Raw genomic sequence first — 115,343 nt, 5'->3', positions numbered from 1 at the left:
GGTTTCGGCAACAACAGCGGGCTTCATGAGATAATGACCCACACACCAGACGTTACCGTCCTCGTGACCAAACAGCCCGGCCGTTGCGAGAAAAAACAGGCGCCAGCGGCGTTCCCATAACCGCGCGTCAGCACCATAAACCTGCTGCAGGATCGGCCTGATGCGGCCGATTTCCCGATCGAAATTCTCAAGCCAGGCGAGAGCCGTGCGGCGGTAATGCGATCCCGGCCAGTGCCATTCCCTTTCGACGGTAAGAACCTCGCTGAAGCGATGGGGAAGATCAAAAGCGGGCATGATGCCGCCGGTGAAAAAATGCCGGGCAATCCAGTCGGCGGGGTTGTTGTGGTCGAAACGATAGGATCGGCTGCGGTGGTTGAAGACATGGAGGAAAAACTTGCCTTCAGGTTTCAGCCAGGTACAAACGCGTTCGAAGAGCACCTGCCAATTCGACATATGTTCGAACATTTCGACCGATACGATGCGATCAAAGTGATCGCCGGTCGCAAAATCGTTCATGTCTGCGGTCACCACGGAAAGATTGGACAGCCCGCGCTCACGCGCGCGGCCAAGGATGGATTCCCGTTGCGATGCGGAATTGGAGACAGACGTGATCCGCGCATTGGGAAAACGCGCTGCCATATAAAGCGACAGCGAACCCCAGCCGCAGCCGAGTTCGAGAATGTCCATGCCGTCCTCCAACTCGGCATGGTCTACCGTTTCGGTGAGAGCAGCTGTCTCCGCTTCATCGAGGCTTGTCTGGTTATGGGGATAATAGCAGCAGGAATATTTCCGCTGGGCTCCGAGAACCAGTGCGAAAAACTCAGCGGGGACTTCATAGTGTTGCCTGTTCGCCTCGTCGGTATGGCTGGCGACGGGGAATTTCGCCATATTCGCCGCAAAAGCCGCCTCGGCATCCGGCGGTATTTTTGCGAGCCGCCGTTTCGTTCTTGCGCAGAGCATATCTATTCCGGCGAGTGTAACGCCGTCGTTGAGCGCCGCGCGTTCTGCAGCATTGATGGCAAAGGCGAGCATATTCATGGCGTTTCCTCGTTTTTGCGCGGCCCCGGAAAGAAGGCGTTGACGCGGCGTTGCAGGGCACGGAATTTTTCTCCGCGCGATTTCAGCATGTGCTCTTCAAGCGGCGGAATGCCGGAGACATGGACGAGCAGCCAGTACATCATGACGGGCGCGGCAAGCGACGCCCAGGACAAGCCGTGCGCCTGAAGGGCCAGCAGCGGCAAGCTGCACCAGAAAAGCCATTCGAAGAAATAATTGGGATGGCGTGAATAACGCCAGAGACCGGTTTCACATATACCGGTTTTCGCTTCGGGGGTTTTCCTGAATTTCGACAGCTGAGCGTCCGAGAGCGCTTCACCTGCCAGTGCAACAAGCGCAACCATGGTGGCGAGAATATCTATTGTGCGCGGGAAAATCCGTTCGTTGCTGGCGGCTAGATAAACAGCCAAAACAAGCACAAAGGCGGCAACCGCCTGTATTTGCAGGAAGAAGAAAAGCCGCCGGGGACCGGTTTCGCCCCATTGCTCCATGAGTTTTGCATAACGCGGATCTTCCCCGCCGCCCCGCGTGCGCAGGCCTATGTGTCCAGCAAGCCGCAGGGACCATACGACAACGAGACAGAATACGATACTGCGCCGCCCGCCATCGCCCTCCGCCAGCAACACAGCCAAGATGCCGCCGAGCCCGACGCTTGCCGACCAGACAGTGTCGATCCAGCCGCTCGAGCCGGTCGCTCTTTGTAATGCCCAGGCTCCTGCCATCAGCAGCGACATCAGAATGGCAAGCGTCAGGATCACGGAAAACATCACTACTTCGCTCACCACTTTTAATCGATCGAGGCCGGGTTTCGTGATGGCAAATACGGCCTAACCAGCAAAAGAGTTTCAGGGTTCGAAAAAAATTCGAAAAACCACCTGCCGCTGAAACTTATCAGACGGCTGCCTCGTATCTGCGCTGTCCAAAGACAATTTCTACAATGCGATAGCGAGGATCGATGACCGACACCGAAACAATGCGACGAGACAACCGGCGCCGCATCGCGATAGTGGGAACGGGAATTTCCGGTCTGTCAGCAGCCTGGCTCTTGTCGCAAAGGCACGATGTCACGGTCTTCGAGGCGGCAGACCGCGTTGGAGGCCACAGCAACACGGTAACATTCGATACGAAGAATGGCCCGATCCATGTCGATACGGGTTTCATTGTCTATAACGACTGGACATACCCCAATCTGACCGCGCTTTTTCGAAAGCTGAACGTGCCGACCGCAGCCTCGAACATGTCGTTCGCTGTTTCCCTTGATAATGGCGGCTTTGAATATTCCGGCGGAAACGGGTTTGGCCTGCTCGCACAGAAGAGAAATGCTCTGAAACCCCGCTTCTGGTCGATGCTTGCGGACCTCCTGCGATTTTATCGCAACGCCCCGCGTGACCTGCACTCGATGGCTGACATGTCCCTCGACGATTATCTGACGCGTAATCGCTATGGCGCAGCGTTCCGCGACGATCATCTCTACCCGATGGCTGCGGCCATATGGTCCACACCGGCCATGGAAGTAGGCCGTTATCCGGCGGCGCATTTCATCAAGTTCTGCCGCAATCACGGTTTGCTGTTGCTGCGCAACCGGCCGGTCTGGCGCACCGTCGTTGGTGGCTCGCGCGAATATGTAAAACGCCTCACGGCACCGTTTGCAGACAGAATTCGCCTGTCAACGCCAGTGACGCGTATTCGCCGCCTGCCGCACGGCGTCGAAATTACAACTGCGCAGGGCGAAATTGCCCGCTTCGATGACGTGGTCATCGCGGCGCATGCGGATCAGGCGCTGGACTTGCTGGCCGATGCGACACGTGTCGAAAAGCGCATTCTCGGTGCCTTTGGTTATACTCGAAACCGGGCCGTGCTTCACACTGATAACACCTTCATGCCGCGCCGCCGCGCCGCCTGGTCAAGCTGGAATTATGTGGCCGACACGCGCACCGAAGCGGGCCAGCCCAGCATCACATACTGGATGAACCGGCTCCAGCCGCTCGGCGAAGCCGAGGATATTTTCGTGACCTTGAACCCGGTGCGGGAACCGCATCAAGAAAAGATCATCGCCGAAGAGACCTATCACCACCCCGTCTTTGACGCCGGAACCGAACAGATGCGCCAGGAACTATGGGCCTTGCAGGGCTTGCGAAACACCTGGTTCTGCGGCGCCTATTTCGGTTCCGGTTTTCATGAAGACGGCCTCCAGGCTGGGCTTGCCGTCGCTGAAGATCTCGGTGGCCTGTCCCGCCCATGGAAGGTGGCGGACGACAGCGGCCGGATCATCCGCCTCGATTTGGAGACGATCGCCACGGACACGCGATCCATGGAGGCGACGGCATGAAGCCTCCCCTCGTCTCTGCGCTTTTCCCTGGCCATGTTACCCACGCCCGGTTCAAGCCGAAAACCCACAAACTGGACTATCGGATCTATTCGCTGTTTCTCGATCTCGATGAGTTGGATACGCTGGACCGGAAATTGCGGTTTTTCTCGGTGGACCGGTTCAACCTGTTTTCATTTCATCGCAAGGACCGAGGCAACGGCAGCGGGCTCGGGCTGCGCCAGCAGATAGATGCGGCAATGACGGCGGCAGGCATGACAGCGGATGGAGGGCCGGTGCGCCTGCTTACCATGCCGCGTTTGCTTGGCTGGGCCTTTAATCCGCTCAGCGTGTTCTTCTGCCATGGCCGCGACATGGAACTCAAAGCCATCCTCTGGGAAGTGGACAACACTTTCGGCCAACGGCATTCCTATCTGATCCCCGTAGAGGCCGGCATGGGCGCGGAGATCGTACAGCGCTGTGACAAGGCTTTCTATGTCTCGCCCTTCATGGACATGAACCTTCACTATGTTTTCCGCGTCATCCCGCCTGGGGAGAGGCTGAAGATCGTCATTGAAACATTCGACGATGATGGCGCCGTCCTGACCGCCCGGCATCTTGCCCGAAGGGTCGAACTGACCGATCGAGCCTTGCTGAGAGCCTTTGTCACCATTCCTTTCCTGACCCTGAAAGTCGTTCTCGGCATTCACTGGGAAGCGCTGAAAATCTGGCTGAAGGGGGTGGCGCTGAGAAAGCGCCCGCCGCCACCCGCACAGCCAATATCCTTCGTTCACCCTTCATCGTCGCAAATCGAGGCCAGAATTCATGACCCCGTTTGACAATCTCTCGGAATTACCGGTGCAGAACACCCGCGTCAGCGGCCGTATGGGCCTCGGCACTTGGCTCATCACCCGGCTGCTGAACAATATTCACCGCGGCCGGCTTCGCATCACCCTCCCCGGCGGCGGAACCATCGAAAAATCGGGGACATCGGAAGGCATCGACGCCATTCTCGTTCTGCATAACTGGCGGGCAATCCGCCGTCTGTTCGTCAATGGTGATATTGGCTTTGCGGAAGGCTTCATTGAGAACGACTGGTCCACACCGGACCTGACCGCGCTTATCCGTTTCGCCGCGCAAAATCGCGATGCTTTCACGAAATCAATGCGCGGCAGCCTGCCCATGCGCCTCATCAACCGGCTTGCGCACGGGCTGAACGCCAATACCAGACGTGGCAGCCGACGCAACATCGAGGCGCATTACGATCTCGGCAACGAGTTTTACCGGCAATGGCTCGATCCCTCGATGCTTTACTCCTCGGCGATTTTCGACCTGATGACACCAACCCTTGAGGCAGCGCAGCAGAGGAAACTCGAGCGTATTGCGGAAAAGTTGCAGTTGACCGGCAACAAGGATGTGCTGGAAATCGGCTGCGGCTGGGGCGCGCTCGCCATTCACCTCGCCACGCAGCACAATGCCAACGTGACCGGCATCACCCTGTCGCCCTCCCAGTTGCGCTGGGCGGAAAATGCTGCGGAAAAAGCAGAAAAGGCTGACCGGATCAAACTGAAGCTGCAGGACTACCGCGACGTCAAAGGTCAATTCGACAACATCGTCTCCGTGGAAATGTTTGAAGCCGTCGGCGAAGCCTATTGGCCAAGCTATTTCGGGACGCTGAAGCGCTGCCTGAAACCCGGCGGTCGGGCGGTGCTGCAAATCATATCCATTGAAGAAAACCGCTTCGATACGTATCGGCGCAAGGCCGATTTCATTCAGAAATACGTGTTTCCTGGCGGCTTCCTGCCCTCCGATTCAGCTCTGGAAAAAGCCGTGGGGCAAGCCGGCCTCAAACTCACGGAAAAGGAGCTTTTCGGCCAGTCCTATGCGCTCACACTGGCGGAATGGCGCCAGCGTTTCCATGCCCGGTGGCAGACTATTTCCCTACTCGGCTTCGACGAGCGCTTTCGGCGGATGTGGGACTATTACCTCTGCTATTGCGAAGCAGGTTTTGCCGAGGGAACCATTGATGTCGGCCTGTACACAATAGAACACGGATGAGGCGGGACTAAAAAACGGAGAACCACGATGAAGATCCTTGGATTGGCAATTGCATCCGCCCTGTCTCCGTTGCTGGCAGGGACCAGTGCGACCGCGGCCGATATCAACGGCAACTGGGCGCGGGGCGACGGCAAGGCGAAAGTGCTGATCGCTCCCTGCGGCGAGAAAATATGTGCGACAAACACATGGATCAAACCCGGCACCCAGAAAGAAAAGACCGGCGACCGCCTGATCATGGACATAAGGCCGGGCGAGACGGGCAATTACACCGGCACGGCCTTCGACCCGCAGCGGGATAAATCCTACAAGATAACGGTGACGGTGGCAGGCAACAACATGACTACGAAAGGCTGCATCATCGCCGGTCTGCTGTGCAAGGGCATAAGCTGGACCAGGATCGACTAGCCACGTCCCAGATCCTCCCTCTCTCGTCAACCAGACCAAAAAGTCGCCTGATCAATGGCAAAGGAAAAAATCGATGAAGACGTATCTTGCCGCCTATTTCTTCACCCTGGTTGCCTTTCTGGTGATCGATTTCATCTGGTTGAGCACCATGGCGTCACGACTTTATCGACCGGCCATCGGCGATCTTCTGGCGGAAAATTTCCGTCTCGCTCCGGCGATCATCTTTTATCTCATCTACGCCGCCGGCCTTACTTTTCTCGCCGTGCGTCCGGCACTTATTTCGGGACAATGGAGCACGGCGCTGCTTTACGGCGCTGCCGTGGGCTTCATGGCTTATGCCACATATGATCTGACCAATCAGGCGACGCTGAAAAGCTGGTCGACGACCCTGACCGTTGCCGATCTTCTGTGGGGCACCTTCGTCTCCGCGGCAGCGGCCGTCATCGGCTTTCTTGTCACGGTACGCATCATTGGCCCGTTGGAAAACTCGGCAGGCTGGCCATGATGACCGTCGCCTCCTCCAGCCTGCGCCCGATGATCACAGGGCGTGTCTGGAACGAACTTCCCAAGCATCTCTTGTCTTCCTTCGAAAGACGATCCTATAAAGGAAGAATAGCAAGGAAGGTTCGAATGCAGGGCACAGAGATCGCAAGCCTTATCCACCGCGTCGGCATGGGTGATCGTTCAGCATTCGTCTCGCTTTACCAGGCAACAAGCCCGAAGCTTTTTGCGATCTGCCTGAAAATCCTGCGGGACAGAACGGACGCCGAGGAGGCGCTGCAGGAAATTTATATCAAGGTGTGGCAGCGCGCCCGCACATTTGCCGCCAGTGCCGGCAAACCGGCGACATGGCTCGCCACCATCGCGCGCAACCACGCCATAGACACGATTCGCGCCCGCAGACCTGCTGGCGATGACATTGACGAGGTATATGACCTCGTCGACGAAAGCGTTCGCGATCCTGAACAGCATGTTGTTCTGGCGGATGAAGGCCGCAGGATCGACGACTGCATGCGCGAACTTGAGACTGTGCACGCACAGGCAATACGCCGGGCCTATGTCGAGGGTCTGAGCTATCTCGAACTCGCCGACGAATTACGGGTGCCACTGAATACGGTTAGAACCTGGCTGCGGCGCAGTCTTATCAAACTCAGAGAGTGCATGCAGCGATGACGACGGGCGACCACAGCGGCGGAATGCACTCGCGCGATGAAATACTCGCAGGCGAATATGTGCTTGGTGTCCTGCCGCTTGAAAAGCGCCGCGAAGTGGAACAGCGTATCCAGGAGGACAGGGTCTTCGCGCAACTGGTGCAGCGCTGGGAGACCGAGTTTTCAGACTTTAACGCCGATTACCAGGAAGAGACGCCCAGCGCCGCTATTCTTGCCCGTATTCAAGAGCGTCTGTTCGGCAGCAGAGCGGTCAACACGAATGGCACCTTGTGGAACTCCGCATCTTTCTGGCGCTGGATATCTGTGGCCACCAGCGCAACCGCCGTGGCTGCCGTCGTTTATGCCGCGTTCCCGGAACAACGGGACGGCACAAGCCCGCTTGTGGCCGAGCTTGCGACAACCGACAGCCAGGTCAATCTCCTCGCGTCCTACGACGCGGAATCGGGCCGAATGCGTATCGTTCCCGTGGCGACCGGAAAGACGGACGAAAAGTCACTGGAACTGTGGCTCGTCATGGACGGCGGCAAGACACGCTCGCTCGGCGTTTTCCAGCCCGGCACGAATGGCGACCTCGTCATTCCCGCCGACATGCGTGGCAATATAAAGGAAGGTACGACTTTCGCGATCAGTGTCGAACCATTCGGTGGTTCACCGACCGGTCAGGCAACCGGTCCGGTCATTGCTGTCGGCACCGCCCGGTGGGGTTGATGCCCCGCTGGGCCGTCTGCAGCCGTGGTATTGTCATGCTGCCGCCGGAAAAGAACGACGCAATTCCATGTCCAGCATGGCGCAAAATCCAGGACTGGCAAGGGTGATCCGCCGGATCTGAAGCGAAACGCCGCGCTGCTGCGGTCGTTCTCAATTTTACCGCCACCGCCATCCGTCTTTTCGCAACGTGCTGCAGCCCAACACGTAACCCACACCCGCGGCCAGGCAAAGTGAAGCCCAAGGACTTCTACCGATAGCGCTACGTGCGGCGCGGCGATTGATCCGGGCAACCGCATTTACAGACACCAAAGCCCGTGAAGCGGTTTCGCCAGCACGGACTTTCAAACTGTCGATCTCGGCGCGCAGTGCGTTTATCTCGTCGCTCAATTGCGCTGCAAGGCTGTCATTGCGCTCCGCTACCTCTGCAAGCGCCGCGTCAACGAGGGGAGCGTCGGAGATTTGCGGCTGGACACCCGCGGGGCTCGGCTGTCCGTTGCCCTCTGATGCCGCGGGAACAGAACTGCCATGTTGTTGAAAGGTATTTTGGATCATCGAAGCCTCCTTGATCAGCATCTAACCCGCGCCTCTCTCGGATGTTCCAGCAAGAATGATTGCTTTGCGTCGCGGAAAGCCTTGGCCGGTGGGTCTTGCGAACACTTGCCTCAGCTATCGCACAGCACCGGGACGGCGCCTCGTCAGACGCCGCCGTCAATGGGTCTAACTGTCGAAGGTTCTTTAGAGGCCGGCGACGCGAGATAAGACACATCGCAGACAGGGAATCGGTCTTGAATCCGGATTTGCAAGCGATGGCGATCGGGGGTGAAACTTTTTTGAGCGCGACGAGTTTGGTTCACGAGCAATGAAGCTCGCATTTCCCACAGCATGCAGTCATCCGCCATGCGGAGAATCTGCCCCCTTTCGGAGGAGATACCGTGAACTCTATCATTTACCTAGTCGGGCTGGTCGTGGTCGTCCTGTTCATTCTCTCACTGTTGGGGTTACGCTAATGGTTGATCCAATCGTTACTGACGCCAATCGGAGCTATGTCGACTGGCCTGCCATTTTTGCCGGAGCGTTTATTGCCTCCGGGGCAATGGCGGTTCTCACCGCGTTTGCCAGCGGATTGGGACTGAGTTCAATCTCGGCGGACAATGGCGGTGAGATCAGTTCAGTCTGGCTGATCATAACCGGCCTCTTCGTGGTCGTTTCCATGGTCGGCTCTTACATGCTGGGCGGTTACATCACCGGCCGGATGCGCAGACCCGCAGGGCAGGCGGACCGAAACGAATTGACCGTTCGTGACGGCCTGAATGGGCTGGTGGTTTGGGGGATTGGAACGGTCGTCTCGGCATTCCTGGCCCTGGGCGTTCTTTCAGGTGGTGCAAGAGCTGTTGGAAGCGCCGCCCAGACAGCAATTGAGGCAACCGGGACGGCGGTTGGTGGAGCGGCGCAAGGCGTCGGACAGGTCGCCGGGGGAATCGTTTCAGGAGCCGGGAGTGCCGCTGGCGGTATCGCGCAAGGGGCCGGGAAGGCAGCAGCGCCCAGCATCGAGCAGATGCTTCCGCAGGGCCTCAGGGCCAATCCGCTCGATTATTTTACTGATACGCTGTTGCGAACGGATGGACAGGCAGCGTCGCCGCAGGCCGATCAAACCGTCGGTGACTACCAGCGGCAAATAAGCGGCATCCTGGGAAATCTGCTGTCGACAGGCGAAATTTCCGACGCTGACAGAAACTGGCTCACGACACAGATTGCTACGCGTACCGGCATCAGCCAGACCGATGCCCAGAACAGGGTCAATCAGACGGTGGAGCGGGTGCAGGCCGTACGGACGGAAGCGCAGCAAAAAGTCGATGAGGCCCAAAAGCGCGTCGACGAAATGAAGGCGCAGGCAGAGAAAGCGCTGGAGGATGCCAAGAGGCAGGCGGCTGACATTGCGGAGAAAGCACGAATCACCGGCATTCTGACCGCGTTTTTATTGGCGGCTTCAGCAATCGTGTCCTCTGCAGCAGCTTACATCGGCGCTGTTCACGGTGGTCGACATAGGGATGAAGGAAGAATCTGGGGCGGCCTCGCCTACAGGAGATAGCCCTTCATATCTGCAAAGGAGTCCCGCCCGTCTCGGGCGGGGCCCCGAGCATAAGCCAATCCGCGCTCTTCGGCCTCATTACGCCGCGCCATCATCATTCTTCGACATTTCCGCCTCAATGACGCAGATCACGCCGCTCTTCGCGTAGACGAATTTCGTCTCGCCCTTCAATTCGGCGGACAGAAGCCGCTCGATGAGGGTCGAACCGAAACCCCTGCGCCGGGGCGGAGCAACCTCCGGCCCCCCTCGTTCCTCCCACACAATCCGCAGGCGGTTGTCTGCAAGAGGCTCGAATTGCCACGAGATGGATACCTGGCCGCCAGGCGCGGACAGTGCACCGTATTTTGCCGCGTTGGTCGCCAGTTCGTGGAGAGCAAGGGAAAGTGACACGACCGCTCTCGGGGGCAAGGGAACGCTAGGCCCGCCAATCTGAAAGGCGTCGACGGGATAAGGTGACAAGGCCTGCTGCATGACGGCCTTGAGATCTGCGTGCTGCCAATCGGCGTGCACCAGCAGGTCCTGCGCTCTGCTCAGCGACGCCAATCTGCTGGTGAAGGCTTCCACCTCCTCGTGGTTTGCCTTGTCGCGACCAAGCGTTTGTCTCGCAATTGCCGTCACAGTCGCAAGGACGTTCTTGACGCGATGATGGAGTTCATTGACGAGAATGGATTTCAGCCGCTCTGCATCCTTGCGGGCGGTGATGTCGTGCGCCGTCTTGGAGGCGCCTATAACACGTGCGTTGGCGTCGCGGATCGGCGACACGCTGAGAAGCACCTCGACAAGCCGCCCGTCCTTTCGACGACGCTGCGTCTCGTAGGGTTCAACGAAACGGCCTGCCCTGACCTCCGTGAGGATCCTCGGCTCCTCTTCCTGCCTCCCATCCGGCACCAACATCAGCACCGACCGGCCGACGACTTCATCCTGCGAATAACCATAGAGCTTTTCCGCAGCTGCGTTCCAGCTGGTGATCTTCATATCGAGATCGATGCCCATAATCGCGTCGTTGGAAGAGGCGATCATCGACGCGAGGTGTTTCTCGATCTCCTGAGCGTGTCGTCTCTCGCCGATATCGACCGAAATGGCGACAGCTTGCGACATGTTTCCCCCGTCATCGCGGATTGCGGAGACCGAGTTCGCGACCCACACCAGACTTCCGTCACCACGGACGTAGCGCTTTTCTATCTCGAAGCTTTCACCGGTCTGAACCATGTGCTGGAACAGGCGCTGGTTTTCGGGAAGATCGTCGGCAAACGTAATCTCCTGCATGCGGCTGCCGATCAGCTCGTCCCTCGGCCGACCGACGATCCGACAGAAATGATCGTTCACGCTGAGGAGTTTTCCGGTCAGATCGCCGAGGGCTATGCCAGCGGCTGACTGCGCGAAGATGGCCCTTAGACGCTCCTCGCTCTCTCGCAAGGCCGCATCCGCCTTCACCCGCTCGGTCGTTTCGTTGACGATGCAGAACACACCACGCACGGTGCCATCCTGATCCGCGACCGGAGAATACGAAATGTCGAAGTACACCGTTTCGGGGTAACCGTGTCTTTCGATATAAAATGGCCTGTCTTTTGCGGCGACCGTTTCTCCCTTCGCGAGGACGCGCTGCAGCAGCGGCTCGAGGTCATCCCAGAGTTCGTTCCAGTATTCTCGGGCGGGTCTGCCGAATGCGTGTGGGTGCTTATTGCCTATGGTTGGCGCGTAGGCGTCGTTGTAGAATGCGACAAACTCCGGTCCCCAGAACATCACGATCTGCGCCTGTGAGGGAAGCATGATGCCGATGGCGGCATGCAGACAGGCAGGCCATTCCGATTTCGGACCAAGTGGGCCTGATGCCCAGTCCACTGTGTCGAGGAGGCTGGATACGGGAACTGCGAGCGTGTTAACCTTGTCCAGGGCGACGATCTCCACCTGAGGATCAATAGACGCAGCCTATCGAACTTTCTCGTGAGAGCAAAGAGTCTGTCGCACTTGCGGCGTGTTTCCTGTGTCCGACCGTCGATATCAGCCGAAAGTCATCATGGCTGATTGTACCTCAATCATGGACCGACATATCTCCATCCAAGCGACCCATCCCGATCGCCTCCGCGGCCTGTTACCCAGTTGCCGTACCCGACCGATGGTCCAATGCGGCGCCCGTATCTCCAAATAACGCGATCCTCGCCTTCGGGCTGCTGTCCGGGTCGCGCTCGGGCTGAATTCGTACTTAACAAAATGAACGGGCCTCGTTGCCCCGCACCAGCCATTCGCAAGATAGGAATCATGCGCGGAACCGGCCCGCGTGTCAGGCCCCCCTTGCGATTTGCCATACAGCGATCGCAGCTATTGCAGCCGGTATTGTGACGACAATCATGAAGATGGGCAGTTCCTGCATCACCGTGTAACCCGCTTTGGTCACGCCCACCCACAGGTTGACCAGCGCCATCGCAAGCCAGAGGGGAATGAAAGCTTTCGCGGCGACAGCCACACTTGCCGAATCCTCGCCCCACAGCCAGCCGAACAGGCAGAATACACCGAACGGGGCAATGCCGCCCAGAATCACCAACATCATATCCATGATGCCAACCTTTCATGCCCCGCAGGGGAATGGGCCCTGAAGCCCGTTCCCCCAGCCGTTACTTGGTCGTATAGCCGCCGTTGACGAGAATGGTTTGGCCCGTCATCCACCAACCATCCGAGACCATAAACCGGATGTAGGGGACGATATCCTCGATGTCGGTAAGTCCCGTCTTGGAGAAACCTGAGAGCGCCGCCGCGGTCTTGTGGTAGGCGACGGCATCCGCTCCCTCGGCGGGATAGAAGAACGGGGTGTCCATCGGGCCGGGCCCGATCGCCGTGACCGAGATGCCGCGCTGACCGAACTCCTTCGAGGCTGCGCGGGTGAAATGCTCGACCGGCGCCTTGGTGCCGGCGTAGCTCGCATAGAAAGGTGTGAACGCGCCGAGCAATGAGGTCACCAGCGTTACCAGCTTGCCGTTGTCATTAAGGTGCCTGCCAGCTTCCTTGATGAAGAAGAATGCGGTTTTCGCGTTGACGGCACTCATTTCATCATATTCGGCTTCAGATATCTCCAGGATTGGCTTCTTAAGGACCTTACCCACCGTGTTGATTGCAATGTCAGGCCGGCCGATGGCAGCGACAGCCTCGGCGAACAGCTTTTCGACGGCGCCCGCCGTTGTCAGGTCGGCTTGCAATGCCACTGCCTCGGCACCGGCCGCCTTGACTGCGGTCACTGTTGCGTCCGCCTCCCCTTTGGTGGCAGCGCTGTTATAATGGATCGCGATTGCTTTTGCGCCGTGTGAGGCGAGATCGCGTGCTATCAGCCCGCCCAAATTCTTGGCGCCCCCGGCGATGATGACGGTTTTACCCTTGATGCTGTGATCGGTCATGGATGGCCTCCTTTTGCAGATGGGCAGCCGCATCTGCGCCCGCCGTCGCCAGCCAGAGTATCGTCTGGATTTTCGTGATAAAGTCATCCATTCTGGTTTCACTTGTTTGAAACCCCGCACAATCTGAGGCTCTTGTGGATCGCATCGACCTCTTTCGTGTGTTCACCCGCGTTGTGGAGTGCTCAAGCTTTACACGTGCAGCAGACACACTCGGCCTGCCACGGTCTACGGTTTCGGCTGCCGTTCTGGAACTGGAGGCGCGGGTCGGCGCCCGCCTGCTGCACCGGACCACCCGCAAGGTTTCAGCAACGCAGGATGGGTTGGCTTTTTACGAGAGCTGCCAGCGGATTGTCTCGGATGTCGAGGACACCGAGAACATCTTCCGACAAACCATCTCACGGCCATCGGGCAGGCTGAGGATCGACGTTCCGGGCCGGATCGGCCGGTTGATAATCGCGCCGGCCTTGCCGGATTTCCTTCATCGATTCCCTTTGATCGATATCGAGCTGGGGGTTACCGACCGCACAGTCAATCTCATTGAAGAGAGTGTGGATTGCGTTTTGCGGGTCGGTGCCTTGACCGACTCCGGTTTGATCGCGCGACAGATAGGCAGGCTGCCACTCATCAACGTCGGCAGCCCAGCCTATTTTGCCGTGCATGGCAAACCTTTCGCCCCGGACGATCTGTCGCAACATTGGGCTATTAACTATGCATCTCCTTCCACGGGGAGAATTGAAAGCTGGGAATGGCTGGAAAACGACACCGTTCGCTCGATGTCCATGCGTGCCCGCGTGACGGTCAATAGCGCAGAAGCCTATATTGCATGTTGTCTGGCAGGAATGGGTCTTATCCAGATACCCGCCTACGACGTCCGAGATCAGTTGCAAAACGGCGCCCTTGTCGAGGTGATGCCGGATTACAGGGCTCAATCCCTGCCCATGGCGCTGCTCTATCCACACAGGCAGCACCTCTCCCATCGTTTGCAGGTCTTCATAGACTGGTTGGAGGCATTGCTTAAACGGGAGCTCCTGAGCGACGCCATTCTTCTCGAGGATTGACCTGGGACCGGGATGAAAATGAGATTGTCCGGCAGCGGACCGATCACGCAAGACAACTGACAACCAGGCAAATCACCACCGCGATAATGCTGGCGGCGGAGGCTCCATGACGCGCCCCCAACGGATGTGTCACCTTCCGGCATGATGGACACGGGCCGAAACAGTCATCATAGTGCAGGAATAGAGCGACGCTACGGTTCGTCACTGAATGGCGTCACGGGCAGATGCCGGCTCTTACGAGAGCGAAGAGGAAGTTCGGGCAACCATCCCTGCCTCGGCCATTATGGGATTCACCGGCCTGCCGGCTCAGCTGGATGCTCTTCTCATGTTAACGCGGTGCGCCGCTCTGGAGGAAAAGGCGAATGAAAACGAGATTTCTCGGTGGGACTGTCCTCGCTTTGGTGCTCTCCACCGCAATTGCCTCCGCTCAGCAGGCCTCTGACACTGTCGCGCCCGAAAAAGCGACGGGAGCTGCAACTGCCAGACGTGTCGAGTCAAAGAGCTTCATGGTCGCCGCGGCCAATCCGCTCGCGGCTGAGGCGGGACGCGAGGTGATCGCAGCAGGCGGAAACGCCATAGATGCGATGGTGGCGGTGCAGACCGTGCTGGGCCTTGTCGAACCGCAGAGTTCCGGTCTCGGCGGCGGTGCCTTCCTGGTTTATTACCATGCAAAAAGCGGCAAGTTGACGACGTTGGACGGCCGCGAGACGGCGCCCCGGGAAGCTACGCCTAAGCTCTTCCTGGATGATAAAGGTCAGCCGCTTAAATTCCTGGACGCAGTCATTGGCGGCCGTTCCGTTGGCACGCCGGGGACGGTGCGACTTCTGGAGGAAGCCCATAAACGGTATGGAAAAGCGGAATGGGCGAGCCTTCTGAAGCCCGCCGAAAAGCTGGCGACCGAGGGGTTCAAAGTATCACCGCGTCTTGCCTCCCTCATCGCTTCGGAGGGCGACCGGCTGAAGAAATATGCAGAAGCCCGGTCATATTTCTTCGACGCCTCAGGGGCCGCCCTGCAAACCGGTGCCGTGTTGAAGAATCCGGCCTATGCGGAAACGCTTGCCGTGCTTGCCAAAGGCGGTGCCGACGCTTTTTACAAGGGGACAATCGCCGAGGCGATCGTCAAGACCGTGCGCGAAGCCGCCGACAATCCGGGCGTCTTGTCGCTGACCGACCTGTCCAACTATCGTGTGATCGAGCGCGCACCGGTCTGCTTCAATTATCGCGCTCTTGATGTGTGCGGGATGGGACCGCCGTCTTCGGGTGCCGTCGCCATCGGTCAAATACTCGGCCTGTCGGAGAATTTCGACCTGAAGAGCCTGGGGCCGAAGAATGTCGAAAGCTGGCGCATTATCGGCGATGCGCAACGCCTCGCCTTTGCCGACCGCGAGCGTTATGTCGCTGACGCCGATTTCGTCCCCCTGCCGATCAAGGGCCTGCTGGACAAGAGCTACCTAAGCGAAAGGGCAAAGCTGCTCGATGGCGACAAGGCGTTGGCCAAGGATGCCGTCAAGGCCGGCGAGCCTGAATGGGACCACGCGCTCCTTTGGGGCCGGGATGCGGCGCTCGAGTTGCCCTCCACGAGCCATTTTGTCGTTGCCGACAAGGACGGCAATGTGGTCTCTATGACGACGACAATCGAAAACGGCTTCGGCTCGCGTCTGATGACGAATGGTTTCCTGCTCAATAACGAGTTGACAGACTTCTCGTTCAAGACTCACGACGGCGGCCTGCCGGTCGCCAACCGCGTTGAGCCCGGTAAACGGCCGCGCTCGTCGATGGCCCCGACTATCGTGATGAAGGATGGAAGACCCCTGCTCGCCATTGGTTCACCCGGCGGCAGCCAGATCATCGGCTATGTGGCACAGGCGCTGATCGCCTACATTGACTGGGGCATGCCCGTTGAGGCGATCGTCGCCCAGCCACATCTCATCAACCGGTTTGGCACATACGATATCGAGGCCGGCACCAGCGCAGAAGATCTGGTGGGATCGCTCAAGGCGCTGGGTTACGAGGTAAAACCGGGTGAAATGAATTCCGGTTTGCATGCCATTGAGATGACCCCCAAGGGGTTGGCCGGCAGCGCCGATCCCCGGCGCGAGGGAGCCGTTGTCGGAGAGTGAATGCGTCACGGCCACGAGCACCCGAACAGCGTGGAGGGTGTCTATCCGCCAAGATTGCAGACACGAGGCGACACTTCCTGTATGATCTGGATACCAGACTAACGCCGCAGCCCATCCATGACCAGCCGGACGATCCTGTGCGCGCGGTCACGCCAATCCGGCCCTTCCGGTATGGAATAGATGCCGAAGAGCGCGTTCAGGACATCCGCACCTGCGATGTCTCCCTTTACGGCGTCAGCCTTGACCGCATTGTCGAGTAGCTCCTCGAACGCCGTATGCAACAGCTTCGAGCCCTCCGCAAAAAGGGCGGAGTTGGAGGTGAACAGGAGTTTCAGACTGTTGGCCATGCCCCTTTTTGCCGCCATGTAGCTAACAAACCGGTTCATCCATTCTTCAACGGCTTTCGCGGGCTCTTCTTCCCGGATCAGGTCGCGCGCGGCCGTCGCAAGAATTTCCAGCTCGCGCCGATAGACGCCCTCCACCAGATGTTCGCGCGTCGGGAAGTGCCGGTACAGTGTCCCTATGCCAACGCCTGCACGCCTGGCAATGTCTTCCAGCGAAGCCGCCGCGCCCTGCTCTGAAAATGCCAGCGCCGCGACTTCAATCAGCTTTTCCCGATTTCGCCGGGCGTCTGCACGCAAAGGGGCCGGTTCAACCGGAGGCGTCTGCTCCTTGGGCACGTGAAAGGCCGCTCCATTAAAAAATAGCTTGACGGACGACTGCAAGCCACTAAGTTAAACGGAGGCGCCTCCGTTTATGGATGCGCCATTCGCTTCTTTAAATCAGTTATGAGGCGGATGTCATGCCGAAATCAACGACTGGCGCTGATGAGCTCCCGACAACTCCAGAGTTCCTGAGGAACTTAACCTTCTGTCGCTCATTCTGATGTCACAATGCAAGAGGCACTTATGACACGATCGGCCGATAGCATCAGACATAACGATAATCCCGCAGATTGGTTGCGTCGCAGTGCCGATGCCTCAATCTTGGCAACACCGCAGCAAGCTTTTTCCACTGACAGGGCCTACGACGTCCTGAACTTTGCCATCGAGACCATGAAGGCAGGGCTTGAGGTGGCGCTGTGCACCTTGGTGGAAATACGCGGAGGCTCGTCCCGGCCACTTGGCGCGCATATGGCGGTCGCGGAGGATGGCAGGTACTGCGGATATGTTTCTGGCGGATGCACGGAAGCGGCTATCGCAGCCGAAGCCTTGCAAGCCATGAAGAGCGGCCATGATCGCTTCGTCATGCTGGGCGAAGGCTCGCCGTTCTTCGATATCGTGCTGCCCTGCGGAGGCGGCATTACGGTTGCGATTCATCTTGTCAGGAACGTTGAACCGCTCTGTTCCACCAACATGCAGGTCGATCACCGGCAATGCGCATCGCTTTGTTATGCACCGGGTCTCGAGAAACTTTCGCCCGGCCTCCAGAGCAAGCCGACCGGCTGGGATGGCGATGTCTTCGTCACCCACTATCGGCCAAAAGTACGGACGGTTTTTTCCGGGCGCTCGCTCGAAGTGGAAAACGCCGTCAGCGTCGCGAGAGCTGCAGGATACGACGTTGTTCTCCTTGAGGATTCGCCGGGAACCAACATCGATGCATCGTTGATTGATCCCGACACGGCCGTTGCAGTTCTCCAGCATGACTTGGATCGGGAAATCCCATTACTTGAGGCCGCTCTGCGCGCATCGCCTTTTTACATTGGCGCACTCGGCAGTTCCCGCACCCATGAGAAACGCGTCGAGCGATTGCGCCAGAGGGGTCATTCGGATGAGTCAATCGCCCGGATCAAGGCTCCGATTGGCGTTTTCGGGCGGGCAAGAGACGCTCAGTCACTGGCGCTGTCGGTCATCGCCGACATCGCAGCGTCGCGACAGCTCAACGTAACAAACAGCTAGAGCAGAAGACCGTCGCATCAACAAGCCGACGGCTGGTCACAGGCAAACCATTACCGTGAGTTCCATGGGTGCCGCGACAGATCCTCACAGATCCTCCAGCGCGGGCCTTCAGACGAGGGAGATGTCCAATGCGATTTACCATCAACGGAACGGCAGTGGAGGTCGAGGCAGACATCCGCACTTCGCTGCTTGATCTCATGCGCAACTATCTGGGATTTACCGGCACCAAGAAAGGGTGTGATCAAGGCGCATGCGGCGCATGCACCGTTCTGGTGGATGGCGAGCGCATCAATTCCTGTCTCGCGCTCGCGGTCCAGTATCAGGGGCGTAACATCACGACGGTCGAGGGCCTCGCCGCAAACGGCAACCTTCATCCCCTGCAAAAAGCCTTCATAGAGCATGACGGCTTTCAATGCGGCTATTGCACACCCGGCCAACTCTGTTCCGCCGTCGGCATGGCGGGAGAAATTGAACGAAACATTCCGAGCGTCGTCACCGCCGATCTTTCGAGCGACAGCATCGCCGTCGACGACACCGAGATTCGCGAACGCATGAGCGGCAATCTCTGTCGCTGCGGAGCCTATAACGGCATCGTTGAAGCCATATCTGAAGCGCTGGTGCAGCAGACGGCGGTCCAAACCGATGAGAGGGCACGGGCATGAATATCTTCTCCTATCACCAGGCATCTGATGCTGGGTCGGCGATCGCGCTCAAACAGGCCGGGCCGGCGACGAAATATCTGGGCGGCGGCACCAATCTTGTCGATCTCATGCGTGAGACGGTCGAAAGACCGGAAACGCTGATCGATGTCACGCGGCTATCGAGCAGCATCGAACAGCGCACCGATGGCAGCCTGCTGATCGGAGCGGGGGTGAAGAACACGGCGCTCGCGGCCCATGGCGCGGTGCGGACCCAATTCCCGGTTCTCTCCCGGGCCATCCTGGCAGGAGCGAGCGCGCAGATTCGAAACGTCGCGACGGTCGGAGGCAATATCCTCCAACGCACCCGGTGTCGGTATTTCTACGACAATGCCGCCCATTGCAACAAGCGTGAACCGAGTTCGGGCTGCGACGCGCTGGAAGGTTTCAACCGCTATCACGCAATCCTTGGGGCATCTCAAAGCTGCATCGCGACCCATCCTTCAGACATGTGCGTTGCGCTCGCCGCACTGGATGCAATGGTGCACCTTGAGGGGCCATCCGGCACGCGCAGCCTGCCGCTGCGCGATCTTCACCGTCTGCCGGGCGACACACCCCAGATAGAAACGGCACTTCATCCGGACGAGCTCATCACGGCCGTCGAAATCCCAGCGCTGCCTTTTGCAAAAAGATCCGCTTACCGAAAGGTCAGGGACCGTGCGAGTTACGCCTTCGCTCTCGTTTCCGTCGCCGCGGCGCTTGATGTCGATAGCGCAGGTAACGTGAACGACGTGAGGCTGGCGCTCGGCGGCGTCGCGCACAAGCCGTGGCGCGCTCTCACTGCTGAATCGCATCTTAAAGGTCAGCCGGCAAACGCGAAGACTTTCCGCGCTGCGGCGGAGGCCGAACTCGCGGACGCTGTCGGTCTGCGAGACAATGCTTTCAAGATCGAACTGGCAAAACGCACTATTGTCGCCGTTCTGGAAGAACTGAAGGGAGAAAACGCATGAGCGCTGATACCCACACGCTGCCGGAAGCGGGCAGACAAGGTCGCTGGCAACCTGCCGTTACGAAAGACCCGCTGCTGCGCAAACATGGCGCCCTCGGGCAATCCATATCGCGCATCGAAGGTCCCATGAAGGTTCAGGGCAGGACGCGATTTGCGGCGGAGTTTCCCTATGACAACATCAGCTATGCGGCGCTCGCTTTCAGCACCGTTGCCCGCGGTCGCATCTCCGAGCTGAATGTGAGTGCAGCGGAGGCCGCGCCCGGCGTCATTCTCGTCATGACCTACAGAAACGCACCGAGGATGAAGGCGCCGTCGCTGATGATGTCGTCTCCGACAGCTGCCGGGACGAGCAATCTTCCCGTCATGCAAAACGACGAAATCCACTGGAACGGTCAGCCGATCGCTCTGGTTCTGGCCGAAACGCAGGAACAGGCGGATTACGCTGCATCGTTGGTCACGGCAAAGTATGAACTGCTGCCGGCGGTCACGTCCTTCGATGAAGCCAAGAAATCGCCCAGGCAGCTCGAAAACCTGCTTGGTCAGCCTCCATTTGTTGAAATCGGCGACGCGGAAGCCGCGCTTGCAAATTCGGAGGTGAAGGTCGATCTCATCTACAGAACACCACGACACAATCACAATGCCATAGAACTGCATGCAGCAACGATCGTCTGGAACGATGATGAGCTGCGCGTTCATGACGCGAGCCAGCTGCTAGACCTCACCACAGGCCAGCTCGCGGATATATTCGGGCTCGATATCAGCAAGGTCCATGTAACCTCGCCCTATGTCGGCGGTGGCTTCGGTGGGAAATGTTTCTGGGATCATCAGATCCTGGCTTGCGCGGCAGCCAAACTTGCGGGGCGCCCCGTGCGCATCATGCTGTCGCGGGAAGGTGTCTTCAGGATCATCGGCGGTCGCACCGTAACCGAACAGCGCGTGGCCTTGGGTGCCAGGACCGATGGAACACTTAATGCGTTGATCCACACCGGAACCGCGGCGATGACGACGCACAATTCCTGTCCGGAACAATTCACCTTTCCGGCCCGCCATCTCTATGGCGCCAGAACGTTCCGCATCGGTCAGGATGTCGCCGATCTGGACATGCTGGCAAATACTTTCATGCGTGCGCCGGGCGAGTCCGTCGGAACTTTCGCACTTGAATGTGCACTGGATGAACTCGCGGAGAAATTGGAACTGGATCCCATCGAGCTGCGCCGGCGGATCGAGCCGGAAAAGGACCCGACGACCGGCAAGCCGTTCTCGTCGCGCTATCTCATCGAAGCTTACGACAAGGGCGCAGAGCAATTCGGCTGGGATAAAAGGAGCCGGACACCACGTCAAAGACGTGAAGGCGAGTGGCTTATCGGCATGGGATGCGCCACCGCGACCTATCCTTACCACCGCTTTCCCGGCGGTGCGGCCCGGATCAAGCTGACAGCAGACGGCCATGTTACCGTGTCGACGGCCGTCCATGACATGGGTATGGGCACCGCCACGGCTCAGGTGCAGCACCTGGCGGCACGACTGGGCCTGCCGCTCGAGCATGTCACGTTCGAGTATGGCGACAGCAGACTGCCGAGAGGCGTGATCGCCGGAGGCTCCACTCAGACCGCCTCCATAGGCGGGGCGATCATTGCCGCAACCGAAGTCTTCATGGAAGAGTTGATCAAGCTTGCCGGGAATGACTCGCCCCTTGCGGGGCTGTCGCTTCCTGAAGTCGAGGCGAGAGATGGTGGGCTATCGCATGTGAACGATAGCAGCCGGTTTGAGAGCTACCAATCGATCCTCCAGAGGGCGGGTCGAGAAGAGTTCGTCTGCGAGGCAGAGGCACCAGCCCCAGCCGAAATGGAAGCTTTTTCAATGCATTCCTATGGTGCGCAGTTCTGCGAAGTACGCGTCAGCGCACTCACCGGCGAGACGCGCATCTCCCGCTTCCTGGGTTCCTTCGACGCCGGGCAGATCCTCAATCCCAAAATGGCGACCAGCCAGTTCAAAGGCGGCATCATAATGGGCATCGGGCTTGCCCTGACCGAAGAAACCTATTTCGATGAGCGGACTGGACGCATCGTGAACGCCTCCCTGGCGGATTATCATGTGCCGGTGCAGATGGACGTACCGTCTATTGAAATCCTCTACACCAACAAGCCCGACCCGCAGGCGCCGATGGGCGCTCGCGGCATCGGTGAAATCGGTATAACAGGGGTTGGCGCAGCCGTTGCAAATGCAGTCTATAACGCAACGGGTATTCGTGTTCGCGATCTGCCCGTCACCCTGGACAAGCTGATGGCCGGTCTCGACTGACGCGTTCGACAACATCAACGCCCTCAGCATTTCCGCCCCGGTCCAAACCGCTCGCCGCCGACACGGAGCGCTAAAATTCGAGGTCCAGCTTGGACCTCGACCCCGCTTGCAAGCGACAGCAATATCGGTAAACGGTCCACAAAATCTGCCTGCGTGGATGGGCAGTAAGCCCTGCCCACCGGCATTACCCTTCGCCTATGGTTTTTGCGGTTTGCATACCGTCGAGTTGGCCGCTCTGGCGGCCTCCTTAGCGCTCCGGGCATGACCTACGGCATTCGTTTGTTCCTGCGCGGATCACGCGGCAGTCATAGCGAGAGGTTAGCCGTTGTTGGCTGCGCTGAGGACGGCCTTGACCGAAGCCGTGGCGATGTCATCGTCGATGCCGATCCCGAAAACCGTGACGCCATCACGAGTGCGGCATTCCAGGTAGGCGACCGCTTGGGAATTCGCGCCGCGTTTCAGAGAATGTTCGTGATAGTCGAGGACTTCCAACGTCACCCCACAGCCCTCCTCCAGCGCCGAGACCGCACTGGAGATCAGGCCATTCCCACGACCTGTGATCGCAATCACACGACCTCTGTGACGGATGCGCCCGACAAAAACGCGTTCCTTCCCGGCGCTCCGACGGCTTTCATCCTGATAATCAACCAGTTCAAACGGCTGCGGCCCGGTTAGATGGTAAGCATCTTCGAAGATCGACCAGATCATAGCGGCCGTGATTTCCCTGCCGGTGCTCTCAGCGAACTCCTGCACACGGCGGCTGAGATCGATCTGAAGCGAGCGCGGCAGTTTCAAACCCTTGTCCTGTTCAATCACCCAGGCAATACCTCCTTTGCCGGACTGGCTGTTGACGCGGATGACTGCCTCGTATGTCTCACCTATGTCCGCCGGATCAACTGGCAGATAGGGCATTTCCCAGATACCGTCATTGCGCATTCTGTGGGCCGTGAACCCTTTCCGGATCGCGTCCTGGTGCGAGCCCGAGAAGGCCGTGTGCACCAGTTCGCCGGCATAGGGATGGCGCGGGTGCACCGGCAGTCCGTTGCAATGCTCGACGGTATTCACGACATCGCGGATCGCGGGAAAATAGAGTTTCGGATCGATCCCTTGGGTGTAGAAATTCATTGCCAGCGTCACCAGGTCCACATTGCCGGTCCGCTCGCCATTCCCGAACAGGCATCCCTCAACACGATCGGCCCCGGCAAGTAACGCCTGCTCGGCCGCCGCCACGGCCGTTCCCCTATCATTGTGAGGATGCACGCTGATAACCACCGCATCACGGCGCGAGATGTTGCGGCCGAACCACTCGATCTGGTCTGCATAAACGTTGGGTGTCGCGACTTCGACCGTTGCCGGCAGGTTGAGGATCGCTGGCCGTTCGGAGGTCGGCTGCCAAACGTCCAACACCCGTTCACAAATCTCAAGCGCAAAATCAGGCTCGGTGAAGCAGAAGGTTTCGGGCGAATACTGAAAGGTCCAGTGGGTGTCTGGTCGCTTCAGGCTTTCCTCCAGCATCGCCGTGACGCCGGTGACGGCCAGATCGATGATCTGATGCCGCTCCATGCCGAAGACCACGCGGCGGAACAGCGGAGCCGTTGCGTTATAGAGGTGAACGATCGCCCGGCGCGTGCCCTCGAGCGCTTCGAAGGTGCGGACAATAAGATCTTTACGGGATTGGGTAAGCACCTGAATCGTTACGTCGTCGGGAATCCGATCTTCTTCGATCAGCGCACGGACAAAGTCGAATTCGGTCTGTGACGCCGATGGAAAGGCGATCTCAATTTCCTTGAAGCCTACGGCGAGCAGCATGTCGTAAAAGCGTAGCTTGCGTTCCACATCCATCGGATCGGCAAGCGCTTGATTGCCGTCGCGCAGATCGGTAGACAACCAGCGGGGCGCTTTCGTGAGCCGGTTGGACGGCCACTTGCGATCTTGCAGCTCGATGGGAGAGACGAAAGGGCGGTATTTGATTTCAGGATTGGTCAACATGGCGCGATCCGTTGCGATGCGTTTTGTGAAGGATTCGACACGGCCATTACGATCGCCGGGAAGCCGTCAGGCCCGGCGATCGCCGGTAAGTCGCAACACGTCGCAAACCGTTAAACAGGCAAACGCATGGGCCGCGCGTCCAACGGCCACGCCGAGCGCCGCAGGACACGGCTCTTCGATGCAGTCAATAAGGCGGTTGCGGTCGGTCACCTGGCGAAAACTCTCTGCTGTTAGATGGCCTACCGTAGTGAGCGCGAAGCTGATATTCTAACGCCGCATGATCATCGATCGTCGCAAAAGGATCAGTTTTGAAAAGCGGCATAAACATTACCAACGAGATCGCCGTCATCACCCACGACGAAAACCGCTTTTCGGGGCCGAGGCACAGTCACGAAGAGGCTCAGCTTCTATATGCCGTCAGCGGGGTTGTATCGATCAGGACGGATCGGGGCACCTGGGTCGTTCCGCCAAGCCGGGCGGTCTGGCTACCGCCCAAGCTGGCGCACGAAACGTCGAGCCATGCAGGCGTGCAGTTCCGGTCACTTCTGATTGACACAAGCGAAATAGGGGGGCTTCCCGACGAATGCCTTGTGGTGACGATCACCCCTCTTTTGCGGGAATTGATTCTGAAACTTGCCGAGCTTGCTGAGAAGCCACAAAGTCGGGAGCAAGCGGACGCCGTCGTCAGGCTGCTTCTGATGGAACTTTCCTTTCAGCCAGCGCAGCCGCTCAACCTGCCGATACCGAAGCATTCCGGCTTGGCGCAAATGTGCGAGCAGGTCCGTACCAATTTGGCGGAAAATCTCTCCATCGAAGATGCAGCGACCAGGCTTCACATGAGCAGAGCCACCTTTATGCGGACATTCAGGCGTGAAACCGGCATGAGTTTCGGGCAATGGCGTCAACAGGCCCGGATGCTTGATGCCTTGACGATGCTGGCAGAAGGCAGAAGCGTCCTCGATGTCGCCCTTGAGTGTGGCTACAATAGCCCAAGCGCTTTTTCTGCCGTGTTTCGCCGATCACTCGGGTGCCCGCCCAGCACTTATTTTTAAGCCAGCCCGGATTCTGGTCATCACCTCGTTTAGCGCATCGACTGCGCGTTTGCATGCCAGACGATCAAGCCTCCGCAATTCAGTTGCAGTCAATCCCGCATGAGGCTGAATTCGGCTTGTCGCGCTGATCCGTCCACCCCTGTGCAACCCGCATCGCCACCGCCAGTCAACAACTTGAACGCCGTAACGGGTCCGCCAAACCCGCGAGGTTAAACCGACAGACCGAACGGTTGCTGAGCGACGAGATGCACGACTTTCGCTACCCGCGGAATCCAGCCATTGATCACGTCCATAGGATATTGCAGGTTCCAGCAGCGCCTCGTCACAGAGGCTCATGGAAAGCCCGCAAACCATGGGAGGAAGACTGTGTCCAACAGAGACGACAATGATCGGCCGCCCAAAGAACGCCCCGTCGGGCCCCGTGTTTTCGTTATCCTGCTTGCCGCAGGGCGTTCCAGTCGCATGGGAGAGACAGGTGCATCCAAGTTGCTTGCGGAATTTGGCGGCGTTGCTCTCGTACGACGTTCTGCGCAGGTCGCGCTCGGTTCGACTGCCGACAGTGTGGTCGTTGTAACGGGGCACCGCCGGTTTGAAATCGAAGCTGCGCTTGATGGCCTGGGAGTCGAGTGTCTCGAAAACCCGCTATACGGCCGCGGCATGGCGACCTCGATTGCGGCGGGGGTCTTACAATGCCATGCTCGAGGAGCGGATGCAGTTCTGGTCCAGCTTGCCGACATGCCGCGCTTGGCAAGCGGCGATCTCGATCGGCTTATTGCGGCTTTTCGAACGACCGATGGTGAGGCGGTTGTACGTGCGACGGGAAACGGGAAGCCGGGGAATCCCGTAATACTTCCTAAATCGTTGTTCGAGGCCGTCACCCACCTCGAAGGCGATGTTGGGGCTCGTCGGATCATAGAAACATCCGGCCTACCCATCATTTATGTGGAGGTCGGAGAAGGTGCGTTGCTCGACGTAGACACGCCCGATGCGATACACGCCGCGGGCGGAACGCTGAAAGGTTAGTCCCAGCGCGATTATCGGTAAGCGTAGCAAGACCCGTCGCTCGTTGTTCATCAGTGCAATGTCAGCGACCCTTACGAAGCCCTGTAGATTGAAGATCTCGCCTTCTCCCATTTATAGTTCTTCATATAGTCGAGGAACGCACGCATGGCCGCGCTCGGAAGGCGGCGACTGGGATAATACAGAAACCAGTGCGGCAGGGTCGGGCTCCAGTCGGGGAGTAACTCCACCAGTCGACCATCCTGAAGGTAGGGCTTGGCGTAGTCATCAAAGACATGGGCGATACCTCTTCCCGCAAGTGCTGCCTGTAGTTCATTGTGCGCCGAACTGACCGTCAGGCGGCCGGTTGGGGTGACTTCAATTTCCTCGTCGCCCTCGGCAAATCGCCAGGTGACCAGCGTGCCGCCGGGAAAGCGGCGTTTGACACAGTCATGACTGACAAGTTCGTGCGGCGTCTGTGGTTGTCCGCACCTCTTGATGTAATCAGGAGAAGCAACGATTGCATAACGAAGTGCAGGACCAAGCGGCAGAGCGATCATATCCTGCGCCAGTTGCTTGCCGAACCTGACACCGGCATCGAAACCCTGTTCCACGATGTCTATGACGGCCGCGTCGCTGATAATTTCGATCTTCACCTCGCGGTATACCTCCATAAAATCGAAGACCAGTGGGCAGAGGAAGTGATCGACTGCAGGCGCCGGCGCGTTGATCCTGAGGGTCCCCGACGGGCTATCGCGTAATTCGTCGACCTCTGCGATGGCGAGCCTGATGTCGCTCAACGCAGGCGCGAGACGCTCGAGAAGACGCTGCCCTGCCTCAGTCGGAGAAACGCTCCTCGTTGTTCGATTAAGAAGCCGGATGCCCAGAGCTTCCTCCAGAGCATTCATCGTTTGGCTCAAGGCCGATGAAGAAACCCCCCGTTCAAATGCCGCGGCGCGGAAGCCGCCGCAGCGCACGATGGCGACAAACACGTCGAAGCTGTCTAGCCGAACAGGGTCCATTGCTAAGTTTTTCTAATCAAGTTGATAAAGTTAATGCAGGTTATCAGATCAATGACGTCATGTCATGGTTCCCTGAGTTAAGGCCTGCGCTCTGGTGCACCTCTGCCCCATTTGAGGGACAAACCGAGGCAGTGCGCTCAATGAAAGAGGAAAGAAAGATGAACGCCTTCACTCTGAACAGACGTGCCATCATGCTGTCCGCGGTTGCAGGCGCGTCAAGCATGATCCTCCCAAGCCTGGGCGGCCCGGGCAACGCCCGCGCCCAGACAGCTTCAGCGGCGGCCGGCAATGCCGGTTATTATCGCTTTCGGGTGGGAGAGATCAGCGCAACCGTCTTGAGCGATGGGGTGATTGGTGGTCCGCCACGCATTTACGCCAGTGATGCCCCGGAGGCCGAGCTTCAGGATGTGCTGCGACAGGCATTTCTGCCGACCGACCACATGACACTCAATCTCAACACGCTGCTGATCGAAACCGGTGGCCGGCGGATTCTGATCGAAGCCGGCGCTGGCAAGACCATGGGTCCGAACGGCGGCCGCATCTTCGATAACCTCGCGGCAATCGGTCTCGATGCCGCTGACATTGATGTGATCGTCATCTCGCATACCCACCCGGATCATGTCGGCAACCTAAGAACTGCAGGCGGTGGCAAGGCCTTCCCTCGTGCCACAGTCTTTGTCCCGAGGGCGGATTGGGACTTCTTTGTCCGCACCGATCCGGACCTATCCTACATGCCTGTCCCGGAGGATTTCCGGACACGATTTGCGGCAAACATCAAGAACAGCCTCGAACCCTTCAGGAACGATGTTGAACTATATGAGGCCGGCGCCGAGATCGCGCCGGGTCTGGCGACGATCGTCGCGTCTGGCCACACACCCGGCATGGCGACCTTCCTCGTTCATTCCGGAAATGACCAGCTGCTGCTGACGGCAGACCTTGCCTATCACCCTGTCGTCAACGTCGACAGGCCTTGGGTGCCAGGCCCCGACCGCGATAAGGAAACAGCCCTTTCCTCCCGTCGTCGCATATTTGACAGGGCGGCCGCCGAGCGTATGCCGGTTCTTGGCTTTCATTATCCTTTCCCCGGTCTTGGCCGGATGCTGAAGACCGATGGCGGCTATGCCTGGGTCCCCGCCAACTGGCAGTTTTGACGTCAACAACAATCGAGCAGGAAATCTCCCATGGATCAGTCAAAGATCAATCGTCGCGGCTTTCTCGGCACGGTGGGTGCGGCGGCAACCGGACTTGCACTCGCCAGCAGCACTACCGCGCAGGCTCAAGGCACGAACGTGTCGTCGGCCGCATCTGCCTCGAACCCGGAGGTGCTGACCCGGACCTTGCCTCGCACCGGGGAACGGGTCACAGCCCTCGGTCTCGGCACCTTTCTGACATTTGATCTAAAGCCCGGGGATCGCCGCGATGCCCTGCGACAGGTCTTTGAGCGATACGTCGCTGCAGGCGGTCGCGTGGTCGACACATCGCCTCTCTACGGCTCGGCGGAGGTCAGCGTCGGTCAGTTCATGGGCGAATTTGAGGGATCGGATGAGATGTTCCTCGCCAACAAGGTCTGGTCGACAGGAGAATATCTCGGAGACGAAAGCCATGCCGTTGAAAGCTTTCGGCAATCACGCATGCGGACATGGCGTGACACGATCAACCTGATGCAATGCCACAGCATCACCAATGCGCCGGTCGTTATTCCGCTGATGAAGGCATGGAAGAAGGAAGGTCTTATACGACATGTCGGCGTGACCCATCACGAGTCGGCGGCACAGGACCAGCTGCTGGCGATTGTTCAACGCGACGATGTCGATTTCATTCAGACGAACTACTCGATCTTCAATCGCGATGCGGAGCGACGCCTCCTTCCAGCCGCCGCCGACAAGGGCGTTGGCGTCCTCATTAATCTACCGCTGGAAAAGGCACGTTTGATGAAGGTCGTCGAGGGGCAACCGCTTCCCGGATTCGCAACCGAGTTTGGAGCGACCACCTGGGCGCAGTTCTTTCTGAAATGGGTCATGGCACACCCCGCCGTTACGAGCGTGCTCTGCGGTACGTCAAACCCTGACCATATGAGTGACAATGTCCAGGCGATGACAGGCCCGCTTCCGGACGAGCGCATGCGTGCCCGGATGGTCGCGCATATGGAAACAATTTCCGGGTTCGGCTCCATCGGCGCGATGCCATGGTACCCGGGCAAGGAGAATATGTATTCCGGCCTCATCCGCGAGGCGCAGGCCAATGCGGCGCAGCGCCTGCGGTAAAATACGCGGCCAGCTCGCCTTAGAGCATTTCGCCTCACCCTGTATTCTCGAGATAGTTTTTGGCATTCGGCAGGCCGGATGGTTTCGACCAGCCGGCCGATATATCGCTTGCGCTTGAGTTAGGATGCCCCAAAAGACCGTAAAAGAGTCACCTAACGGCTGCCACGACGGGCACAACGCGAGCTGCTGGCTCTGCCATGGCGCGGGCGGTTTGTCGAAGCGCTGCAGAAGTAACGGAGCCGGCCGCCTCCAGGTGGAACTGCGAGACGAGCTCCCGCAGCTTTCTCGCCTCGGTCGCGAGCGCAGCGGATGCCGCCGTTGACTGCTCGACCATCGCCGCGTTCTGCTGCGTCGTCTGGTCCATCGTATTGACCGCCCTATTGACTTCGGAAAGACCGGTCGACTGTTCCCTGGCCGCCGTCGCGATGGCTTCCATATGCCGGTTGATGCCGGAGATGCGCTCACCGATTTCCTTGAGTGCCACCCCAGTCTCGCGCACAAGCTTCACGCCGCCGTCGACCTCGGCGGTGGATGTATTGATCAATGTCTTGATCTCCTTTGCCGCCGTCGCGGAACGTTGCGCCAGCTCGCGCACCTCCTGTGCAACGACCGCAAAACCCTTGCCGGCGTCGCCGGCCCGGGCAGCTTCCACGCCGGCATTGAGCGCAAGGAGATTCGTCTGGAAGGCGATCTCATCGATCACGCCGATAATATTGGAAATCTGCTGCGCGGAATTCTCGATGCGCTGCATGGCTTCCTCAGCCTGGCTGACCACAGCAGCCGAGCGGGAGGCGCTCTGATCGGCCTCCGTCGCCGCCCCGCGTGCCTCCTCTGTCCGTCTGCTGGCATTGGTCACATTGGCGGTGATCTCATCTAGGGCAGCAGCAGTTTCCTCCAGCGAGGCAGCCTGCTGCTCCGTTCGACGCGAGAGGTCGTTGGCACCGGATGCGATCTCCCGCGTGCCGTTGTCGATGACCGTAATGCTCTCGGAAATCGCGCTCAGCGTCCTACCCAGTTGCTTCAGTGACGTGTTGAAGTCATGCCTGAGGGCTTCGAAATCCGGAGCGAAAGGCTCATCGAGCTGGAAGGAAAGGTCACCGCAGGACAGTCTTTTGAGACCATTGGCAAGACCGGATACCGCCACCTGCAGCCGTTCTGCGGCATCGGCCTCAGCCTGCTGCTGCGCCTCGAGCCTGTCAGCTTCGGCTTGCCCACGTGCACGCTCCGCGTCCTCCTCCAGCTGCCTGTTGACGATTGCCGCCTTGCGGAAGACCTCGACAGCCGCCGCCATCGTCCCGATCTCGTCTTTCCGTCCGGTACCCGCGCAGGTGATGTTGGTCTCACCCTCAGCCAGCCTTGTCATGTCGGCAGAGAGCGCGAGGATGGGTTTGCTCACGGTGCGGCGGAACAGGACAAAGAGCAAGATCGAAAACAATCCTGCCAGGCCGAGAAGAGCTTGCAGCACATCCTGCATGGCAGCGGCTGTCTGGGCGCTTTCGGCGGAGATAGATTCCGACACTTGCTCTATCTGGTCGCCCGTCTCCTCCATGGCGGTTTCCAAGGCTGAGAACTGCTTCATAAAATCGGGCAATGCCGCCAGGGCGACGATCGGATCCTTTTCTGCCGTACCGACGATCTTGTTCGCACTATCAATGTAGGCGAGCAAGGGTTTCTCGACCCCGGCCAGTACTGTCTGGGTGGCCGCATCCGTTGCAAGCGCTTTGTTGGCGGCAATCATTTTGAGAAATGACGCAACGTGTTCTGAAAGATCGGCCTTGACGCTGTCGAATGCGACGCCGGCCGCTGGATTGGAAGCAAGGAGAGACGCAAACACATCTGCGCGCAGGGCGTCATGCATCATGTCCGCCTGCATGTGGTTGCGAAGGATCTGAGCCGATCGGGTTACGTTTTCAGAGTTGTGCGTCAGCGTCGATGCCGACCATATCCCCACCCCGGCGGTGCCCCCGGCTATTGCAAATATTGCCACGCCCGCAAAGATGATCTTCTGCTGAATGGATGCCATGACACTGTTCCCAAGGTTCGGCCTTGGAAAATAATACGCCGTTATTCTTAATTATCTGTCACAACAATTATCTACGGTGTCTCCGAGAAATCTGATGTCTCGGATGGAACAATAACATTCGCGCTGTCCGATCTTTAATTAGAGCTGTCGGCGCAATATTCTATGGACTACCGTGATATGAATCTTCACTCGAAATTACGTGGTTCCGACGGGGTGCCCACTTGTCTCAGCTACTTTCAAGGGCCTTGGTTGCTTCGTTCCGCATCTCGAAATGAACTGCCGCTCCAAGAGGCTCACGCCATTTCAGGTCAGTCTCTTCGCTCGCGATCAGTCGACGATGTTGTTTAATCGCTTCGCGAAACGAACAGGCCATGGAACTTTTGGTTGCTAAAATACTTACTGATACGTTTTCCTGTGCTTCGATCGCTGCATTTGGTCGCACAGACCGCTTAGCCGTCATGTTTTGGTAACCACGATCTTCCTGTAGGGGATTTTTGCAGGGCATTCCCTAGACAATTTGCTCGTCATGCGCGTAGCTCTAGCCCGGCCGGTTTGTACGCTTGATTACACATCTTGAGAGGATGTCGAATGTCGTTCGTTGCCGAAATTTTCCGCCAATCCCCTGAAATCGCGCTCTTTTTATCCCTGGCTTTTGGCTATTGGATCGGAAAGGTCCAGTTCGGCAGGTTTCAGCTCGGAGGCGTCGCGGGCTCCCTTCTCGTAGCGGTCGTGCTAAGCCAGGTGGGAGTTCAAATCGACAATGGGATCAAATCCGTTCTCTTTGCCCTCTTCATATACGCGGTCGGTTTTGAAAGCGGGCCGCAGTTTTTCCGCTCCTTGGGAAAACAATCTATACGAGAGATCATCTTGGCTGCGGTTCTTGCGATCAGCGGTCTTGCCACCGTGGTCGTGCTCGCAAAATTGACAGGCCTTGATAAGGGCATCGCCGCGGGGATTGCCTCCGGGGGACTGACACAATCGGCCATTATCGGAACGGCGAGCTCCGCTATTGAAAAACTTGGCCTTGCCGCCGATGAGACGCAGAGGCTCCAGGCGAACGTCGCGATCGGTTACGCGGTCACCTACATATTTGGTTCTTTTGGAGCAATCATCGTCTGCGTGAATATTCTTCCCTGGTTCATGAAACGGGGGATACGGGATGACGCCGTGAAAGCGGAAGCAGAGATGCTCAAGGGCGCCCGAGTATATGGCGTCGGTGAAGCACCTGCCCTTCCGGACCTCGTCGGACGGATATTCAGGGTCGAGGGTGCGGCTGGGAAAAGCATTGCCGAATTGGAAGCATTGTCGACAAAAGGGCCCATCACGATCGAACGCGTGAAACGCGGCAGCGCTCTGGTTGGCGTTGAACCCGAGCTTCGTCTGCAGAACGGTGATCTCGTACTGATAGTCGGACGTCGTGTGGGCGTCGTCGGTCTTGAAAACCTGATCGGCAGGGAGGTGGCCACGGCGGAAGGCCTGGAACTCGTGGTCACAACGCGCGACATCGTCGTAAAAGACAGGGACTTCGCCGGCCAAACCGTTGCCCGGATATTGGATCGAAGCAAAGACCTGCGCCATGGGATCTACGTGATCCAGGTAACTCGGGCCGGTGTGAAACTGGAATTGACCAACGATACTGTTATACGTGCCGGCGACATAGTGACCGTGCACGGAGTACAGGAGGATTTACAGCGCCTCTCGAACAGAGTTGGCAGCGTCATAACTCCCAGTGACAAGACAGACTTCGTATACCACGGGTTTGGTGTGGCCATCGGCCTGCTGGTTGGTCTTCTCGTGTTGAGGATCGGTTCAGTCCCGCTGACGCTTGGCGCGGGCGGCGGGGCTTTGCTCGCCGGTCTCGTATTTGGCTGGTATCGCAGCCGCAATATGACGCTTGGCAACATGCCAACACCCGCATCAACTCTCCTGAGAGATCTCGGTTTGGCAGGGTTCGTGGCCGTGGTCGGCCTACAATCAGGTCAACAAGCGGTACACACCGTCGCCGAAAGTGGTCTTTCGATATTTGCAATAGGCGTCGTCGTCACGGTGCTCCCGCTGTTGATAACAATGCTCGTTGGTCGCTACCTTCTAAAGTACGACAACGTCGCGGTTTTCGCTGGTGCTCTGAGTGGATCTCGAAGCGCCAATCCCGCCTTCGGAGAAATCCTCGATAAAGCGGGAAACTCCATTCCCACGACCCCTTTTGCCATAACGTATGCACTTGCCAACGTTTTCCTGACGTTGCTGGGCCCACTCGTGGTGGCACTCGTTTAACAGACAGGAGAGAGAAGTATGAACGATTACAGTCAGTTCGCAAAACTCAGCCCCTTCGAACTCAAAGACGAGCTCATCAAACTGGCGTCCACGAAAAAAGAAAAACAAATGCTGAACGCGGGACGCGGCAACCCGAATTTTCTGGCAACCCTGCCCCGGCGAGGCTTTTTCAGGCTCGGCCTATTCGCTGTTGCGGAATCAGAGCTCTCATACTCCTACATGGAGCAGCACCTGGGTGGCTTACCGCGCATAGAAGGCATCGAAGCGCGATTCGAACGCTTCGTCTCAGACAATCGAGACCAGGAAGGCGTCGTGTTTCTTGGTCGCGCCATAAGTTACGTGCGTGACCAGCTCGGACTTTCCGCTTCCGATTTCCTCCACGAGATGGTGGAAGGCATATTGGGCTGCAACTATCCTGTTCCGCCGCGCATGCTGCGTGTCAGTGAACAGATTGTCCGTCAGTATTTAGCGAAAGAGATGATCGGCGGACAAATATCGCCCCAGGACATAGACGTTTTTGCCACTGAGGGCGGAACGGCAGCAATGACGTATGTTTTTGACACGCTGCAGAAAAACCGTCTGATCAAAAAATCGGACAAGGTGGCTATCGGCATGCCTGTGTTCACGCCGTATATCGAGATTCCACAACTGGACGCATACGGGCTTGAAGAGGTTTCGATCAGTGCGGACCCAGAGGCTGGCTGGCAGTATCCGGACTCCGAACTCGAAAAGCTTAAAGACCCCTCGATCAAGATCTTTTTCTGCATCAACCCAAGCAACCCTCCATCGGTAAAGCTCGATCAACGGAGCCTGGAAAAGATCGCCGACATCGTCGACAATCATCGGCCAGACTTGATGATATTAACCGACGACGTCTACGGGACTTTCGCGGACGACTTCAAATCGCTGTTCTCCGTCTGCCCAAAAAACACGATCCTGGTCTACTCTTACTCGAAATACTTCGGAGCTACGGGTTGGCGGCTGGGAACCATCGCATTAAGACGGGACAACGTGATCGATCAAGCGATCAGGAACTTGCCGGAGGAAGACAAAGCGTCGCTCGACAGGCGGTATTCATCGATTGTCACAGACGTTTCCGCATTGAGGTTTATCGACCGCTTGGTTGCTGACAGCCGTACCGTGGCGCTCAATCACACCGCAGGGCTCTCAACGCCTCAGCAGGTCCAAACGGTGCTGTTTTCGTTATTCGCGCTTATGGACGAAAACGACAACTACAAGAAAACACTGAAGCGACTTATCCGGCGTAGACAGGCAGCCCTCTACGCTGAGCTCGGCCTGGACACTCCCGACGACGAAAATTCGGTCGATTATTATACCTTGCTGGATCTTGAGAAGATTTCCCGCCGGCTTTTTGGCGACGAGTTTGCAGCATGGGTCAGACACGAATTTTCGCCGAACGAGTTGCTGTTCAGAATTGCCGATGAGACCGGAATCGTTTTGCTGCCGGGACGCGGCTTTGGAACCCAGCACCCTTCTGGTCGGGCGTCGCTTGCCAATCTCAACGAGTACGAGTACGCGGCGATTGGCCGATCGCTCCGTAAGATGGCTGACGAGTACTACGCGAAATTTCAGCAAACGCATCGATAACGCGCTTCCTGCCATCGTCCAGATGGCGGGACGCCTCTGTCGCCGATCACCCTGATGATCAAAAGAGTGTAAGAGTGCTCTCGCGGATCCTCATGGTGGACAACGGCTATGTCGTGCCAATCGTGATCATGAACAGGTTCATCGGCACGCCGCCAAACTGAATCTTAACCTCACAGCATGGACACGCCATAAGGAGAGTGAATTGCACGGCACACGATCCTCGCAAATTTGTCCGCGCCTCCTGGGATGCCGCCCTGACCGATTTCGGCAATGTATGGGTTCTGAAACCCATTGTAATCAGACGACGTCGCTTCCGTTCCGGCAACACCATTATGACCCGAACTGCGAATGGTGACTTGGATGTCACGTCGCAAGCTGCTATGTTCTTGTTTCGTTTCTCTCCGCGAACTTGGTTGCAATGGACCTCACCACCGCCTCAGCCGTCAGGAAAATCATCCATGTCGACATGGATGCCTTCTACGCTTCGGTTGAGCAGCGCGACAATCCTGAACTGCGCGGCAAACCCCTCGCTGTTGGCGGAGCGGCTGCCCGTGGCGTCGTTGCAGCAGCAAGTTACGAGGCACGGGAATTTGGGGTGCGCTCGGCAATGCCGTCGGTCACGGCGGCTCGAAAATGCCCGGATTTGATCTTCGTGAAACCAAGATTTGAAGTCTACCGCGCCGTCTCACAGCAGATACGCGAGATTTTTGCGGAATATACGCCGGTCATCGAACCTCTGTCGCTCGATGAGGCCTATCTCGACGTCACCGAAAATCTCAAGGATATGCCAATTGCCACTGAAATCGCTCTGGAAATCCGCGCCCGGATCAAGGCGGTGACCGGGCTGAACGCTTCGGCCGGCATCTCCTATAACAAGTTCCTGGCCAAAATGGCGTCCGATCTGAACAAGCCGAACGGTCAGGCGGTGATTACGCCGAAGAACGGTCCGGCCTTTGTCGAACAGCTCGCAGTCAAGAAATTCCATGGCGTCGGCCCGGCTACGGCGGAAAAGATGCACCGGCTTGGTATCGAGACCGGAGCGGATCTGAAAGCAAAATCCCTGCCGTTTCTGGTTGAGCATTTCGGAAAGTCAGGTCCGTACTTCTATGGCATCGCCCGTGGCATCGATGAGCGGCAGGTCAGGCCGGACCGGGTGCGTAAGTCGGTCGGCGCGGAAGATACATTTACCGCGGACATCGATGACCTCAAGCTCGCAACCAGGGAACTCCGGCCACTTGCCGAAAAGGTTTGGTCCTATTGCGAGGCCAAGGGTTTCAGCGGCAAGACGGTGACCGTGAAAATCAAATATTCCGACTTCACCCAGGCGACGCGGAGCAGGACAACTGCCATCCCCTATTCGAACGCCGAAGACATTCTAGACGCGGCCAATACCCTGCTGGCCGGTGTCTATCCATTCAAACGGCCGGTCCGGCTCCTTGGGGTAACGCTGTCGTCGCTCACCAATGACAAAGAGGCTGAAGACGAGGACCAATCGCAGCTCGGCCTGGGTTTTTGATCAGAAGAATGTGCTTCGGGGCCTGAGTTGATTTAGGCGACGGGCGTCAGCTGGGTCGGCTTGATCGCTGCCTCCGCAGGCAGAGCGAGGAAAGAGCAGTATCCAAGGGTCCTCGAAGCGGCGACCCTGATCGATCGCCCCCGGAGCGCCGAGGCGGCCGCTGATGGCGACCGGACGCCGGGCGGTCGTCACCACGCCACTGATGTTCATCAGCCTTCCGATGATGTCGCGAACGTCGCGACGAGCAGCAGCTTTGAAGATCCAAAAACATCGATTGGTTCGGATTAAATGTTGCAATTCCAACATTAATATTGTTGGATTTGCCAATCATGATCAAAACGGGCGCGATAAATGTTGTATCATACAGATTTTCTTTCCAGGTTGGGACAAGGCCTCAAGGACCTCTCACCAGTATGGGGCGTCTCGCCGGATGCAACCCTGACGCTCCTGACGATTTCCGAGAACGCGACCTTCCGTATCGCTGACGAGACCACTGGAAGCGATCTGATCGTGCGTGTGCATCGCCCTGACTACCATACCCAAGCGGAGATACTGTCCGAGCTCGCATGGATTGATGCGCTACGGCAAGATGGGGTGGTTGTTACGCCGCGGCCAGTCACGGCAAACGACGGCAGCCTCCTTCAAGTCTTCTCGGACGGCGAAACCATGCGCCATGCCGTCGCCTTCGAATATATGGCGGGCAAGGAGCCAGATGCTGAGTCCGACCTTGTCCACTGGTACAGGACACTCGGTGAAATCAATGCGAAACTGCACGCCCACAGCCGCAGATGGACGCGACCGGAGAACTTCGTCCGCAAGACATGGAGCTTCAACCGAATTCTGGGGGACGGTGCCTATTGGGGTGACTGGCGTGACGCCCTCGGACTGACGCTCGGCGGCAAGTCCGTTTTAGAGAGAACGCACAAGCTGCTCGAAGCCCAGACCTCCGCCTACGGCTATGGTGAGGACCGCTTCGGCCTCGTTCATTGCGACATGCGCGCCGCCAACCTTCTGGTCGATAATGGCAGACTGGGAGTGATCGATTTCGATGATTGCGGTCTGTCCTGGTACGCCTACGATTTTGCAGCCTCGATCAGCTTCATGGAACATGAGCCTTTCATCCCCGACCTCAAAGCCGCCTGGCTCGAAGGCTATCGGCGCGTCACCGCTCTTGATGAGCAACATGAGGCGGCCCTGCCGATGTTCATCATGCTTCGCCGCATGCAGCTCACCGCGTGGATCGCTTCCCATGCTGAAACGCCGACGGCCCAATCCATGGGCACAGGCTATACCGATGGCACCGTGGCGCTCGCGGAGCGCTATCTGGCCGAACACCGTTGAGGAGAGCCCGATGAGCGTCGCCACCAAGGAAATTCTAGATCTCAACCGTTTTGATGCGAGCCGTGCCGAGGGCTTCCCGGCTGAACTTGCGCAGCGCGTCGCCAAGCGCCAGGCAACGTTTGGAGCGTCATCCGTGCTCTTTTACGAGCAGCCGATCGAGATGGTGCGTGCACAGGGCGCCTACCTGTATGACGCTGGCGGACGCAGATATCTCGACGTCTACAACAATGTACCGTCGGTCGGCCACTGCCATCCGCGGGTGGTCGAGGCCGTCGCGCGCCAGATTGGCGAACTCAACATCCACACGCGCTACCTCAGCCGCGTCGTCGAGTCCTACAGCGAAGAACTTCTGTCAAAATTCCCGACGGCGCTCAGCAATGTGGTTCTGACCTGCACCGGCAGCGAAAGCAATGACCTCGCCATGCGCATCGCCCGCATCGGAACTGGCGCCGAAGGTTTCGTCGTCACCGAAGCAGCCTATCACGGAAATACTGCGCTGGTGACCGAGATTTCCCCCTCGTCCCTGCGCAAGCGCAAGCCCGCACCCTTTGTGGCGGTCATTCCGGCGCCGGCGCCCCGTGACGGCATGAGCGTTGCTGCAAGCTTTGCCGCATCTGTGGAACAGGCGATTAACGAACTCAAATCGCGCGGCATCAAGTTCGCCGCCTTGATCGTTGATACAATCTTCTCAAGCGACGGTATCTACGCCGATCCTGCCGGCTTTCTCAGGGAGGCGGCAGATGTGGTGCACCGTGCTGGCGGCCTGTTGATCGCCGATGAGGTCCAGCCGGGTTTTGGCCGGACGGGAGGCAGTCTTTGGGGCTTCGAGCGCCACGGCGTGACGCCCGATATCGTCACGATGGGCAAGCCAATGGGGAACGGTTTCCCGATGGGTGGCGTCGTAACGCGACCTGACTTACTCCAGAGATTTTGCGAGGAAACCGGATACTTCAATACTTTCGGCGGCAATCCCGTGGCGGCCGCCGCTGGCCATGCCGTACTCAGGGTGATCGAGGAAGAAAATCTGATCGAACGTTCGGCAGCTGTCGGTGGTCATTTCCAACAATCGCTCCAGGCTTTACAAACCCGACATCCAGTCATCGGCGGCGTGCGGGGGGCCGGCCTCTTTATCGGCCTCGACTTTGTCGACCACGCCACGGGGGAACCGGACACGGCGTCCGCAACGACAGTGATCAATAAATTGAAACAAAACGGTATCCTGATCGGGGCAGCAGGCAAGTATGGCGCAACGCTGAAGATCCGCCCGCCACTGTGTTTTTCGAATGAGGATGCCGATCTTTTTTCGGCTACGCTGGACAGCATCCTGAACGCGCGTTGAGCCGCCTGAAATCTTTCAGGTACACCGGGCGACGATGTCGCCCGGACTTCTTCCGGTTTCAGCCCATCGCGTCGAGCGCTCCGAGCGATTCCGGAAGAGTTTGGCCGCCATCGACAACAATTGACTGACCGGTGATGTAGGCAGCCTCTTCAGATGCGAAGAACAGAGCGGCGTTCGCAATATCCGCCGGCGCGCCAAGACGACGCAACGGAACAGAGGCCGCCATCGCGGCGATATAGTCTGGGCCGTTGTCCTCAAGCCCCTCGGTCATGATATTGCCCGGCATGACCGCATTGATCGTGATGTTCTTCGGCGCCAGTTCGATCGCAGCCGTGCGCATGAAACCGAGCTGGCCCGCCTTGCTCGCCCCATAATGCGACCAGCCGGGATATCCAGTGATCGGGCCGGTAATTGATGAGGTTATGATGATACGGCCTGAGCCAGCCTTCGTCATTGCTGGCAAAACGGCGGAAACACTGAAAAAGGTGCTTTTAAGATTGGTCGAAATCACCTGGTCGAAGTCGGCTGCCGTCATTTCGCCCAGCTTAGCCGCCGGAAAGATGCCGGCATTGGCGCAGAGGATCGCGACGCCGCCATAGCGGGTTATGGCTGCATCGACCATCGCCCTGCAGCCCTCCTCTGCGCTCACATCCGCCGCGAATCCCGAGCCATTGGCTCCGATTTCGGATGCCACCCTGTCGGCATCGACCTGGCTGCGCGAGACAACGAGGACGTTCAGGCCGGCCTCCCCGAAACGCAATGCTATGCCCTTGCCAATCCCCCGGCTTGCGCCGGTGACAATGACCGTTTTCCCTTGCAGTGACTTCAACATGTTCCACTCACTTTTTTGTTGTAATTTCCACAAATTCACGTGCCGCCACTGCTTTAATTTGAGGCGTCAGATTAAAACATCGGCACACGACCGGCGTTGCCTGCACAAAACAAATGCACAGTAATATTAGGCGTTTAGCACCGCGTTTTTGCAAAAGTCACGTTCGCCTCCGGGTGCTACCGCTCCAATCACGCTCCGCACCATGAAGCAGAAAATAGATGTTGTAAATCACACATTTTTACGACAAGGTTCCAACATAACCGATCCACGAGCCACGGAAGCGGCCAAGAAAAAGGGGAACAATTATGATGAAAATCTCCAGACGCAACATGATGCAGATGATGGGTGCGGCCGCTTTTACCGGCCCAATGGCAAGCGCGACCCGCGCTTTTGCGGGTCGCGAAAAAGAGCTTAATATCCTTTGCTGGGAAGGCTACAATTCCGCACAGGTCCTGGATCCCTTCCGATCCAGCCAGTCAGCGACCGTCAAGGCTGAAAGCCTGACCAACGACCCGACCATGATCAACCGCCTGCGCGCGGGCGAGACCAAAATCTGGGACCTGATCAACGTCAACAATCCCTGGGCCCGAAAGGTGATGGGGCCGGCCGGGCTGATAAAGCCGCTGCCGCGCGCCGAGTTCGAGCCCTATTTCGAGACCATGCTCCCCAGCTTCAAGGCGCCTTATCGCTGGGCAATGAGCGACGACGGCAAGGACCTGCTCGGCATGGCGCAGCGCTTCGGGCCCTACAGCTTTGTTGTCAACACCGACAAGGTCAGCAAAGCAACGGCGGAGGAACAGGGCTGGGACCTGTTCAACGACGCCTCGATCACCGGCAAGTACGGCATACAGGAATCCGACGACTGGAACGTCTTCAACATCTTCCTCATCGCCGGAATTGACCCCTTCAGGGAGCACACGGAGGAGGAGTTCAAGGCCTTTGCCGAAACCGCAGAAAAAGTTTTCAAGGGCGCCAAGATGGTCGGGGACATGGCGTCACTCAATCAGGCTCTCGTCTCGGGCGAGATCGACCTTTATATGACCGGTGGCACTTATTCCGTCTCTCCGGCGCGTGCCGACGGCTATACGAACTTGCGCGCCATTACGCCACTCAAGGGCCCGATGGATGGCAAGGGCGGTATTTCCTGGATCGAGATCACCTCGACGGTCAACAATCCCGAACTTTCGCCACTCGCCCTGGAATTTCTGAAATACGTCCAGGATCCGCACGTCGCCCACACCGTCGCCTTTGCTGAAGGCACATTCAACCCGGTCAGCCAGATGGGCAACCCGAAGTGCTACGAACTCTTCACCAAGGACGAGATGGAAGCCATCCAATGGGACAGCCTCGAGGAGGATATGGCGCGTTCGGCGCAATACGACATCGTGCCTGACTATGACAAGGCACTGGAACTGATGACCGCCGCCAGGCGCCTGCGCGGCTGAGCAAAGCCTGTCCCGACGGAGAACAGAACATGAGCCTTGCGATGATCTCGCCCACCCTATCCGACGTCTTGCCGAAAATCGAGGATCCGATCCATCCCACGCCGAAACCGGTGCTGCAACTTGTCGACGTTCGAAAGATTTTCGGCGATTTTGCCGCGGTAGATGGCATAAGTGTCGATATCAGAGAAGGCGAATTCGTCACCATTGTCGGACCCTCCGGGTCCGGCAAGACCACACTTCTGCGCATGCTGGCCGGCATGGAATCACCATCAGAAGGCTATATCACGCTGCGCGGCGAAACGATCAATAACGTGCCGTCCGACAAGCGACCGACATGTCTCGTCTTCCAGTCGCTTGCGCTTTTCCCGCACAAGAGCGTCGGCGAGAACATCGAGTTCCCGCTGAAGGTCCGCAAAATGCCGGCCGCCGAACGTAAGGCCCGCGCTCTCGAACTCATGCGCATGGTGCGCCTGCCGGAGAGTTACTACTCCAAAAACGTGATGCGTTGCTCGGGCGGCGAAAAACAGCGTGTGGCGCTTGCCCGCGCGTTTGCTTATGACCCCGACGTTCTGTTTTTCGACGAGCCGCTGTCGGCGCTGGACTACAAACTGAAGAAAGTTCTGGAAAAGGAGCTGAAGGACCTGCACCGCGAAAGCGGGAAGACCTTTGTCTACATTACCCACTCGCTCGAGGAAGCCATGGTCATGTCTGATCGCGTCGGGGTAATGAGCCGTGGCCGCCTCGTTCAGATTGGCACACCAGAGGAAATCTACACCAAGCCGGCAACGCGCTTCGTCGCGGAATTTTTTGGTGAGGTGAACAGTTTTGAAGTCAGGCGCGGCCACCAAGGCGTGTGGACGCTCGCCGACGGCAGGCCGATCACTGTAGCCCCGGTAGCACAAACGATTGGCGAGAAGGCAACCGTAATCGTCCGGCCCGAAACAATGCGCTTCGTCATCGGCTCGTCGAGCGCCGACAACCTGATCTCCGGCACGATCTACAACGAATATTCTCTCGGCTCGCGCATGCAGTATCAGATTCATTCCGGCGACCGGATCTATCTGGTCGAGGCCGCACGCGCCGCCGCGACCGGCATCACGTCTGGCGACACGGTCACTATCGGCTGGGACGCCCGCGACGCGATCGTGGTGGGAGACTGATATGGTAACCATGACCCATGCTGAAGCGGCCGGTGAACAAAGGCATTTTCCGTCTATCCCTGCAGGACTGCGCGCGGCCGCTCCTGTCACGATCCTGCTGCTGCTTGGCTTTCTGGCACCGCTTCTTACGGTAGCTGCCTATGCCTTCGCCACGCCCAAGAGCTTCGACGTGTTTCGCTCTTTTACCCTCGCCAACTTCACGGTGATCCTTGATCCTTCCAATACCGTTTGGATGTCGTTTGCCTGGTCGATCGCCTATGCCTTTGCGACAGTCATATTGCTTGCGATGATCGCCTATCCCATCGCCTACGGTCTCAATCGTATGTTCGGCAAATGGTCTGGCTTGGTCGGCGTGCTGTTCGTCTTTCCGCTGTTCGTCTCGGAAAACGTACGCCTCTACGGTTGGGTGCTGTTCTTTATCAAGAACGGGGTGCTCGACGGCGGCCTGAAGTGGCTCGGCTTCTCGGGCGGACCCGAGGTACTTTACACACCCGGCGCCATCCTCTTCGGCATGACATATGTCTATCTGCCTTTCATGCTGTTCCCGATGTCGCTTGGCATTGCCATGATCCCCCGGGACCTTGTCGATGCGGCCCGCGACCTTGGGGCTAACAGGCTGACGATCTGGCGTGAGATCGAGCTGCCACTCGCCATGCCCGGTATCCTGATCGGCATGTTGCTAACCTTCGTGCTCGGCGCCGGCGCGATCGCCGAATCCAAGATTCTCGGCGGCCAGTCGGTCATTACCATCGCGCAGGATATCGAGGTTGCTTTCACGTATGCACAGAACTGGCCGCTTGGCTCGGCGCTCGCCCTCCTGCTCGTCGCGATCGTCAGCGGGCTTGCCCTCTACGTTCTGTCCAAGCTCGATCTCGACCGCATTCTGGGAAAGAAGTGAGACATGGAAACCCGCTCGCAAATCCGCGCCCGAGCCTTCGTCAAGGTCTGGACATCCTTTGTCGTCCTTGCCGTTTACCTTCCTATCCTCTGCGGGGCGATGGCCGGCCTGTCCAGGGGACGCTATTTCGGCTTCCCGATTAACGCCTTTTCGACCGAATGGTGGGGCAAGACCCTTGGCTCGCTCGAGATTCAGGCTCTCGTGCAGAACTCCCTCCTGATCGCTTTCATCGTCACGCTTGTCTCCGTGATATTCGCCTTCTTCGGCGCGCTCGCCTTCGCCCGCTACGACTGGAAGGGGCGCAAGCTTTTCCAGAAGGCGATCCTTCTGCCAGTCTTCTTTCCGCAGCCGGTGCTGGGGCTCGCTCTCCTCCTGTGGTTCAACGCGCTTGGCATCAACCCGAGCTGGCAGACGGCCGTTATTGCGCATCTCGTCTGGATCGTTCCGGTGGTCACGCTCGTCATTGCCATCCAGGTCTATTCCTTTGATCCAACACTGGAAGAGGCTGCGCGTGACCTCGGAGCGGGCCGCTGGTTCATTCTGCGCGAGGTGACCCTGCCTATTCTGTGGCCGGGCATCTGGTCCGGCGCGCTCTTCGCGTTCCTGCTTTCCTGGGGCAATTTTCCGTTGTCGCTTTATACAGCCGGCGTCGACTCTACGATCCCGAAATGGCTCTATTCGAAGATGGTCGCCGGGTATTCGCCAATGGTGCCGGCGCTCGGCACGATGAGCACTGTATCGGCTGCCATATTGTTGCTGGCTGGCGGTCTCGCCATCATGCTGGTCCGCCGTCGTCAGGCGGATACATGAGGACGCCTCGATGAACTGGAAAACCGACCGCCGTTCATTCTACTATCAGGGCGCTCCGGAACCCGACGATCCGACGCTTGAAAAGGGCAAGGTGGCGCTTCTCGTCATCGACATGCAGAACACGTATCTCGATCGCCCAGCTCCCGACACGCTCTCTGGTGATGATCTTGTCCGCTATCACGCCTGGACGCCGTTTCACGAGCGCATGCATGACACCGTCATTCCCAATACCCGGCGTCTCATAGAACGGTTTCGCGCACTCGGCCTCGACGTGTTTTTCGCGCGAATTGCTTGTCTGCGCACCGATGGCCGGGATCGTTCCCTCAGCCAGAAGAAGCCGGGATGGAACAATCTTTTGCTTCCGAAGGATGAGCAAGCTTCGCAGATACTTTCGCAGGTTGCCCCCCAGGACGGTGAGATCGTTGTCACCAAAACCACCGACAGCGCGCTGACGGGCACGAATCTCAGGCTTGTGCTGACCAATATGGGCATCACCCACGTTGTTTGCGCCGGGATTTTTACCGACCAGTGTATATCTTCCACCGTCCGCAGCCTCGCTGACGAGAGCTTCGACGTCATCGTCGTCGATGACGCGTGTGCAGCAGGCTCCATGGAACTCCACGTCAGTGAACTGACCAGACTGCACATGATCTATGCCAACGTGATGACCACGGAAGAGTTGGTCGGCTATCTGCCGCAGCCAAAGCATGAAACAATCGGGGACGAAAGTCGCCCCGGGCTTGTTCGCCCAGAGTGTTCCTGACACAACTTGGTCGATGAAAGCACTCGAAGCCCTTTATGCCGACAAGAATTCCTCCGTCTCTGCTGCAGCTGAACACGGCGCACTGAGCTGTTCCCCACGCGGCCGAGTTTTGCGCTGGAAAGCCATTGGGAGTGAGGCGCGATGAAAAAACCGAAAAGCGTGCGCCAGTCGCGCATCCTGACTGAACTTAACCAGGCACCGAGCCTGCGCGTTGCTGAACTTGCCCGGCGCCTAGACGTCTCGACAGAGACAATTCGGCGCGATCTGGACGAGATGACCGAACAGGGTCTGCTCAACCGCACCTATGGCGGCGCCGTGCGTTCGCTTTCCACCGAGCCTTCGGTGACCGAGCGCCATGCGCTCTTTGTCGGCGAGCGCGAAAGGATCGCCAAGGCGGCCGTCCAGATACTTAAGGGCGCTCAGGTGCTTATGATCGGCTCGGGCTCGACGACAGTGCACACCGCGCGGCGCGTAGCAGTCGAGATGAAGAACATCACTGTACTCACTCATTCCTTTGGTGTGGCGACCGTGCTTGCCATCAACCCGACAATCAAGGTGGTCATGCTCCCCGGCGACTATCACGCCACCGAGGGCGCGACGGTCGGTGCCTATGCCGTGTCATTCCTCAATTCCTTCTACGCCGATTTCGCCATTCTTGGCGCAAGCGGTCTGGGTCCAGACGGCCCTTCGGACGCCCTCCTGGAGTGTGGCGCGGTCTACAGCGCGATGGTCTCTCGCGCAGCGCGCACCGTCGTGGTCGCCGATCATTCCAAGCACGACCGCCTCTTCCCCGCGCGCTATGCCGCTTGGCGGGACATCACGCACGTCGTTACCGATAAGGCGCTGGGCGAAGATCTGACAGAAAGCCTGGACAACAACGACGTGAAACTGACCATTTGTTGAAAGCTGCCTGAAAATCGGAGGGACCAATGATCAGCGAGACGACCTCAGCAGGCAAAAAACGCGCGCGTGACTTCGGTATTGCCTTCGACGGCACGCCCGGCCCACTCAACGCCATCACCGACATCGCCGGTATCCATGTCGGCTTTTCGACGATCCGTGAAGAGACACCCCGCCCCGGTCGCAAGTTGCCGGTGCGTACCGGCGTGACGGCGATACTGCCGCACGCCGCAGCGGGCGAACCAGTACCGGTATTCGCTGGCATTCATCGTTTCAATGGCAATGGTGAGATGACGGGATCTCACTGGATCGAGGACGGGGGCTACTTTGTCGGGCCTGTCCTGATTACCAACACGCACAGCGTAGGTATCGCCCATCAAAGCGCTGTGCGATGGATGATTGACCGATTTGCATCGACCTACGAGGGAGACGACCACTTGTGGATCATGCCTGTGGTGGCAGAAACCTATGACGGCATGCTCAACGACATCAACGGCCAACACGTCGCGGTCGAGCACGTCCTGGAGGCGTTGAACGCTGCGAGAAGCGGTCCGGTCGCTGAGGGCAATGTCGGCGGCGGCACGGGTATGATTGCCTACGGTTTCAAGGGCGGCACGGGCACTGCCTCGCGCCTGATCGCAATTGACGACAAGGAGTTCACCGTCGCGGCGTTGGTGCAGGCCAATCACGGCCAGCGGGACTGGCTGACAATTGGCGGCCTACCCGTAGGAAAACTGCTGCAACAAGAAAACCCGGGGCTGTCCGAACGAGGCTCGATCATCGTTGTGATTGCCACTGACCTGCCACTTGCGCCGCACCAGCTGCGGAAGCTGGCGCGGCGCGGCGCGATAGGCATCGGCCGCAACGGCACAGTCGGCGGCAATAGTTCCGGCGACATTTTTCTCGCTTTTTCGACGGCCAATCCACACCCGATGCGCCATAAGGCCGGACCGTTGTTGAGCATCGACATGGTCAATGACGATGTGCTTGATCCGGTCTATCAGGCCGTGGTGCAGAGCGTGGAAGAGACGGTGATCAATGCGATGGTCGCCGCGGAAACAACAGGTGGCACACCCCACGATCGATACCGCATCGAGGCAATAGACGCCGACGCGGTTGCCAGACTTCTGGCTCAGAGTTCACCCCGCTGACCCCATCGCGCCGCTTCCGTCCCGCCCGCTGGAAGCGCAGATGCAGCTTTGAACATGCGGCGACGGATGTTATCGCCTTAACACAGGCTAAGCCAAAACACGCCGGGAAAAACCAAAGCGGTGGAAGCAAACGCCGCGAGCGCTGCCGCATGAGAGATTACCGAAAGGATATCGCTCCCCAACTTTTGATTGCTCCGCAATTTCCTCATCCACAGCACAAGCAGGAAAAGCGATAAGCCGAACAGAGCAAGCAGTACGGATCGAAGGATCGAAACACCGGCCCAGGAGCGCGTATCCCACCCCCAGGCACAGCCGACGAATTGCACAGCATATAATGTGAGAAAGCACAGGGCCCAGGTGATGAAGGGCCCAGCAAGACTGAAGCCTGTTCGATAGCGCATCTCAGCCTCCCTCCGTTAATGACCGTAGTGTCTGTAGGAAAAGAAACGATATGCCTGTCGCGAAAAGCAAGTGAACATGCCAGAGGGTGCCTATGCGAAGGTCGTTTTGGCGACGGTCCGAGACGTAGCCATTCGACAGACGCCAACACCCGAATGCCACAAGGATCAGGCCGACAAATCCGTGCAAAAGGAGATAAACGTTGACCGCAGCCGAAACGCCGTGGATTGCATGGCTTACCGCCGTATATTCCTCCCGCAGCACCATTGCACCACAGACGATCGCCGCCACGTAGGCAATCGTGCTGATGATCGCCATCGTCACAGCCGCTCTCAGATGTCTCGCCAGTGCGCCAAAGATGGCGGCTACAGCGGCGCTCAACAGGAAAACCGTCTGCAGTGATATCGACTGCGGCCAGACGATCTTTTCGCCACCAGCGGAAATCCAGAGGAAAAGCCCGCCGAAAAGCAATGAGGAAAAAAGCGTCGTATCCGCAATCAGGGCAAGTTTCACCGCCATGACGGACGGAGCATCGGCGCATTCGTAATGAAGCGGAAAACGTTCTTCTCCACGCGCGACGACGGGTCCGCGTTCCTGTCTGGCATCATCGTTCGGCGTCCACGCCAGGAAGAGCAAAGCAATAATGACGAGAGCGAAAACCGCCACCGGATAGGCCTTGAGAAGCAATGCGATGAAAAAGGCGGCCGTGGACATGGCAGTCAGCAAGGGAAGAAAGCTTGGTCCTGGCAACACGACGATCTGCAGCGGCGCACCGGTTACGGCATCCGTCCCCATGGTCTCCATTTTCCTGGATCTCACAAAGCCGAGGTACCCTTTACCCGCGGCGAGCGTCGCCGCGATCCGGTTGATCGGAAGGCTGTCCGCTCTAGCAGTCACTTCCGGCTGTGACGCAAAGGCATAGGCCGCTGGCGGGGTCGGCATCGCCCATTCAAGGGTACCGGCATCCCACGGATTGCGCCTGAAGGCGCGCCCGTAGCGAAACAGCAGCGCGAAGTCCAGCACCACCAGCATGAAGCCCGCGGCCATTATGAAGCTACCAATTGAGGAGAGAAGATTGAGCCACTCCCAGGGGGAAGCCTCTGGATAGGAAAAAACACGCCTCGGCATGCCCAGCAGCCCGGTCAGGTGCATCATGAAGAATGTGAGATTGAAGCCGATGAAGATCATCCAGAACGCGGCCCTGGAAAGGTGCTGTACGGGCTGGCGCCCGCTGATATGCGGCACCCAGTAATAAAGCCCGGCGAGCATGGGAAAGAGAAATCCCCCGACCAGGACATAATGAAGATGCGCCACCACAAAATGTGTATCATGCGCCTGCTGATCGAAGGGTACCATGGCCAGCATGACGCCGGTCAGGCCGCCGATGACGAACACGCAGAAAAACCCGAGGATGTGGAGCATGGGAACGCTCATCGTCGGCTTGCCGCTTGCGATGGTTCCAAGCCAGGCGAATATCTGGATCGCTGTCGGGATGGTGACAAGCGCGCTCGCGGCAGAAAAAAACGACAGCGCCACATGGGGGATGCCCACCGTGTACATGTGGTGCACCCACAGTCCGAAGGACAGGAAAGCCATGGCGATCAACGCCGCAACGATGATGTTGTAACCAATCAGGCGCGTTCCTGCCAGAACGGGGATAATTGTCGACAGGGCTCCGGCCGCCGGCAGAAAGATGATGTAGACCTCGGGGTGGCCGAACAGCCAAAAGAGGTGTTGCCACAGAAGCGGGCTACCGCCGCGTTGCGGGTCAAAAAACGGGATATCGAAGGCCCGTTCAGCCTCCAGCAATATCGAACCGAGGATCAGCGGCGGAAAACCGATCAGCATCATCGCGGCGACAACGAGCATGTACCAGGCGAAGACCGGCATCCTGTCGAGGGACATGCCGGGTGCACGCAACCTCAGGATCGTCACGATGATTTCGATCGCCGCGCTGATAGCGGAAATCTCCACGAAGGTAATGCCAAGAAGCCAGATGTCGGCATTGATCCCGGGACTGTATTGCGATGACGACAGCGGCGTGTACATGAACCAGCCCCCCGCAGGCGCAGCCCCGCCAATAAGGGCGAAAATCAGCATTCCGCCGCCGAAGAGGTAACACCAGTAGCCATAGGCGGACAGGCGGGGAAAAGCGAGGTCCCTGGCGCCGATGAGCTTCGGCAGGACGTAAATCGAAAGTCCCTCAAAAAAAGGAATTGCGAACAGAAACATCATGATCGTGCCGTGCATCGTGAAGACCTGCGCATATTGCTCGGCATCCATGAAGGCGTTTGATGACGTGGCCAGTTGTGTCCGGATGAGCATGCCCAGGAACCCGCCTATGGCAAAGAAAACAAGCGCGGTCACCATGAAGCGTTTGCCTATGACGGTGTGGTTGACCGCTGCGAGACGCCGAAATCCGGTGCCCGAACTCCAGACCTCATTGAGTTCGCGGTGAAGCCTTAATGACGAGTGTTTCTTCGGTGTGCGCACATCATTCATCAGCGTTGTCCCAAACCCCCGATCACCTTTGAAAACTCGCTCTCCGTGTGAGCAACAACGCGGAAACTCATGCCGGCATGGCCGGTACCGCAATATTCCGCGCAGATGCCGCCGAAGGTGCCGGTCTGATCCGCCCTGAGGGCAATCTTGTTGGAAAGTCCGGGGATGGCGTCGATCTTTCCGCCAAGCCTTGGAACCCAGAAGCTGTGAATGACATCGTCACTGGTGACCTCTACAATGACATCACGGCCCACCGGCATATGCATCACGTCGGAAATGCGGACTTCTCCGGTCGGTGTTTCGTAAGCAAACTCCCATTTCCACATGCGCGAAACCGCATATATGCGAAGCGGATCGCTCCCGGACTGTGGCAGCAGGGATTCTCCTTGCATGAATGAAAAAGCCACCAGGGCCGTCAGGATCGGTATGGGGAACCCGATGCCGCCGCCGATCAGCCAATGGTGCGTTTTCACCCGAGCAAGGGAGGCCGGGCTGAAAAAGACCAACGCCAACAGAACGGCAATCAGCATGAAGATTGCGCAGGCGCCGCCCAACATTACCCACCACAGCAGCGCGACCTTGCGACTGGCCGGGCCTGCCGGCGCCAGTGTCGAGAGGTCACCGGAGCAAGCGGAAACCAGCAAAAGCAGAGGAATGAGCGCTATCAAACGGAACCCCGCGCTTCTCCCGCGGGTTAGCGGTCGAAAAGGAAACTTCAGATGGAAAAAAGCGACGCACCCAACCCGGTCATCTCCAAGGTGGAGGAGAAGACGACGGACTCCGCAATCGCCGTTGCCGGCCATCCACTGCACGCAATGACCGTTCATTTCCCTATTGCCCTTGTCATCACGACATTGGCTTGCGACCTCCTTTATTGGTGGTCCGCAGACGAGTTCTGGGTTCGCGCCGGAGTCTGGGCATCTGGAGGCGCTTTTTTCAGCGGCGTCGCAGCCGGCATCATCGGCACGGCGGAACTGCTTCTTGTCGCGGGAATTCGCGCCCGGGTTGCCAGCTGGGCGCATGGTGTGGCCGCAATAGCGCTGATCTCCGTGGCAGGCGCCAATTGGGGAGGGAGGACATTCGGCATGATCGAGATTTTGCCGCATGGGCTCGGCCTGTCCCTCCTTGCTTCGGTCCTTACCGCGCTCGCGGGCTGGCACGGCGGAAAGCTGATATTCGATCACGGCATCGGCCTCATGGTGTCTCCCAAGGAATGAGGGGGGCGATGTTACGCTTTAGTGCCCCAGGCTCATGGAACCAGTCAGGCAGCAGTGCGGGTATCTCCGGTTTCGCGAGCGCCAGATAGACGATGCCAAGGGCTATGATGCTGGTGAACGCCGTGACGACAATGAAACGCCACACAGGATAGATCTCGCCGTCGTTAAAGAGACGGAGAATGACCAAGCCCGTAAGCACGTGTAGAAACACAAGAATAGCCACAAGGGCGAGCTTTGCGCTGAACCATGATAAGTACGTGGATTGCAGGAAAATAAGCGTGGTTCCGGACGCGACTGCGAAAAAAGCGGCTGGCGACAACACCTTTACATAGGAAAACCGCACGATCTTTTGCAGGCGGAAACGATCGTCATCGTTTTGGACATGCGCACGTTGCACGTAGAGACCGGGAAGACTGACAAGGCCTGCGATCCAGACAGAGATCGCTAAAAAATGGACAAATTTGAAGAGCGCGATCATTCCACCCCCCGCCATGCAGTCATGTGCAGCATGGTCCGGACGGAGGAAAGCGCAACGACGAGATAGGGGACAAGACCGAATGTCCACATGATGAGGCCCGAAAGCTGCTGATCTTCGAGCGCTGTCATCCCATAAGACTCGGTCGTGAGCAGATGCTCTGCAAAAAGCGGATAAGGAGCAAATGTCAGGATGGCTGCGAGGAAGCCCATCTGCGCCATCGTTGCAAGTGCGAGCGCAATTCTCCTTCCCGGTCCGGCAGAGACGAGCATCGTCCTCCATAGCCAGACAGCGGTTACAATCAAGGCGAGCTGCATGCCCCAGTAAGCAAGGGAGTTTGAAAGCGCGAATGAATAACCCGGCGGCAGATGCCAGGCCCAATAGACGATGGTATGCGCGAGAAACGGAATTTCCGTCAGGGCTGGGAGCCGCCAGGGTAAGCGCGGCAGGCGTCCTTCAAGGTTTAGCGCAAGCAATGGCGCAAGGACGGCAATCAATATGAAATGATGGAAAACCCGTGCGGAGAAAAGTGCCGTCGTCAGCGCACAAAGCGGCGATACGAACGCAACGACAAGAATGCAGATTATGGCGGCGCACTGCAAGAAAGACCCCTGTTGGGTCGCTGTCCCAAACAGCAGAACGGTTGCGAGCGCTATTATCGCGATGAGAACCGGATCGAGGTTCCATGCATATGCAAGGTCGGTGAAATCAGGTGCTGGTCCGCAGTACGGAACAGTTGTTTCGCTCAAAGTCTCGAGCCCCCATGTCAATTCTACCCCTCACCCAACTCCGCTTGCGGAGATGCGTTCCCCTCTTTGCTCACGATCGGGACAACAACCCGTGATCACTGTGAAGGAACGATGAGGCACGCCCGTGGTTCACCATCAGGCCGGGACGCGAGGAAGGAGGAAACAATGCCAATCGTTACGGGACTTTTTGAAGACGAAGAAGGCGCCAAGCGCGCCGTCCAATATCTGGAGAACATCGGCGTGGATCGCCGCATCATTAAGGTCAAAACCTACGATCAGGGATCGGAGGAAAACGCCGGCCATACCCCTGCAAATGTTGACAAAGGCGGAATTGAGCAGGGTTTGATTGTCCGCGCCGACGTTTCACATAAGGATCTGGTGAGGGCGTCGGAAGCCTTCCTCAATCTGGCAAGGAAGAAACAGCCGTGATGGGGAACTCATTTTGTCCCATCTTTACCGGAACGTCGCCGCCGCAAGTTTCGGAAGCATGAACCGGAAGGCGATGCTGCGGGCGCCCTGAAACAAGAGAAGCGAAATCCATAGGCCATCGTTGCCGTAAAGGGGCTGCAGGATCGCCCAGGCGGCGAAATAGATGATCAGGGATGCCACCATGAGGTTGCGCATTTGCCGAGACCAGGTGGACCCGATATAGACGCCGTCCATCTGAAACGCGATGATGCCGACAACCGGCAAGACCACCACGTAAATCAGGTAGGTATCGGCCAGTCTCGCAACGGCGTCGGAGGGCGCTGTCAGCGCAATCACCCAATCCCCGGCGGCCAGGAAGGCCAGGGAAACCAGCGCTGCAAAAATCAGGCCCCAGAATGTCGTCAGCTTGATCGTGCGGTCAAAGGCCGGCCGATAACGTGCACCGACAGCGCGGCCGGCAAGCTGTTCCGCTGCCGTAGCGACACCGTCAAGGAAGGCGACCCCGAAGAAATAAAAACGCAGCAGAATGGTGTTGGCGGCAAGCACGTCGATCCCGAGGAAGCCGCTCTGGCGGGTGAAGAAGGACAGGCCGATCAGCAATGCGAACGAGCGGATCATCATGTCGCCGTTGACCGCAAAGGATCGTCTGATCGCCGGTATATCAGGAAGCCGCCAGGAGGAGCGATCGGTCTTGGCCAGGATCAAAGCTGCGCCTGCCACGGCGGTCACGGCTTCTGCAACCAAAGTGGCGATAGCAACACCTTCCACTCCCCAGCCGAGCCCTATGACCCAATGAACGCTGAGGGCGGCATTCAGGCCATTCAGCAGCGTCTGGAGGATCATGCTCCACATGGCCTCACCGCGGCCAATGAGCCAGCCGAAGGCGACAAAATTGAAGAGAACGAAGGGGGCCGACCAGATTCGCCAGTGGAAATAGGTCGAGGCGGCTTCAGCGACAATCCCTTCTGCGCCCATGACGCTCATGCCAAGCGCACCGATCGGGCCCTGGAGCAGCAGCAACAACAGACCGGCCACCAGTGCGATGATAAGGCCGCTCAGCAACATGCGCTGTTCACCTACCCGGTCACCGGCACCCATTGCCTGTGCCGTAAAGCCGGTGGTGGCACCGCGCAGAAAATTGAATGTCACGAAGATGACATCGAAGATAACCGAGGCCAGCGCCACCCCGCCCACCAGCGCCTCGTTTCGCATATGCGCGATGACGCCCGTCGCCACAAGACCCACAAGCGGGGTCGACAGATAGGCGATCATCATTGGTATCGCGATTTTGAGGACATCGCGATGCGCGACGCCGAACGGGCGGACAGCTGCCTCGGTCCCCGTGATTGCCGTTGCCTTCACTTATTCTTTCCGATGTGGTTCACCCAACGTATGCATCAGCCGGTTCGCCCAGCCGAAGATGGCGATGGAATGGATGAGATCGAGAATTTCAAGATCATCCAGACCGATTTCCCGCAAGTGATAAAATTGGTAGACCCCCACATTGTCTGGATGGGCGGTCAGATCGACACCGAAATTGAACAGCGCCTGCTCGAAATCAGGAAGGTCCGCATCCAGCCCGTTCTTGTATATTTCGTCCACGACCTCGGGCCGTTTCTCCAGCTGGATATAACGGTTGGCGTGAACAGCGGCGCAGTAAATGCAGTGATTGACGAAGGATGCCGCCAGCGCGCCGATCTCGCGCCCACCGCGTGACAATCCGCCTTCACTATACATGATATCGTTGAAGAGCGGGGTGCGCTCGTTCAGCGCCTCCGCCTCGTTAGCGAGTACGAGGACATAGGCCGATACCTTGGTATTGGAAGGGGTGACCTTCAGGGCCGACAATTGCTCGGGGGTCGCGTTTGCAAGGTCCACAGGCTGGACGTAAGGATGCCAGTCAAGCGCATCGAGGGTGAATTCATGGACGGGCTGTGACATATCAATTGTCCCTCATCATCTTGAGGCCGGCAACGACCAGCACCTGATAATTCACATAGGCAATCAGGCCGGCGAGCGTGACGATATCGCGGTCGTCGAGACCAACGGCATAGAGTTTCTCAATGTTTTCCCGGGTCGCGTTCTTCGGCGTAAGGGTCACGAGATCGACGTGGTTCAGGATGGCTTGCAGGCGGGAATCCGCGTGCTGAAGGACCGATGACGGATCAGCGACTGATGCGTGGTCGGAGCCTCCCTCCTCCTCGGCAAGCCGCTCGATGTAGTGCGCATGAAGTTCTTTCGCCTTCCACAAAGCGGACATACGCGCGGCAAGTGCCGCCCGCAGGGCGTAGGAAAAGTTGCGTGGCTCTGCCGGCCGCAAAGCTGCAAGATAGCTGGTCTGCGTCAGGTGTTTGAGCTTAGAGCGCCGCTCGCGGAGTTTCAGCAGATCGGAGCTTTCATCAAGGCCGAGGACGCGGTCGATCACGTCTTCTGGAGGTGTAGCTGTCATTGTTTTTTCAATCCTCGGAAAGAGCGTCATCCAGGAAGGTCAGGCGGTCCTGCCCCCAATAGAGCGTGTCGCGGTAAATCCAGGTGGGGGTTCCAAAGACACCACGCGCCTGTGCTTCGGCGTGGCTGTCATGCCAGGCCGCCATGATCTCGGGCGTGTCTTCGAGCGCACGCAGCGCACGACCATCAAGACCCAGGCCGTTTGCCACGGCGATGCGAACGTCCGGATCGGTCACGTCCTGCTCCTCCGCCCACAGTGCCCGCAGAAGTGCATGACTGAGTTCCAGTGCAGGCAAACCCTGCCTGTCGGCCGCAATCACCATGCGCGCGGAAAACTCGTTGTTGGTGGGATAATATCTGGGCTTCAGCACCAACGGCATACTGAGACGCTTGCGCCAGCGCTCCAGTTCGGCGGCGTGATAGTCCTGCCGCGGCTGCGGTCTGGAACGAAGTGGAACACCACCGTTTTCGGTGACGATGCGGGTAGGGCGGACGACGATATCAAGATCGTGCTTTTCAATCAGCGCCTTGAACTGTGGCCAGCCCAGATAGGCCCAGGGCGAACTGAGCGCATGGTAATAATAAACGGTTTTTCTGCTCATCGCCTTAACCTCAGGCTGTCTTCTGCATGGTGGGGTCGGCATCCGCATCGGTCCATTCGGACCCATCGAGTTCAGGCTTTTCGTAAGCCTTCAGCGCCTCCCAGTGATGATCGATGTCGGCGATGAACAGCGAAGCGGCGATACCTCGCGCGAGCCAGAGCGCACCTTCGCTGATGGCCGGAATATCGCCGCTGACTTTGCCCAGACTGACCGATGAACCGTAATTGAAACAATGGATCTGCTGCAGCCAAGGGGCGGTACCCGGCTCTTTCTCGGTGAAAGAGAAGTCGTCTTGCAGCCAGGGGAATCGCCCGAGCCCAGGGTTTTCCTCACCTGGTGGCGGCGTGTAGCGGTCGTCCCAGCAGGCGATCTGCCCGTTGAACATTTCGAGTTCGGGACGACTGACGGGGTCGATTGAGAATCCCGTTCCCAAAATCACGAAATCGGTCCGAAAAACGCGGCCGTTGATTGTAGTGATCACAACCTCGCCGCCCTCTTCCTTCATCGATTGGATACCGCAGTCGAAATGGAAATAGGCGTTGGGATGTCGGCTCACCCTCAGCGTTGAATTGTGTGGCGCGGGGGTCTGCTGCTTGACGGAATAATCCATGAGACGCCAGCGCCACTCAGGGTCAATTTTCGCGAAGCCGGCGGTGACACCGTATGATCCGATGCCCATCAACTTGTTGATCGTCGGCATTGTCTTGCGTCTGGCAAGAAGACGCACCTCACCGGCCCCCTGCTCGAGCGCTTCCGCTGCATTGTCCACAGCGGACGCCCCTACCCCGATGACAACGACGCGTTTTCCCTTCAGACGCTGAAAATCAATCATGTCGGCGGAATGCGCCCAGCTGACGTGACGTTGCATGCCCCTCACAAAATCAGGGATCGTCGGTTCTCCAAGGCCATCGCGCCCTGTTGCCATCACCAGTTTCCGGGTGATGATCGGGTGAGCCTTCCCGCCGTCGATCTCCAGCTCCAGAAGCCCATCGGGCCGTGGGATGACGCGGGTGACGTGGATGTTGTTTTCAACCGGGATTTCCATCACCTGCCGGTACCAGCTCAGATATTCCATCCACATCGGTCGCGGGATGCGGAAGAGTTCTTCCCAGGCCTCTTCGCCAAAGCGGGCGGTGTACCAAGCCCTGAAGGTGAGCGATGCCATACCGAGCGCCGGCCCGAGCAGGTTCTTGGGCGAGCGCAGGGTTTCCATGCGCGCGTAAGTCACCCAGGGCCCCTCTTCACCTTTTGCGGCGCGGTCCACAATCCGGATATTGGCGATCCCTGCCCTTGTCAGGGCATGCCAGGCGACGAGGCCGCACATGCCGCCGCCGATGATCACGACATCGCTGGCAAGCTGACCGTCTGAGGTCGAGACCGGTTGCGACCAGTTTGCTGCGGGATAGTTGAGGTAGGACAAATCCTGCCTCACCCGGGCGTTGAGCGCAGCTAGTCTCTGCTGCTCGGTCCGGTCTTGCTGTTCTAAAGTCATCAGGTGATCTCCTGAAATTCACTGTTGCCCATCGGCACCGAAGGGCATGAGGATTAATCGGCGAGCACCACGGCGTCGCGATCGCGCCAACTCACCCAGACCGTCTCGCCATCAAGATGCGAGAGCGCCACCGGATCGAGCTGGGCCGACAGGAGTGCGCCGTTATCGAGGCGGATCGTCAACGTCGTGTGCGCGCCCTTGAACACGCGCCGCTCGATCTGGCCCTTGAGGGCAAAACGATCACTCGGCTGCTCGGGAAGACAGAACAGGGCTTCCGGACGCAGCGCGATCGTGACGTGGCTGCCAACCGCGTGATGGTGGCCGTTAAGATCGGCCCGGATCAGACTGCCCTGCCATTCAATTGTTGCAACATCGCCTTCGGCAGACACCAATCGGCCTTCGAGAAAGTTGCTCTGACCGATGAAGTCGGCGACGAAGCGGCTACGGGGGCGGGCATAGAGATCATCAGGCGCTCCCATCTGCTCGATCCGCCCCTTGTTCATCACCACCACGACGTCAGACATGGTCAGGGCCTCTTCCTGATCATGGGTGACGAAGATGAAGGTCTTGCCGGTCGTCTGCTGGATCGACTTCAACTCGATCTGCATCTCATGGCGCAGCTTGGCGTCGAGTGCCGATAGCGGCTCGTCGAGCAACAAGACGTTCGGGTCCGGCGCCAGCGCCCGCATGAGGGCCACGCGCTGGCGCTGACCGCCCGACAGTTGCTCAGGCATTCGCCCGGCAAAATCCTGCAGCTTGACGAGACCGAGGAGTTCCATGACCCGGCGGTGGATGGACGCCGAATCCAGCCCCTTCAGTTCAAGTCCGAAGGCAATGTTGCGCTGAACTGACAGGTGCGGAAACAGGGCATAATCCTGAAAGACGATATTGACGTTGCGCCTATTGGGCGGCAGATGCGAGATCGGCTGCCCGTCGAGGTAGATTTCGCCGGAAGATGGCGTTTCGAACCCGCCCAGCATTCTCAGCGTCGTGGATTTGCCGCAGCCGGAGGGGCCAAGCAGGGTAACGAATTGGCCCGGCGCGACCGCCAGGTCCAGATCATCGACAGCAAGAGAAGCGCCGTAAGACTTGTTGACGTTTTTAAAATGAACAACCGGCTGCATAACTCAGCTCCTCGAACGGCGGGTGAAGTGCTCGGCATAAAGGCCGATGGCGGCGGTGACGATGAGGACGATGGTCGCCATCGCATTGATCTCTGGCGACATGCCGCCCTGGACTTTGGCGAAGATGAGCATCGGTAGCGTCGGCTTGTATCCACCCAGGAAGAAGGTGCGCACGAAATCATCGATGCTGGTCAAAACACAGAAAATCATGCCGCCGATCAGGGCCGGCAGGATGTAGGGGACCGTAACGCGCATGAAGGCGATAAATGCATCAGCCCCGAGGTCTCTTGCCGCATCCACGAGATTGGCGGGCATGGAACGCAGGCGCGTCAGCACCATGATCACGACAAACGGCACCGCATGGACGGTATGGGAGAGGATAATCGCGAAGGTGCCCGTGGGGATATCGACCATCCGGATGAATATCCGCATTGAGATGGCGTTGATCAGGCCGGGAACAACGGCAGGCAGGCAGGCGAGCGCAAAGAGGATGGCCTTGCCGCGGATGCCCTCGGTAGAAATCAGCAGGGCAATCCACACACCGATGACGGTCGCTCCGATCGTGGTGGCAAACGCTATTCCGACCGAATAAAGCGAGGCTTCGATGAACTGCTTGTCCTGAAGTACCTTGCCATACCAGTCCAGGGTCCAGTTACTGATCGGAAAGGCGATGAAGTTTGCATCCTTGAAGCTCATCGCCATCATCAGGGCCAGCGGCAAAAGCAGATAGATAACGAAAACGGCATAACAGGCGCCAAGTGCCGTCTTCGGAAGGTCGTTTAAGGGGGACCGCATCATCATCTCCTACATCAGCCGGACAGAGCGACCGCCAACGACGCGCATGAAGAGACCAACCGTCGTCAGCGACACGGCGAGCATCAGCATGGCGAAGGCAGCGCCTTCAGGCCATTTGTCGTTGGAAGAGTGGAAAAGCGTCGCGATCACCTCCGGGAAGATGACGGCGTTCGGCCCGCCGAGCAGCAGCGGGGCGGCGAAGACTCCGACGGCGGTGAGGTAAACCAGGCTGCAGCCGGACACGATACCGTCTTTCGACAGCGGCAGGATAACGCGGCGGAAGCGTTGGAAAGGGCTCGCGCCAAGATCGGCAGCGGCATGCACCAGCTGTACCGGGATCTTTTCTATGGCTGAATAAAGTGGGAGCAGCATGTAGAGCGCCAGGAGGTAGATAACGCCGAAGCTCAGCGAGAAGGACGTGTAGAGCATCGGGATGGGCCGATCGATGACGCCGATCTCGCGCAACAGGACGTTGACGGCTCCCCGATTGGCCAGAAGCATGATGACCGAGAAGGTACGGATCAGTTCTCCGGCCCAGAATGGGATGAGCAGGAGCAGCAGCGCCCGCATACGCTGCTTCGGCTGAAGCACCTTCGCCACGTAATAGGCAACCGGATAAACGATCACCAGGGTCGACACGGTAACGACGGCGGCAAATACGAGGCTGCGTATGAAGGGCAGCACGTAAATCGAATCCGAGAAGAACAGGGCATAGTTGGCGAGCGTATAGCGCGTGGCCTCGTTCGGTTGAGGCGGATAGTTGTCCGTGAAGCTGATATTGGCCATTTGCAGGATCGGCCCGACATGCAGGACGAAAAGCCATATCACGGGTATCCCGGCAAGGAGTGCGAGGCGCGCATGGCGACTGTCTGCCAGCCGGCCTATGGTGGTTCGGTAAAGGGCTGAGCCTGTCACCTTGCCAATCCATCCGGAATAATGCGCCGGGGCTGGCGCGCTTTCCTCTCGGAGTTCAGTCATTGTCGTGTTCACCATGATCGTTCCCAGCTCTGGACAAGCTTTTTATTGGGGTCCTGCGAACCCGGCCGAGGTCGGGTTCGCATCGCAGCCGTAACTCAGGCAGCCTTGATTTCGGCAGCTGCCTTATCGATCATCGCGTTCTTCATGGCCCGGTTGACCGAGCTGAAGAACTTGATGCGCTCCATCTGGTCCTGTGGAAGCGCCATGGCGGCCCGTTCGCGGTCGTTGAGCAGCTTGTCGACGCCATCAAAGGCCGAGGCGAAGCCCGACTGCCGAACCATGGCAGCCCCGATTTCCGGCGAGGCGAGGATAGCGTCCAGGAAGGTATAGGCAGCGTCCGCATTCGGACCGTTCTTCACCACGTTGAAGGAGTAGAGGAACCCGTAGGTGCCTTCCTTCGGAACGGACAGCTCGATGGGGTGACCGTCCATGATCAGCTTGGACGTTGGACCGGACCAGGCCTGCGCAACGTAGATGTCTTCATTCAGGAACATCTGCTGAACCTCGGAGCCCGCATCGTAGTATTTGCGAACCTTGTCCTTTTGGCTGATCAGGAAGTCGCGCGCCTTGTTGGTGGCTTCCTGGGCAACGGCTTCCTTGCCTTCATAGGTGACATAATCGCCGTCATTGCCCTGATAGAGCATGGTCAGCGAAAGGAAGTCCGAAATGATGTAGGATGTCAGGCCCTTGTATTCATCGTCGAACATCATGCCCCAGCTATCGGAAGGCTTGGTGTACTCCGTGTTACGGGCCAGACCTTCAAAGCCCGCCAAAAGCGGAACGCCGTAGGTAGAGCCGTTGATGGTGAGCTGCGGTGCGCCTTTGTAAGCTGCTGCCAGCTTGTCCCAATTCTTCAGTCGGCTGGTATCAAGCGGCGAAAGGAGGTTGGAACCGATGAACTGGGAGAGCCGGTGGCCGGTCACCGTCACGATATCGGTCGATGGTGTGGCGCCTTCGGCCGTCAGAATGTTATATTGCTTGCCCTGATCGTCCGTCAGACGGATGCGGATCTCGATCCCCGTGTCCTTCTGAAACTGGTCGATGAAAGACTGCGGCACGAACTTGTCATATGTCGTGATATTGACGACCTTGCCCTGCGCGTGGGCGGAGCGCATCAGGCTGGGCGCCGCCAGGATGCCAGAGCCGGCAGCGAGCAGCTTGAGGGTGGAACGACGGGTCGCTTTAAACTCTTTCATGGCAATCTCCTTGTTTTTGTTTGACCGGTTTGATGGGCAGAGCACTTGCATTTTTAGGGAACGTCTCCTTCGACGGTTCCCCCATAGGTGACATCCGCAACACGTCCTGATGCGCCAGGATCGTGAGCGGTGAAATCGGGCATGCGTGCGGAAGCAACACGGATGATCAACTGGATCAGCTCCTGGGCAGTGGCCGACAGCGGGCGCGCTGTTGCCGAGAAGATTCCCCAGAGGAACGGGATGTCGACGTCGAGCGGTCGCACAGTCACGCCCGCGGTCAGGGGACCGTAAGCGGTTGCCGGTTCGACAATCGCAATCCCCATCCCGGTCGACGCGATCTGCACCGCACTCATCGCCGCGCTCGTCGCTATGATCCGTTGTGCGCGAACATTTGCCTCCTGCAGAGCCTTGTCCACCCGGCGACGCAGACGGAACGGATTAGCAAGCGTAATGACTGTCTGGCCGGCCAGGTCGGCCACGGAAATGACATCCTTGGCGGCCAGCGGATCGTGAACGGACAGAACGGCTGCACAGCGGCCCTGAAAATATCCGTGCGCTTCGAGGCCGGGCTGTTCGGCCGGGAGCGACGTCACACAGAAATCGGCGGTACGCCCCAGCACCGCCTGAACGGCGGCTTCGGCAGGCATGCTTCTTAAAAAGACCGTATGCGGAAGAAGGGCTTCCGGTAGTTCGGCGAGAGCTAGCGGCACCATTCCGGTTGCAAAAGCAGGTGTCGCCGCGATCTCGACCGGCTCGGGCTCCTTGAGGCTGATCCGTTGGGCACGGTTGCGCAGATGCTCGATGCCGCTGATGAAACGCTCCGCTTCGGCGTGGAAAGCCACCCCCTTGTCACTCGGCGTAATACGCGGGCCATTGCGATCGAACAGCGGAAATCCGAGCGATGTCTCGAGATCTTGAATGAGGCGCGTCACCTGAGATTGCGAACGGTCTAGGAGGCGCGCAGCACCGGTAATGCTGCCTGCGGACATTACCGCCAGAAACGCCTCGAGCTCGCGTATCTCCATCGCTATCATGCATCCTTTGCATTATGACAAATTTAATGTGCATTAAACGCATGATATCTGCTAGTGACAAAAGAGAATTTTTCGTTCGAGGGGCAGAAGATGAAAAAGATGGCTCGCTGACTTCGAACTGTGCAGAAAATTAAGCCTCAGGACGCGGCTTTTGCTCATGCAGCACATGCATTTACTCGAAGGAGCCAAGACTTGCTGAGGGTGTAGGCAGGTGCGCTGTTAAATGAGGCAGGAGAACCGAGAACGCGGTTTCCGGCGTGCCAGAAAAAATGATGCATTTGCGCAACGATCGGCGGGCAATGTACAGAACCGATTTGTGTGCTGCGCGAAAGATAGAGACCAGAGGGTGGCGCCACGCCTACTCCTACAACCGAAAGGATAGATGACATGCGGATAGCCATTCTCGGTGCGGGTTCGATTGCTTATGGCATGGCGGCTTTTCTCGCCGAAGCGGGACATCGCCCGTCACTGTGGTCGCCCTCCGGGCGCAGTGCTACGCCCTTGTCGGAAGGCAAACCGCTCATTGCTACCGGCGCGTTGGACTTCGTCGGTCCAGTCGACGTCGCGGCAACCTGCGAGGCCGCTGTTGCGGATGCAGATGCGGTCATCATTGCAATGCCGGCCAACGGTCATCGTGCCGCTATCGACGCGGCGCTGCCGCATTTGCGGTCGGGACTGCCCGTCATCATCAGCTCCCATAGCTCCTTTGGAGCGCTCTATCTGTCGAAGCGGCTTTCCGAACGACAGCTCCGGCTGCCGATCATTGCGTGGGGGACCACGCTTCTGACGGCCCGCCGTCAAACCGACGGGCGCAGCGTCGTTGTCAACACCATCCGCCAGAAGGTGGACTTTGCCACCCTGCCGAAGTCGGCAGCCGCTGAGGGTCGGAGCCTGTGCACTGAACTCTTCGGTGATCGCTTCGTCGAACGTGACGGTTTGCTTGCCATCGCGCTCTCAAACCTCAATCCTCAAAATCATCTCGGCATCGCATTGCTCAACCTGACAAGGATGGAAAAGGCGGAGAGCTGGGGACAGGGCGAACATGTCACACCGGCGGTCGGTCAGTTGATTGAGGCGCTCGACGCCGAGCGACTGTCAATTGCCGAGAGCTTCGGCCTGGAGGTCAAAACAGTTCGCGAACACTTTTCTCTCTCCTTCCATGTGCCGCTCGCCTCTGTTTCCGAAATGAACCAGCAGATGCATCGTGAAGGACGAGGCGGAATGGGCCCATCCTCCATCCAAAGTCGCTACATTTTCGAAGATGTGCCGTTCGGTCTACTGCCAACCGTGCTTCTCGGCCGCATAGTCAACCGGCCTGCGATCCTGCACGAGGCAGGCGTTCGCATCTTTACCGCATCGGTCGCACACAATCTGGAGGCAGACAATGACCTGCTGCCGGAGCTTTCACTTGATCATCTCGGTCCGAGCGAGCTGCGGGAGCTTTGCGAGAGCGGATTTTAACGGAGCAGAGGGCCTTTCAGCGGCCCTTTGGCGATCCGCAGATTCTGAGAGAGATCGGCTTCCTGCAACGGCGGGCTGGCACGCAAACCGCAGTCCTGGATCGATTACATGAGCAACTGGGCAGGCTCAGTCATCGTTACGGCATAGCGCGTTAAGTGAGCGCTTTCCGTCATGGCTGGGATTGGCCCGACGCGAATGTTGCCGGTTATTCACGAGGCCACAACTCTATTGCGTCCTTGTGCCTTGGCGAGCAGAAGGGCCGCATCCGCGCGTGCCAGCAGCGTGTCCAGCGGGCCGGCCTCCGGCGAGGTTGCCACACCCACGGAAATTGTTACGGTTCCAAGAAGTTTCCCAGCATGGGAAATCGCTGTAGCACTTACTGCTGTTCTGACTTTTTCGGCCAAACCAGCAGCGTCGCCCTTGAGCATCCCCGGCAAGAGCGCGGTAAATTCCTCTCCCCCATAACGGTAAGCCTCACCGTGATCGCCCAGCGTGTCACGAAGCGTTCGGCCCACATACTGCATGACCTTGTCGCCGGCATCATGACCATATTCGTCATTAAAGCGCTTGAAGTGGTCGATATCGATCATCAGGCAGGCAAGTGGTGTCTTTAGTTCGTCGCTTGCGAAACGTTGTACCCTTTCATCCAGATGCCGGCGATTGAACAACCCGGTCAGAGGGTCTTCGATAGCCATCAGCGTCAACTTCTCACGCAGCTGCAGATTGGCGATGGCAAGCCCGACATTTTCGGCAATCAGTTCGAGATAAAGCCGTGACGCATCGAGGTGCAGCGCCTGCCCTTCTTTTTCTTCCAGGTAAAAAAGCCCGATCATGTCGCCTTGCGCGGTCAACGGGACGCAAAGAGCGATAGCATCCGGATCATCCAGATGCTGACACGGCACATCGGTGTCGGAGAACCCGTTGGCGTGCGCCCGCCCGCGGCGCATCCCCCAGCACGCAGACGCAGGAAAACTGTCTCCGGCATTGTCAGGCGCTAGCCAGTCCGAACTGCGGTTGAGGATATTCTTGTTTTCGTTCAGGATATAAAGGCCGCCGGCAATGCCGGGAAAGATTTGCGGCGCAAAGCGCGCGACGATGCTGGCAAGCTCGCCCTGGTTCTGACAGGCCTGCAGACGGTGCATCATCTGCAGGATGAGATCCTTGGTCTGTTGGTCTGCCCGTCGTTCCGCGTCGAGCCGATCGCGCTCAATGCCACTCGCCCGGAAGATTTCAATCGCGGTGTTCATCTCGCCGATCTCGTCCCGGCGACTGTCGGGCAGCACCTCGACGGAATAATCCTGCTTTGCAAGCCGGTCGATGATCCCGCTCATCCGAACCAATGGCATGGCGATCCGGCGTCTCAGGATGAAATAGAGCACCGCCAGGAACAGCCCCCCCGTCAGCCCCAGCATGATCTTGGCGATGACGCTCCACCAGTCGCTACGCGCTCGCGCCACGGCCAACTGCGATCCGGTTCTTGCGGCTGTCAAATCTCGAAAATGCGCGACAGTCGCCAGAAGATCCCCTTGCAGTCTTTCATGCTCGGGGCCGAACAACGTGGACTGGGCGGCGCTCCTCTCACCGCGCTGAAATGCTTCGACCGCCGCGATCTCGAACTTGTCGAGTGCGTCCGCATCCGTTTCGATCTTTCGCAGCGCATCGACCTCGGCCTTCGGCAGCGCTTTCGACAAGAGCTGGTCAACTGCGGCTTCCCGGCTTCGCTCGCTTCCATCTTCGGCCCGGAACGCGTTGAGATGGCGTTCTTCACCACGCATGACAAACAGCCTGGCCTCGTCGGAGCGGACCTCTGCGCCAAGTGCGAGGTCTTCCGCCAGACTATCCAGCGTCAGATGCTCTTCCACCGCGACACGCTCTTCGACGGCGCTGCGAGACGACATGATGAAGGCCGCGCCAGACAAAGCCGTCAAGACGACTGTCACTCCGTAAGCCCAGTTGGTGATCGCGCTTATTCTCATTATCTAATACTACACACCGCTGCTTGCGGGAGGATTAAGACGCCGGTTGCGATTGCATGGTGCGTACTCGACATTGCCGGCGCTGGCAGGCCCAGATTTCAGCAAGCTGGCCGAAGTTGACTGGACAGTCAACGAGGGCGGTGCATGAATACTGTGAACCTCAACGAGAGCGCCACGGAAATCATTCATTCCGTCCCGCGCGGAGATCGAGGTTCCAAATGATGTCCGGCATTCGCCGAAGCATTAGTCACACTGAACAATTGCGGCTATGTTATTGTGGCAGATCACGGGAGGCGGCCTTCGAGGGCCGGTGATTGATGGGTTTTACGGATCACGTCAAGGAAATCGAGCGGGTCGGGCAGGGAACCAACACGGGCCGCGACGCCGTTGTCCTGGAGTCCTGGCGGCGCTGTCTGGACGCCTACCAGCTCGATCCGGCGCAGGCGCGCGAGGCAGTGATCGTCTCGGAAACACGGCTGCGGGAACACCGTCAGCAGGCGGAAGATCTGGTACACATCGCCCGCTCCGGCCTGGAGCGGCTCTACCGGCAGGTTGCCGAACAGAATTACGTGTTGCTGTTGTCGGATCGGCTTGGCGTCACCGTTGAATTCCTGGGTGACCCCTCCTTCAACAACAATCTGCGCAAAGCGGGGCTCTATCTCGGTTCCGAGTGGTCCGAGCCCCGGGCCGGTACCTGCGCGGTGGGCGCCTGCATTGCCACGGGCGAGGCCCTGACGATCCACCAGACCGACCATTTTGACATCACCCACACGCCCCTGTCCTGCACGGCAGCTCCAATCTATGATACGCAAGGATCATTGGCGGCCGTTCTCGACATTTCACTCCTGAGTTCGCCAATCCTGAAAGCCAGCCAGAACATGGCGCGTCATCTCGTTTCGTCGACGGTGCGGCGGATCGAGCTTGCCAATCTCATGGCAAACAGCCGTCACGATCTGGTCCTGCGCTTTGCGGGAGCGCCGGAGTTTCTCGACGTCGATCCGGAAGCGGCGATATCCGTAGACGGTGCGGGGCGCATCACCGGCATGACTCACGGCGGCGCCCGGCTTCTTGCCGCGTCGCGCGGTCTCGACTGGCGCACGCCCGAGCTTCTGATCGGCCAGCCTGTCACGGACTTCTTCCATGCGGGGCTCGACGAGTTGGCCTCGCTGACCCGCGCCAGCCTGCCCCAGGAACGGCGGATCGCCGTTCGCGACGGCTCGCTGCTCTTTGCCCATGCCATAGAACCGCAGCAACGCACAGGCAACGTGCCCTCTGCCCGCACTTCCGGCCGATCGCCGGCGATCAACAGGCTCGGCGGCAATGTGCCGGCGATCGACGACCTCAGGCGCAAGGTAGTCAAACTTGCACCCAGCAGACTGCCGATATTGCTGCAGGGAGAGACCGGGACGGGCAAGGAATATCTCGCCCGCATCATTCATGAGATGAGCGGGCTTTCTGGCCGCTTCGTGGCAGTCAATTGCGCCGCCATTCCGGAGCAGCTGATCGAGAGCGAACTTTTCGGTTACGTCCCGGGGGCTTTTACCGGGGCGCTGGCCAAGGGGAAAAAGGGGTTGATCGAGGAGGCCGAGGGCGGAACGCTGTTCCTCGACGAGATCGGCGACATGTCCTATGCCGCCCAGAGCCGGTTGCTCAGGGTTCTCGCCGAGGGCGAGGTACTTCCCGTCGGCGGCTCGGTCGCGCGCAAGGTCGGTTTCCGTGTCGTCTCCGCTTCGCATCGATCGCTGGCCAGCATGGTCGCGGCAGGCGGGTTCCGCGAAGACCTCTATTATCGGCTCAACGCCGCCGTCCTGTCGCTACAGCCGCTCCATGAACGCGAGGATCTGCCGTGGCTCCTCGAGCAGCTGCTCGATAAACACAATACGAAGGACGGCCGCCTGACGCTGTCGGGCGCGGCGAGGCTGCTGCTCCTCAACCATCGCTGGCCAGGCAATATCCGCGAACTCGACAATGCCATCGCCTTTGCCGCAGCGCTGTGCGACGATGGTGTGATCGAGATCACGGACCTGCCGGATCATTTGTCGCAGCCTGCCAGCGTGCGCATCGGCGACAGCCTCGAAGCAGACCTGCGTGCCGTCCTCACGAGTTGCAAGGGCAACGTCTCCGAAGCCGCCCGCCGTCTTGGTATCGATCGCACGACGCTCCATCGCCGGATGAGACGGTTCGGTATAGAGCGTCCGCACTAAGCCATTCATTGCGGCATCCACCACACCTGTCGCGCCACAGCTGTGGCGCAATCGTCGTCACCCTCCTTGAAAACGCTGTGATTTCCAGCCCTCTCGACGGTCGGCTCGGCTGGCACGGCGGTTGCTCCTCCTGATGGCATGAAAAGCAGCCTTAAGGAGGAAACATGCGCGCCCTCAGATTTCACGCCGCAAAGGACTTGCGGCTCGAGGACATCCCCGAGCCGAGACAGGCGGGACCGGGCCAGGTCATCGTCCGCAACCGCTTCGTCGGAATTTGCGGAACGGATCTTCACGAATACAGCTATGGCCCGATCTTCATCCCGACCGAGCCGCATCCGTTTACCGGCGCCCACGGCCCGCAGGTCCTCGGCCACGAGTTCGGCGGCGTTGTCGAAGCCATCGGTGAAGGCGTGACCTCGGTCGCCATCGGCGACCGCGTCTCGATCCAGCCTCTCGTCATGCCGCGCTCCGGCGACTACTTCGCCGACCGCGGCCTTTTCCATCTCAGCCCGCAACTCGCACTCGTGGGTCTCAGCTGGAATGGCGGAGGCATGGCTGAAGCCGCGCTGGTTCACGAATATAATGTCCAGAAGATCCCAGACGAGATGACCGATGAAGAGGCCGCACTCGTCGAGCCGACGGCGGTTGCCGTCTATGCCTGCGACCGTGGCGGCGTCACCGCCGGTAACAGCGTTCTCGTTACGGGTGCCGGCCCGATCGGCATGCTGACACTGCTGGCGGCCCGAGCGGCCGGTGCCACCAAGCTGTTCGTCTCGGACCTGAACGATGCCCGCCTCGGGCTTGCCAAGAAAGTCCTGCCTGACCTTGTCGCCATCAATCCGAAGCGCGAAAAGGTTGGCGATGTCGTCCGCGCCCAGACCGAGGGCCGGGTGGGATGCGACGTTGCGATCGAATGCGTCGGCAACGAACACGCCCTGAAGGCATGCGTGGATGCTGTGCGCAAGCAGGGCGTCGTCGTTCAGACAGGCCTGCATCCGCATGAGAATCCGATCGACTGGTTCCAGGTCACGTTCCGCGATCTCGAGGTCAAAGGCTCCTGGGCCTATCCGACCCATTACTGGCCGCGTGTCATCAGCCTGATCTCATCCGGCCTCCTGCCGGCGACGAAGATTGTCACCAAGCGCGTCACGCTTGAAACGGCCGTGAAAGAGGGCTTCGACGCCCTCCTCGATCCGGCCGGCACCCACCTGAAGATCCTGATCGATCTCTCGAAATAAGCATCTCGGCCAAGGCCTGAAGGGAGAGGAGCCTTGAGGGCGGCGGTTTGGAGGCTTTGACGGAACGCCCGGCAGCGGCGTTCCGTGACCATCACCAAGCAATCATGGAGGAGAATAAATGCTCGATATCAGCCCCGGAACCAAGATCGACACGGCCCTTGCGAAGCTCGAAGGAGCGCTGGCGAAAGGCGACGTGGACGCCGCCGCCAACCTGTTTCAGGCGGATTGCTACTGGCGAGATCTGGTGACCTTTACCTGGAACCTGAAGACCCTCGAAGGCCGCGAGCAGGTCCGCGACATGCTTTCCAGCCAGCTTGCCGCAACCAAACCGTCCAACTTTGTGCAGGACACCAGGGAGGCCGCTTCCGAAGCGGGCGGCGTTACCGAAGGCTGGTTCGAATTCGAAACGGGGGTTGCCCGCGGCTATGGCCATATCCGTTTGAAGGATGGTCTGATCTGGACCCTCTTGACCACCATGACCGAACTGAAGGGCCATGAGGAGCCGAAGGGCTTCCGCCGCCCGATGGGGGCGGAGCACGGCCATGACAGAAACCGCACGACCTGGAAGGAAAAGCGCGAAAGCGAGGCGGTGGAACTCGGTTACACGTCCCAGCCCTATGTCGTCATCATCGGTGGCGGCCAGGGCGGCATCGCGCTCGGCGCACGCCTTCGCCAGCTCGGCGTTCCGACGATCATCATAGAGAAGAACGAGCGGCCCGGTGACAGCTGGCGCAAGCGCTACAAGTCACTCTGCCTGCACGACCCTGTGTGGTACGATCACCTTCCTTACATTCCCTTCCCGGAAAACTGGCCGGTATTCACCCCAAAAGACAAGGTGGGCGACTGGCTGGAAATGTACACCAAGGTGATGGAACTGAATTACTGGGGCTCCACGACCTGCAAATCCGCCCAATACGACGAGAAGGCCGGCGAATGGACCGTCGTCGTCGATCGCGACGGCAGAGAGGTCGTCCTCAAGCCGAAGCAGCTCGTGCTGGCAACCGGCATGTCGGGCAAGGCCAATGTGCCGAAATTCCCCGGTCAGGACATCTTCAAGGGCGAGCAGCAGCATTCTTCCCAGCATCCGGGTCCGGATGCCTATGCCGGCAAGAAGGTGGTCGTCATCGGCTCCAACAACTCGGCCCACGATATCTGCGCAGCGCTCTGGGAAGCCGGCGCCGATGTCACCATGCTGCAGCGCTCGTCGACCCATATCGTCAAGTCGGACTCGCTGATGGAGATCGGCCTTGGCGATCTTTATTCCGAGCGGGCGGTTCAGGGCGGCATGACGACGCGCAAGGCCGACCTGATCTTTGCGTCCCTGCCCTACCGGATCATGCATGAGTTCCAGATCCCGATCTACAACAGGATTCGGGAAAGGGATGCCGAGTTCTACCAAGCGCTCGAAAAGGCCGGTTTCATGCTCGACTTCGGCGACGACGATTCGGGCCTGTTCATGAAATACCTGCGGAGGGGATCGGGATATTACATCGACGTGGGGGCCTGCGATCTGGTCATCGACGGTTCGATCAAACTGAAGTCTGGCGTCGACGTCTCGCATCTGACAGAGAACGCAGTCGTCCTGAAGGATGGGACGGAGCTGCCGGCTGACCTCGTGGTCTACGCCACCGGCTACGGTTCAATGAACGGCTGGGCCGCCGATCTCATCTCGCGCGACGTGGCGGACAAGGTCGGAAAATGCTGGGGCCTCGGCTCCAACACCACCAAGGATCCAGGCCCCTGGGAAGGCGAGCAGCGCAACATGTGGAAACCGACACAGCAGGAAGCCCTGTGGTTTCACGGCGGCAACCTGCATCAGTCACGCCATTATTCCCAATATCTGTCGCTGCAGTTGAAAGCCCGCCAGGTGGGCATCGAGACGCCCATCTACGGAATGACCAAGCCGCATCACCTGGCCTAGGCACAAAAAGAGCGTCGGCTTTACCGGCGCTCTTTTTGTAAGCATCCTGCGTTGTGAGTTAAATGGCCGATCCCATCCTCACGCTTGAAGAAATTGCCCGCCATGCGAACGTATCGAAGGCGAAAACCTATTCGCGCGTTGCAAACAAGGAAGAACTCATCGAAGCGGTAATCCAGCGAGAATCCGACCTCACGACCACCGGCCGGCAGTTTCGAGCGTCCGGGTCTCTGTTCTGGTAGTCGGTCGAAAGGCCCAGCCGGATAGTAAGATCGTCACCCTCGTCCAGCGAAACGGCGGCGCCATAGACGTCAGAAGGCCGACGTTGCACCAACGAAACGAGCGACAGTAGCCTTATCGATCCGGAAAAGCCTTTGCGCTCCTCGCCGGGTCGGCTGGGATCAGGTTTCCCTGAGGTCGCCGATCAGTGTCGGCACCAGCTCTCCGACCGTTGGATGGATTGGCACCGTCCAGCGCAGTTCTTCAGTTGTGGCCCCCAGGTTGATGGCGTCGAGCACGCCATAGATCGCCTCGTCACCTCCGACCCCCAGGAAAGCAGCACCGAGTATCCGGTCGGTTTCGGCGTCGGCGACGAGTTTCATGAGGCCAAGCGTTTCACCTTTCTCGACGGCCCGGCCGACGCGGCTCATCGGTCGGGTCGAGACCTTGATCCGGTGACCGGCCTCCTTCGCCTGACGCTCCGTCATGCCAACGCGTCCGAGCGGCGGATCAATGTAGAGGCCGTAACCGAGGGTACGGTCTGACACTTTTCGATTGCCGCCATCAAGGAGGTTTGCCGCGACGATCTCGAAATCATTGTAGGACGTATGCGTGAATGCGCCTCGCCCGTTGCAGTCACCAAGGGCCCAAATGCCTTCTGCGGTGGTCTGCAAGCGCTCATCCACCGTGATGAAGCCGCGTTGATCAGTCTCGATGCCAGCAAGATCGAGACCGAGATCATCGGTGTTCGGCCGCCGTCCGAGGGCGACCAGGACATGGCTCCCACTGACTTCGCCCTGATCGGTCCGCACGACGACGCCCACATCTTCCTTGGTGAAGGACAGGAGTCTGCGGTTCAAAAGAACCTCGATGCCATCCCTACTCAGAATCTCCGCAATGGCTTGCGAGATATCAGTATCCTCCCTGGGTGCCAGTTGCTGCCCACGCTCAATGAGCGTCACCTCGGCGCCGAAGCGCCGATACATCTGGGCGAATTCCAGTCCGATGTAACTGCCACCAAGAACAATCAGATGTTTCGGCAATTTCTCGAGCGCGATCACCGATGTGCTCGTGAGGTACGGCACGTCCTCAAGGCCAGGAATGTCGGGGATGTGCGGCCGCGCGCCGACATTTATAAAAATCTGCGGCGCAGTATAGTCTGTCCCGTCCACGGACACAGCATTCGCACCGACGAATTTGGCCTGGCCGTGGATCACATCCATCGTCTCGAGACTGTCAAACCAGGATGCCAAACCGTTTCTCGCATCAAGGGTTACCTTCCTGGCGCGGGCCGCTACGGCCGGCATGTTCACTATCGGCTCACCGCTGATGGTGACGCCGAATTCGGATGCGCGCCGCGCAACCTCCGCGGTCTTCGCGCTGGCGACCAATGCCTTGGTCGGCATGCACCCGGCGTTGACACAGGTGCCGCCGAGATATTTGCGTTCGATCAGGCCCACCTTGCGGCCCATCGCCGCCATGCGGGCGGCGAGGAATGGTCCGGCCTGACCGGCCCCGATGAAGATCGCGTCATACTCCCTCATGACACGGACACCACGACGATCAATGCGAGTAGGATGGCGACCGCATCCTCGATCAGGGCGGCGGGAAGGTCGCGGCCGAAATGCCTGGCGAGATTAGCGCGGCCGGATGCACCGCCGAAGGTTCCGACGACAGCGCCGATGACCCCCGCGAGAAGCCCGGGAACCACCATTCCTGCAGTTGCGGCGACCGTCGCACCGCTGAGAGCGCCCATTATAACCCGTGCTCCGAACTGAACGGGTACCTTGCGTGAGGGCGTGCCGGGAAGCTGGTCGGCAATCAGTTCCACGATGGCAAGCACAGTCAAAATCGCCGCGGCCCAGAGCGAGCCCATGAAGGAGAGAACGCTTGGAGAAATATCGAACCACCCGAGATAAGCGCCCCAGGAGACTGCGGCCGGGGCGGTCATGGTGCGCAGACCGGCGACAAGCCCTATCAGCATTGCGAGAAGAATGAGCATTCAGATCCCCCTAAGCTAAATCGGCATGCCGCGGCGCCCGGCTGATGCGCAGTTGACAGTTCCCTTGCCCGTCTTGGCCATCCTCGGTCGACACGTCCGAAGGAAAGCCGGAAGATAGGCCGCGACGGCGTCCCGGATTGATCCTCAACTTGCCGTTACCTACCGGACAGATCGCAACCGTACCATGGCGCGCCAGTTTGGTCGACAGGGCCGCTGCGTGGTGCCGTGAGCCAGAGCCCCGTCGTTTCGGTTGTTTGAGATCCTGCAAATTTGCTGAAAGGGGGCACGCCATGTGCTTTCGGCAGGCCCTTAATTTTTTCCCGAAGAACAGTGCCGCCCCGGGCACGGGCACGTCTTGCAGTAATCCAGTCCGTCGATCAGATATCGGATACAACAGACGCGGCGGAGCCGCTCCGGCTGGCCATCGCTTTCAGGGTAAAGGATAGGTCTGAAAAGCGGGTTACGTGAGCCATCTGCCATCTGAGGCAGTTCAAGCAGTGCCAATGCATCCGCGACGCCTGCACCAGGGCAATCATTATCCACGGCGTAACCGCGGGCGATACCTTCGAACAGGTTGCCGGCATTTGACCAAAGGACGTTGCGAGACAGCCCGCTCACCTCGGACACAGCTCGGATAACTGCTTCGATATTGCCACTGATCAGAAAATCGAAACGGTCCTCTGCGGACTTCGCTCGGACCGGGTGGCCGAAATCAGTCAGGCCGAGCGAAACGACCTCCCCTTCACCGCTTATTTCGATGCTCATGTCTGCCGGTGTCAGAGGTACCCGCCAATCCAGTAACATGGCTGCGGTGGCAATCGGTCTCATCACCCTTGCGAAGTACCGCTTTGACCACTCACCGGCAACGGCGGCAATGGGCGCGTTCGACCCGTGGCGGCGACCGTAACTGTTAAGGACCGCCAAAAGACAATCGGGCTCCAGCAATTCAGTGAAAGCCAGATCGGCGGGCCGCCTGCGCCGGAAGCAATCCCGCCACTGCGAAGGTGCCGACTGCCGCAGCAATTCGCCAAGAACCTCCGACCGTCGCATACGCTCCCGCCCGCCTAAACGAACCGGGTGACAATCTGGCGAGCCAGATGCTGCAGTGAGGCCGTGGAACCGAATGGCCAGGATGGCAAGCCGGTCAAACGGACATTTCCTTGCGCTACGACCGGCAACATAGGCCAGAGCGAAGCATTTAGAAGATCAGCCGGAACGGTCTCTCCAAGGATGAACAAGGTGCTGTCGCTCCCAAGGGAGGCAAGTCCTTCAAGATCGATTGTCGTAAAACCGAAAGGTTGCGGTGACATTTCAATGCCATCGGCAAAACCGATCTTCCTGAGAAGGCCGGAAATTGCGGCGTTGGGCGCAAAGACGCGCAACCGCGGAACGCCCGGCAACGGTTGCGCCACGACCAGCTTGCGGCCTGCCACCTGCCCGGCATGGCGCGATTTCAGGTTTTCGATCTCATCATCGAAACGTCCGAGGAGCCTTGCGACGTCATCCGATCGCGAAAGCGCTGCGCCCGCCTGACGGGCGCTCTGATAGACGCTCGCCAGCATGTCACTGCCATTTTCCTGATCATCGATCAGATGAACCGGAGCGATCTCACCGAGCGCATGAGCGATGGACGCGTGCCGATACCGCGACGTCAAGATAAGGTCAGGCTGCAGCTTGCGGACCGCCTCGAGGCTGGGCTGCTGTCGTCGTCCCACGTCGATGGCATCGGCAAGGCCTTCATTTGCGACATCGACCCATGTTCTGTACCCGGAGATTTCCGCGCATCCAGCCGGCGATATTCCAAGGGAAAGCGCAATCTCGGTAGCAGTCCAATCGAGCGTGACCAGGCGTGAGGGTCCTGAGGCGGCAAGCGACCCTGGCGCCGCAATCAAAGCCACCGCGCCACTCAAGAACGATCGTCTGCCTATACCCGCTACCACTTCACGCTCACTGTTCCGACAACAGTCAAACCCTGCCCGTAATAGCACTGCGTGGTGGTGTTGCAACCGGCGATGTAGGTCTTGTCTCCGAGATTGTAGCCGTTGAGCTGGAACGAATAGCGATCATGTTCGTAACGGGCAAAGGCATCGACCAGCGTATAACCGGGAACGAAGAATGAGTTCGCGGTATCCCCGGCAGTCTTGCCGATGCGACGGACACCACCACCGACTGTCAGCTTGCCGTTCCAGCTGTCCGGCATCGGCAGATCATAACTCACGAACAGCGACTGCTGCTGCTTTGGAACGGTATACGGCATTTTCCCGATCTGGGTGGGCGTCTGGCTCTCGGTTACCACAGGATCCTGCCAGCTCGCCGCCGCAGTAACATTGAGACTGTCCCAGAGGGTGGCGTTGGCCTCCAGTTCGATCCCGCGGACGCGCACCTCGTCAGTCTGGTAATAAACGCCTGCAACACGGTTGACGACATTCTGCTGTGTCGCCTCGAAGCCGGAAAGAGTAAGGCTGAAGTCCTCGCCCTGTGGCGCAAATTTCACGCCCATTTCCTTCAGCTCGCCTTTGGTTGGCTTCAGCGGCGTTGGCGCCAATGTCAGCACCGGGGAGAAGGACGTGGAGTAAAGCGCGTAGGGCACAAGACCGCTATCAAGGACATAAGCGGCACCGACCCTGCCGGTGAAGGCACTATCGTCCTGCCGGTATCGGGTAGTAAGACCGCTGGCAAGCGTGGTGCTGTCGGAATCGTTGCTGACATGGTCCTGGCGGCCGCCAACCGTCAGTCGAAGCCCGCCGAGTTCCATTTGATCCTGGAGATAAAAACCGACCTGACGCTGCGTCTGATCAAGACGTGTCGTCAGTGCTGCCGGCTGTACGCCAATGCCGTAGACCGGATTGAACAGGTCGAGTGTGGGGCCACTGCGTGATCCTGTCCTGTTCACAAGGTTTTGCCACTGCACGTCGATACCGCCGAGAAGCGTATGGCTGATTGGCCCACTGTCGAACTTGTACTCAAGATTGGTATCCAGCGCCACGGCGTTGAGCGTTGGCTGCGCATTGTAAACGAGGCGTGAAAGCGTGCGCTGGTTGGCGGAAAGGCCGTTGCCGAAAAGGTTTTGATAATTGACGTCCAGATATGAGTACCGGAAATTCTGGCGTAGAATGAGATCGTCGCTAATTGCGTGTTCGAGCCGATATCCAATGTAGGCCGTTTCCTTGTCGTAAATCGCCAACGAGGGATCGCCGTCCGAAAAGCTGCGCGGTATCGTCAAACCGAGACGATTGGGATAGATGCTCCCGAGTGCTGGAATAAGCGAGGGCACCTGGCCGGCGTCATCCTTCATATAGGCCCCATAAACCGTGAGACTGGTATCTTCATCCGGCGACCACCTGACCGTCGGGCTGATGGCGAAACGGTCGTTCTTGCCGAAATCATTCATTGTTTCGCTGTCGCGGATAATGCCTTCCAGGCGATAGGTAAGATTTGAATCCGCACCGACAGGGCCCGTGACGTCAAACCCTGCTTCCTTCTGATTATAACTTCCGAACCGCGCATAGACTTCTCCGCCAGCGGTCTCTGACGGATCCTTGCTGATCATGTTGACGACGCCGCCGACATTCGTTTGTCCAAAAAGCGCCGAACTTGGTCCGCGCAGCACTTCCACGCGATTAAGGAAGTAGGGTTCCACTCGAAAGCCGGCATAGCCACCGGTCTGGTTTGCAATCTGCGGCACGCGCAAGCCGTCGAGATAGAGATCGGCGCTAAAGCCGCGAATGCTGAAGTAATCCGAACGGGGGTCGTTACCGTAGCGTTGGCCGTTGACGTTCGCGCTATAGAGCAGGCTGTCCGCCACCGTCTGCACGGCTCGATCCGTCATCGCGCCCCGGGTGATCACGGAGACGGATTGCGGCGTCTCGGCAATCGCCGTCGTAGTCTTGGTGGCCGAAGCCGATTGCGTCGCAACGTAACCACGCTGTTCGACACGCGCCCCTTTGGTGCCCGTCTTTCCCCGTAAGACGATTGGCTCAAGCACGGTGGACCCACTTGCCTCTTGCGCCTCAACCCTTCCCGGCTGGAGGACAAGCGCTCCCAACGCAACGCCTGACACCAGAAACAGGAGCTGCTGTCTGGTGACGTGGCAGGTTGATGTGCGAAGGCGAAGGTGGGTGTTCTGCATTGGAGGACCTGTGATAGGAATACTGCGTAAAGGCTACTCCGGACTGTCCGCAGTGATTTCTTTTCCCGCACGCTTGCCGCTTAACTAGACTTTTTTTATCAGCATTGTCAGGTCAAAATCGAGCTCTTGCGGGCCGTTTTGTGGCCCGATCCTGGTAAATGATATTATTCTGTTCCATCGGGCCAATTTTTCCTTTTGAAATACAGACGCGACGCGACTATGGCTCTTCCCGTTGGATGCGGCCACAAGGCCCCCGTGGGGAATCCCATTGCCTGGAAACACGATGAAACAGCCGCAAAGGGCAGCCGATCTTCAAAATGTGCCGCGGCCTGTCGCTGCCATGGCGCGGACCTACGAGCAAAGCGTCGATTTTGGCTGGCACAGCCATCGCCGAGGGCAATTGCTCCAGATCATCGACGGCTTCATGACCGCCCGCACCCCCGACACCTCATTCATCATCCCCTGTGGTTACGGTTTGCTGATAACGCCCGAGATACCACATGCCGTCCATTCACACGGGCGGGTTTCCATGCAGTCGGTCTATATCGAGCCGGACCCGGGGATCGCCATGCCGTGGGAGCCGCCACGTGTCATCTCGACCTCGACGCTCCTTTCGGCCACGGTTGGAGCGTTCCTGAAGGAACCAACCCTTTATGACGAAAATGGCCGCGGCGGACATCTGGCAGCTCTGATACTCGAAGAAATTGCCAATGCGGAGGAAGGCCCGTTTGCGCTTCCAATGCCAAGTGACAAGCGATTGCAGCGGCTGTGCCGGGACCTTTCCGAAACCCCATCGCTCGATCTTGATATTGACCGCTGGGCAGACAATCTCGGCATGAGCCGGCGCACCATGACCCGGAAATTCCGAATTCAGACGGGCATGAGTTTCGCCGAATGGCGGCGTCGCTTGCGCATGGCGCATGTCATGCGCCGGCAGGCGGAGGGAGCGCGTCTGGAAGAGGCAGCCGCAGACGTTGGTTATCGCAGCCTGTCCTCCCTGCGCAAAGCCATGCGCGAGGCTGCCGGATGACGGGGCTCGCAAGCAAACAGAAGACGCAGACAATCGCCGCTCAGGCGATTGGTCTCAGCGTCGTCTATGATCAGGCTCAAGCGCTTCGGCAGGTCGATGCGATTGCATTCGAAGGCCGTATTACCGTCATATGCGGCGCGAACGGTTCCGGGAAAAGCACGCTGCTCAAATGCCTCGCCGGGCTCGAACAACCGACGGAGGGTGAGGTCCACCTGGCCGGGCAGCAGCTCAACGCTTTGTCACGGCGCACCGTCGCCCGTCAGGTTGCCGTCATGAGCCAGACGCCGGAGATTCCGATCGGTCTGAGCGTCGAGGAACTCGTTGAACAAGGCCGTTATCCTCATCGCCCCTGGCTGGGACGCCTGTCGACACGGGACCGCGGAATTATCGAAAGCGCCATCTTTCGCGTCGGCCTCCAGGACTTACGTGCGCGTCAACTCACGACCCTCTCCGGCGGTGAAAGGCAGCGCGCCTGGCTGGCCATGGCTCTGGCGCAGGAACCGCGTGTCCTCTTTCTTGATGAACCCACGAGCTTTCTCGACATCAGACATCAGGCCGAGCTGCTGACACTCCTGCGCAAACTCAACTCGGAGGAAGGGCTCACGATCATCGCGGTGCTTCACGATCTCAATCAGGTTATGGATGTCGCCGATGACGTCGTCCTGATGCAGAAGGGTCAGGTTCTCGCGGCTGGGCCGACACACCAGGTGCTTCGGGCTGACCTGCTGCGGCAGGCCTTTGAGTGTGACGTCGATCTCGTTCCACATCCCGACGGAAGCGGGCGAACCTATTGCATGGTTGACTGGGTCGGCACCGGCAATCGGCAAAACCGCCCGGCTTCGGCTCAACCATGACTTTGTCTCGCCTCGCCCTTCATCGATTGGCTCCATCTCTTGTCTGGCCCGTTGGCGTGATCCTTTTGCTGCTCCTGGCGGCGCTGGAACTCAGAGTGGGGAGCAGTCTGGTGGGCTGGAGGGACGTGTTTCTTTTTCCGACAGCCCCGGAAACACTCGCGCAGGCAATTCTGGAAACGACCCGGGTGCCCCGTATGGTCGCAGCAATATCAACTGGCGCCGCCCTAGCGCTGGCAGGTTCGGTTCTCCAGACCGTCTTGCGAAACCCTTTGGCGGCTCCGGATATACTGTCCGTTACCAGCGGCGCGCAGCTTTTCCTCGTCGTATCAACCTTGTTGCTGCCCTTGACTCTGCCACCCATCATCGCGACAAGCGCAGGCGGCCTCGCCGGCGCAGCTGCATGTCTCGCGCTGGCAGGCGGCTTTCAAGCGGCGCCCGGCCGGCTGGCTCTTTCGGGTATCGCCGTATCACTTTGTTTTTCCGCCATATCATCGGCCATCGTGCTTCTCGCCGACGAACGGGCGTCCGGTCTGTTGCTCTGGTCCTCCGGTATCCTGGACCAGACCGGATGGGGCAGGATCACCACGACAATCCCCTTGGTGCTCCTGTCTTTCCTGATGCTCATGGTGATGGCGCGCGCCCTGGACTTGCTGGGACTGGGAGATCAGGCCTCGGCCAGTCTCGGGGTGACACGGGCCGTCATACTTTTCGGTCTGCTCGTCGGCGTTCTTCTCTGCGGCGCCGCCGTTACCCTCGCAGGGCCGATTGGCTTCATCGGCCTTGCAGTTCCGAATGTTTTGCGCGCATTGGGTATAATTCGGCATCATCGCCATTTGCCGCTTTCGATGGTTTGGGGAGCAAACACCCTGCTCCTCGCAGATGTCGTCACGCAGTGCCTCGCGCGCAATGGCACGAGCATACCCACAGGCGTTACGGTTGCTTGCCTTGGTGCACCGGCCATGCTGCTCCTGCTCCGGAAGGCAAAGATCGGGGGGGAGCGCCGAATCGGCTTGCCCGTAGGAATAGCGCCCCTGCCACTTGCCGCGGCAGCGCTTGCCGCCTTGGGCCTGATAGCCATCGCGGCAAGTCTCGCGGCAGGCGACGGGCTGTCACTGACGATTGCCGAGGTGACGGGAAACCTCGACCTGCGCGCGCCTCGCCTTCTTGTGGCACTTGGCTGTGGTGCATTGCTGGCTGCTGCCGGCACCGTCCTTCAGGCGGTGACGCGCAATCCGCTGTGTGGGCCGGAGACGCTGGGCCTTACACAGGGAGCAGCGCTGTTTAGCCTCGTCGCGCTCCTGTTGGGATTTGCACCCGCAACGCCAACTTTCCAGACGGTCGCTCTGGCCGGGGCCATCACCGTGCTCTTGCTGCTCCGGTTGCTGGCGCCGAAATATTCTCCTGAGAAATTCGTTCTGGCCGGTGTCGCAATCGCAGCAAGCCTGGGCGCGGCCGCAACGATCATCGTCGTGGAGGCTCGCCTGCAAACGGCTCAGGCACTTTCATGGCTCATCGGCTCGACGCACGCCCGTGGCTACGCCGACGCCGTCGTACTGATGCCATGGGTCTTCGCCCTGTCGGCCATCGGCCTGTTGTTCAGCCGTCATCTTGATGCGTTTTTACTTGGGGACGAAAAAGCCCGCTCACTGGGCCTCGCGACGGGAGATGCGAGCAAATACGCGATGCTCTATGCCGCCGTCGCGGTGGCAATCGCCGTTTCTTCCATCGGAGCCGTCAGTTTCGTTGGCTTGCTCGCGCCCCACGCGGCTCGGCTCCTGACCGGGGCGCGCCATGCCAAAAGCCTTCCAGTCGCGATGGCGCTCGGCGCTGTGATGCTCGCTTTCGCCGACACGATCGGTCGCAGCATTATCGCGCCACTCGAACTTCCGGCGGGCATCATCACCGCAATTATAGGCGCGCCCGCCTTTATGCTGCTGCTCCGTTCCGGATTGAGGTCGCGGTCCTGATCGAATGGAAGAGGTGCAACTCTATGGTCTCGGGTGTCGACTGCGGGGCGGTAAAATCCGGCGACAATACCCATCGCCTACACAGCAAGGCGCAGACGAAATCGACAGCCTCATTCGGTGAAAAACGAGATGAGCTCGCGCGCCAGTTCCGCTGGAGCCTCTTCTGCCATGTGATGTCCGCTGTCTATTCCCAGACCCGAAACGGGAAGGGTTGACCAGGGCTGCCATACCGACAGGACATCTCCGTACAACATTTCCAGATCGTCCTGCAGCGACCAGAGGACATGAAGTGGGCATGTCAGCTTTCTTCCGCAATTTCGATCATCAAGATCGTGGAGATGGTCTATGTGGATACCCGCGCGATAATCACCCAGCATGCCCTGAACAGTCCTGGGGTCTTCGACGGACGAGCGGAAGTCCGCGAAGTTTTCTTTTCCCATCGAAGCCTCGCTCCCGCCATACCATGCCAAGGGATCGGCAAGGATGGCCCGCTCGGGTTTGTCGTGTTGAGCAAAGAAGAACCAGTGCCACCATCGCTGTGCAAAGCGAAGATTGCACCGCTCCAGCGCTTCGAGGATCGGAACACCGTCGAGGATCGCGAGCTTCTCGACTCTTGCCGGGTGGTCCATCGCGGTGCGAAATGCCGTGTAACTTCCACGGTCGTGGCCGGCCAGAAAGAACCGGTCGAAACCGAGATGTTCCATGAGCGCAACACAGTCACGAGCCTTGGCCCGCTTTGACGACGCTTCATGATCATAGGGGTCAGACGGCTTGCCAGACTTGCCAAAACCTCGCAGATCGGGGCAAACAACCGTGAACTTGTCGGCCAGAATGGGAGCCACCTTGTGCCAGGTTGTGTGTGTTCTAGGATGTCCGTGAAGCAGAAGAAGCGGCGGGCCCTTGCCGCCATGGCGAACCCGGAGCGTCGTTTCCGGGACATTGATCATTTCCAGCCTGAAATTTTCAAACATCGCGCTCCCCCTGGATCATGGAACGAACGGTCTCTGCCACCAGTGGTTCCATCTCGGCCTGCCGTGGCTTGGAACCGCGGGCCCCTCAAAACTCGGCTTCGGTAGCGATCAGGGTGTGATTGCGGAGGGTGATGGATGACGAAGTCCCGCCTGGTTACTCCTCTGCTCGATCGAAACGGTTGCGGTCCTTCCCGCAACGAGCCGAACCGTCTTTGGGGCGTCATCGATCTCGATCCGCACCGGGATTCTCTGGGCAAGTCGGACCCATGAGAATGTCGGGGCGACGCTTGCCAGAGAACCCGCATTATCGCTTCGCTCCCGATCCTCAATGCCCGCGGCAATGCCTGCAACACGTCCGGTGACCGACTGAGCTTCGCCCATGATACTGATCGTTACCGGATCACCAATGTGAATCCGGGGGAGCTTCGTTTCTTCAAAATATCCTGCGACATAGACGGATTCTTCTTCCACCAAGGCTCCCACGGCGTTGCCGGAAACGACATAGTTACCCCTGCGCAGGGAAAAGTTGGTGATTGCACCGGATGCCGGTGCCCTGACCGTTGTGCGCTCAAGGTTGAGCCTTGCCAGATCCCGGGCAACCAGCGCAGATTGATAGGCGGCCTCTGCCTGATACATCCGGCTTTCGGCGTACTGACGCTCCTTGAGGCTTGCCGCCTCCTTTGACGCAAGCAGTTGATACCGTTCGAAATCGGTTTTCGCCAACTCCGCCGCCGCCCTTGTCGCTGTTACCTGCGCTTCTGCCTCGCGCAGCGCGAGCTCGAAGCGATCTGTTTCGATGCGAAACAGCGGCGTTCCTTTCTCCACCTGTGCATTGTCCGACACCAGAACCTCGGCGACAGGCCCGGAAACATCTGGTGCCAATCGGATGATATCCGCCCGCACATGGGCATCACGCGTCCATGGTGCCTCCATGTAGAAAGACCATAAGTGCCAGGCCAGCACCGCAGCGCATCCCGTCATGGAGAAGGTGAGAAGCAGTCGACCCGCAGTAAACGTCAGATTTTTCATGATCATGGAAACCAGTCGATAGCGGCAGAAAATCCGCCGACAAGGGTAATGTAAAGCGCAAGGTTGAACAGGGAGCGGTGCCAGACCATCCGGTAAAACCCCATCTTTTCGAGAAGTGATGTGAGAAGACGAAATCCTGCATACGCAAACAGTGCGAGCGCTGCGAACGAGGGCAGAAAAATGCCATAGAGATCGACCTGTTCCTTCAAGCGGCTTTCCTCCAAGACCCGGGTATCTGGGGAGCGGGCGCGTCAGCGTCCGGAGAAATGCACAGGCGAAGAGCAGCGGCGCGCAGCAGAAGTTCGTTATCCATCACGGTGATGGCCGCAGGAGAAAGGATCAGATCATCCAGCGCCCGGACGGCGCTTTCCAGGATTTTTCCACCTTTACCGGCACGGCCGCGGTATAGAATTGTGACCGCCTGAAAGACCGGTTGTGCAGCGAGGTGAATACCGTTCGAAACCTTGGGTAAAAGCTCCTGCATTGCAATCAGATGCAGCCCTGCCCGGATATCCCTTAACGGATCATAGCCGCCGACCTCCGACACCGGAGGCAGTTTCGCCAGTCTTGAGGCGAAGAGGCCGGATACGTCAATCATGCGATAATGGGCGGCGAGAACGTCGGTCTGTTTACCAACGGCGATGTTCGCGACATGTTTCCGTACAACAGAAAGAAGCCTTCTCGCATTTGTCTCAACTCGCACGGATCGAAAGAGACCGCAAACCGTGATCGTCCACACCATTGCGAGTATGGTCGCCCCCGCGGCATTCACGAATGTGCCGAAATCTGTCGCGGGATATGCCTGAAGGGTGAGAAAAAGGGGAAAGTTTATGCAAAGCCCCATGCCGACAATGGCGAGTGAAGGCACTGCAAGACATATGCCCGCCGGTATCAGAAACAACCCCAAAGCAGCAGAGAGCGATGCAAACCCGTCGATTACCGGAAGAACTGCAAAGCCGTAGACGAATGCCGCAATGGCTGCACCGATCGTCACATTAACAAACTTGCGCATGGCAGGAACCGGGTCGTCCATGGTGGCAAGGAGGCAGCAAAGGACACCGGATATCTGGGCGAAGGTAACTCCGTCGGACCAGCCGGTGGCAATCCAGAAGAAGAGCGATGTTACGAGGCATACTGCAACCGCCACCGACGACAGCCACGCCATTCCGATTTCGCGATGCGGTGCGGGCGCTCTGTCGGGCGCGCGGGCGCCTCTTGCTCCGTTTTCATCTTCAATGGATTTTCGAAGAGTAAGGCACTCGTCAGAGAGCCGAGAAACAGTCCGCAAGTCTCGGGCGAAATTGACAAGGAGGAGTTTTTCCCATGTCGGCAGCGAGGCGGGGAAGGCAAGCGCACCGATCGTGGAGAAGGAGCCTCCCGGACGCGAATCCGCCTCCGCGACTATCGCCAATGCCTTTTCCCGGCAGGCAGGGTCCAACCTCCCCAGCGATCGTCGCAAATCCTCCAGTTCGCTCAGTAGGGGCAGGAAGGAAACCATTCGGTGCTGCAGCGACTTCACCAGCGCCACTCTGCTTCGGTATCTGGATCCGTCATACTGAAGATGCACCGCGAACGACCGCAGATCGGCCGCCTCCCCCGCTAGCGCGTGGCGTTCCATCCGATTTTGGGTTTCGTCCATTTTGCCGGTTGCTGTGGCTTCGAAAAGCTTCTGCGCCCTGGCCATCCATCCATCGATCCGGTTGAGAAGCGCTGCCCCCACGTGAACCGGAAAAACGACGTGACTGACAATCGATGCGCATATGACCGCGAGCCCGATCTCTTCGGTGCGGGAAACGACAATGTCGAAGGTGTTTGCCGGGGCGTTGACGAGCGGCAGTCCTGCGAGAAGAACGGTATAGCCGGCTAACAGGAAAACATAACTGCGTGGTGTGCGATCAAGAAGACTGACAAAGGTGCACCCGGAGACCCATACGATGATCGCGCCGGAAAGCAATATCGGTTCGTTCACCAGGTTCGGGACCATGAGGATCGTCGCACCGCCGCCGATGACCGTGCCCAGAAGCCGATATACCGATTTCGACGATATCGCACCGGAGAGGGGATGAGCGACAATATAGACGGTTGCAACTGCCCAGGACGGTCGGTTCAAATCGAAGCTGATGGCAACAAGATATGCCAGCATGGCCGCAAGGAATGATTTCAGCGAAAAGATGACGTTCCCGCTGGTGACAACTGGCCGGCTGCTCACACCGCATCCTCCGGTGCGGGGGCGCTGCGCTCAATGCCTTGTTTATTGCTGGTGATCTCGTCTGCGAGGCCATAAGTCGCTGGCGACACATAACAAAAGAAGGGTACTGCAAGGCAGGCGTGCAGATAGGCTTCGGCCGGGTCGGCGGACACACCGGTCGACATGACCGGTGGATGGCGGGCAACGAGCGCTCGGACTTTCGAAACGAGCCCGTCTGTCATCCTTTTCAGCACCGTAGCGCGGGCCAACCTTGCCCTGGGTCGTAACGGGAGAAGGACGCAGAACCCGCGAGGACCTTTCAGGGGAAGACGAATTTCAGTCCGGATAATATCCGACCACCAGCGGTCGTCATATTTTTGAAGTGCCATAATCTTCTTCTCCAGCATCTTTCCGGATGACCCTATCGACAAAACCGGAAGAAGAATTTAGATATTCTCTCTAATGATCACTAAATACCACCAGACGCCTATATCCCTGTCCGGTGCCCTCGCCGACCATGATCTCGAAAGCTCCTCGTCCCGCGCTCGCGCTGTGAGAATCGACGTGTCGCAGAACGAACGCGAGGCTCCGGAACACCAGCACCGCAAAGGCCAGCTTGTTATGCCCCTGCGGGGAGGCGTGACATGTCGCGTCCCAAGCGGCATGTGGATGGTTCCGCCTCATTGTGGCGTCTGGGTTCCAGGAGGCATGCGTCACAGCAATGTGGCGACCGCCAACGCGCGTTTGTTCTTCCTGTTCATCGAGCCGGGGGCCGCCGATCTGCCGAACCGGTGCTGCACGCTTTCCCTGTCCCCGCTCGTCAGAGAGTTGATCATCGAGATGGCCGACCAGTCCGCTGTGGCGACTGCTGACTCGGAAGTCATGGCAACGCTGCTTCTGTCGGCCTTGTCGCGGATGCCGGTTGAGCATCTTCATCTGCCGCTGACGGATGAGCCCCGGCTTGCACGCATTGCATCGGAACTGGCGGAAGATCCATCCGACCGTAGTACGATGGCACAATGGGCAAAACGAATGGCGATGAGCGAGAATTCGCTTGCCCGCCTCGTCCAAAACGAGACTGGCCTGACCTTCGGCCGCTGGCGACAACAATTGCAGGTGATTGTCGCTATCCGAAGCCTTGCCGCGGGGGCAACGGTGCAGCAGGTTTCGGGCGATCTTGGATATCAATCCGTGTCTGCGTTCATAACCATGTTCAAGAAGGCGCTTGGTACATCACCTGCCCGATATCTGGGAAATTTCGACCGCTGAACGTCAGAAAACACCGCCACACCTGAGAGGAGACAAAACATGTTCACCCACGTCATGATCGGCAGCAACGACCTGGAGCGGGCCAGGAAATTCTACGATGCCGTCTTTGTCGCTCTGGGCGGCAAGCCCGGCGAAATGGATGCAAGAGGTCGGCTGATTTACGCCCATGAGGGTGGGCGGCTCATGATCACGAAACCGATCGATGGCAAGCCGGCGACTGCTGCCAATGGCGGAACGATCGGTATTGCGGCGGCGACCCCCGATCATGTTTTAGCCTGGCATGCCGCCGGCGTCGCGCATGGCGGCACGGCAATCGAGAGCCCGCCGACGGCGCGGCCGAACGGGGCGTTCGTCGCATATCTTCGCGATCCCGATGGAAATAAACTGACTGCGCGGACGCCTCCGACGACATGAGGCAGGCGACCTTGCGCTCGGTTGGCTGCAGAAATGAAGCAAATCGGCCGTGGGTCCGGAGCGGACCTCATTGAGCCATCCGTTCGCGCAGGCGGGGTGTGAGCCAGTCGAGAAAGCAGCGCACTTTCATCGACAAGGGCTCGGCCGGCCCATGAATGACATTAACAGGCAGCGGTTCAGGTGCGAACTCGGTCAAAATTTCCTGTAAGGCGCCGGAACGCAGTTGATCGGCGACCTGGTAGGAGAGCACCCGGATGATGCCAATACCGGACGTGGCTGCCTGAATTGCGGCCTCTGTCGTGTTGACCGCAAGCCTGGGGCGGGGTTCGACATTGAAGGTCGTCCCGTCGCGCCGGTAACGAACTTCGGGCGCGGTCGCGAAGCCCTGGAAGCTTATACCGTCGTGCCGGGCGAGGTCATCGGGATCAAGCGGAACGCCTCGCCGGGCGATATAGTCAGGACTGGCGCAGACGACCCGACGGACCGAACCGACACGGGTTGCGATCAGCGCGCTATCGGCCAGATGGCCGATGCGCAGCGCCACGTCAACGGGTTCATCCGCCAGACTTATCTGGCGGTCCGTCAGCGTCAGCCGCATGTCGATTTCGGGTTGCTCCTTCAGGAATTCGAGCACTATGGGCAGAACGTGGCGCTCCCCGAACGCGATCGGAGCGGTCATATGCAGCCCTCCGCGCAGCGCGCCGTAATCGCCGCTCGCCTGCCGCTCAGCCGCGTCCAGTTCCCCCAGAATACGCCGGGAAGCGGCGACGTAATTTCGCCCTTCCTCCGTCAAGGTCAGCCCGCGGCGGGTACGCAGTACCAGACGGGCTCCAAGATGCTTTTCGAGGTCGGCGACCTTGCGGCTGACCGTGGCGAGCGGCGCCTGCAATCGCCGTGCGCCGGCCGAGAGGCTGCCGGCATCGACCACCGCGAGCAGCACTGACATCGCTTCAAACCGATCCATTCCATCCTTCCATAAATTGAGAGGTAATCTCCTGAAATCGCAGGATACCCTATTGGTTTTGGATATCCTAGCTTTCGTGATGCCGGGGATCTTCCCCATTGCCACAATAAGGAGAAAGACATCATGCCCGATCTTTCGCGTCGTGCCTTTGCAAGCGCTCTTCCTTTTGGCCTCCTCGCGGGAGGCCTGATCCATAGTGCGCAGGCCATCGCCGCAACGCCGGAACCGGTCGCGACGTTGGCCAGCGTACCCCCGCTGGCACAGATCCGCATCGGCCGCTTTACGGTGACGGCGCTGACGGATGGTTATGCGGATATGCCCTACAACTTTTTCCCGGGGCGGGATCCGGCCGAGGTGGAACAGGCGGCTGCCGCCCAGTTCACCGCCAGGCCAAGCGGAGTGCGATTTCTGTTCAATCAGTATCTCGTCGATGACGGCCAACGCCGCATCCTGATTGATGCCGGCGCAGCGGGCTCCATCGGGCAAACCGGCAACCTGCCGCAGGCGCTTGCCAGGCTCGGTCTGCGGCTTGATCAGATTGACGCGGTGATCGTGACGCACATGCATCAGGACCACATGGGCGGCCTGATCGCCGGCGGCAGGAACAACTATCCGAACGCGGAAGTCTATATCGATCGGCGCGACGTCAAGCATTGGACCGACCCGGCCAAGCGTAGTGGCGCGCCGGATTACCTTCAGACCAGCTTTCAGATGGCGGAAGAGGTCGTGCGTCTCTACCCCAGACTTCAGGCGATCGACGGGGAGCGCGAAATCGCGCGGGGCGTCTCGATTGTCGACCTGACCGGCCACACACCCGGCCATATCGGTGTTCGCGTGGAAGATGAGGGAAAGAGCCTTATCATGGTTTCAGACATGATCTTCCCGGTCGTACATCCGGCAGCGACTGACGTGTTCTTTCTATTCGAACAGGACCGGGCAGCGGCCAAGGCAATGCGCGACCGCTTCTTTCCCCGCGCTGCTTCGGAAGGCACACTCATAGCGGCGACGCACATGCCGTTCCCGGGGCTGGGCCACGTCGTTGCCGATCGGGGACAAATCCGCTGGCAGGTTGCGGACTGGGCTTTGCAAGACTGAGGCCGTTCAGGCCTCTGGAAAGGCAGATGGAAAATGAGCAGATATCTCGATATTGCCACGACTCCTTCCGTCGCGGCCGCGCAGGATAAGTATGGAAGCGCGGAGCAATGGGCGCGGATTGCCGCGCGCGGTGGTGTGGATGAAACGACCCGGAGCCAGCGCCTTGGCCCCGCAGAGGCAGGCTTCATTGGGGAGCGTGACGGTTTTTATCTTGCCAGCGTCTCGGAAACGGGCTGGCCTTACGTCCAGTACAGGGGCGGACCAGCCGGTTTTCTCACCGTTCTCGAGCCGGCGCTCCTGGGCTTTGGAGATTTTCGCGGCAACCGGCAATACATTACGACAGGTAATGTGACGGCAAATGACCGCGTGTCACTGTTCCTGATGGACTACGCGCACCGGCAACGCCTGAAAATCTTTGGCCGAATCCGCATCATCGACGCAGCTGATGATCCGTCGCTGGCGGAGAGGCTGACCATGCCAGACTATTCCGCTCGGGTGGAACGTCTTGTCCTCATCGGCGTGGAAGCTTTCGACTGGAACTGCCCCCAGCACATAACGCCGCGCTTTACACTTGCTGAGCTGCAACGATGGCGACAGGCATCAGGCGAGGCGCCGTGAAATTGGTCCGAGGCGCTCGCAATGACGACTTTTATGACAGACGTGAACCGTTTGCGGAAATCATGTCCCGTTCGGCTCAAATCTGACATCAAGTAGATTGCTTCGACGGAAATGCCCTCTCCTTTTCTAGGTAAGCTATAAAGTGTTCGAGCAACAGGCCACCAATGATGCCGCCGCCCGCAATCGCAAGGTTCCAGGCGGTCACGATCATGGCTTGCGCAACCTCCGACGCCTTTCCCGAGGTTTTGGCGGCAGCGGTCTGAAACAGTGTGGCTGCGCCACCGAAGGCCAATCCCCATACACCGGTTGCCAGCCAGAAGAGTGCAGGCACGGTTCCTCCGAGGCCGAAGGTCAAGGCGGCGCCAGCGAAGAGCATGATGCTTGCTAGCACAAGTTCGCGCAGCCAGCGCCCGATCAGATAGCCGACAATACCAATCCCTGCGATGGCCGTTACCCCGAACAACAGCAGAACAACGTCGAGCTTCTGAGTTAATTCCGCAGGAGCCACGAGCGGGGCGATGTAGGTATAGAGGATGTTGTGCGCCAGGACGAACAGCAACGTCACCATCAAGACAGACTTGATCCCACCTGTTGCCAATGCTCCGCTGATCGTGATCCGTTCGTTGATCGTGGTGCCCGGATAATCGGGCACCTTCACCAGTACCCAGCCGATCAAAACCACGGTCAACGCGGTCATGGCCGAGAATGTACTTCGCCAACCGATCTCGGACCCTATCAGCGTACCGGCGGGAATACCCAATGACAGGGCCAGCGGCGTACCGACCATCGCGACAGCAATGGCGCGCCCCTTGAGCTGATCCGGAACCATGCGCGCCGCGTAACCGGCAACCATCGCCCAAAGCAGGCCTGCGGATACGCCGGCAAAAAATCGCGCCAGCAGCAGGATGCCAAAACTGTCGGTGACGGATGTTATCGTATTGGCCACGGCAAAACCGGCAATGGCGCAGAGGAGAAGTGGTTTGCGGCGAAACCGCTGGGTGGCTGCGGTGAGCGGAATGGCCGCCACCAGAGACCCTATGGCGTAAACCGTGACGAGTTGGCCGATAACGGACGGGCTGACGCCAAGGTCCACGCCGTCAAAATGGTGATGAAGCCGGCCGTGGCAAGGGCAAGCAGTGCCGCCATCGGCAATCGATTGCCATCTGATCCTGCGGCCGTTTTGCGGTTGTCCGGGAACGAATGTGACATGGTGTCAGCCCGTCTTGTCCAATTTGGGCAGAACGAGATCGCCGACAGTGTATGCATGGAATTCGCTGGTGGAGACGGTGTCGAGCTTACGGAATTTTTCAACGAAAACCGGATCTGAAAAGAATTCGTCTACGTTGCCCGCCCCCTGAATTGCTTCGATATTGACCACGGTCAGCCCGTCAGTGCTCTTCGCAAGATTGCTCCACAGAAATCCGGACTTTCGTTCTGCCACGTAGTGGACCACGTCCTGAATGATTTGAAACGCTTCATCCTGCTTGCCCGGATGGGCATGAATGACATTGACGATGAAAGTTGTTGGCTCCGGGGAGATGGCAAATCCGGCGGTGAATGTCCTGTCCATATGCTTTCCTTTCGTGAAAATCAGTACCCATTGTCGGGTCCCCACTGGATACCGGCCGAGCGATAAGCGATAAACAGTCGCGTATTCCAATCAGAGCGGAAGAATATTCCTTAATGGGAGCGATATGGATAAGCTTGGGACGCTGAGTATTTTCGTTCAGGCCGCCGAAGGCGGCAGCTTCGTTGCAGCCTCTCAAAGGCTGGGTCTCTCCAGCTCCGCCGTTGGCAAGGCCATTGCGCGGCTTGAGCAGGAGATGGGGGTACGGCTTTTCCATCGCTCGACTCGCAGCATGACGCTGACGGAGGAAGGGAGCTTTTTTCTCGATACCTGTCGGCGCGTTCTGTCTGAGCTGGACAGGGCGCAGGCGCAGCTTTCAAGGTCCCACAGCGAACCTCATGGCCTGTTGCGCGTGAGTTTTCCGCTGACGGGAATGCTGCTCATGCCGGCAATATCCGCGTTCATGAAAGCATATCCCGGCATCACGCTGGATCTCGATTTTACCGACCGACTGGTTGACGTGATAGAAGAAGGTTTCGATGCCGTTGTCCGCACTGGCGAGGTGCGCGACACGCGGCTGATGAGCCGCAAACTTGGTTCTTTCCGACACCGGATCGTCGCCTCGCCTGCCTATTTGGAGAGACAAGGCATGCCGCTCGTTCCCGAGGACCTGCCAAGTCATCGCTGCATGCATCACCGATTTGCCAACTCGGGCAAACTGGAGCCATGGCCGCTGGCCAGAAGCGGCAAAGATTTGCGCATCACGCTGCCAACGACGACGGTGGCCAGCACACTTGAACCGCTTATCCACCTTGCAGAAAACGGCTTTGGCATAACCTGCCTGCCCCATTTCGCCGTGGCTCAACAGATTGAACAGGGCACGCTGGTCTCAATACTCGAAGACTTCACAGCGGAAGCGGGTGTTTTCCGCGTCCTTTGGCCGACAAGCCGTTATCTATCGCCAAAAATCCGCGTGTTCGTTGACTTCATGGCTGATAATCTTTTCGTGCCGGAAAGGGCCGCAGCTCGTGTCAACGGGCAGAAAGCCGGCTAAAGGTTTCCTCCACCCCGTTGTTTTCGGCCGGTGTCGCGCGAGCCAGGCAGCCGACGCCTGAGACCGCAAGCGAAAGGCTGCCGCCTATTTTCGCCAGGCGCGGTCCATGCCATTGTGTTCATGCACGTTTTGAAGGCTAAGGCAGGTTCGCATGCAGCGATTTTCATTGGGATCCATCGATCTCAATCTACTCAAGGTCATCTATGCCCTCGTCGTCAAAGGCAATATGACGGCAGCAGGCGAGTATATCGGTCTCTCCCAACCCGCCATGAGCCATGCGCTAAAGCGCGTTCGTGCCATCACGGGTGACGAATTGTTCCGGAAGACGTCAGGTGGTTTCGTGATGACGCGGTTCTGCGCGGAGATTTTTCCGGCAGTGCGGCGTATCATCGAAGATACCGAAACCGTGATGTTGTCACATCTCAAATTCGAACCGGAAACATCGCACCGCGCCTTCAGGATCGGAATGAACGACTATTTCTCCGTCGTACTGATGCCTCGCCTGATTGAACGTGTACAAGCACGGGCTAAGCATTGCGTGCTGGAAGTCATTCACATGCCGCGCACGGGCGTAGCCAACAATCGAAACTTTCTCCCCGTCGTCCAGGAGCATCTCGATGAAGGCACGATTGATGTCGCCGTCATGACGGCGGACAATTTTCCGGCCCGTTACCGCTGCACCTCGCTGTTTACAGAAAGGCGCGTCTGCATCATGTCGGCCACCAATCCGGCCGCGCAGAAGCCTTTGACGCTGGATGCGCTGCTGTCGCTTGGACACGTCAAGGTAACCTCCGCGCCAAGCCGTCGTGGCTGGATCGACGACCGGCTGGACGCCATGGGGCTTGAGCGAAGAGTCGTTGCCGTCGTGCCGCATTTTTCTGCAGCGGTGGCGATCATCGCCCGCAGCGATCTTGTGGCGATCATGCCGGAAAGCGTTGCGAAACTCTTCGAACGCTCGCACGAACTGCTGCTGCTGGAATCTCCCTTTGCAGAAGAAAAACAGTCGACCAGCATGATCTGGCTTGCCGAAAAGGAACGCGATCCGGCAAGTCAGTGGCTGCGGGAGCAGATTTCCGACTGTTTCATCGGGGACGCGCCCTGATGGATCAGCGGCCTTGCAGCATCATCCGGTCGTCAACTTTGCGCGGATGAAATGATCGGCGACGCCAAGGAAATTTTCCATGGTCACCGCCGGCAATTCTTCCTTGAAGCTGCCGTCATTGCGGGCAATCGCCAGATGATCAGGGATTGCTCTCCTGTTGACGAAAACCATGTCGAGCGCTGGCAGGCACAGGATGAACTGCCCGAAATGGCCGGCGGCAACACAGGCGCCCTGCCACTCCGGCGTCTCATCCGTCACCACGGGAATCCACCAGAGATAGCTGTAGCCGGCAATCCGCGACTTTTCGCTCTCATTCATGCTTTCCGCAGGAACGCGGATCTTTGTGCTTTCTGCAACCCATTCGGTCGGCATCACCTGCGTGTCGCCCCAACGACCCTGTCGGACCATCGCAAGCCCCAGCCGCGCCATGTCGCGCCCGGACAGGAAGAAGTGATAGGCAAGGTATCGCGATGCGCCCTCGTAACCCATCATCCGCTGGCGAGAAAGGTCGAAATCCTGCATTTGCATCGGGCCTGCGAAATCTTCCTCGAATGCCTTGAAGACACTGCGGCCGGTCAACTGTTCAAAAGCGGCCCCGAGAACGTTGAAATCCCAGTTGTTGTAGTGGAAATACGTGCCGGGTTTCTTCGAGCCGCGCTCGGGAATGTTCTTGGTATTGCTGCCGGGGCTCCCAGGCCGATGGTAAACGCCGGAACTGCTGATCAGAAGGTCCCGCAGCGTCGCCGTCTTTTCGATAGGCAACAGGCCGTGATCCTCATCGATGCCGAGGTCCGCCATGGTCAGATCGAGATCGATCTTTCCTTCGGCAACGGCTTTGCCCATCAGCATCGACAGGATGCTCTTGCGGGTCGAGGCGAGATAGCTCACCTCGGAAATATCACCGTAGCTATAGAGGATTTCGCCACCGGCAACCGCGATAAACGACGTGGTCGGCAAGGCCTCCAGAGCCGCATCGACTTTCGAGCGAACATCGGCGGAAAGACCGTGGTCGGCAGGATTAGCTACCTGCTTCCATTCCTGTGAGGGAAATTCCTGGCCTTGCTCGGCAGACAAATGTTCCAGAGGTGCTGAAACAGACATATTTCTTCCTTTTGCGGTTTTGGTTTTGGATTTGCCGACGTCAGTCGTTCAGATGGCAGGCGCTCTTGTGGCGCGAACCAACCGAACGCAGCTCCGGCCGCTCGACACGACAGCGTTCCATCGCCAGCGGACAACGCGGGTGGAAGTGGCATCCTGACGGCGGTGAAAGCGGGCTTGGTATTTCCCCTTCGATCGCAGAAAAACTGCGCTGCACGGGATCGAGGCTTGGTCGTTCCTGAAGAAGGGCGCGGGTATAGGGGTGATTGGGATGGGCGAACAACTCCTCGACGGTCGCCTCCTCCACGACACGGCCGAGATACATCACCACCACACGATCGGAGATATGCTCAACAACGGAGAGGTCGTGACTGATGAAGATGTAAGTCAGGTCCAGCTGTTCTCTGAGGTCGAGAAAAAGGTTGAGTATCTGCGCCTGGATCGACACATCAAGAGCCGCGACCGACTCGTCACAGATCAGCATGTCCGGTTGAACCGCAAGCGCGCGTGCGATGCCGATACGCTGGCGCTGCCCGCCGCTGAACTGGTGAGGGAAGCGGGACGCCATTGACGGATCAAGGCCGGCGCGCGCCATCTGCTGGTTGACGTAGTCATCCAGCTCCCGCGCCGTGGTCAGCCCATGATGCAGTGGCGCAGCACCAATGATCTCACGCACCCGCTGCCGCGGATTGAGGGAGGAGGACGGGTCCTGAAAGATCATCTGGACCTTCAGCCGCGCCGTCTCTGCCTCGTCGCCCTGCATGTCCTGAAGGCGCTTGTCCCGAAAGAGCACGGTTCCGTCTGACGCCTGCAGCAGACCAGCCACCACCCGTCCGAGCGTCGACTTCCCGCAGCCGGATTCACCGACGATACCGACGACTTCACCTTCTGCGACGGTAAGACTGACATCATCCAGAGCGCGGACGACGGGATTGGGGGATTTCAGGCCGATAAATTCGGCGCCACGTTCGATCAGGCCGGATTTGCGGCTGAAGCGCTTGCTGACGTTGCGGACCTCCAGTCGATTGCTCATGCTGGCGCTCCTTCCATGACGGGGTGAAAACAGCGAAGAAGTCGGCCTTCTACGGGCTCAAGCTGCGGTGGACTGAGACAGAGCTCGGTCGCTGACGAACAGCGGGGGTGAAAGGCGCAACCTTTCGGCATATTGGAAACGGAGGGCGTCGTGCCCGATATCTGTTTGAGCCTGAAACCGCGTTTGTTGTGCGCGGGAAGGCTCGCCATCAAGCCGTTCGTATAGGGATGCATGGGGCGTCGAAGCAGATCGGCCGTCTTGCCCTGTTCGGCGATGCGGCCGGCATACATGACCGAAAGGCGGTCGGCGAGGCCAGCGACAACCGAGAGGTCGTGCGTAACCCAGATGAGAGCAGTTCCCCTTTCGCGCGCGAGCTTCTGCACGATCGAGAGGATCTGCGCCTGGATGGTGACATCAAGTGCCGTGGTCGGTTCATCGGCGATAATGAGATCCGGTGACATCAAGAGTGCGATGGCGATGGCCACTCTCTGCCGCATTCCGCCGGAGAATTGATGCGGGTAGGCGCTCAGCCTCTCCTCAGGGCTTGGAATGCCGACCATGCCCAAGGCATCACGCGCCCTCTCGCGGGCCGCCTGCTTGCTGATCGTTTCATGGGCACGCACCACCTCGATCATCTGCGTATCGATACGCAGCACGGGGTTGAGCGTGGACATGGGATCCTGGAAAATCATGGCAATCCGGTTGCCGCGAATGGAGCGAAACTCCCGTTCAGAGAGCGTCCGCAGATCCCTGCCCTTGAAAAGTATCTGGCCACCCGTCACCTGCGCTGGTTTATCGATCAACCCCATGATCGACAGGCCGGTTACCGATTTCCCCGATCCTGATTCTCCCACAAGGCCCATAACTTCACCGGCCGCGAGGTCGAGATTGATGTCGTCGATAAGGGTGACGCGGCCTTCGGCGGTCACGACTTCAGTTTTCAGACCTTTGATTTCGAGCATGGCGGTCATTTCTGTGCAGCCTTCGGATCGAGCATTTGACGCATGCGGTCGCCGACGAGGTTGATCGCAAAGATGGTTACGAGCAGCGCTATTCCGGGGAAAAGCGCGATCCAGTAGGTGCCCGACAACATGAATTCATAGCCGCTGGAAATGAGGAGCCCGAGCGACGGTTCGGTAACGGGCACGCCAAGGCCAAGAAAGCTGAGCGTCGCCTCAAGCGTGATGGCGCGCGCGACCTGCATTGTCAGGAGGACCACCAGCGGCGACAGACAGTTCGGCAGAAGCTGGCGAAACAGGATATTCCGGTGGGGAAGGCGCAACGACCTTGCCGCTTCAACATATTCGCGGCGCAGTTCGGTCAGTGCGGCGCCGCGGGCGGTGCGGGCATAGGTCGCCCACTCCACGAGCACGATGGCGAAAACGACGTTGCCGACGCTTTTCCCGAGCAGCGCAAGAATGAGGAGCGCCGAAAGGATCGTGGGAAAGGAGAGCTGAAGATCGACAATGCGCATCATGGCCGTCTCCACCTTGCCGCCGACATAAGCGGCTGTCAGGCCGAAAGCGGTGCCGATGACGAAGGCGATAGCCGCCGATCCGAGACCGACGATCAGGCTGATCCGCAGACCGTGGAGAATGGCGGAGAGCATGTCGCGCCCCTGATCGTCCGAGCCGAAGACGAAGGTGAAGCCAGCGGAAGCCTCCGATCCCGGCGGCATGCGGCCATCCATGATGTCCAGTTGCATCAGGTCGTAGGGGTTTTGAGGCGATAACATCGGAGCGAAGATCGCCAGAAGGGCAATAAGGATGATCAGGATGAGGCCGATGAGCGCAAGCGGTGAGCGTGAAAACTGCCGCAGGAATTGCAGCCCGGGTCGGAATTTTGCGGAGACGGGGATAGCTTGCATGTCACTCTCCCTGAAGTCGGATACGTGGATCGAGCAGCCTGTAGGTGACATCGACGACGAGATTGATGATGACGAACATGATGACCACAAGCATGAGATAGGCCACGATCACGGGGCGATCGAGCGCGGCGATACTGTCGATGATGATCTTCCCGACGCCGGGCCAGGCAAAAATCGTTTCAGTGACAACAGAAAAAGCGATTGTCTGGCCGATATCGAGCCCGACGACGGTCACGACCGGTATCATGACATTCTTGAGGACATGAATGCCGAGTATGCGCCGTGGCGAAAGGCCCTTGGCCTTGGCAAACCGCACATATTCGCTGGACATGGCCTCGCGGACACCGGCTTCCGTCAGGCGCGTCACCATGGAAATGTTAAACAGCGAAAGGCTGATTGCCGGCAGCACCATGTGCCTGAGGCCATCCAGCGTGACGAAGGACCATGGAATGCCAAACAGGGTTTCGGTTGCACCGCGACCGGAACTCGGCAGCCAGCCCAGCTGCACGCTGAATATCATGATAAGCAGAATGGCTATCCAGAAGATCGGCAGGCTGAAACCGAAGATCGAACCGACCATGATCATGCGGGAAAATGGGCTCTCGGGCTTCCAACCCGCCATGAGGCCGAGGGGCACGCCGAAGACGAGCGACAGCAGGACGGCCGCAAAGGCAAGCTCCAACGTGGCCGGCAGGCGGGACAGGATCAGCTCGACAGCCGGCTCCTTGTAGACATAGCTGATGCCGAGATTTCCCTGGAGGACGCCTTTCAGAAACAGAAAGAACTGCTCGTAAAGCGGGCGATCAAGGCCGAGATCGGCGATCAGCCGGAGGCGGTCTTCATGCGTGGCTTCCGCCGGAAGCAGGGTTTCGATCGGGCTGCCTATCAGGTGAAGACCAACAAACACGATCACGGCCATTGCCAGAGCGACCAGTATCGCTTGCAACAGGCGCTGGATAATCCATAGGGTCATGATACCCTCAAAACATTGATGATGTGGCGCAGGCCCGCCGTTTTCGACATGCGGGCGCTGTCAGATATACCGCATTTCAGGCTTTGCCTTCTTGCAAAAGCCGCTCATCTGCGCGCAGGAGGTGACGGTGACGGATCGAAACAATTCCGATCCGTCAGGCAGACTTATTCGGATATATCCTTCACGAGCGTACGCTCATCAATCCGCGGTGCATAGGACAGGCCTTTGCGCGTAACCCAGGCATTGCTCTGCTGGTAAAGCGGTATGATGGCGCCGTCATTTACCGCAACCTTGACCGCCTCCACAAGGGCCGTCTCGCGAGCCTTGTCGTCGTAGATCGTCATCGCCTTCGCGACGAGATCATCGAGTGCCGGATTGGAGTATCCGCTGTCATTTGAAGCACCCAGTCCACGCTTCGGATCAACGGTTCCGATAACGTTCACCAACATGGAGCTTGCATCATAGGTGGCGTTACCGAGCCCCAGCAGCTTCATGGAGAATTCCGATTTGCGCGAAGAGAAGGTGGTCCATGGAAGGGCCTCCACATTCGTCTTCACGCCAATGCGCGTCCACATCTGCGCGACGGCCTGAACGACGGCAGGCGCATTGGGATAGCGGTCGTTCGGCACATGAACCGTCAGCTGGAAACCGTTCGGGAAGCCAGCATCGGCCAGCATCTTCTTGGCGCTTGTCGCGTCCGGCTTCGGTGGTTGAATGTCGTCGGTGTAGGAGAAGGCACCTTTGGGCAGCCACTGGCCGGATGCCGTGGCTGTACCTTCCATGATCTTATCGACGATACCCTGACGGTTTATCGCCACGGACAAAGCGTTGCGGACGCGTGCATCGGCAAGCGGGTTTGTCTCCAGCACTTCACCATTCGGCCCCTTTACATTGGCTTTCCAGCTCTCTCCCGAGGTCGTCGGCGCCAGATAGATCACGCGCAGACCGGGCGTGGAGACGAAGGAAAGATTTGCTGTCGACTTGAATCGCGCGATATCGGTTGCGGCGGGGGCGTCGATAATGTCGACATCACCCGCCAGAATAGCCGTGGTGCGCGCGCTGGTGCTGGAGATCATGCGGTAGGTCGCATGGTCCCAGGCCACTTTCTTGCCCCACCAGTCTGGATTGCGCTCCAGCCCAACTTCGATGCCCTGCTTGAAAGTCGAGAAGCGAAAGGCGCCGGTGCCGATTGCCGCTTTTCCGGAATTGTAGTCTGCTGTGTCCGCGCCCTCCCCGACGTGCCGGGATATGACCGCTATATTGGCAAGATCGCCCGGAAGGGTAGGCGCCGGTGCCTTCGTGGTGATGAGGACCGCAAGATTTCCATCGGTTTCGACGCTTGCGACATTTCTGATGAAACCGCCGAACCCGCCGGGGCTATTTGGAACATTTCCAGCGCGGCTGAGCGTGAAAACAACGTCATCGGCGGTGAAGGGTTTTCCGTCGTGCCATTTTACGCCCTCACGAAGGGTAAAACGCCATTTGGTTTGCGAAACGGCCTCCCATTTCGTTGCAAGGCCCTCGACAAGCTGCCCTTCGGCTGTCCGCTCGGTCAGCCTGTCGAATATCTGCATGGCGATACTGTTGTTTGGAGAGGCATTATAAAAATGCGGATCAACCGATGTCACGGTGCCGCTCAATCCTACCTTAATATCCTTCGCAATAGCCGGAGAAACCGCAAAGCTGGCGCAGGCCGCCAAGCATAGAAAAACCGCACTTTTCCTCATTTCGTTCCCTTTTTATTGATTTCTTTGAGCGATGAACCGCCTTGGCCACGTTGGCTCGTAAAGTATTATTCCGGCCTCGGCCTGATTTATCAAATGAATGTTTTTTTCATTCATCATTCGCCAGGCGAATATACGGCCGCGCCAAAATCGGTCCAGGTGATCGAGAGCAACGTGCAAGGGAACTGGCCGGTCGCCTGTAATTCGATTGTGTCAAGGACAGCCGTTTATAGACGGCGCTTCCGAGTGCTCGTGACAAGAGCAGGTTGGCGGCCGCAGAGAAATAACGCGCTGAAACCGCTTAGCGAAAATCTGTCTGCGTATAGAAAACCGGCAATATGGGTATCATGCCAACTCTTCGCCGGCAATGCTGTCGCTAGTTCGTACTGAAGCAACCGCGGGGAAGGCGGATGTAATCCCGAGGTGTTTTCGGATTGCGCGGCTCTTCACGTTTTGAAATGAGCAGTCACCGAAAATGAGTTCCCATCGGCCAACTATGCGGTCATGTCTTGCTCAGATCGTATGGGCACCTGCTCGACGAAACGCGAAGCAAAGAGTTGACAGTATGGAAAATCCGGTTGCGTTGAATCGTCTTTCCGAAAACACGATCTTCCGTAAGGGCGATGTTTTCGTACTCTTCGGCGAATTGTTCGGTCGCGGGTACGCCACCGGCCTGCTAGACGAAGCCAGACGGGCTGGAATGGAGATCGTGGGGATCACCGTCGGACGGCGCGACGAGAATAACGCCCTGCGGCCGCTCGACGCCGAGGAACTGTCTTCTGCGGAGGCCCAGTTGGGCGGTAGGATCATCAACATACCGCTTATGGCGGGTTTCGATCTCGATGCGCCAGCAGGTGGCCCGACTCCAACCGATCTTCTGGCAAAGATGACGCTTGAGAGCTGGGAACACGACAGGCTCGACTGGGACTATGTCGAGCACTGCCGTGACATTGCCACTGCGCGTTTCAAGGCGTCGCTGTCAAAGGTCATGACCGCTCTGGACGGAATGATCGCTAATGGCCGCAATGTTTTCTTCGCCCACACAATGGCCGGCGGCATTCCGAAGGCGAAGACATTCCTGGTCGTCGCCAATCGAATCTACAAGGGAACCGGCCCCCGCCACATGTCTTCTCAGACGCTGCTCGACAGCGATATGGGAAAGCTCATTCTGCAGAATTTTGACGATGTTTCTGCGAACACCTTTCGCCATCTCATCGACTTCAGCACAGCGATCCGCGAGCGCATCGAAGCCTCGGGCGGACAAGTGCGATATACGGCCTATGGCTATCACGGATCGGCGGTCCTGATCGATGGGAGCTATCGTTGGCAAACCTATACCAACTACACCCAGGGATATGCGAAGATGCGTCTCGAAGGCATCGCCGAGGATGCCTGGGCGAAAGGCATTAAGGCAACCGTCTACAACTGCCCTGAAATCCGGACCAATTCGTCCGACGTGTTCACCGGTATCGAGCTGCCCCTGATACCGCTGCTGCTTGCGTTGAAGAAGGAAAACGGGAGCGAATGGGCCGACGAACAATGGCAGGCCTGCGAGCAGCTACTCATGGACGGCTTAACCATGAACGATGTTTTCCGGAAGATCACCGACATGCAGGCCAGCGAGGTCATGCGTCCATTCTATGATTTTTCGGCATGGCCCATGGCAAACAGCCAGGCGCAGGCCGATTTGACCATCGGCACGTCAAACGAGATCACCCGGATGCATCGGGATGGCAAGACGATGATTAGTGATCTCCTGAGCAGTCTCGTTGTGACTGCAACAGGGCAACTGATCTTTGGCGAATCGTCTGAACCCGCGGGTCCCGTCCTATGGCTCAACCACGATATTGTTGCCCGGCGACTTAACGCTTCCAACCCGCATTCTAAGTCTTCTGCGCCGCTCGTCGCTCAGGGGACGGCATCCCCGCATCCTGAGATGGCGTGACGGCGTCCCCAACCTGGCTTGGAAACTAGGTGTCTTGGCCTGGAGCGACAAATCCCGCCAGGGGAACGCCCCTCCAATTGGTACCGTGTACTGGCAGCTTGTCGCAGGCGTCATAAGAAGCGAGTCCGTTGGAGCATCGGAGAAGGGCTCTTTTTTCCGCGACATTGGAACAAAATCGGAAGTGGCCCATTTCATCGGCGTACAATTCTCAGGGCGCTGAATGATCGACAACCAGAACTCCCGGCAGGACGCCAAAGACGCCGGTGAGCGTCTTGTGTCAGCGCATGCATCAGAAGATCCGTTTGCGGCCGCATTCAAGGCCACCCGCATGCCGATGCTGATTACGGACCCACGGCAGCCGGACAATCCCATCATTTTCTGCAACAAGGCGTTCTGCACCCTCACCGGCTACGAGGTTGGCGAGCTAATTGGACGCAACTGCCGACTCCTGCAGGGACCACAGACCGATCCGGACGCCGTCACCAAACTTCGTGACGCCGTTGCATCGCAAAAAGACATTGCCGTCGATATCCTCAACTACAGGAAAGATGGATCCAAATTTTGGAATGCACTTTTCGTAAGCCCGGTGCGCGACGTGTCCGGAGCCGTGATCTACTTTTTCGCCTCGCAGCTCGACTTCACCAATATCAAGAGTAAGGAAGCCGAACTCGCCCGCGCCCGGCACATTGCCGAGGAAGAAGTGGCGCTCAGAACGGCCGATCTGACCGAGGCCTTGCGCGCAAAAACCGCGCTCGTGCATGAGGTCGACCACCGCGTGAAAAACAATCTTCTGACGATCGCTTCCATCGTCAAGCTCCAGGCGCGAATGACAGACAACGAGGTCGTCGAGCGGACACTGATGTCCGTGCTGAACCGCGTCGAAGCACTGAGCACCGTTCAGCGCAAACTTCTGAACGATGAGGATGTTGGCCATTTCGACGTGGCGGATTTCGCCAACACCCTGATGCTGGACAAAATCGGTGCCTTGAAACGGACCGATATCAGTCTCACGACAGACCTTCACGAGGTCGTGGTTCCAGCAACCAAGGCATCTCCTCTGGCCTTGATCATCAACGAACTCATTGGAGACGCGATTGGCCGGGGACTGAAAGAAGGCGGTGGTGAACTGCATCTGGAAGTGAAGCGACTCAACGGTCACTTCCTCATTCGGGTCGTTGACACCGTTGTCCCGGTGGAAGTGGATAGCGAACAAGCCGCCTTCAGCAAGAAGATGCTGGAAGCGTCACTAAAGCAGTTGCGTGCAACGATCGTAAGGACCGTCGATGGTCGCCGTACTGACGTGCGGGTCACGCTCTCTGTAAAAGACTGAAAGGATATCGCGTGAAAATCTTGATTGTTGAAGACGAGGCTTTGCTGGCTATGGAGCTTGAGAGCGAGGTCGAAGAGGCCGGGCACGAGATCGTCGGCGTCGCCGCCGAAAGCAAGCAGGCTCTATCCTTGATCGAAAAGTCCTCGCCACAGTTCGCCTTTGTGGATATTCAGTTGCTGGACGGTCCCACGGGTATCGACGTCGGCCGTCACCTCGCGTCCCGTTCGATTCCCTATGTCTTCGTTTCCGGAAATCTGAAGCGGATTCCTGAGGATTTTGCGGGCGCCCTTGGTGCGATCGAAAAACCTTACACCATGAACGGACTGCAAAATGCGCTGGAATTCATCAACACCATTGTGAACGGTGAGCACCAATCCGTCACCGCGCCTCCAAGCCTCGTTTTGTCACCCCGTTTGCTCGCCGCTCTGTCGGCGTGAAACGCATCCGTGATTAGGGATTGACCTTGAACTCACCATCTGAACGCATTGAAGCCGTTCGCAATTCTGGTTTGCTTGATGTTCAGGGCCAATCCGAATTCCAGGATATTATCGAGGTTGTCAAAGCCGGGCTGAAATCTCCGGTGGCACTGATTTCCATTCTTGATGAGCACCGGCAGGTCTTCATCGCCCATCTCGGCCTTCCGGAAAAATGGGCCGAGGCGGCAGAAACGCCGCTGACGCATTCCTTCTGCCAGCACGTGGTTCGCGACAAGATACCCCTCATTATCGGGGATGCGACGCTCCACGACCTCGTCAGGGACAATCTGGCCATCACCGATCTCGGCGTGATTTCATACATGGGTGTTCCGGTCACCATGCCGGATGGCCTGGTAATCGGTGCGCTCGCGGCAATCGACGGAGAGCCGCGAAACTGGACCGAAAGCGAGCTGGAGTTGCTGAGCCGGATCGGGCGCGTCGTCTCCAATCAAATTGCGACCTTCCTCTCCGAGCGTCGATGGGGAACGCTCTTTCAACAGCTGGAAGAAGGCATCGTCGTCGGCTCCGTGATCCGCGATCTTGAAGGATCGATCATCGACTGGCGGTTTGATACAATCAACCCGGCCTGGAGTGTTCTCCTTGGCTTGCCCGGAGATGGTGTCCCGGGCCGAACAATGCGGGATGTCTTCCCCGACTTCGAGGAAGAATGGATTTCCGATGTCGCCGAAGCGATGGAGACCAGGCAAAGCAAGCGTTTCACTCGAAAGATTCGCTCCCTGGATCGCTGGTTCGACGGCTATGTCCAGGCGACTGGCAACGATAAATTCGTCATCATCTTCGTTGACGTCACCGATCGGATGCGGGCGGTGGAGGCGCTACGCAACAGCGAGACGAAGCTGCGACTGATCGTCGAAGGTGCCAAGGATTACATTATCTTGACGCTTGATGAAAACCACCGCATCACCAGCTGGTTCGGCGGCGCGGAGGAGACTTTCGGCTGGTCGGAAGCGCAGATGCTCGGCAGACCGTTCGAAGAAATTTTTACACAGGAAGATCGGGCGGCGAATATTCCGCAGTTTGAGATCGAAACGGCGGGCCGCGACGGTGTTGCACTTGATCGCCGATGGCATCTTGCCGCCGATGGTACGCGGGTTTTTCTTGACGGCACCATACGCCCGATGCCCAATCACTCCTCATCCCATCTTTCCGGCTTCATCAAGGTTGCGAGAAACGCGACAGCCCAAAAGCTGTCGGAAGACCGGCAGCTCGCTTTTCTGGAGCTGGGCGAAAAGATCCGCGAACTCGACTCGGTCGCCGAGGTCGCTTTCGCAGCAGCGGAAATCATGGCTCGAAACCTGCAAGGGGCAACGCGGGCCGGTTATGGCATCGTCGATCCGATCGCCGAGACCGTGGAGATGCTGCCTGACTGGCGCGCGCCCGGGATGTTCACCGTTGCCGGCCAGCATCAATTTCGCGATTACGGTTCCTATATTGAAGACCTGAAGCGTGGCGAACTGGTCATCATAGCTGACGTTGCGGCCGATCCAAGAACCTCGGCGTCAGCGGAGCTTTTGAACTCGCTGGGCATCTCCGTCCTCGTTAACGTCCCTATTCTTGAGCGGGGCGCTTTCGTCGGCGTCATGTTTGTGCATTACGAAAAGCCGCACGAATTTTCTTCAGAAGAACGGGATTTCGTGCGGACGATTGCCGATCGCACCCGCGAAGCAATATCGCGGATCCGTGCGGAACAGGAACAGCAGGTTCTCAACCATGAGATAAGCCATCGGCTGAAGAACACGATGGCGATGGTTCAGGCAATTGCGACCCAGACCCTTCGGCCCGTCACCGACAGAGCGCCCGTCGAAGCGTTTGCCAGCAGGCTGCACGCACTTTCAAAAGCGCATGAAGTACTGCTCACTCACGACTGGTCATCGGCGCGTATGATGACCGTGATCGATACCGCACTTCGACAACTCTCTCTTCCGGATCGTTACCGTCTGTCAGGTTCCGACCTTGAAATCGGGCCGCGGACTGCGCTCAGCCTTGGCCTTCTCATGCACGAACTTGGCACCAACGCCCTGAAATATGGCGCGTGGTCGAGCGACGGTGGAAAGGTCATCGTGACCTGGAGGGTTGAGCCCGTCGGTGGCGATGGCATGGTTGTTGTGGAGTGGAACGAACAGGACGGCCCGCCGGTGGAACTGCCGTCGGCAAAAGGGTTTGGATCGAAGCTGATCCGCATGGGCCTTCTGGGAACCGGGGGCGTCGAGATCAATTACGATCCTGACGGACTGCGCGTGACCATGCAGGCGCTGGTTTCACAGCTTGAGCAGTGACATCGAGCCGAAGCCATGATGAGGGGCAACCATGATCGGCAAACCAGTTTTCGACCGACCGTCCACGGCTGCCGACTGCAACTGTCAGCCCCAGGGCTCACCGGTGAAATACCTGCTAGTTTAGCGCTGAACCCGCAGTTAAGGATGTAGCCGAACAGCGCCAATTTGGCTCAGCAAGCACTTTGAACGTGGCCTTCGCCCGGCGCATCGGCATTCCCTCCTCCTCAATACGCCCTCATGACAGCGCGCAACGGCGAGGGGAAGGAGACAACCAATGGAATTCAGACAATGATGTTGGAGTATCGGCAATTTCTTGGCTGGCTGGCCTACTGAAAGAGCCGCCATCGAGGACGGCAGAGGTCGTCTGTCTAATTGGGAACCTGTTGGGCGAGTAGAGTTGTCCGGTAGCGCTGATCTGGCGTTTCTAGACCAGATTGGCACTTTCTCCTCGGACCTGAAAACGGCTGATAAGAATTGTCCTCAGGCTGGTAAGACCGATACCGGCTCATACACCAGGCAACATGGTCGTCGTTCAGCGAGGCGATTTGTGGTCGCTTCTCCGTCTCGACCAGATCTATCGGTGGGACGCAGCGCCTGCGTGGCCCGCCACTGAAGGGTTGGTAACTTTTATCGGCCTTCACATACGACCGGTATTTGCGGGAGCACCATTCATCTGATTTGTGCTCCGCGACATCAATCCCAGTCGCTTTTCCAAGCGGTAGACCGCTATCTTGTATGGATGGCTTGCTTCGCGGGACATCATTGGAAGCGAGGAGCGCGTCATCAACGTCGGACGGTAAACGCTCATAGGCTTGCTCATTTGGATCAACACGCTTGACCTGCGTGGTCCACAAGGGCTCCTCATTTACATCAAGAATGACAGGTGGCTGGGACTGCGACCTGAGATCGGACGCAATCCTCATTCCACCGCCAACAACGGGTAATGAGCAGAGAAACAGTAGGGAGCCGACGATAACGTTTTGCATGGCGCATCACTAAAAAGCATCGAAATATCGCCAGAGCAGCAGGACGGAAAATTTCGTGCCGCTCGGCACACGGGTAGCCGATCAAATTGTTGGTCGCGCCACCGCGACCAACGCTGAGTGGCCGGGAAAGCTGTCAGATCGTAAAACGTAGATGATCTTACAGCCTGCAGGATCGATGAACGACGACGTGACATCTCGCCTCCATCGATCGCCCGGGTTACCGGCTTAGTTCATGATCCTGATGACCTTGCGGGTGCCGGGATCGACGATCGCGGTCTTTCCGTTAACGACGACGTAGCTGTAGGTGACATCCGGTGCATCAATCCTGTGCAGCTCCACCGTTTCCGGAAGGGCAGTGCCAACCACGACATCGACATTTGGCACATCCACTGAGGTGACCGTGTGCGCAGTCACGTATTTTTGGATCACAACTTCCTGTTCCGGGCTGATCACGACGGTCTGCGCGTGCAGAACGCTCGACGTGCCCATGACGATCATTGCAGCCGTCATTGCGAGGACTCGGGTTTTCATATCATTCCACCTTGGCAAGTGTTGCTTTTTGCCTGCGGTTGCAGGTGGGATTTCAAGCAAATTGCGCGGAAAGTGTTCCAGACAGGGCACAAAGTCCTATGCCCGGAACTGATGCAGATCGAAAAATATTGTTTGGCTGTAGAAATTCTGCCCGAAGGAGGAACACCCATGCAGATGAAACAGCTTTCTTTCCTGACGTTCGCAATACTGGTCGCCGGCGGAGCTCAGGCTCAGGAATCGACTGTAACCGGCGCCGCTGGCGGCGCGATTACCGGGGCAATCGTAGGCGGCCCGGTCGGCGCAGCCGTTGGTGGCGTCGTGGGCGCCGTCGCAGGCACAGCTATCGATCCGCCGCCCCCGCGCGTCGTTACCTATGTTCGGGAGGCTCCGATGCCGGCCGAGACAGTTGTCGTGAAGGAAAAGGTCGTTGTGGGCGAGCCGCTTCCTTCGACTGTGGTCATTCATCAGGTTCCGGACGAACCGAAATATTCTTATGCCATCGTCAACAAGCAGCGAGTAATCGTTGAACCGACCACGCGCAAAGTCGTGCAGGTTATCAACTGATGGCATTGCCTGCCGGGTTTTCTTCCCGGCAGGCCTTTTCCTAGGGGAATAAATTAGTATTTTCAGAAATAAAAATCTTCATGCCTTTAGGCTTCGCTTTCCGTCCTCGAGATCATAATTTACTGTTGTCTGAAGTTCGCTGGGCTGACCCTCGGCGGCAAAGTCACAGGCACGCGTGTCACTATGTCAGGTCGCACAATCACTCGTCTTTCATCGAAGACCTTGGGCTCATTGTCACTCGCCCAACAGTTTTTCCTCGCCGGCGGTCTTGTTACGTTGGGTGCGACGGTTTTGATTGGATTGCTGGTGACAGATCAGATTGTTGAGACTGCAACAAGGAATGCAGGCTCGACAACCGCGCTTTACGTCGACAGCATCATTGCGCCTATCCTGCCGGATCTTACCCGTGCGACAAAACTTGACGATTCCATCGAACGAACGCTGGATGAAACTCTGGGACAGGGTGCACTGGGCAGACGACTGGTTTCCTTCCGGCTGTGGACGAAAGACGGAACTATTATCTACTCGAACGACAAGCGGCTGATGAACATGGTGGTGCCGCCTGGCGAAAACAGGACGAAAGCGTTCGCCGGCGAGCTCGTCGCAAATTTCGAAGAGGCAGGAGACCCAGAGAGCGACGCGGAGCGAGCGCTCGGGGAACCCCTCCTGGAGATATATAATCCCGTCTTGCAGCCATGGTCCGGAGAGGTGGTTGCCGTCGCAGAGTTTTATGAGCGGGCAACGGATCTTGAAAAAAGCCTGGCGCGAGCGCGCTGGAAGAGCTGGATCGTCGTCATCGCGGTTGCCTCTGCATTTTTCGCCGTTCTTTCCACAATTGTGCTCAAGGGCAGCAGGATGATCCGGCATCAACTGCGTGAGATCGAGGACCTGGCGCGTCGCGTGCAGAAAGGATCGCAGCGCACGGTGGCCTTGAACGAGCGGCTGTTGCGCAAGATCGGTGCCGATCTGCACGATGGGCCTGCACAGCTCATCGCCTACGCAGCACTGCGGGTGGACAGCGAGAAGCTCGTCAGCGACCAGACAAGTCGGAATGAACGAGAATCCGAGACGACATCGATCAAGGCCAGTCTGGATGAAGCTATCCGGGATATCCGCAACATCTGCCGCGGCCTTGTTTTGCCGGATATAGAAAATCTGCCCATCGAAGACGTTGTTGGTCGGGCGGTTGAACATCATCAGTCCCGTGCTGGCACGCGAATAACGACCTCAATTGAGAATGTGAACGCGCAAGTCGGAGTTCCCGTTAAAATCTGCGCTTATCGGTTCGTCCAGGAGGGTCTGAACAACGGTTGGCGCCACGCAGCATCAACAAATCAATGCGTGTCACTACGACAGGAAGGCACAGAGATCGTCGCTACTGTTTCAGACGGCGGCAGTGGTTTTTCGTTCGACGAGATTGGACCCGATTGCATCGGGTTGTCAGGCCTTAAAGAACGAATTGAAAGTCTGGGAGGCCGTTTCGAAGTGCAGACATCGGCACGCGGAACGCACCTCACCATGAGACTGAACACCGTCGATGTGAGCGATCCATGACAGAAAATATAAAGGTCGTCATCGTTGATGATCACCCGATGTTTCGCTCGGGTGTATCGCAGAGCCTGAAAGAGTGTGGTTTCGACGTCCTGGGTGAAGGAGAAAACGCCGACGAGGCACTAGCCCTTGCGACCAGATTAGCGCCGGACATCATCCTCCTGGATATCTCGATGCCCGGCAACGGCCTAGCGGCGATCAAATCCATATTGAGCCTGTCTCCGTCCATTCGAATTCTCATTCTCACAGCATCTGAGAGCGTGGATGATCTTCAGACAGCAATCCAGTCGGGCGCGGCGGGATACGCCTTGAAAGGCGTCGGCTCTCGTGAGCTGGTACAGATGCTGCGGACCATCGCAGACGGCGGGCGTTACATTCCACCCGAACTGGGCGCCAAGTTGCTGGCTGAAAGAAAGGCCGCATCGGAACTGATCGAGCAGCGTCAGGATCTGAGCAGAAGAGAGCGGCAAGTCATGGACCTCATCGCCATCGGAATGAGCAACAAGCTTGTCGCCCGCAAACTGGGTCTCCACGAGAAAACGGTGAAGCATCACGTGACAAGGATTTTTGCCAAGTTAAAGGTCAGCAATCGCACGGAGGCGGCACTTCTTTGGAGAGATCGTATCTCTGCTCAGCGTGAGCCCTGAAACCTTAAACGATCCTTGACCGTCGCAAGCCGATCAACGATGACACGGCCCTTATTGTCGCGCATCGAATACCGGCCTTTTCGTAAAGTCTCGGTGATGCCATTGGCGTGACGCACTTCGAGAGCCTGGCCAGACTGCTGAACGCCAGCCCGGTTCTGACCGGAATTTCCGGCTGCTCCAGGATCTGGTGCTTTCCCGCTTCCGCTCTCTTTTCCGTTCCCTTTGCCACCTCCATTTCCATGTCCGCCATCATTGCTGCCACCGTTGCCGTTGCCGCCACCGTTTGCGCTTCCGTTTCCGCCGCTGTTACTACCGCCATTCCCGTTTCCATTGCCGCCGCCGTTGTTTCCTCCGCCATTGCCACCGTTATTCCCGTTACTGTTGCCGCCGCCATTACCTTGAGCGACAGCAACCCGAACACCAGCGGCCTGCAAGAATTGGACAGCGATCAACGCAACCACGGGCCGTCCGACCATGGGAAAGGTGAAGAGGTACTTAAGCATGTTTCTTCTTGTACGCACTCCGTTCTCCATATCTGCCGTCCTGCCGGAATGGACGCGAACCAATTATCTCTGCACAGGCTGCCAGAGTTTGGCTCAGTTGAGAACTGACCTGGGGTAGTCTTGAACCCGCTTGTTCTGAAATAATCGCCGTCTGAAAGCGACTGACGTGATGGTTGCACAAGATCCGCGCATAAAACAATGTGAAGAAACCCCGCACTTTCCCGCTGGTCCAGCGCGACCAAAAAAGCAACGTCGTCTCAAAAGTAAGCGTCAGCAGCTCCCGTCCGTATCGCTTTTCGGATGAGCATCGAGCTGCTTCTGGTGGCATCTCTTCAACATTTTGTCGATCAGAGCCCTGTCTCCGTTACAGTGATCCAGAATGTCGACTGCCTTCGAAATGCTCAGAGAGTATTTTTGTTGAAGTTGCTCAACGGTGTAAGGCTCAGGTCGTAAGCTCTGGTCCATCTTATCCTCTTTACGTTCTGCAATCAGATGCTGTGCGATCGATTGCGTATCCGAGACGCCGGGCGCGAAATGCGCCCATGATTGGCTTGTGTCGAGTTCTCCGGATCGTTTCCGGCTGGAGTTCCTCGAGCGACAACTTCCAAACAATCAACACTCATTATGCGGAGGGGTTCATCGATTGGGACTTAGTGCCCAAATTTGGGTGGGACTTATTCGACCGGAACGGAAGGAGGCCTTTTTCCTCAAAGCCGATCCTCGCACGGTGCGGGTGACATTCGCACCACCCCCAAGCCCAAAGCTTCCAGATCGGCAGGAAGCCCGCGCGGCGGAGATATCGCTCCGCGGTAAGCGAGCCTCGCGCCAGTGAGGTCTCGACCCATTCCGCTGGCTGAATGCCAAGCTCCGTCGCTTTCCAGGCGCGCAAGCCAGCGCAACTAGCAAACGGGGGATACGAAGTATTTGTACAGCTGGTAATTGCGGCGATCGCAACTGCGCCATGATTCGGGCTACTCTCGACAAAAATGGCCAGCACTTCTCGCATGTTGAGGATTGCATCGCGAGTGCCGCAGACCTGGATCTTGTCCTGAGGTCGGCAAAAACCTGCAAGGCTCGGCTCGACCGTTGACAGGTCGAGCTCGCAAGGACAATTGAGGCCTGATTACTTGAAGAGTAAATCGGACGGAGGCAGATTGCCGGTCATCAGCCTCCGCCCGTCTTCCTGTGTCACATTTCGGGAAGAACAGCGATGTCGCGGACTTCGTTGTCCGTGCCGGTGATAGCGCCTACTTCGGTAGCGTTGCCGGTATCGAGATTAACGGTGTAAAGCATTTTGTTTGCAGCGAGATAGGCAGTGTTCTTTCCGGCTTCCGTGCCCTGAATGTCAAAAGCATAGGTGGCTGGCTTGTCTTTGAAACCCAGCTTGCCAATTGCTTTCAAAGTGCCGTCATTCGGCTTGGTCTGCTGGATCAAGGCGCCAATCGTCGCATCGATATTGTACATTGCGGTCTTTTCAGGCTTGCCGATGGAGTTGGTATAGGCGGCTGCGACAATGTTCGGCGTCTCGCCCTTGTGCATGTCACCATCTTCGAAGGCCAGGACACCGTCGACCGTCACTGCACCGGTGTCAGGATGGACACGGTGGTTGGTGGTGCCAGTCATGAAACGAAGACGATCAGCCACCGGATTGAAATCGACGACGATCGGAGCCTGTGTCACCGTCAGCGTCTTGTCCATTTTTGCGAGATCAGTGGCAGCACCGCTTTCAAGGTTGATGGTAACGATACGATGGTCCGCAGTAACACCGATCACTGTCTTGTTGGCGGGGCGGTAATCAATGCCGACGAGCTTATCGACGCCGGTTACTTCCATGGTCTTTGTAACGGCGGGCTTCGCGGTATCGAACATGACAAGTGTTTTGTCACTCGTCAGCCCGAGAACGGGTGCCGAAAAGGCTGTCGATGCCATGGCAGCAAAGGCGGCGGAGGCGGTCAGTGCGAAAAGGATGGTCTTCATGTCTTTCTCCCGTGCGTTTAACATTCGAGAAGGCGTCAGGCACTCGGCGCTTGACCCTTCATCATTGAAGACACCGCAAGGGAGGCGAATGGATGCAGGTCGTAAAAATAATTCTCAGGATGCATCCATTTGATCGCCGGATGGGTATAGTTCGTGAAAGCTGACGATTTTCACCGCTGGATCATGGAAGGATATTAATGGGTTCCGGGCCGGACGATCTGGATAAGGCGCTTGCTGCCTGCGCTAAGGGTGACCGTTCGGCATTACGCCGAATTTTCGATCAGGAGGCCGGGCGGTTGGTCGCCGTGGCGCAACGCATCGTTGGACGTCGCGAACTTGCCGAAGAGGTCGTGCAGGAAGCCTTTATCCGAATATGGACCCACGCTTATCAATACAGTGCGGACCGTGGCTCCGCGCGCGGATGGATTTATGCCATTGTTCGAAACAGAGCGCTCAATCTCCTGCGGGATGGCAAACTTGAACATTCGGTCGAAGAGGTAGAAGCGCTTCAGGAAGCCGAACAGGCAGACGCGATCATGGGTGCGTGGCACCGTCTGGACACACAATCGCGCCTGCGCGAATGCCTGGGATCGCTCGATGAGACAAAGCGGCACGGTATTCTGATGGCCTATGTTGGAGGCTATTCTCACGGCGAGATCGCCGGAAGGCTGCGCGTTCCACTTGGCACAGCGAAATCCTGGATCAGGCGCGGGCTTCTGACGCTTCGGGAGTGCATGGGATGATCTACGACCGCAAGGATATACCGAACCTCGCTGACGAGTATGTGTTGGGCTTGACCGAAAGCACCGCCGCCGCGGAAATCGAGGACGCCATGGAACGAGATTCCGAACTCAAGGCCGCGATTGCTGCAAGCCGTGAGCGTTTCCTGCCGCTCGACACCGCTATCACACCGGCAACCGTCAACGAGAGCCTGTGGCATCGCATTGAATCTGGGCTGACTTCGCAGCCTGTGACCCGCTACATGTCTGTTTCCACGCTCGCGAATGACAATAACAGCAAAGGCTGGAAGATCGCTGCGCTTTCGTCAATTGCCGCCGCATTGTTGCTTGCCATCGGTCTTGGATACAGCCTCATTCACAAGGCGGAGCCGCTTGTCGTCGCCGTTTTGATCAATGAGGCTGGAGATATTCAGGCGGTTGTCGAGGACTTTGGCGATGAACGGGCGATGATCCGTATACTGGCCGACTTTGCGGTGCCGAACGATAAGACGATAGAGGTATGGACGCTTCCGTCTCGAGAAATTGGGCCTGTTTCGCTCGGATTGCTGAAAGGCGTTCGCTCGGCTCGCCTTGATGGACCCGCATTGCCCACCCCGCGTGACAACCAGCTATACGAGATCACGCTCGAACAAGCGGGAGGATCGCCGACAGGCAGACCGACCGGACCGATCTTGGCCAAAGGGCTGGCGAAATTTCCGCGATGAAATCCACCGTCTGAGCGTTGCTTCAGCGCCTCATCCGACAGGCGGTTTTTGTCCCATCTGCTTGCTTTCCAAATTTCCAGGAACATTGGCCCTGGTCTG

The 115,343-nt window shown here is 58.4% G+C and carries 105 protein-coding genes (1 of these 105 running past the window's edge); 55 read left to right on the top strand and 50 right to left on the bottom strand.

Translation table 11 applies throughout. The features are described 5' to 3' along the window. Together BLU28_RS09570 and BLU28_RS09565 are read right to left on the bottom strand one after the other, a co-directional pair. A protein-coding gene (locus BLU28_RS09570; RefSeq protein WP_077985818.1) for an SAM-dependent methyltransferase crosses the window boundary here: on the bottom strand, positions 1–1,038 show its 5' portion. The gene continues 3 nt to the left of window position 1, outside the view; 1,038 of the gene's 1,041 nt are visible here — the first part of the coding sequence; the start codon lies at positions 1,036–1,038; its stop codon lies beyond the left edge, outside the window. Further along, positions 1,035–1,823, bottom strand: coding sequence for a DUF1295 domain-containing protein (locus tag BLU28_RS09565; RefSeq protein ID WP_077985819.1), 789 nt, complete (start codon positions 1,821–1,823; stop codon positions 1,035–1,037). The genes BLU28_RS09570 and BLU28_RS09565 overlap by 4 nt, the downstream gene beginning before the upstream one ends. 188 nt (positions 1,824–2,011) lie before the next feature. Here BLU28_RS09565 and BLU28_RS09560 point away from each other — a divergent pair, with 188 nt between their 5' ends. The 7 genes from BLU28_RS09560 to BLU28_RS09530 all read left to right on the top strand — a co-directional run bounded on the left by BLU28_RS09560 (position 2,012) and on the right by BLU28_RS09530 (position 7,704). Next, the gene (locus BLU28_RS09560; protein ID WP_077985820.1) at positions 2,012–3,385 is read left to right on the top strand and encodes an NAD(P)/FAD-dependent oxidoreductase; all 1,374 of its coding nucleotides are present in this window, start codon (positions 2,012–2,014) and stop codon (positions 3,383–3,385) included. Continuing rightward, positions 3,382–4,200, top strand: a complete 819-nt coding sequence (locus tag BLU28_RS09555; RefSeq protein WP_077985821.1) for a DUF1365 domain-containing protein — start codon at positions 3,382–3,384, stop codon at positions 4,198–4,200. The genes BLU28_RS09560 and BLU28_RS09555 overlap by 4 nt, the downstream gene beginning before the upstream one ends. After that, the gene (locus BLU28_RS09550; protein ID WP_077985822.1) at positions 4,187–5,419 is read left to right on the top strand and encodes an SAM-dependent methyltransferase; all 1,233 of its coding nucleotides are present in this window, start codon (positions 4,187–4,189) and stop codon (positions 5,417–5,419) included. The genes BLU28_RS09555 and BLU28_RS09550 overlap by 14 nt, the downstream gene beginning before the upstream one ends. A 27-nt stretch (positions 5,420–5,446) precedes the next feature. After that, a complete protein-coding gene (locus BLU28_RS09545) occupies positions 5,447–5,824 on the top strand; it encodes a DUF2147 domain-containing protein (protein WP_004445928.1) in 378 nt (125 codons plus the stop codon). A gap of 73 nt (positions 5,825–5,897) precedes the next feature. Next, positions 5,898–6,329 carry a DUF2177 family protein gene (locus BLU28_RS09540; protein ID WP_004445929.1) on the top strand — a complete coding sequence of 144 codons (432 nt, stop codon included), beginning with the start codon at positions 5,898–5,900 and terminating at the stop codon, positions 6,327–6,329. A gap of 125 nt (positions 6,330–6,454) precedes the next feature. Further along, positions 6,455–6,997 carry a sigma-70 family RNA polymerase sigma factor gene (locus tag BLU28_RS09535; protein ID WP_077985927.1) on the top strand — a complete coding sequence of 181 codons (543 nt, stop codon included), beginning with the start codon at positions 6,455–6,457 and terminating at the stop codon, positions 6,995–6,997. Then, the gene (locus BLU28_RS09530) at positions 6,994–7,704 is read left to right on the top strand and encodes an anti-sigma factor (protein ID WP_004445932.1); all 711 of its coding nucleotides are present in this window, start codon (positions 6,994–6,996) and stop codon (positions 7,702–7,704) included. The genes BLU28_RS09535 and BLU28_RS09530 overlap by 4 nt, the downstream gene beginning before the upstream one ends. Positions 7,705–7,860: 156 nt before the next feature. On the opposite strand, the gene BLU28_RS09525 is transcribed toward BLU28_RS09530, so the two are convergent. Next, positions 7,861–8,277 carry a hypothetical protein gene (locus BLU28_RS09525; protein WP_077985823.1) on the bottom strand — a complete coding sequence of 139 codons (417 nt, stop codon included), beginning with the start codon at positions 8,275–8,277 and terminating at the stop codon, positions 7,861–7,863. A 433-nt stretch (positions 8,278–8,710) separates the two neighbouring features. Between BLU28_RS09525 and BLU28_RS09520 the strand changes: the two genes are divergently transcribed. Further along, positions 8,711–9,793, top strand: a complete 1,083-nt coding sequence (locus BLU28_RS09520; protein WP_077985824.1) for an ATP synthase subunit B family protein — start codon at positions 8,711–8,713, stop codon at positions 9,791–9,793. A gap of 78 nt (positions 9,794–9,871) precedes the next feature. Here BLU28_RS09520 and BLU28_RS09515 read toward each other — a convergent pair whose 3' ends face one another. The 3 genes from BLU28_RS09515 to BLU28_RS09505 form a co-directional block, all read right to left on the bottom strand. Then, positions 9,872–11,701 (bottom strand): PAS domain-containing sensor histidine kinase, encoded by a 1,830-nt coding sequence (locus BLU28_RS09515; protein ID WP_077985825.1) that lies wholly within the window; start codon positions 11,699–11,701, stop codon positions 9,872–9,874. Between the two features lie 373 nt (positions 11,702–12,074). Next, the gene (locus BLU28_RS09510; protein WP_077985826.1) at positions 12,075–12,347 is read right to left on the bottom strand and encodes a hypothetical protein; all 273 of its coding nucleotides are present in this window, start codon (positions 12,345–12,347) and stop codon (positions 12,075–12,077) included. A 58-nt stretch (positions 12,348–12,405) separates the two neighbouring features. Beyond that, positions 12,406–13,179, bottom strand: a complete 774-nt coding sequence (locus tag BLU28_RS09505) for an SDR family oxidoreductase (protein WP_077985827.1) — start codon at positions 13,177–13,179, stop codon at positions 12,406–12,408. A gap of 134 nt (positions 13,180–13,313) precedes the next feature. Here BLU28_RS09505 and BLU28_RS09500 point away from each other — a divergent pair, with 134 nt between their 5' ends. Continuing rightward, entirely contained in the window at positions 13,314–14,237 is a 924-nt protein-coding gene (locus tag BLU28_RS09500; protein ID WP_077985828.1) for a LysR family transcriptional regulator, read from the top strand. 362 nt (positions 14,238–14,599) lie between these two features. Further along, positions 14,600–16,357, top strand: a complete 1,758-nt coding sequence (gene ggt, locus BLU28_RS09495) for a gamma-glutamyltransferase (protein ID WP_077985829.1) — start codon at positions 14,600–14,602, stop codon at positions 16,355–16,357. A gap of 98 nt (positions 16,358–16,455) precedes the next feature. Here ggt and BLU28_RS09490 read toward each other — a convergent pair whose 3' ends face one another. After that, positions 16,456–17,037, bottom strand: coding sequence for a TetR/AcrR family transcriptional regulator (locus BLU28_RS09490; protein ID WP_022563124.1), 582 nt, complete (start codon positions 17,035–17,037; stop codon positions 16,456–16,458). A 228-nt stretch (positions 17,038–17,265) separates the two neighbouring features. On the opposite strand from BLU28_RS09490, the gene BLU28_RS09485 reads away from it, so the two are divergent. The 4 genes from BLU28_RS09485 (at position 17,266) to BLU28_RS09470 (ending at position 22,203) form a co-directional block, all read left to right on the top strand. Next, entirely contained in the window at positions 17,266–18,255 is a 990-nt protein-coding gene (locus tag BLU28_RS09485) for an XdhC family protein (RefSeq protein WP_077985830.1), read from the top strand. Between the two features lie 128 nt (positions 18,256–18,383). Then, the gene (locus BLU28_RS09480) at positions 18,384–18,917 is read left to right on the top strand and encodes a 2Fe-2S iron-sulfur cluster-binding protein (protein WP_077985831.1); all 534 of its coding nucleotides are present in this window, start codon (positions 18,384–18,386) and stop codon (positions 18,915–18,917) included. Then, positions 18,914–19,903 carry an FAD binding domain-containing protein gene (locus tag BLU28_RS09475; protein ID WP_077985832.1) on the top strand — a complete coding sequence of 330 codons (990 nt, stop codon included), beginning with the start codon at positions 18,914–18,916 and terminating at the stop codon, positions 19,901–19,903. Before BLU28_RS09480 ends, BLU28_RS09475 begins: the two co-directional genes overlap by 4 nt. Continuing rightward, positions 19,900–22,203 (top strand): xanthine dehydrogenase family protein molybdopterin-binding subunit, encoded by a 2,304-nt coding sequence (locus tag BLU28_RS09470; protein ID WP_077985833.1) that lies wholly within the window; start codon positions 19,900–19,902, stop codon positions 22,201–22,203. The genes BLU28_RS09475 and BLU28_RS09470 overlap by 4 nt, the downstream gene beginning before the upstream one ends. 318 nt (positions 22,204–22,521) lie before the next feature. Here the strand turns inward: BLU28_RS09470 and leuA are convergent, their stop codons facing one another. Continuing rightward, positions 22,522–24,192, bottom strand: coding sequence for a 2-isopropylmalate synthase (leuA, locus tag BLU28_RS09465; RefSeq protein WP_077985834.1), 1,671 nt, complete (start codon positions 24,190–24,192; stop codon positions 22,522–22,524). Positions 24,193–24,500: 308 nt separating this feature from the next. Here leuA and BLU28_RS09460 point away from each other — a divergent pair, with 308 nt between their 5' ends. Together BLU28_RS09460 and BLU28_RS09455 are read left to right on the top strand one after the other, a co-directional pair. Next, complete coding sequence (locus BLU28_RS09460; protein WP_022563130.1) at positions 24,501–25,244, top strand: AraC family transcriptional regulator; 744 nt, start codon at positions 24,501–24,503, stop codon at positions 25,242–25,244. 366 nt (positions 25,245–25,610) lie between these two features. Further along, positions 25,611–26,267: a nucleotidyltransferase family protein gene (locus BLU28_RS09455; protein WP_077985835.1), complete on the top strand. Its 657-nt coding sequence runs from the start codon at positions 25,611–25,613 to the stop codon at positions 26,265–26,267. Positions 26,268–26,338: 71 nt separating this feature from the next. Here the strand turns inward: BLU28_RS09455 and BLU28_RS09450 are convergent, their stop codons facing one another. Next, positions 26,339–27,265, bottom strand: a complete 927-nt coding sequence (locus tag BLU28_RS09450) for a LysR family transcriptional regulator (protein WP_077985836.1) — start codon at positions 27,263–27,265, stop codon at positions 26,339–26,341. Positions 27,266–27,423: 158 nt separating this feature from the next. Here BLU28_RS09450 and BLU28_RS09445 point away from each other — a divergent pair, with 158 nt between their 5' ends. Next, positions 27,424–28,416 (top strand): MBL fold metallo-hydrolase, encoded by a 993-nt coding sequence (locus BLU28_RS09445; RefSeq protein WP_077985837.1) that lies wholly within the window; start codon positions 27,424–27,426, stop codon positions 28,414–28,416. Between the two features lie 30 nt (positions 28,417–28,446). After that, positions 28,447–29,529, top strand: a complete 1,083-nt coding sequence (locus BLU28_RS09440) for an aldo/keto reductase (RefSeq protein WP_077985838.1) — start codon at positions 28,447–28,449, stop codon at positions 29,527–29,529. 148 nt (positions 29,530–29,677) lie between these two features. Here the strand turns inward: BLU28_RS09440 and BLU28_RS09435 are convergent, their stop codons facing one another. Beyond that, positions 29,678–31,552, bottom strand: coding sequence for a methyl-accepting chemotaxis protein (locus BLU28_RS09435; protein ID WP_077985839.1), 1,875 nt, complete (start codon positions 31,550–31,552; stop codon positions 29,678–29,680). Between the two features lie 588 nt (positions 31,553–32,140). On the opposite strand from BLU28_RS09435, the gene aspT reads away from it, so the two are divergent. The 5 genes from aspT to BLU28_RS09405 all read left to right on the top strand — a co-directional run bounded on the left by aspT (position 32,141) and on the right by BLU28_RS09405 (position 39,630). Further along, positions 32,141–33,826 carry an aspartate-alanine antiporter gene (gene aspT / locus BLU28_RS09430; RefSeq protein WP_077985840.1) on the top strand — a complete coding sequence of 562 codons (1,686 nt, stop codon included), beginning with the start codon at positions 32,141–32,143 and terminating at the stop codon, positions 33,824–33,826. A gap of 18 nt (positions 33,827–33,844) precedes the next feature. Further along, positions 33,845–35,434, top strand: coding sequence for a bifunctional aspartate transaminase/aspartate 4-decarboxylase (locus tag BLU28_RS09425; protein WP_077985841.1), 1,590 nt, complete (start codon positions 33,845–33,847; stop codon positions 35,432–35,434). A gap of 418 nt (positions 35,435–35,852) precedes the next feature. Then, entirely contained in the window at positions 35,853–36,950 is a 1,098-nt protein-coding gene (gene dinB / locus BLU28_RS09420) for a DNA polymerase IV (RefSeq protein WP_077985842.1), read from the top strand. A 351-nt stretch (positions 36,951–37,301) separates the two neighbouring features. Continuing rightward, a complete protein-coding gene (locus BLU28_RS09410; protein WP_004445964.1) occupies positions 37,302–38,291 on the top strand; it encodes a phosphotransferase enzyme family protein in 990 nt (329 codons plus the stop codon). A gap of 10 nt (positions 38,292–38,301) precedes the next feature. Next, positions 38,302–39,630 (top strand): aspartate aminotransferase family protein, encoded by a 1,329-nt coding sequence (locus BLU28_RS09405; RefSeq protein ID WP_077985844.1) that lies wholly within the window; start codon positions 38,302–38,304, stop codon positions 39,628–39,630. A 58-nt stretch (positions 39,631–39,688) separates the two neighbouring features. Here the strand turns inward: BLU28_RS09405 and fabG are convergent, their stop codons facing one another. After that, positions 39,689–40,462 carry a 3-oxoacyl-ACP reductase FabG gene (fabG, locus tag BLU28_RS09400; protein ID WP_077985845.1) on the bottom strand — a complete coding sequence of 258 codons (774 nt, stop codon included), beginning with the start codon at positions 40,460–40,462 and terminating at the stop codon, positions 39,689–39,691. Between the two features lie 305 nt (positions 40,463–40,767). Here fabG and BLU28_RS09395 point away from each other — a divergent pair, with 305 nt between their 5' ends. The 7 genes from BLU28_RS09395 (at position 40,768) to BLU28_RS09365 (ending at position 47,589) form a co-directional block, all read left to right on the top strand. Further along, entirely contained in the window at positions 40,768–41,907 is a 1,140-nt protein-coding gene (locus BLU28_RS09395; protein WP_077985846.1) for an ABC transporter substrate-binding protein, read from the top strand. A 29-nt stretch (positions 41,908–41,936) separates the two neighbouring features. After that, on the top strand, positions 41,937–43,067 hold the full coding sequence (locus BLU28_RS09390) for an ABC transporter ATP-binding protein (protein WP_077985847.1): 1,131 nt from the start codon (positions 41,937–41,939) through the stop codon (positions 43,065–43,067). 1 nt (position 43,068) lies between these two features. Beyond that, positions 43,069–43,965: an ABC transporter permease gene (locus tag BLU28_RS09385; protein WP_077985848.1), complete on the top strand. Its 897-nt coding sequence runs from the start codon at positions 43,069–43,071 to the stop codon at positions 43,963–43,965. A 3-nt stretch (positions 43,966–43,968) separates the two neighbouring features. Then, positions 43,969–44,775: an ABC transporter permease gene (locus BLU28_RS09380; RefSeq protein ID WP_004445974.1), complete on the top strand. Its 807-nt coding sequence runs from the start codon at positions 43,969–43,971 to the stop codon at positions 44,773–44,775. Positions 44,776–44,785: 10 nt separating this feature from the next. Beyond that, on the top strand, positions 44,786–45,538 hold the full coding sequence (locus BLU28_RS09375) for a cysteine hydrolase family protein (protein ID WP_077985849.1): 753 nt from the start codon (positions 44,786–44,788) through the stop codon (positions 45,536–45,538). A gap of 141 nt (positions 45,539–45,679) precedes the next feature. Next, positions 45,680–46,441 (top strand): DeoR/GlpR family DNA-binding transcription regulator, encoded by a 762-nt coding sequence (locus BLU28_RS09370; RefSeq protein ID WP_004445980.1) that lies wholly within the window; start codon positions 45,680–45,682, stop codon positions 46,439–46,441. Positions 46,442–46,467: 26 nt separating this feature from the next. Next, a complete protein-coding gene (locus BLU28_RS09365; RefSeq protein WP_077985850.1) occupies positions 46,468–47,589 on the top strand; it encodes a DmpA family aminopeptidase in 1,122 nt (373 codons plus the stop codon). 402 nt (positions 47,590–47,991) lie between these two features. On the opposite strand, the gene ctaD is transcribed toward BLU28_RS09365, so the two are convergent. Further along, positions 47,992–50,490, bottom strand: a complete 2,499-nt coding sequence (ctaD, locus tag BLU28_RS09355) for a cytochrome c oxidase subunit I (RefSeq protein WP_077985851.1) — start codon at positions 50,488–50,490, stop codon at positions 47,992–47,994. Continuing rightward, positions 50,490–51,158, bottom strand: a complete 669-nt coding sequence (coxB, locus tag BLU28_RS09350) for a cytochrome c oxidase subunit II (protein ID WP_162699273.1) — start codon at positions 51,156–51,158, stop codon at positions 50,490–50,492. Before coxB ends, ctaD begins: the two co-directional genes overlap by 1 nt. A gap of 51 nt (positions 51,159–51,209) precedes the next feature. Here coxB and BLU28_RS09345 point away from each other — a divergent pair, with 51 nt between their 5' ends. Beyond that, positions 51,210–51,707, top strand: coding sequence for a DUF2231 domain-containing protein (locus BLU28_RS09345; RefSeq protein WP_004445991.1), 498 nt, complete (start codon positions 51,210–51,212; stop codon positions 51,705–51,707). On the opposite strand, the gene BLU28_RS09340 is transcribed toward BLU28_RS09345, so the two are convergent. Both BLU28_RS09340 and BLU28_RS09335 read right to left on the bottom strand, forming a co-directional pair. Next, complete coding sequence (locus tag BLU28_RS09340; protein WP_034497460.1) at positions 51,685–52,185, bottom strand: CopD family protein; 501 nt, start codon at positions 52,183–52,185, stop codon at positions 51,685–51,687. The genes BLU28_RS09345 and BLU28_RS09340 overlap by 23 nt on opposite strands. Further along, positions 52,182–52,784, bottom strand: coding sequence for a cytochrome c oxidase assembly protein (locus BLU28_RS09335; protein ID WP_234794399.1), 603 nt, complete (start codon positions 52,782–52,784; stop codon positions 52,182–52,184). Before BLU28_RS09335 ends, BLU28_RS09340 begins: the two co-directional genes overlap by 4 nt. A gap of 312 nt (positions 52,785–53,096) precedes the next feature. Here BLU28_RS09335 and BLU28_RS09330 point away from each other — a divergent pair, with 312 nt between their 5' ends. Beyond that, positions 53,097–53,360 carry a hypothetical protein gene (locus BLU28_RS09330; protein ID WP_077985854.1) on the top strand — a complete coding sequence of 88 codons (264 nt, stop codon included), beginning with the start codon at positions 53,097–53,099 and terminating at the stop codon, positions 53,358–53,360. Between the two features lie 24 nt (positions 53,361–53,384). Here the strand turns inward: BLU28_RS09330 and BLU28_RS09325 are convergent, their stop codons facing one another. The 10 genes from BLU28_RS09325 to BLU28_RS09280 form a co-directional block, all read right to left on the bottom strand. Beyond that, on the bottom strand, positions 53,385–54,722 hold the full coding sequence (locus BLU28_RS09325; protein WP_077985855.1) for an MATE family efflux transporter: 1,338 nt from the start codon (positions 54,720–54,722) through the stop codon (positions 53,385–53,387). Further along, on the bottom strand, positions 54,723–55,301 hold the full coding sequence (locus BLU28_RS09320) for a peroxidase-related enzyme (protein WP_004445999.1): 579 nt from the start codon (positions 55,299–55,301) through the stop codon (positions 54,723–54,725). Position 55,302: 1 nt separating this feature from the next. Next, positions 55,303–55,809 carry a CMD domain-containing protein gene (locus BLU28_RS09315; RefSeq protein WP_004446001.1) on the bottom strand — a complete coding sequence of 169 codons (507 nt, stop codon included), beginning with the start codon at positions 55,807–55,809 and terminating at the stop codon, positions 55,303–55,305. Positions 55,810–55,816: 7 nt separating this feature from the next. Beyond that, entirely contained in the window at positions 55,817–56,410 is a 594-nt protein-coding gene (locus BLU28_RS09310; protein WP_077985856.1) for a 2-hydroxychromene-2-carboxylate isomerase, read from the bottom strand. Between the two features lie 10 nt (positions 56,411–56,420). Beyond that, on the bottom strand, positions 56,421–57,902 hold the full coding sequence (locus tag BLU28_RS09305; RefSeq protein ID WP_077985857.1) for an NAD(P)-binding domain-containing protein: 1,482 nt from the start codon (positions 57,900–57,902) through the stop codon (positions 56,421–56,423). Between the two features lie 53 nt (positions 57,903–57,955). Next, positions 57,956–59,026: an ABC transporter ATP-binding protein gene (locus BLU28_RS09300; protein ID WP_077985858.1), complete on the bottom strand. Its 1,071-nt coding sequence runs from the start codon at positions 59,024–59,026 to the stop codon at positions 57,956–57,958. 3 nt (positions 59,027–59,029) lie between these two features. Then, the gene (locus BLU28_RS09295; RefSeq protein WP_077985859.1) at positions 59,030–59,821 is read right to left on the bottom strand and encodes an ABC transporter permease; all 792 of its coding nucleotides are present in this window, start codon (positions 59,819–59,821) and stop codon (positions 59,030–59,032) included. 9 nt (positions 59,822–59,830) lie between these two features. Continuing rightward, positions 59,831–60,814: an ABC transporter permease gene (locus tag BLU28_RS09290; RefSeq protein ID WP_077985860.1), complete on the bottom strand. Its 984-nt coding sequence runs from the start codon at positions 60,812–60,814 to the stop codon at positions 59,831–59,833. Between the two features lie 80 nt (positions 60,815–60,894). Then, entirely contained in the window at positions 60,895–61,995 is a 1,101-nt protein-coding gene (locus tag BLU28_RS09285; protein ID WP_052808808.1) for an extracellular solute-binding protein, read from the bottom strand. A 53-nt stretch (positions 61,996–62,048) separates the two neighbouring features. Then, positions 62,049–63,029, bottom strand: a complete 981-nt coding sequence (locus BLU28_RS09280; protein WP_077985861.1) for a LysR family transcriptional regulator — start codon at positions 63,027–63,029, stop codon at positions 62,049–62,051. A 387-nt stretch (positions 63,030–63,416) separates the two neighbouring features. On the opposite strand from BLU28_RS09280, the gene BLU28_RS09275 reads away from it, so the two are divergent. Then, complete coding sequence (locus tag BLU28_RS09275; RefSeq protein ID WP_077985862.1) at positions 63,417–64,490, top strand: NAD/NADP octopine/nopaline dehydrogenase family protein; 1,074 nt, start codon at positions 63,417–63,419, stop codon at positions 64,488–64,490. 209 nt (positions 64,491–64,699) lie between these two features. Here the strand turns inward: BLU28_RS09275 and BLU28_RS09270 are convergent, their stop codons facing one another. After that, a complete protein-coding gene (locus BLU28_RS09270; protein WP_077985863.1) occupies positions 64,700–66,466 on the bottom strand; it encodes a diguanylate cyclase in 1,767 nt (588 codons plus the stop codon). 317 nt (positions 66,467–66,783) lie between these two features. On the opposite strand from BLU28_RS09270, the gene BLU28_RS09265 reads away from it, so the two are divergent. The 4 genes from BLU28_RS09265 (at position 66,784) to BLU28_RS09250 (ending at position 72,068) form a co-directional block, all read left to right on the top strand. Then, complete coding sequence (locus BLU28_RS09265; protein ID WP_077985864.1) at positions 66,784–68,670, top strand: sigma-54-dependent Fis family transcriptional regulator; 1,887 nt, start codon at positions 66,784–66,786, stop codon at positions 68,668–68,670. 164 nt (positions 68,671–68,834) lie between these two features. Continuing rightward, a complete protein-coding gene (locus BLU28_RS09260; protein WP_077985865.1) occupies positions 68,835–69,908 on the top strand; it encodes a 2,3-butanediol dehydrogenase in 1,074 nt (357 codons plus the stop codon). A 118-nt stretch (positions 69,909–70,026) separates the two neighbouring features. Beyond that, a complete protein-coding gene (locus tag BLU28_RS09255) occupies positions 70,027–71,829 on the top strand; it encodes an NAD(P)/FAD-dependent oxidoreductase (protein ID WP_077985866.1) in 1,803 nt (600 codons plus the stop codon). A 62-nt stretch (positions 71,830–71,891) separates the two neighbouring features. After that, positions 71,892–72,068 (top strand): TetR family transcriptional regulator, encoded by a 177-nt coding sequence (locus BLU28_RS09250; protein ID WP_077985867.1) that lies wholly within the window; start codon positions 71,892–71,894, stop codon positions 72,066–72,068. A gap of 159 nt (positions 72,069–72,227) precedes the next feature. On the opposite strand, the gene BLU28_RS09245 is transcribed toward BLU28_RS09250, so the two are convergent. The 5 genes from BLU28_RS09245 to BLU28_RS09225 form a co-directional block, all read right to left on the bottom strand. Next, on the bottom strand, positions 72,228–73,589 hold the full coding sequence (locus tag BLU28_RS09245; protein WP_077985868.1) for an FAD-containing oxidoreductase: 1,362 nt from the start codon (positions 73,587–73,589) through the stop codon (positions 72,228–72,230). Further along, positions 73,586–74,047 carry a DUF4126 family protein gene (locus tag BLU28_RS09240; protein WP_006697849.1) on the bottom strand — a complete coding sequence of 154 codons (462 nt, stop codon included), beginning with the start codon at positions 74,045–74,047 and terminating at the stop codon, positions 73,586–73,588. The genes BLU28_RS09245 and BLU28_RS09240 overlap by 4 nt, the downstream gene beginning before the upstream one ends. Positions 74,048–74,356: 309 nt before the next feature. Continuing rightward, positions 74,357–74,875 (bottom strand): siderophore-iron reductase FhuF, encoded by a 519-nt coding sequence (fhuF, locus tag BLU28_RS09235; protein WP_234794397.1) that lies wholly within the window; start codon positions 74,873–74,875, stop codon positions 74,357–74,359. A gap of 236 nt (positions 74,876–75,111) precedes the next feature. Beyond that, positions 75,112–75,945 carry an ABC transporter substrate-binding protein gene (locus BLU28_RS09230; RefSeq protein WP_234794396.1) on the bottom strand — a complete coding sequence of 278 codons (834 nt, stop codon included), beginning with the start codon at positions 75,943–75,945 and terminating at the stop codon, positions 75,112–75,114. 35 nt (positions 75,946–75,980) lie between these two features. Continuing rightward, entirely contained in the window at positions 75,981–78,176 is a 2,196-nt protein-coding gene (locus BLU28_RS09225; RefSeq protein ID WP_077985871.1) for a TonB-dependent siderophore receptor, read from the bottom strand. Between the two features lie 283 nt (positions 78,177–78,459). On the opposite strand from BLU28_RS09225, the gene BLU28_RS09220 reads away from it, so the two are divergent. Genes BLU28_RS09220 through BLU28_RS09210 form a run of 3 tightly spaced genes read left to right on the top strand, consistent with a single transcriptional unit; the run spans position 78,460 to position 82,027 of the window. Continuing rightward, positions 78,460–79,206 (top strand): AraC family transcriptional regulator, encoded by a 747-nt coding sequence (locus BLU28_RS09220; protein ID WP_035208712.1) that lies wholly within the window; start codon positions 78,460–78,462, stop codon positions 79,204–79,206. Further along, positions 79,203–80,060 (top strand): ABC transporter ATP-binding protein, encoded by an 858-nt coding sequence (locus BLU28_RS09215; RefSeq protein ID WP_077985872.1) that lies wholly within the window; start codon positions 79,203–79,205, stop codon positions 80,058–80,060. The genes BLU28_RS09220 and BLU28_RS09215 overlap by 4 nt, the downstream gene beginning before the upstream one ends. Positions 80,061–80,116: 56 nt before the next feature. Further along, positions 80,117–82,027, top strand: coding sequence for an iron ABC transporter permease (locus BLU28_RS09210; protein WP_234794395.1), 1,911 nt, complete (start codon positions 80,117–80,119; stop codon positions 82,025–82,027). 110 nt (positions 82,028–82,137) lie between these two features. On the opposite strand, the gene BLU28_RS09205 is transcribed toward BLU28_RS09210, so the two are convergent. The 5 genes from BLU28_RS09205 to BLU28_RS09185 form a co-directional block, all read right to left on the bottom strand. Further along, the gene (locus BLU28_RS09205) at positions 82,138–82,998 is read right to left on the bottom strand and encodes an alpha/beta fold hydrolase (protein ID WP_077985874.1); all 861 of its coding nucleotides are present in this window, start codon (positions 82,996–82,998) and stop codon (positions 82,138–82,140) included. A 108-nt stretch (positions 82,999–83,106) separates the two neighbouring features. Next, positions 83,107–84,027, bottom strand: a complete 921-nt coding sequence (locus BLU28_RS09200) for an efflux RND transporter periplasmic adaptor subunit (RefSeq protein ID WP_077985930.1) — start codon at positions 84,025–84,027, stop codon at positions 83,107–83,109. Between the two features lie 2 nt (positions 84,028–84,029). Next, positions 84,030–84,236: a DUF1656 domain-containing protein gene (locus BLU28_RS09195; protein WP_004446037.1), complete on the bottom strand. Its 207-nt coding sequence runs from the start codon at positions 84,234–84,236 to the stop codon at positions 84,030–84,032. Then, a complete protein-coding gene (locus BLU28_RS09190; RefSeq protein WP_077985875.1) occupies positions 84,233–86,236 on the bottom strand; it encodes an FUSC family protein in 2,004 nt (667 codons plus the stop codon). Before BLU28_RS09190 ends, BLU28_RS09195 begins: the two co-directional genes overlap by 4 nt. Continuing rightward, positions 86,233–86,622 carry a hypothetical protein gene (locus BLU28_RS09185; RefSeq protein ID WP_234794394.1) on the bottom strand — a complete coding sequence of 130 codons (390 nt, stop codon included), beginning with the start codon at positions 86,620–86,622 and terminating at the stop codon, positions 86,233–86,235. Before BLU28_RS09185 ends, BLU28_RS09190 begins: the two co-directional genes overlap by 4 nt. Positions 86,623–86,677: 55 nt before the next feature. Here BLU28_RS09185 and BLU28_RS09180 point away from each other — a divergent pair, with 55 nt between their 5' ends. Further along, a complete protein-coding gene (locus BLU28_RS09180) occupies positions 86,678–87,484 on the top strand; it encodes an AraC family transcriptional regulator (RefSeq protein WP_175477677.1) in 807 nt (268 codons plus the stop codon). Between the two features lie 39 nt (positions 87,485–87,523). Next, positions 87,524–87,898: a VOC family protein gene (locus BLU28_RS09175; protein WP_022563187.1), complete on the top strand. Its 375-nt coding sequence runs from the start codon at positions 87,524–87,526 to the stop codon at positions 87,896–87,898. Positions 87,899–87,965: 67 nt separating this feature from the next. Here BLU28_RS09175 and BLU28_RS09170 read toward each other — a convergent pair whose 3' ends face one another. Beyond that, positions 87,966–88,862, bottom strand: a complete 897-nt coding sequence (locus BLU28_RS09170) for a LysR family transcriptional regulator (protein WP_175477676.1) — start codon at positions 88,860–88,862, stop codon at positions 87,966–87,968. A gap of 123 nt (positions 88,863–88,985) precedes the next feature. Here BLU28_RS09170 and BLU28_RS09165 point away from each other — a divergent pair, with 123 nt between their 5' ends. Further along, on the top strand, positions 88,986–89,957 hold the full coding sequence (locus tag BLU28_RS09165) for an MBL fold metallo-hydrolase (protein ID WP_077985877.1): 972 nt from the start codon (positions 88,986–88,988) through the stop codon (positions 89,955–89,957). A 33-nt stretch (positions 89,958–89,990) separates the two neighbouring features. After that, positions 89,991–90,575 carry a pyridoxamine 5'-phosphate oxidase family protein gene (locus BLU28_RS09160; protein ID WP_022563190.1) on the top strand — a complete coding sequence of 195 codons (585 nt, stop codon included), beginning with the start codon at positions 89,991–89,993 and terminating at the stop codon, positions 90,573–90,575. Positions 90,576–90,663: 88 nt separating this feature from the next. On the opposite strand, the gene BLU28_RS09155 is transcribed toward BLU28_RS09160, so the two are convergent. Next, complete coding sequence (locus tag BLU28_RS09155; RefSeq protein ID WP_234794393.1) at positions 90,664–91,668, bottom strand: MFS transporter; 1,005 nt, start codon at positions 91,666–91,668, stop codon at positions 90,664–90,666. 120 nt (positions 91,669–91,788) lie between these two features. Next, positions 91,789–92,145 carry an antibiotic biosynthesis monooxygenase gene (locus BLU28_RS09150; RefSeq protein WP_077985878.1) on the bottom strand — a complete coding sequence of 119 codons (357 nt, stop codon included), beginning with the start codon at positions 92,143–92,145 and terminating at the stop codon, positions 91,789–91,791. 124 nt (positions 92,146–92,269) lie between these two features. On the opposite strand from BLU28_RS09150, the gene BLU28_RS09145 reads away from it, so the two are divergent. Both BLU28_RS09145 and BLU28_RS09140 read left to right on the top strand, forming a co-directional pair. Then, positions 92,270–93,196 carry a LysR family transcriptional regulator gene (locus tag BLU28_RS09145; protein ID WP_022563194.1) on the top strand — a complete coding sequence of 309 codons (927 nt, stop codon included), beginning with the start codon at positions 92,270–92,272 and terminating at the stop codon, positions 93,194–93,196. A gap of 151 nt (positions 93,197–93,347) precedes the next feature. After that, the gene (locus BLU28_RS09140; protein ID WP_022563195.1) at positions 93,348–94,298 is read left to right on the top strand and encodes a LysR family transcriptional regulator; all 951 of its coding nucleotides are present in this window, start codon (positions 93,348–93,350) and stop codon (positions 94,296–94,298) included. A 21-nt stretch (positions 94,299–94,319) separates the two neighbouring features. Here the strand turns inward: BLU28_RS09140 and BLU28_RS09135 are convergent, their stop codons facing one another. The 6 genes from BLU28_RS09135 to BLU28_RS09110 form a co-directional block, all read right to left on the bottom strand. After that, the gene (locus BLU28_RS09135; RefSeq protein ID WP_022563196.1) at positions 94,320–95,399 is read right to left on the bottom strand and encodes a serine hydrolase domain-containing protein; all 1,080 of its coding nucleotides are present in this window, start codon (positions 95,397–95,399) and stop codon (positions 94,320–94,322) included. Positions 95,400–95,439: 40 nt separating this feature from the next. Further along, positions 95,440–96,429 carry an ABC transporter ATP-binding protein gene (locus tag BLU28_RS09130; RefSeq protein ID WP_022563197.1) on the bottom strand — a complete coding sequence of 330 codons (990 nt, stop codon included), beginning with the start codon at positions 96,427–96,429 and terminating at the stop codon, positions 95,440–95,442. After that, positions 96,426–97,400 carry an ABC transporter ATP-binding protein gene (locus tag BLU28_RS09125; RefSeq protein ID WP_077985879.1) on the bottom strand — a complete coding sequence of 325 codons (975 nt, stop codon included), beginning with the start codon at positions 97,398–97,400 and terminating at the stop codon, positions 96,426–96,428. The genes BLU28_RS09130 and BLU28_RS09125 overlap by 4 nt, the downstream gene beginning before the upstream one ends. Further along, positions 97,397–98,296 (bottom strand): ABC transporter permease, encoded by a 900-nt coding sequence (locus BLU28_RS09120; protein ID WP_022563199.1) that lies wholly within the window; start codon positions 98,294–98,296, stop codon positions 97,397–97,399. The genes BLU28_RS09125 and BLU28_RS09120 overlap by 4 nt, the downstream gene beginning before the upstream one ends. Position 98,297: 1 nt before the next feature. Further along, the gene (locus tag BLU28_RS09115; RefSeq protein WP_004446060.1) at positions 98,298–99,269 is read right to left on the bottom strand and encodes an ABC transporter permease; all 972 of its coding nucleotides are present in this window, start codon (positions 99,267–99,269) and stop codon (positions 98,298–98,300) included. Between the two features lie 164 nt (positions 99,270–99,433). Next, positions 99,434–100,897, bottom strand: coding sequence for an ABC transporter substrate-binding protein (locus tag BLU28_RS09110; RefSeq protein WP_234794392.1), 1,464 nt, complete (start codon positions 100,895–100,897; stop codon positions 99,434–99,436). A gap of 661 nt (positions 100,898–101,558) precedes the next feature. Between BLU28_RS09110 and BLU28_RS09105 the strand changes: the two genes are divergently transcribed. From BLU28_RS09105 to BLU28_RS09090, 4 genes are all read left to right on the top strand, one after another. Further along, positions 101,559–102,938 carry an enoyl ACP reductase FabMG family protein gene (locus tag BLU28_RS09105; protein ID WP_077985881.1) on the top strand — a complete coding sequence of 460 codons (1,380 nt, stop codon included), beginning with the start codon at positions 101,559–101,561 and terminating at the stop codon, positions 102,936–102,938. Between the two features lie 220 nt (positions 102,939–103,158). Next, positions 103,159–104,268: a PAS domain-containing protein gene (locus BLU28_RS09100; RefSeq protein ID WP_006697873.1), complete on the top strand. Its 1,110-nt coding sequence runs from the start codon at positions 103,159–103,161 to the stop codon at positions 104,266–104,268. A gap of 11 nt (positions 104,269–104,279) precedes the next feature. Then, entirely contained in the window at positions 104,280–104,705 is a 426-nt protein-coding gene (locus tag BLU28_RS09095; protein ID WP_045531256.1) for a response regulator, read from the top strand. A 26-nt stretch (positions 104,706–104,731) separates the two neighbouring features. Beyond that, positions 104,732–107,041, top strand: coding sequence for a GAF domain-containing protein (locus BLU28_RS09090; protein ID WP_077985934.1), 2,310 nt, complete (start codon positions 104,732–104,734; stop codon positions 107,039–107,041). Between the two features lie 368 nt (positions 107,042–107,409). Here BLU28_RS09090 and BLU28_RS26870 read toward each other — a convergent pair whose 3' ends face one another. Continuing rightward, complete coding sequence (locus BLU28_RS26870) at positions 107,410–107,964, bottom strand: BA14K family protein (RefSeq protein ID WP_404505716.1); 555 nt, start codon at positions 107,962–107,964, stop codon at positions 107,410–107,412. A gap of 288 nt (positions 107,965–108,252) precedes the next feature. Continuing rightward, the gene (locus BLU28_RS09080) at positions 108,253–108,558 is read right to left on the bottom strand and encodes a DUF1236 domain-containing protein (protein WP_034497513.1); all 306 of its coding nucleotides are present in this window, start codon (positions 108,556–108,558) and stop codon (positions 108,253–108,255) included. A 168-nt stretch (positions 108,559–108,726) separates the two neighbouring features. Between BLU28_RS09080 and BLU28_RS09075 the strand changes: the two genes are divergently transcribed. The 3 genes from BLU28_RS09075 to BLU28_RS09065 all read left to right on the top strand — a co-directional run bounded on the left by BLU28_RS09075 (position 108,727) and on the right by BLU28_RS09065 (position 111,320). Then, positions 108,727–109,122, top strand: a complete 396-nt coding sequence (locus BLU28_RS09075; RefSeq protein ID WP_004446075.1) for a DUF1236 domain-containing protein — start codon at positions 108,727–108,729, stop codon at positions 109,120–109,122. A gap of 183 nt (positions 109,123–109,305) precedes the next feature. Further along, positions 109,306–110,676: a sensor histidine kinase gene (locus BLU28_RS09070; RefSeq protein ID WP_077985883.1), complete on the top strand. Its 1,371-nt coding sequence runs from the start codon at positions 109,306–109,308 to the stop codon at positions 110,674–110,676. Next, complete coding sequence (locus tag BLU28_RS09065) at positions 110,673–111,320, top strand: response regulator (RefSeq protein ID WP_077985884.1); 648 nt, start codon at positions 110,673–110,675, stop codon at positions 111,318–111,320. The genes BLU28_RS09070 and BLU28_RS09065 overlap by 4 nt, the downstream gene beginning before the upstream one ends. Here the strand turns inward: BLU28_RS09065 and BLU28_RS26865 are convergent. From BLU28_RS26865 to BLU28_RS09045, 3 genes are all read right to left on the bottom strand, one after another. Beyond that, positions 111,305–111,823, bottom strand: coding sequence for a hypothetical protein (locus BLU28_RS26865; protein ID WP_373969109.1), 519 nt, complete (start codon positions 111,821–111,823; stop codon positions 111,305–111,307). The genes BLU28_RS09065 and BLU28_RS26865 overlap by 16 nt on opposite strands. A 622-nt stretch (positions 111,824–112,445) precedes the next feature. Then, the gene (locus BLU28_RS09050) at positions 112,446–112,865 is read right to left on the bottom strand and encodes an aconitase family protein (protein WP_324615467.1); all 420 of its coding nucleotides are present in this window, start codon (positions 112,863–112,865) and stop codon (positions 112,446–112,448) included. Between the two features lie 146 nt (positions 112,866–113,011). Further along, complete coding sequence (locus BLU28_RS09045; RefSeq protein ID WP_022563210.1) at positions 113,012–113,800, bottom strand: DUF4394 domain-containing protein; 789 nt, start codon at positions 113,798–113,800, stop codon at positions 113,012–113,014. Between the two features lie 197 nt (positions 113,801–113,997). On the opposite strand from BLU28_RS09045, the gene BLU28_RS09040 reads away from it, so the two are divergent. Together BLU28_RS09040 and BLU28_RS09035 are read left to right on the top strand one after the other, a co-directional pair. Then, positions 113,998–114,543 (top strand): sigma-70 family RNA polymerase sigma factor, encoded by a 546-nt coding sequence (locus BLU28_RS09040; RefSeq protein ID WP_004446085.1) that lies wholly within the window; start codon positions 113,998–114,000, stop codon positions 114,541–114,543. Next, positions 114,540–115,244 carry an anti-sigma factor gene (locus BLU28_RS09035; protein WP_004446087.1) on the top strand — a complete coding sequence of 235 codons (705 nt, stop codon included), beginning with the start codon at positions 114,540–114,542 and terminating at the stop codon, positions 115,242–115,244. Before BLU28_RS09040 ends, BLU28_RS09035 begins: the two co-directional genes overlap by 4 nt. Positions 115,245–115,343: the final 99 nt, after the last annotated feature.

Origin of the sequence: Agrobacterium pusense, assembly GCF_900102105.1 — a bacterium.
Lineage (GTDB): Bacteria > Pseudomonadota > Alphaproteobacteria > Rhizobiales > Rhizobiaceae > Agrobacterium > Agrobacterium pusense.
Note: the sequence above shows the minus strand (reverse complement) of the source record. Positions and strands in the feature narration are given on the sequence as shown.

Bases quoted from the DNA above. Each gene is read 5' to 3' on its own strand.
- BLU28_RS09565 (WP_077985819.1), bottom strand. From the start codon at position 1,823: ATGTTTTCCGTGATCCTGACGCTTGCCATTCTGATGTCGCTGCTGATG.
- BLU28_RS09560 (WP_077985820.1), top strand. From the start codon at position 2,012: ATGACCGACACCGAAACAATGCGACGAGACAACCGGCGCCGCATCGCG.
- BLU28_RS09555 (WP_077985821.1), top strand. From the start codon at position 3,382: ATGAAGCCTCCCCTCGTCTCTGCGCTTTTCCCTGGCCATGTTACCCAC.
- BLU28_RS09550 (WP_077985822.1), top strand. From the start codon at position 4,187: ATGACCCCGTTTGACAATCTCTCGGAATTACCGGTGCAGAACACCCGC.
- BLU28_RS09545 (WP_004445928.1), top strand. From the start codon at position 5,447: ATGAAGATCCTTGGATTGGCAATTGCATCCGCCCTGTCTCCGTTGCTG.
- BLU28_RS09540 (WP_004445929.1), top strand. From the start codon at position 5,898: ATGAAGACGTATCTTGCCGCCTATTTCTTCACCCTGGTTGCCTTTCTG.
- BLU28_RS09535 (WP_077985927.1), top strand. From the start codon at position 6,455: ATGCAGGGCACAGAGATCGCAAGCCTTATCCACCGCGTCGGCATGGGT.
- BLU28_RS09530 (WP_004445932.1), top strand. From the start codon at position 6,994: ATGACGACGGGCGACCACAGCGGCGGAATGCACTCGCGCGATGAAATA.
- BLU28_RS09525 (WP_077985823.1), bottom strand. From the start codon at position 8,277: ATGCTGATCAAGGAGGCTTCGATGATCCAAAATACCTTTCAACAACAT.
- BLU28_RS09520 (WP_077985824.1), top strand. From the start codon at position 8,711: ATGGTTGATCCAATCGTTACTGACGCCAATCGGAGCTATGTCGACTGG.
- BLU28_RS09510 (WP_077985826.1), bottom strand. From the start codon at position 12,347: ATGGATATGATGTTGGTGATTCTGGGCGGCATTGCCCCGTTCGGTGTA.
- BLU28_RS09505 (WP_077985827.1), bottom strand. From the start codon at position 13,179: ATGACCGATCACAGCATCAAGGGTAAAACCGTCATCATCGCCGGGGGC.
- ggt (WP_077985829.1), top strand. From the start codon at position 14,600: ATGAAAACGAGATTTCTCGGTGGGACTGTCCTCGCTTTGGTGCTCTCC.
- BLU28_RS09485 (WP_077985830.1), top strand. From the start codon at position 17,266: ATGACACGATCGGCCGATAGCATCAGACATAACGATAATCCCGCAGAT.
- BLU28_RS09480 (WP_077985831.1), top strand. From the start codon at position 18,384: ATGCGATTTACCATCAACGGAACGGCAGTGGAGGTCGAGGCAGACATC.
- BLU28_RS09475 (WP_077985832.1), top strand. From the start codon at position 18,914: ATGAATATCTTCTCCTATCACCAGGCATCTGATGCTGGGTCGGCGATC.
- BLU28_RS09470 (WP_077985833.1), top strand. From the start codon at position 19,900: ATGAGCGCTGATACCCACACGCTGCCGGAAGCGGGCAGACAAGGTCGC.
- leuA (WP_077985834.1), bottom strand. From the start codon at position 24,192: ATGTTGACCAATCCTGAAATCAAATACCGCCCTTTCGTCTCTCCCATC.
- BLU28_RS09450 (WP_077985836.1), bottom strand. From the start codon at position 27,265: ATGGACCCTGTTCGGCTAGACAGCTTCGACGTGTTTGTCGCCATCGTG.
- BLU28_RS09445 (WP_077985837.1), top strand. From the start codon at position 27,424: ATGAACGCCTTCACTCTGAACAGACGTGCCATCATGCTGTCCGCGGTT.
- BLU28_RS09440 (WP_077985838.1), top strand. From the start codon at position 28,447: ATGGATCAGTCAAAGATCAATCGTCGCGGCTTTCTCGGCACGGTGGGT.
- BLU28_RS09435 (WP_077985839.1), bottom strand. From the start codon at position 31,552: ATGGCATCCATTCAGCAGAAGATCATCTTTGCGGGCGTGGCAATATTT.
- aspT (WP_077985840.1), top strand. From the start codon at position 32,141: ATGTCGTTCGTTGCCGAAATTTTCCGCCAATCCCCTGAAATCGCGCTC.
- BLU28_RS09425 (WP_077985841.1), top strand. From the start codon at position 33,845: ATGAACGATTACAGTCAGTTCGCAAAACTCAGCCCCTTCGAACTCAAA.
- dinB (WP_077985842.1), top strand. From the start codon at position 35,853: ATGGACCTCACCACCGCCTCAGCCGTCAGGAAAATCATCCATGTCGAC.
- BLU28_RS09410 (WP_004445964.1), top strand. From the start codon at position 37,302: ATGTTGTATCATACAGATTTTCTTTCCAGGTTGGGACAAGGCCTCAAG.
- BLU28_RS09405 (WP_077985844.1), top strand. From the start codon at position 38,302: ATGAGCGTCGCCACCAAGGAAATTCTAGATCTCAACCGTTTTGATGCG.
- fabG (WP_077985845.1), bottom strand. From the start codon at position 40,462: ATGTTGAAGTCACTGCAAGGGAAAACGGTCATTGTCACCGGCGCAAGC.
- BLU28_RS09395 (WP_077985846.1), top strand. From the start codon at position 40,768: ATGATGAAAATCTCCAGACGCAACATGATGCAGATGATGGGTGCGGCC.
- BLU28_RS09390 (WP_077985847.1), top strand. From the start codon at position 41,937: ATGAGCCTTGCGATGATCTCGCCCACCCTATCCGACGTCTTGCCGAAA.
- BLU28_RS09385 (WP_077985848.1), top strand. From the start codon at position 43,069: ATGGTAACCATGACCCATGCTGAAGCGGCCGGTGAACAAAGGCATTTT.
- BLU28_RS09380 (WP_004445974.1), top strand. From the start codon at position 43,969: ATGGAAACCCGCTCGCAAATCCGCGCCCGAGCCTTCGTCAAGGTCTGG.
- BLU28_RS09375 (WP_077985849.1), top strand. From the start codon at position 44,786: ATGAACTGGAAAACCGACCGCCGTTCATTCTACTATCAGGGCGCTCCG.
- BLU28_RS09370 (WP_004445980.1), top strand. From the start codon at position 45,680: ATGAAAAAACCGAAAAGCGTGCGCCAGTCGCGCATCCTGACTGAACTT.
- BLU28_RS09365 (WP_077985850.1), top strand. From the start codon at position 46,468: ATGATCAGCGAGACGACCTCAGCAGGCAAAAAACGCGCGCGTGACTTC.
- ctaD (WP_077985851.1), bottom strand. From the start codon at position 50,490: ATGAATGATGTGCGCACACCGAAGAAACACTCGTCATTAAGGCTTCAC.
- BLU28_RS09345 (WP_004445991.1), top strand. From the start codon at position 51,210: ATGGAAAAAAGCGACGCACCCAACCCGGTCATCTCCAAGGTGGAGGAG.
- BLU28_RS09340 (WP_034497460.1), bottom strand. From the start codon at position 52,185: ATGATCGCGCTCTTCAAATTTGTCCATTTTTTAGCGATCTCTGTCTGG.
- BLU28_RS09330 (WP_077985854.1), top strand. From the start codon at position 53,097: ATGCCAATCGTTACGGGACTTTTTGAAGACGAAGAAGGCGCCAAGCGC.
- BLU28_RS09320 (WP_004445999.1), bottom strand. From the start codon at position 55,301: ATGTCACAGCCCGTCCATGAATTCACCCTCGATGCGCTTGACTGGCAT.
- BLU28_RS09315 (WP_004446001.1), bottom strand. From the start codon at position 55,809: ATGACAGCTACACCTCCAGAAGACGTGATCGACCGCGTCCTCGGCCTT.
- BLU28_RS09310 (WP_077985856.1), bottom strand. From the start codon at position 56,410: ATGAGCAGAAAAACCGTTTATTATTACCATGCGCTCAGTTCGCCCTGG.
- BLU28_RS09305 (WP_077985857.1), bottom strand. From the start codon at position 57,902: ATGACTTTAGAACAGCAAGACCGGACCGAGCAGCAGAGACTAGCTGCG.
- BLU28_RS09300 (WP_077985858.1), bottom strand. From the start codon at position 59,026: ATGCAGCCGGTTGTTCATTTTAAAAACGTCAACAAGTCTTACGGCGCT.
- BLU28_RS09295 (WP_077985859.1), bottom strand. From the start codon at position 59,821: ATGCGGTCCCCCTTAAACGACCTTCCGAAGACGGCACTTGGCGCCTGT.
- BLU28_RS09290 (WP_077985860.1), bottom strand. From the start codon at position 60,814: ATGGTGAACACGACAATGACTGAACTCCGAGAGGAAAGCGCGCCAGCC.
- BLU28_RS09285 (WP_052808808.1), bottom strand. From the start codon at position 61,995: ATGAAAGAGTTTAAAGCGACCCGTCGTTCCACCCTCAAGCTGCTCGCT.
- BLU28_RS09280 (WP_077985861.1), bottom strand. From the start codon at position 63,029: ATGATAGCGATGGAGATACGCGAGCTCGAGGCGTTTCTGGCGGTAATG.
- BLU28_RS09275 (WP_077985862.1), top strand. From the start codon at position 63,417: ATGCGGATAGCCATTCTCGGTGCGGGTTCGATTGCTTATGGCATGGCG.
- BLU28_RS09270 (WP_077985863.1), bottom strand. From the start codon at position 66,466: ATGAGAATAAGCGCGATCACCAACTGGGCTTACGGAGTGACAGTCGTC.
- BLU28_RS09265 (WP_077985864.1), top strand. From the start codon at position 66,784: ATGGGTTTTACGGATCACGTCAAGGAAATCGAGCGGGTCGGGCAGGGA.
- BLU28_RS09260 (WP_077985865.1), top strand. From the start codon at position 68,835: ATGCGCGCCCTCAGATTTCACGCCGCAAAGGACTTGCGGCTCGAGGAC.
- BLU28_RS09255 (WP_077985866.1), top strand. From the start codon at position 70,027: ATGCTCGATATCAGCCCCGGAACCAAGATCGACACGGCCCTTGCGAAG.
- BLU28_RS09250 (WP_077985867.1), top strand. From the start codon at position 71,892: ATGGCCGATCCCATCCTCACGCTTGAAGAAATTGCCCGCCATGCGAAC.
- BLU28_RS09245 (WP_077985868.1), bottom strand. From the start codon at position 73,589: ATGAGGGAGTATGACGCGATCTTCATCGGGGCCGGTCAGGCCGGACCA.
- BLU28_RS09240 (WP_006697849.1), bottom strand. From the start codon at position 74,047: ATGCTCATTCTTCTCGCAATGCTGATAGGGCTTGTCGCCGGTCTGCGC.
- fhuF (WP_234794397.1), bottom strand. From the start codon at position 74,875: ATGAGACCGATTGCCACCGCAGCCATGTTACTGGATTGGCGGGTACCT.
- BLU28_RS09225 (WP_077985871.1), bottom strand. From the start codon at position 78,176: ATGCAGAACACCCACCTTCGCCTTCGCACATCAACCTGCCACGTCACC.
- BLU28_RS09220 (WP_035208712.1), top strand. From the start codon at position 78,460: ATGAAACAGCCGCAAAGGGCAGCCGATCTTCAAAATGTGCCGCGGCCT.
- BLU28_RS09215 (WP_077985872.1), top strand. From the start codon at position 79,203: ATGACGGGGCTCGCAAGCAAACAGAAGACGCAGACAATCGCCGCTCAG.
- BLU28_RS09205 (WP_077985874.1), bottom strand. From the start codon at position 82,998: ATGTTTGAAAATTTCAGGCTGGAAATGATCAATGTCCCGGAAACGACG.
- BLU28_RS09200 (WP_077985930.1), bottom strand. From the start codon at position 84,027: ATGAAAAATCTGACGTTTACTGCGGGTCGACTGCTTCTCACCTTCTCC.
- BLU28_RS09185 (WP_234794394.1), bottom strand. From the start codon at position 86,622: ATGCTGGAGAAGAAGATTATGGCACTTCAAAAATATGACGACCGCTGG.
- BLU28_RS09180 (WP_175477677.1), top strand. From the start codon at position 86,678: ATGATCACTAAATACCACCAGACGCCTATATCCCTGTCCGGTGCCCTC.
- BLU28_RS09175 (WP_022563187.1), top strand. From the start codon at position 87,524: ATGTTCACCCACGTCATGATCGGCAGCAACGACCTGGAGCGGGCCAGG.
- BLU28_RS09170 (WP_175477676.1), bottom strand. From the start codon at position 88,862: ATGGATCGGTTTGAAGCGATGTCAGTGCTGCTCGCGGTGGTCGATGCC.
- BLU28_RS09165 (WP_077985877.1), top strand. From the start codon at position 88,986: ATGCCCGATCTTTCGCGTCGTGCCTTTGCAAGCGCTCTTCCTTTTGGC.
- BLU28_RS09160 (WP_022563190.1), top strand. From the start codon at position 89,991: ATGAGCAGATATCTCGATATTGCCACGACTCCTTCCGTCGCGGCCGCG.
- BLU28_RS09150 (WP_077985878.1), bottom strand. From the start codon at position 92,145: ATGGACAGGACATTCACCGCCGGATTTGCCATCTCCCCGGAGCCAACA.
- BLU28_RS09145 (WP_022563194.1), top strand. From the start codon at position 92,270: ATGGATAAGCTTGGGACGCTGAGTATTTTCGTTCAGGCCGCCGAAGGC.
- BLU28_RS09140 (WP_022563195.1), top strand. From the start codon at position 93,348: ATGCAGCGATTTTCATTGGGATCCATCGATCTCAATCTACTCAAGGTC.
- BLU28_RS09135 (WP_022563196.1), bottom strand. From the start codon at position 95,399: ATGTCTGTTTCAGCACCTCTGGAACATTTGTCTGCCGAGCAAGGCCAG.
- BLU28_RS09130 (WP_022563197.1), bottom strand. From the start codon at position 96,429: ATGAGCAATCGACTGGAGGTCCGCAACGTCAGCAAGCGCTTCAGCCGC.
- BLU28_RS09125 (WP_077985879.1), bottom strand. From the start codon at position 97,400: ATGACCGCCATGCTCGAAATCAAAGGTCTGAAAACTGAAGTCGTGACC.
- BLU28_RS09120 (WP_022563199.1), bottom strand. From the start codon at position 98,296: ATGCAAGCTATCCCCGTCTCCGCAAAATTCCGACCCGGGCTGCAATTC.
- BLU28_RS09115 (WP_004446060.1), bottom strand. From the start codon at position 99,269: ATGACCCTATGGATTATCCAGCGCCTGTTGCAAGCGATACTGGTCGCT.
- BLU28_RS09105 (WP_077985881.1), top strand. From the start codon at position 101,559: ATGGAAAATCCGGTTGCGTTGAATCGTCTTTCCGAAAACACGATCTTC.
- BLU28_RS09100 (WP_006697873.1), top strand. From the start codon at position 103,159: ATGATCGACAACCAGAACTCCCGGCAGGACGCCAAAGACGCCGGTGAG.
- BLU28_RS26870 (WP_404505716.1), bottom strand. From the start codon at position 107,964: ATGAGGATTGCGTCCGATCTCAGGTCGCAGTCCCAGCCACCTGTCATT.
- BLU28_RS09080 (WP_034497513.1), bottom strand. From the start codon at position 108,558: ATGAAAACCCGAGTCCTCGCAATGACGGCTGCAATGATCGTCATGGGC.
- BLU28_RS09075 (WP_004446075.1), top strand. From the start codon at position 108,727: ATGCAGATGAAACAGCTTTCTTTCCTGACGTTCGCAATACTGGTCGCC.
- BLU28_RS09070 (WP_077985883.1), top strand. From the start codon at position 109,306: ATGTCAGGTCGCACAATCACTCGTCTTTCATCGAAGACCTTGGGCTCA.
- BLU28_RS09065 (WP_077985884.1), top strand. From the start codon at position 110,673: ATGACAGAAAATATAAAGGTCGTCATCGTTGATGATCACCCGATGTTT.
- BLU28_RS26865 (WP_373969109.1), bottom strand. From the start codon at position 111,823: ATGCTTAAGTACCTCTTCACCTTTCCCATGGTCGGACGGCCCGTGGTT.
- BLU28_RS09045 (WP_022563210.1), bottom strand. From the start codon at position 113,800: ATGAAGACCATCCTTTTCGCACTGACCGCCTCCGCCGCCTTTGCTGCC.
- BLU28_RS09040 (WP_004446085.1), top strand. From the start codon at position 113,998: ATGGGTTCCGGGCCGGACGATCTGGATAAGGCGCTTGCTGCCTGCGCT.
- BLU28_RS09035 (WP_004446087.1), top strand. From the start codon at position 114,540: ATGATCTACGACCGCAAGGATATACCGAACCTCGCTGACGAGTATGTG.